Consider the following 115,343-nt stretch of genomic DNA (forward strand, 5'->3'; position numbering starts at 1 on the left):
ATCTAAATGCGCATGATGGGCCTTATAAACAATGCCAAAGCCGCCGCTGCCTAAAACCGCTTCTATGACATAGTGGTTAAGCTCGGCTCCATGGGGTAACGCATTGATATTGTCAAACATAACGCCTCAATTTTATAAGGAAAGCGACTTGCATTCAGCATAACCTGACGCGTTATTGTAACAACGATACCGCAAGAACTAACAACAGGGGTTACCAGTTCAATCCCCGGCTTTTAAGATTATTTTGCGCTGTAGCATGGCCTTGCCGGGCCGCTTTGGTGTACCAGCTTACGGCTTCAGCTTCAGATTGAGTAACGCCATTACCTCTGGCATACATCACCCCGAGGCTGTTTTGTGCGTCGGAATCGCCTTGTTCTGCGGCTTTGAGATACCAATTTAGCGCGTTGGCATAAGATTGCTCTATTCCAAGCCCTTGGTCATACCTACGACCGAGATTGAACTGCCCATCGATATGCCCCTGTTCTGCCGCTTTTCGATACCAGTTAACAGCCTCGGTATCTGACTTAGGTACACCACGGCCATTTGCATACATAATGCCCATATTATTTTGCCCCCAGGCATTACCTTGCTCAGCCGCCTTACGATACCACCTTACCGCCTCAGCATCAGATTTTTCAACACCCTTACCAACATCATACATATAACCCAAGCTCACTTGCCCGCCAGCATGTCCTTGCTCGGCGGCTAGGCGAAACCACTTAACCGCTTCAGTGTAAGACTGCGCTATACCACGCCCTTCCTGCAGCATATTGCCAAGGTTATTTTGCCCGGCAGCATCGCCTTGCTCAGCAGCCTTACGGTACCACCTTACCGCCTCAGCATAAGATTTTTTAACACCCTTACCAACATCATACATATAACCGAGATTAACCTGGCCACCTGAGTTTCCCTGCTCCGCCGCTTTACGATACCAAGCGACGGCTTCAGTATCAGACTGCGCGACGCCGCGTCCCTCCCGATACATAAAACCTAGGTTATTTTGCGCGACACTATAGCCTTGCTCTGCTGCCTTGCGATACCAACTTACCGCTTCAGTTTCAGACTTCGACACTCCCAAACCATCGCGATACATTACGGCTAAATTATTTTGTCCATTCGGAGACCCTTGCTCAGCAGCCTTCCGATACCAAAAGACGGCTTCATCGTTTGACTGAGTTACACCATTACCCATATGGTACATATAACCCAAGGCACTTTTTGCCATAGCATTGTTTTGTGCAATTGCCTGGCGATGGTAAGCCTCTGCAACGGCATAATCTTTATCAATAGAACTGGCCATGCTGCCAAGTAGAAAATAAGCATAACCATCTAGATAGTCGTTTTGGCCCAATTTCTGTGTTGCCGATACCTGATACTGCTTCGCTAGCTCGGTATTTTTTGCTACGCCCCAACCCTGAAAATACATTTTTGCCAATTGCGCATCAGCATAGGCACTGCCAAGCTCTGCGGCCTGTTGATACAGCGGGAAGGCTATGCCGTGATTATCATTAATATAGTAGGCATCATCAGCCTGCAATCTGAGCGGTTTGGCACTGCTGCTTTCTAATTTCAACAGTGCAGCTTGCTGTGCGTTTTGCTCTGCGTAGTCCTGATAAAGTGGGTACAGGCCATAACCGGCCAGCGCAACAAGCACTAAAACACCCGATGCCAGCCATGGCCCGCGCGAGGATTTGGGTTTAGATTTGGCTGTTGCACCATCAGGTTTAGCCGTTGCCGGCTCGGGCTTAGCTTGCGGCTCTGGTTTTGCCTGCTGCACCGCTTCAGTTTCAGGTTGTTTGGCTGACTGCGCGGTGCCCTTATCGGCAAGACGCTGACTTACCTCCAGCATCGTCTGTGGCCGCTCGTCGGCTTTAAAGGCTAAACACTGGTCGATAGTCGTTAAAAAAGTGTCACTATAATGGCCTTTAGCCAGATCACTGGCGGGCTTTAGCGGATCGGGTTTGCCATACACCAGTGCCATCGCCCGCGCTTCAGCTTTGGGGCCCATTTGGCCGGTGGCCAATCGATACATTAAACCGCCAAAGGCATGAATATCCACCGTCGGTTTGGCTTCACCCCCACCTTCTATTTGCTCCAGCGGCGCATAAAACTCGGTAAAGGGTGCTTGGGATTGGGAGACTAAAGCAAAGTTTTGTTTCGCTGCACCAAAGTCAATGATTACCGGTGAGCCGTCACAGCGGCGGATAAACACGTTGGCGGGTTTGATATCGCGGTGTAATACACCCTGGCTGTGAATATAAGAGAGGCCATTGGCCAGCGGCAGTAAAAAATGCAGTAATTGTTGCTCAGTGTAGCAGCTACCTTGTGCTTCTAAGCTGCGCACCAGCTCATCCAGTGGCAGGCCGTCTTCAAAGTCCATCACTAAATAGGCGGTAGCATTGGCAGTAAATAAATCGCGACAACGCACTACATTCGGGTGGCGCAGCTTTACTAAGGTTCTACCTTCTTCCATAAAGCGGCGTAAGCATTCGCTGTAAACTTCCTGCTTTGAGGTGCCATGCGGCTGCACCGTATTCCCATGCCTCCCCGCCAGCTCAACTGGCAGAAACTCTTTAATGACAACCCATTCATCTAAATGCGCATGACGCGCTTTATACACAATACCAAAGCCGCCGCTGCCTAATATCGATTCAATAAAATAGTGGTTTAGTTCAGAGCCCACTGCTAAAGCGTTTAGGTTTTGCTCCATAGCTATCCTCAAAAAGTATCTACCGAGAAAAATTACTCAGAAAAAGAAATCCCTAAACCTCGTAAATAAATGTGAATACATCTATTAGAAAAATAGATGATTAGCAATCAGAAAGATATTCTCGATGGGCGATTATGTCAAAGAAAAATAGTACTGGATGGTCACAGCGCAAGATTTTTTTGAAACAATAATTTAACTATGTGAATAGGTGTCATCAGAACTTAAAACAGCTTGTTTAATAACCCTGTAGCAACTCCCAAGAGTCGCATAACCACCATTGTATTCTCCGTGAAAAAACCAGCGTTGCTGAACATCTTTGTAAAACTCCTGCAATTGCTGAAGGAATACATCCTTATCCAGAGAATTATTCCGACTTACCCATCCTTTAATTGTTGAAATAGCTACCATAGATTCTTTTAGATCATAGCCACTATTCAACTCTAAATCTGCTTGTTGCACTAACGCCATTAATGCACGTTTTTTCCACAACGGTTGCAGCATCAAAACCCCTTTTGATTCTTGTAAAATAATTCACACTTATCAAACTTCATGACTTCGTAGCTGACAGATCTTAATAGTATTAATCTAAGAGCTGAATTAAGTTTGATAAACAAAGCATATTAAGTTCCTATATTCTTGGCACAGATCACTTTACGTTTGCCCCTAAAGGGGGCTTAATTATTTTCTACATCAAGTCTTAACTGAATTTTTTCATCTTCTCTGGCCAATTTGTACAGTTATTTGGACTTCCCCAAATCTCAAAACGACTTTAATGAATTTAAGCAGTAATTGTTAACTCTCCGAAAAACAGATCTGATAATCTAACAAAAAATAACCTCATTTTGGACACGATGGTTTTTTAAGATTTTTTTGACCAAAAAACAATAAAAGTCCCAAAACACTTTAAAATCGCGTTTCAACTACTTGCCATAACAATTTAAACAACTGTTTTTTCTAAATTTAATTTACATCAACGACAGGCATATAGATTTAGAAATAATTAGTTTAACAGTCTTGGCATGGTGGGGGTCGGTGGTTCGAGTCCACTAGGACGCACCAAGAATTCAAAACAACAACGCCGCTCACTGAGTGGCGTTGTTGTTTGAAATTCCAAAATACGCTATTAATAGCCTAGCCGCTTTTAAGCCTCATTGATTGTGATGCTATGAACAAGCTACTCTTAAAACGTTAAAGTAATGTTAGGCATTTTAGCGCCTAACATTAGTCATGAAGAAAAACTTACTCTCTCAGTTTCTATTTTTCTGTTTAAACCGTGTTACGTCACTTTATGCTTCACGGCATACTCTGGTTTTAAATATTCTTGCGAGTTTACGATATCGGCTAAAATAGCTACTGCATTGCCGATATCCACATAACGCAAATACAACGGCGTAAACCCTAAACGTAAAATATTGGGCGCTCTAAAATCAGCAATAACACCACGCTTAATCAAGGCTTGGCAAAGGGCGTAAGCCTGTGGATGCTGATAAGCCAATTGGCTACCTCTGGCGTTAGGATGCAGCGGCGTGATTAACGCTAGGGACGCTAAACCAGGTTGCTTTTCGACTAACTGATGGAAACAGTGACTAAGCGCCAGCGATTTATACCGTACATCCTGCATATCAATATCGTCAAACACCGCCAAAGCGGCGTCCAGTACGCTCATGGCAATTATAGCGGGGGTTCCACTCAGAAATTGCGCTATGCCCGGCGCTTTTTGATAGGCGGTTGCAAAACTAAAAGGGGTATTATGGCCCATCCAACCGGTTAATGGCTGCGTTAATTGCGCATGATGACGGCTGGCGGCATACAAAAAGGCCGGCGCACCAGGGCCACCGTTCAAATACTTATAGCCACACCCCACAGCAAAATCTACCTGCCACGCGTCAAGTTCAATAGGCAAGGCCCCTGCACTGTGCGCCAAATCCCAAATAACCAACACACCTTGCTCATGCGCTAGTTGTGTTAAGCGTTGCATATCCAACAAGCGGCCACTGCGAAAATCGACTTGCGTCAGCAATAATACCGCAATCTCTGGGGTGATGGCGTGCTCAAGCGCTTGTTGATCAACGCTGTCGTCTACTAACACTAACTGACAATTCTGCTCACCGAGTAAACTTGCCAAGCCCTGCACCATATAGAGATCTGTTGGGAAATTACCCGCTTGCGATAGTATTTTGGTGCGTCCTGGCTGCATCAGCATGGCGCAGCTAAGTACTTTGAATAAATTCACCGAAGTCGAATCACAGCAAATTACTTGGCCTGGCGCAGCACCCAGCAATGGCGCTATTTTTTCGCCCACCGTCTGCGGCAAATCAATCCACTGATGGCTATTCCAACTTTTAATCAAATCCTGCGACCATTGCTCGTTTAGCACCTGATGCGCTCTTGCAGCCGCGGCCTTTGGCATAGCACCTAACGAATTCCCATCTAAATAAATAGTATTCTCGGGTAACACAAAGGCTTCTCGCTTAAAAGCCAATGGATCAGTGGCATCTAACAAGGCTAACGTTGTTTTTGTTAAATCGGGTAACATGGTCATGGGGATACTCACTTGGCCATTAACGCCTGCAGCGCTGTTATAAAATGATGAAATGCTTCTGTTTGGGGATGGATCCAATCAAAATGCCCAGCGTCATCCAATACGTCTACCGGCATGCCGCTATCGGTTGCCTGAGACAGGGGCACAATGCTATCAGCACGACCATGCAGTAACAGCGTTGCCGGATGTGCGGGGTGTTGAGACGGGCTTGCTTTTTGATATTCCTCGGCAAGATCCGGATAGACGGCCCCCATAAATTGTCGCGCAGCGCGCTGACAGCCCGTTTCATCACTTTGATAGCTGGGTAAATCTGTGATGGCGGCTAAGCCTATAACCCCTTTCACCGGTTTTAATACTGATTTAGCCTGCGGCTCTGATTGAAGATCTTGAGTTGACGCCCCTGCCGCCAATAACGCTAAATGCCCACCTGCTGAATGCCCGGCTAACACTATTTGGCTCAGATCAATAGGATAATCCTGTAATGCGGTTTGCGCATAGGCTATTCCAGCTAAAACATCATGATAGCTACCAGGCCATCCCCCACCCTCATCGCCAACCCGACGATATTCTAAAGACCACACAGCAATACCGGCTGCTGCAACCGCTTCACTAAACGCCTGTGTATGCTGGATATCGAAAGCATTAAGCCAACAGCCGCCATGAATAAAAATAAGCAACGGTACTGATTTGGTTGAGGTCGTTGCGCTCATGCTGGGCAAATACAGCTGACCAAACTGTAGCGTATGCTCACCATAGGCGAGCTTTTCGGCTTTATCTACTACTGGCAACGCCAGCACGCTGCTAAAACTGACTTGTGACAGAACTGCAGATTCAGGCGTATCCTCTGGGATCTGCGCAGTACGATTCACACACGCGGTCAGTAACAGGCAACACAATAATGCAGGTAAAGACGACAAAAAAGAAGAGAGTTTAGATGTTTCAAGCATGCTTAATCACTGTCATTTCACCGGTATCAAATTACCGGTAGGGATTGATAATAAGGATACGCTAAACCAAACGCTAAAAAGTTCCTAGCACTTTGCGCTATATAGCCTGTTTACGCCTGCAAAGAGCATGATTAGCTCATACTCGCATTGTAATAAATGGGGCATTTTCAAGCTGTTTATGGTGTTTTTTTCAGCTTTGTCACTTGCTAAATGCTTTTTTTAGCCTATACTGCAGAAGACAAATGAGACAATCTTCAGCATCTACCGATTCGATTTTAAACTCATCATGTACAGGATTATACATATGGCACTTTTTAGTTTTGCACGTAAACACGATAATGTTAGTACCGAAGCTGAATTGTCGTTAAAGCTGTCAAGCTATGCACTTCGCGCCATAAAAAACAATACTGCCTGTATTCGCTTTACGCCTCAAGGCAACATTATAGAAGCTAACGACATTTTTTTATCTGTTGTGGGGTATACCGCAGCAGAATTAATGGGTAAACATCATCAGATATTTTGCTTACCTGAGTATGCGCAATCTGAAGAATACCGTATATTCTGGCAAAATTTAGCGCAGGGAATAGCGACAAACGGTAGCTTTTTAAGACTGAAGAAAAACAAGCAAAAACTCTACCTTGAAGCCAGTTACTTTCCCGTATTCGATGAACAAAATAACGTTGTCGAAGTCATTAAAATTGCAAATGATATAACTGACAAGCAAAAATCGCTGTATGACCGTGAAGCCATATTTACTGCCATCAACCGTTCTATGGCGGTGATAGAGTTTTATCCCGATGGCACCATCATTACTGCGAACGAAAATTTTCTGCAAACCATGAATTGCCAGCTAAACGATATAGTCGGTAAACATCATCGTATTTTTTGTTACGATGAATTTTACAAAGAGAATCCCGAGTTTTGGCAGCGTCTGGGCCGCAGCAATGTGTACAGTGGTCGTTTTTTAAGAAAAGATGCTCAAGGACAAAGTATTTGGCTAGAAGCCACCTATAACCCTATTGTGGACGAGAACGGTAAAGTCTACAAAATCATTAAATTCGCCACGAACATTTCTCAGCGCATAGAAGCCGCTGTACAAGCAGTAGAGATGGCCTCTGCGACATCAGAAGAAACCTCACAGATCACGCAAAATGCCGTATCGGTGTTAAGTGAGGCGGTGACGACGGCGAGTGATATTACTCAAGAAGCACAAAAAGCGGCTGTAGCGGGAGAAAAACTGCGCGAGCAAGCTAAAAACATTGCAGAGATCGTGACAACCATTAAAGCCATCGCTGATCAAACGAACTTACTGGCACTCAATGCCGCCATTGAAGCGGCGCGAGCAGGTGAGTCCGGACGAGGTTTTGCCGTTGTCGCCGATGAGGTGAGAAAACTCGCAGCACGCACTGCCGATGCAACAGCTGAAATTTCCAGTGTGGTGCAACATAACGCGCACTTAATAACGAATATTGATCAACAATTATCGGCTATTAATCATATCTCAGAAAAAGGCCAGCATAAAATTCGTAGTGTTTCTGCTGGCATTGCAGAGGTCGAAACGGGTGTGAGACAATTGGTGCAAATGGTCGAAAAATTGCGTCCATAGCCTTGGTTTAAGCTTGTGTGCGGGTATCGCGTAGCTGAAACGCGTCACTTCAACTTATGGCAAAATACTCGCGCCCATCAGCTAGGTACGTTATGCTAACACCCTTAATTGTCAATATACCTTATTCTAAGAACCGAGGTTGTCGTTGTTAATAGAATGGTTTCAGTTGCCGTCGCAACCCATACTACTAGATGCCACTTACGATGCGGGCTTAGTTTTATTATCGTTATTTATTGCTATCTTCTCTTCAGGTGCCGCTCTATTCTCTGTCGATATTAGTCGGCAACACCTTGCAATGTGGCAAAAACAGTTCGCGTTACTCGCAGGCACTGTCAGCTTAGGCATTGGCATCTGGTCGATGCACTTTGTTGGCATGTTAGCCTTTGAGCTCTGCACACCTGTTGAATATGCCGCCAGCGTTACACTTTTCTCATTATTACCCAGCTTACTGGCCTCTTGGGTTGCCCTAAATTTGTTGGTTCGTGAGCAAATTACTTTATTGCAATTGCTGACAGGGGGAATTTTAGTCGGTGCAGGCATTGGGGCAATGCATTACTCCGGGATGGCGGCGATGCAAATGGCCGTTCAGCTTCGCTATGATCCGCTGTTTTTTACACTGTCTATTCTTGTCGCCGTCGTTATGGCGTTTTTAGCTTTGTGGGTCCGTTTTGGCGTTCAACATTTACAAACAACGTTGCAAACATGGCAACTCAATGCATTAAGCGGCACCATTATGGGCTTGGCGATCAGCGCCATGCATTATACCGGGATGTTAGCGGCCCGTTTTGTCGCACCGGTCGGTTTTACTGCCGTCACGGATACAGCGAATAGCCAAATGATGGCGCTAATTGTGACTTCTGTCACGGTAACCGTGACACTGCTAGTGCTATTAATGCAAGTGATGTTAAAACTGTACAACGCAAAAGCCATGACTGAAAATTATACGCAGCGGCTTAGTTCCATTATGGATACGGTGTTAGATGCCATTCTCACTGTCAACAGCAAAGGCGAAGTGGTTGAATATAACCATGCTGCCTTAAGCCTGTTTGAAGAAAACGCCAGTTTAACAGGAAAGCATTTTAGCCAATTACTCACTGCAGAATATGCCGCAGAATTTGAAAATCTATTGTCTAAAAATATCCAACAAAATCATTTTGATGTTAAAAGCGCCAAACGACATTTAACTGTTCTAACCACACAGGGCAAAACAATCCCGGTAAGAATGACGCTGAGTTTAACTCGCGTAAATAATGAGCCTCTTTATGTTGCGTCACTAAGTGATATATCGGCTCAAATCGCGTTCGAGCAATCATTAAAAGAAAACGAGCAAAAATTTCGCTCACTTATTGCCAATATTCCTGGCGCCGCATACCGGTGTTTAAAAGACGATGATTGGACAATGATATTTATCAGTGAGCGTGTAGAGGTACTTTGTGGTTATCCGGCTAGTGATTTTATGCTCCCCGCTCCCAGTCGAAGTTGGGCTGAACTGATTCTCGTTGAAGATCGCGAGCGCGCGGCATTGACGGCAACCCAACACGATTTTTCATTAGAGTATCGGATCCTGCATAAAGATGGTTCTATTCGTTGGATGCTGGAGCATGGCGATATTATTGAAAATGATGCCGGCGAAGTCACCGTATTAGATGGCTTTATTATGGACATCACCGAACGTCGGCAAATGGAAGAACAATTACGGCAGGCGAAACAACTGGCAGAACAAGCAACAGAAGTAAAAAGCGCCTTTTTAGCCAATATGAGCCATGAAATTCGCACGCCACTAAACGCCGTAATTGGCTTTACGGATCTGTTATTAGAGAATCCCGATACACCCGATGCCAGCCGCTATATTCAAACGGTTAATCACTCAGCGCGCGCCTTACTGGTGTTATTAAACGATATTTTAGATAGCGCCAAACTGGAAAAAGGGAAATTAGAATTAGAGGCGATCAATTTCAATTTAACCGAATTGGTAGATAATGTTGTTTCTACTTTGTGGGTGAATGCTCGCAAAAAACATCTGGCACTCAACTTTACTATTCACCCTACTCTTGCGCCCTATTACTTTGGTGCAGCACCTCGGATCAGACAGGTATTACTGAATATTCTTGGCAATGCTATCAAGTTTACTGAGCAAGGTAGTGTCACCCTAACCGTTTATCCCATTGCTGAAGGCATTGCCTTTGAAATCACCGATACCGGTATTGGTATTGCAAAAGAACGGCTTGCCAGCATTTTTGAGCCTTTTACCCAAGCCGATGCTAGCATGAGTCGCCGCTTTGGGGGAACCGGCTTGGGCACAACCATTAGTAAACAATTGATTGAATTGATGGGCGGTACTATTACGGCTACCAGTAAACTCGGCGAGGGCTCAACCTTTGTTATCAATTTACCTCTAGCTGAGGGTGAAGCCACTAACACACTTGAAAAAGTACATAAGTTGCCGCCGTTACACTTTTTAATTGCCGACGATATTCCGCAAAATCTTGAGCTATTAACAGCCATACTGCAGCGTGACAAACACCATGTAACTAGCGCTACCAATGGTGAAGAAGTGTTAAAAGCGTTACAAGAGCGCGTACCCGACATTGTATTACTGGATGTCCAAATGCCCATCATGGATGGGCTTACCGCAGCAACCCGTCGCCGAGAATATGAAGCTGCGCAGCAATTGGCGCGTGTTCCCATTGTTGCTCTGACCGCCAGTGCCTTGGCAGAAGATCGCTTAGCGGTTATTGAGGCCGGAATGGATGGCTTTGCCACTAAGCCAATTGATACTGATACGTTATTTGCAGAAATCGCTCGTGTCCTCAACATCCCTTTATTGCCCGTAAATACACAAACTTCGCCAACTGAACTGGCCATTGTCGACGTGACAAAAGGTGAAAAGCTGTGGGGCAGCCAAGAAAAGTTTTACGCTGAACTTCAACGTTTTGCCAACGGCCCTTTACAACATTTGTGTCAGGACATTCTCACGGCAGAAGCACAAAAAGATCTCAGCGCTCTAAAACGCATTGCGCATAGCTATAAAGGACTCACCGGTAATTTGTCGTTAATGGCACTGGCGAATAGCTGTTTGCAGCTTGAAAATGCTATTACTACAGCCGACGAGGCGCAACTGACAGAGCAGATAAAACAGCTTTGCTTTACCGCTGAACATACCCGGAAAATGATTAATACGCTGCACACGCCTGTGCAACAGCCTATTACTGACAAGGGCGCGCAGGACTTAGCCCATCTTGCAATGTTGTTACGTCTATTAAACACGCAATTACAAACATTTAATTATGATGATGTAGTTCTTCGTGAGTTGAGGCAATATAGTCAACACCCGCGTTATGCAGACGCTATTGGACGCATTACACACGCCACAGAATCTTTTGATTTTGAGCAAGCACACCATGCTATTGCACAACTGGTAACAGAATTAGAGCGTTAATTTATGCTAAACACCTTGATCAATCAGTCTTTTCAAAAAATACTCGTGGTAGACGATGAGCCTGTTAATCTGCGGGTTTTAAAACAGATCTTGCAAGACCACTATCAACTGATGTTTGCTACCAGTGCCGCACAAGCCTTAGCCTTGTTAAAACAACACACGCCAGATTTAATTTTACTCGATGTGATGATGCCTGATATGACAGGTTTTGAACTTTGTACCTTGCTAAAGGCAGATGTGAGTAAGCAACATATTCCGATTATTTTTGTTACCGCGTTAAAAGACGAAATTGACGAGACACAAGGGTTTCAGGTAGGTGCCGTAGACTACATTACTAAACCGCTAAGCCCAACCATCGTTCGTGCTCGGGTAAAAACCCACTTATCGTTAGTGCACGCCAACGAGCTAAAACGCACTCGCATGCAAGTGATTGAACGGCTTGGTCGTGCTGCAGAGTATAAAGATAACGAAACAGGCTTACATGTAAAACGCATGAGCCATTATGCACAAATTATTGCGTTGGAAGCCGGTTTTTCTTCGCAGTGGGCTGAAGAATTGTTGCATGCCGCGCCGATGCACGACATTGGCAAAATTGGTACCCCAGACCATATTTTATTAAAACCAGGTAAGTTGACGGATGACGAAATGCTGATCATGCGTCAACATGTCATTATTGGGGCAGAAATTTTAGGAAATTGCGATTCAAGCCTTATGCAGATGGCATCCAGTGTGGCGCGCTATCATCATGAGAAATGGGATGGTAGCGGTTACCCTTATGGTTTAAAAGACACGGCTATCCCTATCGAAGCAAGAATAGTGGCTCTTACCGATGTCTTTGATGCGCTCACCAGTAACCGCCCTTACAAAGAAGCTTGGTCAGTTGAGCGGGCGCTGCAGTTTATTCAAGAACAAGCCGGTAAACACTTCGATCCGCAATTGGTACCGCTTTTACTCAAGGCACTTCCGGCAATTCTTGAAATAAAAGCACGCTTTGCTGATTAAGCCCGACATAATGCATACAAGCTGTCTTGCATCTTAAAAACTATACTCTATAGTTAATAGCGTTATCCCAATTTATCAGCAATACAATGGGAGCGTTGAGCAACATGATATCCACGTTTAACGTTGGTGGCAGCACCGTCAATGCCTTGTTGCGGCAGCAAACAGAACGCCAAGCCCTTCAAGCAGAACAGCAAGCACAAGCACTGGAAAACCAAGCCGCCGCAAAACGGCGCGAAGCCAGACAAGCTGATGCGACCGCCAGAAAACTTGATATAGAAGCTGATCAATCCAGCGCCCAATCATCGTTACTAAAACGTAATATTTCAGCTGCCGATCAACTAACGCAAAGCCGCGAACGCGTTACTGAACAATTGTCTGAAACCATCACTCAGTTCACCCGAGCACAAGAACCGCGTACTCAAGAAATCTTTACAGAAGAAACACGCTCACAAGAACCGCGTATTCAAGAAACACGTTCTGTAGATACAGGCACACAAGACCCCCTCGTGCAAGAAACACGTTCTGCAGATACAGGCACACAAGAACCGCGCCTGCAAGAAACACGTTCTGCAGATACAGGCACACAAGACCCGCGCCTGCAAGAAACACGTTCTGCAGATACAGGTATACAAGACCCCCTCGCTCAAGAAACACGTTCTGCAGATACAGGTACACAAGACCCCCTCGCTCAAGAAACACGTTCTGAAGAGACAAACACACAAGAACCACCAACAGAGACAACCGTGACATCGTCTACAAACCCGTTGTTACGCGACTTAATTAATACCCTTGCTGGAGAGACTCGCATAACCAGTGGGAGCATTATTAACCTACAGGTGTAATAGTCCCTGCCACTTAAGGTGAAAATTGTTTAAAGTAGGTAATATATTTGTTAGATTAGCAAATTAAACTATCGCAGCGTGGAACGCGTTTTTTGTAAAAGGAGTTTTATGCCCAAACTGATTAACGTTATACAACAGCATCGTTTTACTGCACCGTTATTGCTTAGCAGTGTACTGATCGTCTTCTTTGCTGATAGCCAAACACCATTGGGGTTTTCCCATGGCATGCTTTATATGCCTTTAGTCGTTCTAGCGGGGTTAACCCTACGTCCTTCTCTGTTGCATTTGACGGGCGTTTTGGCCATTTGTGCGGTGTGGTTAGGCTACGTTATTTCACCATCGACTCCAGCAGAGTTTGCCATACGCTATGTCCTGACGAATCGCAGTTTGGCCACATTAGCATTAGTGCTACTGTGGTGGCTGGCGGCACAGGCTATAAAGGCTCAATTACAACAAGCGCAACAGCACACCGAAGAACAATTGGCGAAACTAGATCTCACCTTGGCCAACCAAGTAGCAGCATTAAGCCACTGGCTGTTAGATGATCATCGTAAAATGATTACGTTGGATGCTGGCAGTCGGAAATTATTAAATATTCCCAGTGCTGAACTGACCTTAGAGCAATTCATTTGTTGCTTTGATGATCATGTGCAATTTAAATTAAAACAGCAACTTCAAGAGTGTTTGAGACAACAACACTCGATGGCTATAGAGGTACAACTTCATCCAGAGTCTGGTCAACATATTTGGGTAAAATTAGTGGCCTACCCTGATCCAGCCCATCCTGAATTAGTGCGTGGTTTATTACAAAATGTGCAGCAGAGCTATCAAAAAGCCCACTTACTCGCTGAACAACAACTGCGGTTTAAACAATTGGCTGATAGCTTACCCGTAAAGGTATGGACAGCCACGGCTGAGGGCATAGTGGATTTTGCCTCAAATACCTTTGCTGAATATTCTGGTATTGACACAGAAACCATTTTGGCAGATTGGTTAGCTATTATTCACCCAGATGATCGGGCCGATACGGTTGCCATGTGGCAACATTGTGTCCAGACACAATTGGCCTACAAGATCGAATTTCGACTTCTAAACGCAGCAGGCGATTATTGCTGGCACCTTACCTCTGCCCTCCCCATAAAAAATGAGCAAGGCAAGGTGATGTATTGGTTTGGTTCAGCCATGGACATTAGCGAACAAAAGGCCTTGTGGCAGCAAACCGATCATCTAAAACATACTTTATATCAAACCCTTGAAGGGATCTCAGACGGTTTCTTTATCCTCGACGCGCATTTCCGTTTTACCTATTTAAACCAAACCGCTTTAGAGTTGCTAAGTAGCCTAAAGCACCCCAGACCAGGGAAGTTACTTACCGATGTGTTTTTTGCATCGGGTAAAGATTTTAGCCCAATCACGACGGCTATCCAGCGCGCCTTTTATAAACAACATACCGAGCACCTATGCTTTACCTTACCTGGTACAACGGTGTTGTTGTATTTTAGTATTTATCCGGCAGAGCAAGGGGTGAGTATCTTGATGCAGCCTCAGCAAACGCAGCTTAAAATGACGGCAGTACCTCTACCTTAATACGCTGTTGCGTAACGGGATGCTGCAGCGAAATCTGCCATGCATGTAGCATTAGGCGGGAGCCTACGCTAATCGCAGTATTGCCATAAAAGACATCGCCCACAATCGGATGCCCTAGTGCAGCAAGATGTAAGCGTAATTGATGCGAACGCCCCGTTACAGGTTGTAATAATACCCTTGAAGTATGCGTAGCGGGATCATAATTAAGTCGCTGATAAACCGTTAATGACGGTTTACCCGTTTGCTGGCACACTTTATATAACGGCCGATTTGTCTCATCCGCGGCAATCGGTAAATTTATTTCACCTGCCAGTGGCAGCTCGCCATGCACAATAGCTAAATACTCTTTCTCAATGGTGCGCGCTTGGAATTGTTTGCTCAAGGCTGATAAGGCAGGTTTGTTTAAGGGCAACACCACTAAGCCTGACGTATCGTAATCTAGCCGGTGCACAACTTGCGCGCTTGGAAAGGTACGCTGCACTCGGCTAATAAGACAATCGCGATTCGCGGGATGACGGCCTGGCACGGTCAGTAATTGATAGGGTTTTTCAACCACTAACAACACATCATCTTCATAATATATTTTATAAGCTTGCTGGCTGGCTGGCAAAATAGCCAATTCATCGAGGGCGACTGACATCTTTAGGCTCGTTATAGATTAAAAACCTGTTTATTATGCCGTAAAAAAGCATTGTCAGCAGCGAAAAATCGGCTAAGCTGCCAAGCCGATGACTCAGGAGTGAATTGATGCTTGAACCCTTTGTGTATTGCCCGCCTACATCTCCTTTAGATATCCTCTTTCAAGACAAAGATATGGTGGTAGTAAACAAACCCAGTGGCTTGTTAACGAATCCAGGCCGAGGTAGCGAACTGGCAGATTGCTTACTCAGTCGCGTACAAGCTCAGTTTCCTACTGCACTGTTGGTACATCGTTTAGATTTAAGCACGTCAGGAATAGTGGTCTTCGCATTAAGGCGCAGTGCTGAACGCGAATTAAAACGGCAATTTGCTGAGCGTTTGGTCAAAAAACGGTATTTGGCGGTGGTAGCAGGATATATGCAACAGGCCTCAGGAACGATTACCTTACCCTTACGGGCCAATCCAGATAAACCGCCGACACATGAAGTACATGCCGAGGGTAAAGCAGCAGAAACCGCTTATATGCTGTTAGCAGAACGCGAAAAAGATGGATTGCAAAGCAGCTTAGTTGAATTAAAACCGGTCACAGGCCGCTCACATCAATTGAGGGTGCATTTGGCCGCATTGAGCCATCCCATTTTAGGTGACGCGTTTTATGCCCCTATCGCAGTAAGGCAGGCGGCACCGCGCTTATTATTGCACGCAGCCACCCTTAAGTTATTGCAGCCCTATCATCAGCAATGGCTCACATTTGAGGCTGATACCGATTTTGTAACTGCATCGGGCACTTGGTTGCAGCCTAAGTCAAGTGCCCTGTAAACAGGTGTGTTGTTTTATCACGCAGCGCGTGTTAGCGCAATTTGCTAGCTAACACGCTTTAGCGTTTAAGCGATTACAGATGGCGCTCAAACAAATTGTAGATCCGGCGATACTCATCTAACCAACTGCTTGGCTGGCGAAAGCCATGCGGTTCCACCGGATAAATTGCCGTTTCAAAATGAATGATCTCTTGCTCAATCAACCGCTGCACTAAACGAACAACATCTTGAAAAAACACATTATCATCCACCATCGGCGCGTTGATTAATAACGGCTTGGTTAAGCCCTGCGTAAAGTAAATTGGCGAGCTGCGTTCGTACGCAATAGGATCGATATCCGGTGTGTTCAAAATATTTGAGGTGTAAGGATGATTATAATACGCCCAGTCGCTTACCGGCCTTAAAGCCGCCCCTGCTTGGAACAAATCAGGCTCTTTAAACAACGCCATAAAGGTCATAAAACCACCGTACGAACCGCCATAAGTGCCGATACGCTGCCGATCGACATGGGCATTGGCTACCAACCAATTTACCCCATCCACGAGATCTTGGATCTCAGGCGTCCCCATTTGCCGGTAAATCGCCGTACGCCAATCACGGCCATAGCCCTTTGATGCCCTAAAATCCATATCCATAACCACATAGCCTTGCTGAACCAGCAAGTTATGGAACAAAAACTCACGGAAATACCCTGACCAACCTAAATCACTATTTTGTAGATATCCCGCACCGTGATTAAAAATAACTGCACGGCGTGCATCACCCGCCTGATAGTTTTCGGGTAAATACACCTTACTAAATACAGGATGCGCCGTGTGGCTAGAAGGCACAGCAACGATGTTTGGGGCAATTAACGGTAACTTACGGAACTCGGCTGACACAGTATCGGTAAGCTGACGTACCGCACTACCAGGTGTGGCCTGCGTTACAAATAATTCAGGTGGGGTTAAATTGGTAGAATGGCGTAATAATAATGATTGCTCATCGGGTGACAAAGTAAATTCAGTGCTGCCCAATAAATTGGTGATCTGCTCTGTTTTGTTAGTTGCCAGCACCTGCCGATAAACGTTGTAAATCCCCGGATGGGTACTATTTGCTGTGAAATAGATGTACTGATCGTTGTGCGTTAATACCGGATTGCTAATTTCAAAGGTGCCCTGCGTTAACTTCGTAGCTGTTTTGCTGGTCAGGGCTTTGGTATAAAGATGCGAATAACCACTTTCTTCAGATAAAAAATACAACGTTTCCGTTTGATTCAACCAACCAAAATCATTAAAAGCATAATTTACCCACGCCTTATCATGCAAACGATGCTGTGGAACCAGTTTTTTCTGGTTTAAATCGACAGTGGCTATCCAACGATCTTTATTATCAAACGCTTTTAACATAACAGCGACTTGGTTACCGTTGTTATGCCAACGCATGGCGCTTTGGCTCCAGTACCAATCGGTCATCAAACCAATATCACGAATCACTTTTTCTGATTTATATCGCTCACCACGGGCTTTGGCATTTTCAGTTTTCACCTCGGCTAGCACATCTTCATTGTACCCAGGCAAGACATTGTAACTAAGCTCGTGCAAGTTACCGTTGTTTAAATCAACCAAAATAAGCTTTTGTGGCGCAGGTTTAAAGTCGTTCACACGCGGCCGAACGGGTTGTGCAGCGATATCACCATTAGCTGTAATGTAATTTGGCATGATGTCTTTATCGTTGCGCGCACTGGGTTTACGCGTAGCTAAAATAATGTACTGGCCATTAGGCGATAAACTGGCGTCCACGATCTGTTGCTGTTTACCTAAGTACACTGCCGCAGCAGGTAAACTAGGATTGGCCTCGCGCAGTTGCTGCTGGGCCTCAAAACGCTCACGGTTATTTTTTTGTTGTAAGGCTACATACCCAATAAGTTTATGCTGTTCTTGCGCTAAATAGCCTGCCGGGACACTCGGCGCCTTGGGTGCATCTTCCGTTTTTAAACTCACTAGCTCCGACACGGTACCTGACGTAAAGTCATAGGCAAAAAAATCCCAACCTTGCTGATACACTAACCGTCCGTCTAGCAAAAATTGTGGATTGCTTTGGCTGCTGTTGGTACGCGTAATTTGCAACAGGTTGCCATTGTGAAGTGCAAAAATATTGCCTTCGAATACGTAAGCGGCTTTGCTTCGATCAGCATTATAAACCATCTGCTGCGCACCCATCTGGTGCCAGTCGGCCAACTTACCCTGCTCGCCGTTACCCGTACCCTCAACTGCACGACTAAACCAATCGCGAAGTTCACTGCCTTCGCGCTTGCGTTGATAGTAAACCGTTTTGCTATCAGGCCCCCAGAAAGCGATTTCAGGTTGCCGTCCTAACCAGTCTGGATCAGCCATGATGTGTTCCATGGTTAATCGGATACTGGGATCGGTTTCATAGACTTGATTGATGGTTAGCGTATCTGTAGACCATGTTTGTGGTTCAGCCTTGGCCACAAGCGGGGCGCTATGCCAAAACAGCGCGCTGATACTGAGCGCAAGTAACGCGTTTTGAAAAATTCTCATAGGTTTTTTCTTATATTGCAAATGACGCCAAAGTTATACAAAGCTACATCACAAAACGCAACCCAATGCGGCACAATGCTGCCACTATACGCCAAAAAGCACAAAACCAGCCGAAGCTGGTTTTGTAAGAATGCTCACTTAAACCTTTATTTAAACAATGTTTGAGCAAGCGTCGTTAAATCGCTCTGCGCGCTAGCCAGTGCAGCCTCTGCAGATTCAGGGCCCATATTTAACCCTTCGGCATAAACGTAATGCAATTGCGTTAAACCTACAAAATTAAAAAAGGTTTTCAAAAATGGCACTTGGCTATCCGCTGGGCCATTGGCATATACACCACCACGGGTTAATGCAAACACCACAGGTTTGTCTTGTAACAAGCCAACAGGACCTTGCTCAGTGTATTTAAAGGTAACACCAGCACGGGCTAAGCGATCTAACAACGCTTTCAATTGGCTGGGTAACGCAAAGTTATACATAGGGACACCAATTACGATGGCGTCTGCCGCTTGAACTTTGGCAATTAACGCGTCAGACAACGCCGCTAATGCTTGTTGCTCAGCAGTACGCTCAGCCTCAGGTGTCATCCAACTACCAATTTCCGTCATGGCTAAATGGGGCAGCGGCGCAGCATTCAAATCTATTTCCGTAACGTTAACTGCAGCCGGTGCTTGCGCTAATAAATGGCCAATCAATTGATTTGATTTACCATTTTCACCGCTAATTGAGCTTTTGATCACTAGTACATTTTTCATAAATGGCCTCCTGGGGCAATGTTAATACTGAACACTATACATGTAATTTTTAGGAAAAAAATCGCAAAATATTGCTTTAAACGTTCGATTTAATTAATTAAAAAAAAGATAAACCAGCACGCAATCGGCTACGTATTAATTGTCAGTCGATAATAGAACTTTAACGCCGGGAAAGAACGAATATGTTGGAATCTACCGCGCTAACAGGGCATCATGCTACCTCGCAGGCAACACCGAGGATGCCAGACCGTATGACAATTAGTGCTGAGCCACACATTCGTAGTGGCCAATGGGAAGACGCCCTCACCTACGTTGCTGTTAATGCAGATAAAGCAGCGTATGCCGAGTTATTTAGTTATTTTGCGCCACGCTTAAAAGCCTTTGGCATGAAAATGTTTGGTAACGAGCAACAAGCGCTAGAAATGGTGCAAGACACCATGCTAAATGTGTGGAAAAAGGCGAGTTTGTTTGACGCAAGCCGTGGCTGTGCCTCAACGTGGATATTTACTATTGCACGTAATGTCCGCTTTGATATGCTACGTAAAAAGCAGAGCCGTAAAGATGATGTAAGTGCAGATGACTTATGGGCAGATGGTGATTATCCTGAGCAGGAAGAATCAGCCAGTGATAAGTGGGAAACCATGCTGATGAGTGAAAAGCTGGCTCCACATTTTGATGCCTTGCCACCCGCACAACGTTTAGTGATGCAAAAAGTTTATATAGAAGAAAAATCCCATCAAGAAGTATCTGATGAATTAGATATTCCGCTTGGTACCGTTAAATCGCGGATCAGATTGGCTCTGGATCGGCTGAGAGAGGCATTAGATGACACACGCAGTTAAATTTCATCCTGGAATGATGCTGATGGAACAGTATGTAGAAGGTACCCTTGCTGCAGACGTTGCCATAGCCGTAGCGACGCATATTGATCTTTGCCCGCACTGCCAGCAGTTGTGTCAAGATCTGCATAACGATAAAGGCGCTCAGCTTGCTGAACTCACGCCTGCGGTATCTAACAATGCAGCCGAGTTTGCAGATATGCTCAGTTTTATCACGTCGCAAGCGCCAGAGCTTAAAGCTGCACGAAAAACTGATGCTGAAAGTGTTACTGTAACATTTAACAATCGTGAATTTAAAATCCCACGTGCCTTAAGCCGAATGGCTGAACAGCACGGTAAATGGCTACAGCTCGGTGGTATTGCAACTGCAAAGCTACCCGCGGGTGAAAAATTACATGTGTCTTTATTGTACATTGATAAAGGCACAGAGATCCCAAATCACACCCATTTGGGTATGGAATTGACTTTAGTGTTGAGTGGTCGCATTTGTGATGAGAATGGCGAATACGGCGCAGGTGATTTGTTAATAAATTCGCCAGACGATACCCACACTCCACATACTCGGGTTGATGAAGATTGTTTGTGTTTATCTGTGCTGAGCGCGCCACTGAAATTCAATAAAGGTCTAGTACGTTTATTAAATCCATTGCAGCAGTTCTTCTACTAAGATATTAACCATTTTTTATGATGTAATGACAGCGCGTTAACGCCGGTTTTTCCGGCGTTTTTTTTGAGCAGCATTTTTCGCAGCTTGTTAGTACCCCGACGATGATTACTGCAGTTTAGTTATTGTTGAAGCGTTTAATTTTTACCGCTTTTTAACGAAGTAATGCTACACCGCCCTGCAAATTCCAAAGCTGGTTAAAGCCTAAACGCCGTAATACTCTTGCGGCCAGTAAACTTCTATTGCCCGTTCGACAGACTAATAATAACGCCTGTTCTGGCTGTAATCTTTGATGTAACACCGCATCACATAATCGCGATAACGGCACCTGAATTATAGTGGCGGGTACTGGCAGATAATGCATTAACGCGCCAGCACTTTGCTCATAAGGCTCACGAACATCAACAATCGTCAATGCGGTTCCCGCCAATAAAGTAGGTAGTTCTGTCGATGAGACTAACGCAATTGCATCATGGGCGGTCACTTCAACCAAGCCACAAAAGTGTGAACTGGCTTGCTGCAACACCAAAGCTTGTGCATTTAAAGCGTGTAGCCATTGTGGCTCTGCTGATCCGGCCAAAATCGTTTCTAACAGCGGCGTTTCTTTTATGGCTTGGTCAAACGTCGTCACAAAACGCTGCGCATAATCATGACTCGAAAGCAGCAATGTATCAGGATAGAGCTGTGAAACTAAAACTTGAAGACTCTGTTGTAATTTTGCCGCATTACCACCGGGCATATCCGTTCGCCCTATGCCACCAGGTAAGACGATATCGCCAACAAATGCCGCTTTTAATTGCATATGATGCCGTAATAAATAACTGTAAGCCACCGCACTGTGCCCAGGTGTAGCGATACGAGTAAGCTGGTACGCCCCTAACGTTAAGTCATTGCTCGCTTGCGTCCACCCCACATTATCATAGGGCTGCGATACCCCTAATAAGGCACGCAATACTTCACTGGCCGCATTGGTCTCTTCATGTAAATGTGTATCGAGCACGGCTAACAGCGACCAGCCTTGCCCCTGAATAATGTTCGCTAAGCGTTCCGCTAATGGCATAACCGGATCAATAATAATCGCCTCGCGACGTTGTGCACACATAAGCAAATAGGTGCAACAGGCATCATATTTAAATTGGTATAAGCCATCAGCATCTGGCACGTTTAACGGATCCGCATCGGTGAGTACCAAATGATGTTTTTGCACTACCTGCGCCAACGCACGGATCCGCTCGCAAGCTTGCTGACACTCTGCGTCCGTCATCGCCGGACCAAAAGACAAACGTATGGCACTTTCACTGCGCCAGCGCTCTAAACCCATCGCCTCTAATACATAACTACCGGTGACTTTAGAGCTACAGGCTGAGCCAGAGCTTACCCGGATCCCCGCAGCATCAAACAAATCTAAAATATCTTTGGCAAAAAAACCCGGTACAGAAAAATTTATGGTCGTTGGAATGACATAAGGCGCATCACTGTTTAGCACCAGTGCAGGAAAGACCTCACGAAGCGCACTTAGCAAGTCCGTTCGATAACGCCACAGCACCGCGTTGGAGCAAAAAAGACGAGGCTCTTCTTTGAGTAATTCCGTAAAAATCGTGTTGAGCGCCGCAATACCAGGTAAATTCTCAGTCCCCGATCGCAATCCGCCCTCTTGTCCACCGCCGGTAATTAATGGCCGATAAGGGGCGCCAGCGCGAACGTATAAAAACCCTATCCCTTTGGGGCCGTAAAGTTTATGCCCACTAAACGGTGCATAATCAATAGTTGTAGCCGCCAAGTGTAATGACATTTTGCCCAGCGCCTGTACGCAATCCACTAACCAATAAATGTCGGGTTTGCCTTGGCGAATAACCTGCTCTAATGCATGCAAATCTTGCTGCACACCCGTTTCATTGTTTGCCGCCATGGTACACACCAATGCCGCGTGCGGTAATAATGCGGCCAGCGCAGTAAGATCGAGTTGTCCCGTACTAAGTACCGGAATGGCTTTTAAGGTGGCATTTACCTGTAATAAGCTATTCCAGTGTTTAAGGCTTTCAGGTACGGCTTTATGTTCAGTCGCGCCATATAACAATAGCGTATTTGGCCCGCCCAAGCCTCGGGCTCGAATAGCCTCTAAGGCTGAAATGACGGAAGTTTGGATACCTTCAGTGGCGCCTGAGGTAAAAATAATATCACCGCTGTCGGCACCTAACACCTGACGGGCAAGGCTACGCGTTTGCTCTAATGCTGCTTTCGCTTTAATACCTGTACTATGGCTACTACTCGGATTACCAAAGTCTTGCTGCATCGCATGTAAAACGGCCTGCGCTGCACCAAATAATACTGGCGTAGTAGCGTTATTGTCTAAGTAGACCTCAGTAAGCGTGCGGCAGTTAACGATTGGCGCAGACATGGGCGGGTTCCTTATATGGTCTAACACTTATAACTTATTGCTATATCTTATATCAGTTAGTTTATATCGCCCAGTAGTTAAATAATAAAAAACCGCCTCTTTTAAGGAAGGCGGTTGTTTATTTAGTAAAGCTAATAGGTAAGCCTACAGCAGATAAGTTGGCATCAGGCCTATTCAATCAAATCGCGTGGGATTTGTGGACGCAACTCTAACCATACTTTACCACTCTCGATACCGTATTTACGCACAGCCATAACCACTTCATCGTGTTTACCTGCTTGCGCTAATAACTTAAGCTGCTCGTAATAGCGTCTAGCTAACTCGCGTGCAGAAGGATGCGAGAAGTAAAAACGGGCAATTTTGTTATATAAGCCTCGAAAACCATTCAAAATCAGCACATAAATGCGATTAGAAGAATGTAAGGCCATTTCATGGTTTAAGTTATAATCAAACTCGGCAAAAGCTTCAGCAGTATCAGCCAACGTTTCTGCATCCGTTAGGGCATCAATCACTTGTTGCTGATGCGTTTTAATCGCACCACGGATGTAAATTGCACTAATATTGGTGCGCGCGGATAACAGCTCATCCACTAAATCTGGCATACGCTCTTCATCTAAACGCGCCAAAGTTTCTAAGATGTTTAAACCGGACGTTTCCCAAAAGTTATTCACTTTCGTGGGCTTGCCATGCTGAATCGTTAACCAGCCATCTCGTGCTAAACGCTGCAAAACTTCACGTAACGTGGTTCGAGTAACACCAATTAACTCCGACAGTTCACGTTCCGCAGGTAAAATTGAACCTGGTGCAAACTTCCCGTTCCAAATGGAATCGACAATATATTCTTCTGCAAAGCCTGCTGGGCTTTGCGCTTTAATCAGGTTGGTCATGCGGAGTGATCCGTCTCAATAAGGTCAGCAAAAAATAATCCACTGATTGTACCAGAGACCAAGCAGTTAACAAGTAATCGAATGAAATTCGCTATTCACTGAAATAGACGTAGGTTGTGTATTTGGTTGAAATACCTTAGATTAGCTGCCTTTGTTTAATTCTTACCTGCGGACATTGCTATGTTTCGAGCCTTAAAGACTGTTTCTGTGCAACGTTGGCCCTGGTTAGTTTTAGCGCTCAGCGCCTTACTGTTGCTGCTCGCAGGGCTCTATTTTCAATATCAACTCAACTATCAACCTTGCATTAAATGTATTTATGTCAGAGTAGCCTTTTTTGGTATTATGCTAGCCGCCTTGTTAGTGACTATTGCACCCAAGCAAGCATTTTTACGTTATCTTGGTGTATGTTTAGGCGGTGCCGCTGCCGTTTATGGCGTGCTGCAGGCACATGAACTGGTTAACATTGAACAGGTATTAGCCAGTGGCGGTTTTACCACCTGTGCGCTTTTTGCTAATTTTCCGACCTGGTTGGCCTTAGATAGCTGGTTTCCTGCGCTTTTCGCGGTTACCGGAACCTGTGGAGGCGTTGATTGGCAGTTTGTAGGACTAAGTATGGCAGAATGGAGCCGTTTTATTTTAGCGGTATATGGGCTTATTCATTTGCTAGTGTTTATTAGCCAATTAACTAAACCTAACAAAAACCCTTATCTTTGAGCCTGTCGCTGTAATAAAACTGAAAAACCTTACGCCGCACAATTGCCGTCAGTAAAACGAAAAAGCTAGCGAACATACGCTAGCTTTTTTATTACTCTCAGCCATACATTAGGCAATTAAACTCAAGCAACACGCTGACAAGGCAAAGGTATCTGCTATTAAACCTTATAATCACTTATCAGTTTGTCTAATTCCGCAGCCAAGGCCGTTAAACGTTCACTGGTTTCAGTGGCACTGCGTGTACCTACTGCAGTCTCTTCTGTTACCACCACAATTTGATGCACGTTCTCGTTAATCGCCCCAGACACATGGGTTTGCTCTTCGGCAGCAGTAGCAATTTGCGCATTCATATTGTTAATGGTATTTACTGCAGTACTGATCTGATTTAACGCGACTTCTACTTGGCGAATTTCGTCAACACTGCTCTGGCTACTTTGTTTAAGATTACTAATAAGCTCAATCGCACCTTTAATACCGGCTTGCAAGCGCTGAATCATTTGCTGAATTTCTTGGGTACTCTTTTGCGTACGGCTAGCTAATGTACGCACTTCATCGGCAACTACGGCAAATCCTCGGCCTGCCTCACCCGCACGAGCGGCTTCAATGGCAGCATTTAATGCCAACAAGTTGGTTTGTTCCGCAATACTGCGGATCACATCCAATACGCCACCAATACTGTCTGATTCTTTGCTTAAGTCAGCAATAACCGAGACACCGTGAGTCACCTGCTCGGCTAAACCATCAATCACACGTACGGTTTTTAATAAGGTTTGCTTAGAATTACCAACCAGATCCTCAGCATCGGCAGCGGCACCTGACGCACGCATCGCGCTGTCTGCGACTTCCGTTGCTGACGCGGCCATTTCATTCATCGCCGTGGCGACTTGATCACTTTCTGATTGCTGCCGCTGTACCCCTAGCTCAGCTTTACGCATAATCTTATTAAGCTCAGTGGCACTCACATTTAAGGTTGAGGTTGAACCTGCAACTTGCGCGACTAAATCACGCACTTGACTCGCAAAACGGTTAAACGCTTGAGCTAATTGGGAGAGTTCATCATCACCATTTACCGCCAGACGATGGCGCAAATCCCCGCCGCCTTGGGCAATATCTGTCATGGCACTAACGGCCGATTTTAATGGCGTAATAATACTGCGTACAACAACTAACGCTAACAACATGATGGCAATCAACGCGATAACCGCAGCACTCACCGAACTCCACAAACTGGTGGTTTGCGATTCATCGGCACGCGCTTGCATCACCGCCACTTGCTTGTCCAAACCATCAATCCAAAAACCGGTGCCTAACATTAAATTCCATTTTGTGAGTTCTTCGGCATACCCTAACTTGGGATCGGTAGTACCCGTTTCAGCATTATTCCAATGATAGTACAAATACCCTTTACCGCTGGTTGCGGCATCCCATAAACCGCGGATCACTTCAACGCCGTTGGGATCTTTTAAATCCATTAAATTGCGTCCTTGCAGAGCAGGATTGGCCGCATGCACGACGTTAACGCCTTGTTTATCGTAAACAAAGAAGTACCCCATACTGCCGCTATCGTCGAAGCGTAATTGACGAAGGATTTCCAAGGCCTGATTTTTTATCTCGGGATTACTTGCCGCATCGGGCGCGTTATATAAATGGGCAATGGCACTTCTGCCTAATTGCAGATAGTTTTTAATGACGGCTTGTTGGTTTTGCTGAAACATATCTTCAAAACCAGCAACGCTTTGCTGACCTAGTTGTTTAGTTTGGTACAAACTAAAACTGACCAGAAAAATAGCGAGTAATGTGCTGGGTAATAATGCCAGCAGCAATATGCGAGTTTGGATAGTTAAATTTGCCATAGAACGTTCTCAGTTAGCGGATTATTATTGCATCACCGTTGATTATAATGAATGTTTGAAAAATCGCTTGAAAACAATGCATAAATTTACTTGAATGCGTTTCAGTCAAACGACAGGTTGCCCAAAACGGCAAGGGTGCGATAAATAGCAAAGGCGCAAAAGTGGCCGAAAGACATAGCTGTTATTTGGTACGTTGTATCTGCTATAACAGGCGCTAAGAAACACCAGCAAGAACAGCGTATGCTGTTCTTGCTAAACAGCGCTTAAACGATGGCGAGTAACTCAACATCAAACACTAACGTACTAAACGGCGCAATGGCATTGCCAGCACCACGTTCACCATACGCTAAATTATGCGGTACATATAAGCGCAGCTTGCTGCCAACCGCCATTAATTGTAACGCTTCGGTCCAACCCGCGATCACGCCTGATACAGGGAACTCGGCCGGTTCACCGCGTTGGTATGAACTATCAAACACAGTACCATCGATCAGCGTACCATGGTAATGGGTGCGAACGGTATCCGATACGGTTGGTTTGGTGCCTTCAGCGGCCACTAACACTTCGTATTGTAAACCAGATGCCGTTACTGTCACTTCAGCACGCTTGGCATTTTCAGTTAAAAATAACTCACCCGCTTCGGCTAAAGCAGCAGATTTTTCAGATTCAGCAGCTTGCATGCGCTCACTGATCACCATAAAAGCAGCACGAATTTGCTCATCAGTTACTTCAGGTTCTTGCTCCTGGTAAGCCGCGGCTAACCCTGCAGCGACCGCAGTAATATCTAATCCATCAAAGGGTCTGTCAGCCAGTTGCTGGCCCATTTGTAGACCAATTCCGTAACTCGCGTGCTGTTCTAAAGTGGTAAATTTTGACATAACGTTCACTTATGATTGGCTGATCTTGTTAGTAAGACCAGAATTAAAAAGGAAGCATATTTTACGCTATCAAGGCGCAGAAGTCTCGTATAGGTGCAGTAGTTGTTGCCAAACAGCTCTAACTTGCTGTTCATCAGCAGCATTCAGCTCACCTTGCATAATGGCCTGTTGTAAACTTGCAGCAACATTACCGGTAATCTGCTCAACATCAAAAGGTTGCTCACTCACTTGTAAGGTACCGACAACTAAGTCAACGTGACCACGTAAATAACCGGCAGCAAAAAGTTCATCATCTGTAGCAACAGGCACTAATTGATCAAAATAGTCAGCTGCATGCTGAATAAAATGCGTGGTTTGAACAAGCTCATTCATCGTTTTTGTCATCCTCATAGCCTAGGCGATACATCACATAATCGTTGTAACCGGTCAGTACACTCAGCAGCCCCTGTAATTCGCGATCCAACGCCATATCACCGGTATCCGCCAATAATGGCCGTCCACCCAATTGCTGTAATTTCGTTTTAGTGGCCAACAATATAATATTGTCTCGGCCGATGGCGCGAATAACGGCGGGAGAAAGCTGTTGATTACCGCGACCAAATACATGGCCTTGGCCACCAATTAGCGTAATTAATAATTTGCTTGGATAGGCTGCTACCAAGTCAAGTAACTGGCTGGCCGTGACATCTTTTGCCAGCAATTGACCATTTTCAATCACATCTACCCCTAACAGGGTATTCTCTAGCCCTAATTCAGCCATCACCGCAGCCACGGTTGATCCAGATCCCATCACATAGCGCACATTCTCTTGCATTTGGCCAACCACGTAGGCCGCTAAGTCATCTAATACGAGCTCTTCAGATTCTTTACCGGCCATTTTTACGCTTTGCACATACCGCAACTCGGCCGGAATACGCATTTCACCATAACGGCGCGCTTTGACGACACCTTGACGAAAGGCGATCTCGTCAATATCCATTACCGCAGCCTCTTGTTGACTGACGAGCTCACCTGCAACCAGTTTTGCCAGCAATTTTCCAGCGGCCAACGGCGATATGGCATAAACACCCGAATGGATTTTACAGCCCGCGGGGATCCCCAGCACCGTGGTGCGATCGCCGACAATATGACAAATATTGCGCGCTGTACCATCACCACCGGCAAATAACAATAGATCTATCCCCTGCTCTGCCAGCAGCGCAGCCGCCTGCTCGGTATCGTTGGCAGTGGTAGGAGCGGCAGGTGGCACATAGCATACCTCGACATTAAAACCGAGTTCATGACACAAGGCTGCGCCCATTTCGCCTGCTACCGTGACAATATGAACGCGCTCGCGCAATGGCAATAATTGACTTAAACACACGCGGGCACGCTGCTCTGCCATCGGCACCGCACCCAATGATAACGCTTGCTCTGCAAGATCATCGCTGCCTTTTAAGCCAACACTGCCGCCCAAACCCGCCAGTGGATTAATAATAAGGCCTAACCGAAACGGTTTTATCATTTGCATTTACTGCCCAAACTGCTTAACCAAAACTGGCTAAGTGTACTGTTTTCGTTGTGTATAGTGTACCTGCTCAGCAGCAGCTTGCCCAGTAGCACCCTTCGCATTTGAGCCAAAGACCGTTTCGAGACAATGCCTACTAAAAGCAAGTCATGTCATTAATTTGCTGCATTGCCCTGTTGCAACCGCTAACACACTGCTCTACATTAAGGCTCATTTTTACCCTTATAAGGGCATACTATGCTGCCTCTGACCGAGCAATTTAACCAACAACAACACGCATTTTTTCGCGAGCCTTATCCCAGCATAGCCAGTCGCCAGCAACGGCTACAAACATTAGCGCTCGCCTTAAAGCAGCACACCACAGCGTTATGCGAAGCAGTCTCGGCCGATTTTGGCCAACGTAGTATTGCCGAAACGCGCTTGTTAGAAATCGCACCGACCTTGCAAGGACTGCATTATCAATTAGCCCATTTAAAACGCTGGATGCGCCCAGAGAAACGGCACGTTCATTATACGTTTGCACCGGCCAGTAACTACGTTATGGCCCAGCCATTGGGAGTAGTTGGTATTATCGTGCCATGGAATTATCCAATCTTTTTGGCATTAAGCCCGCTAATGGCTGCCCTTGCCGCGGGTAATCAGGTGATGCTGAAATTGTCTGAGTTTACACCTGCGACCAATCAGGTTTTACGCACGTTATGCCAGCAGGCGCTTGGCGATTGTGTCAGCATTATCGAAGGCGATGCACAGGTTGCCGCTGAGTTTGCAGCACTGCCATTTGATCATCTTTTATTCACGGGCTCCACTGCAGTAGGCTATAAAGTGATGCAAGCCGCGGCAAAAAATTTAACTCCAGTGACATTAGAGTTAGGGGGCAAAAGCCCCGTATTAATTGCGCCAGATGCCAATATTGCCACCATGACAGAGCGCCTATTGTTTGGTAAAACGGCCAATGCCGGCCAAACCTGCGTTGCCCCCGATTACGTGTTAGTTCCCCGAGCATTACAAGATGCGCTTGTCTCACAATTAAAAGCCGACTTTGCGCGTTTTTATCCAAACTTTCCAGATACACCGGATTACAGTGCCATTATTAATACACGCCAATATCAACGCTTGCAGGCGCTGTTGAGGCAAGCCCAAGCAGCCGGTGCCGAGGTGATCCCGTGTTATACCGCGACAACAGGGATGAACAATACTGACAACGTAAAGGGTTCAGAAGACGTCAACGAAGCAAAGCGCATTATACCGCTAACCTTGATTTTAAACGCGCCAGATGACAGCCCTATACTGAAGGAAGAAATTTTTGGCCCGCTGTTACCGATTATTCCATATGATGATATCGCAGACGCTATCGATTACATCCGGCAACGCCCCAAACCGTTAGCAATTTATGTGATAAGCGATAATCAGCCGCTGATTGAGCGCGTATTAACACAGGTGCAAGCAGGCGGTGTTTGTATTAATGATACCTTACTGCATGTTGCCCAAGACGATTTACCTTTCGGTGGCATTGGCCCCTCAGGTTTGGGCAACTACCATGGCCCTGAGGGATTTAAACGCTTCTCTCATATCAAAGCTGTGCACAAAAAAGGTCGCTTCAGTAGCAGCCGCTTTATTTATCCACCCTTTGATCGCCCGTTATTCCGTGCTTTACTCAATTGGTTAAGCCGTTAATGGGTAATCTCTAGGATTGATTGAGTCGCTAACGGATAAAGCGGCTTACTGGTTCAGCAATGCCTTGCTTACGCCGCTGACTGGCTAAATTGCGAAGTTGTGAAGCTACTAAGTTGCGAAGTTGCGAAGTTGCGAAGTTGCGAAGCAATATAGCGTCGCACAGATAAATAGCTAATTTAAGCAGCACGCGGCATCTGCCGCGGTAAGCTTAAGGCTAACACCATGGCGAAACCGGCGGCGAGCGCAGCTAACACATACGTCTGGCTAGCACCACTACCATTTTGCCAACTGATACCTGATACATAGGCGCCAATAGCGCCGCCGCCCCCATAAATAATGCCAGCATAAAACGCCTGACCACGCCCGCGCTGTGCTTTTGGAAAAAACTGCTGAATAAACTGCATGGCACAACTGTGCGCAATAGCAAAACTTCCAGCATGCAATAGCATACTGAGCCCCAGCACCAGCGGAATATGGGCATAAAACGCCACAATTAACCAGCGAAGCGCGGTTAAGCCATAACACCAAGCCAATAGTGTCCGAAATCGATAACGCCCTAAAATACGCCCTGCATAGTAAAATGCCACAATCTCAGCCAGTACCGCCACGCCGATAAACAAGCCGGTTACCGTGCCCGAATAGCCAAGATCACGACTGTACAGTGTAAAAAAGCCATAATAGGGGGCAAAACTCATTTGTAATAACAACGCCGCACCCATAAACAGCCATAGGACTTTGCTGGAAAATAGCTCGCGAAACGACATCTTGCGCTGCGTTGTTGAAGTCAGTGTTGGCACAGCCGGTAAATTTAACAGGCTAATAAAGAGCAGTACTAAAAACAGGGTGGCCGTGGCAGGCATAAACTCGCTGCCCCAATGCTGATAAAGCGCGCCACCCAGCATCACTAAAATAATATAGCCCACACTGCCAAAGGTACGGATTTTACTGTAAGCCCCTGCATCATCATTTAATGCATGAAAGGTACACACTTCTAATTGCGGTAAAATCGCGGTCCAAAAAAAGCTAAACAGGGCAAAGCCTAAGAGTAATGGCCAATACCCGGCATCAATGAAACTGGAAAACCAGGCTAAAATCGCCACCAAAGCCCCAATTCGCATAATTCGTAAGGGGTTAGCGGTGCGATCGGCTAACGTACCCCACAAGGCAGGACCCACAATACGGGTAGCGGTCACTAAGGCCAGTAATAAGCCAATTTGCGCCGAGTCATAGCCCCGACCATCTAAGAACAGCCCAAAATAAGGCACAAAAATGCCTAACACACCAAAATAAGCAAAATAAGCCAGCGAAAGTGCTGGCTTGATAGATAAAGTTAGCAAGGATAACTCGTTATTTAGGTGCTAATTGGCGAGCAACAGCAGCGATATCGGGTGTTGCAACCTGAACATGCGCATTTTGCGCCCGATGCCGTAGCAGATGATCCAGTAACACGATGGCTAACATTGCTTCCGCTACTGGAACCGCGCGGATCCCCACACAAGGATCATGCCGGCCTTTCGTCACAATATCAACTACTTCACCGGAGGTGTTAATACTTTTACCGGGAACGCTAATGCTTGATGTCGGTTTAAGGGCCATACTCACCAGTAGGTCTTGGCCACTGGAAATACCGCCCAAAGTGCCGCCAGCGTGGTTTGCGCTAAATCCCTCTGGTGTAAGTTCATCTCGACCGACAGAACCCAATTGTTCTACCACCGCGAACCCATCACCAATTTCAACCGCTTTAACGGCATTGATACTCATCATCGCATGGGCAATATCGGCATCTAACCGATCAAACACCGGTTCCCCCAGCCCAACTGGCATGCCAGTGGCGATAACGTTGACGCGTGCGCCAACAGAATCGCCCGCTTTTTTCAGCTGACGCATATACTCATCTAACTCGGCTATTTTGCTTGGATCTGGGAAGAAAAACGGGTTCGTCTCTACGCTTTCCCATTGCAATTGCTCGGCTTTAATGGGCCCTAACTGCGCTAGATAACCCCGAATTTCGATACCGCAATGCAGCTTTAAATACTTTTTGGCGATGGCGCCTGCAGCGACTCTGATCGCGGTTTCCCGCGCCGATGAGCGGCCACCACCTCGGTAATCACGCAAACCAAATTTATGCCAGTACGTATAATCCGCATGACCGGGCCGAAATTGCGCTTGAATAGTGGAATAATCTTGTGAACGTTGATCCGTATTTTCTATCAGTAAACCAATACTAGCTCCCGTAGTCGTGTCATTAAAAACACCTGACAAAATCTTTACGCAATCTTCTTCACGGCGCGCGGTGGTATAGCGCGAGGTCCCTGGCTTACGACGATCCAAATCTAATTGCAAATCGTCAACCGTCAATGTCATCCCTGGTGGGCAACCATCAATCACGCCACCAATGGCCGGACCATGACTTTCGCCAAAGGTGGTGACCTTAAAGATTTGCCCAATACTATTACCTGCCATCGCTATTCCTACCTATCTTAACTTACTCACGTCGATAACGTTTTACTCGGCTTGCGCAAACGCCTGTTGATGTGCCAAGAGATCCTGTTTACTGATAGCAAACACGCCTAAGCCACCCGCTTTAAATTCAAGCCAACGAAATGGGACGTCTGGATATCTATACTGCAATTCAACCATACTATTGCCAACTTCACAAACTAAAATACCGTGCTCGGTTAGATGGGCTGCCGCGTTTGACAAGATGTGTCGTGTTAGGGCTAAGCCATCGTGACCTGACGCTAACCCGAGTTCGGGTTCATGACGATATTCATCCGGTAAGTCGGCCATGTCTTCTGCATCAACATAAGGTGGATTAGTCACAATTAAATCGTATTGCTGGCCATTAAGCGCCGCAAACCCATCAGATAACACCGGAAATACCCGCTCGTGCAGTTGGTGCTCGCTAATATTCATATCCGCTACAGTGAGTGCATCTTCGCTTATATCAACAGCATCAACTTGGGCATCAGGAAACGCATAGGCACACGCAATCGCAATGCAGCCAGAACCTGTGCACAAATCTAAAATGAATTGTGGCGAGTTTGTCTCAGGTAACACCGACGCAAATTTATCTTGAATCAGCTCGCCAATGGGTGAACGTGGAATTAATACCCGTTCATCAACATAGAACGGTAAATTACAAAAATAGGCTTGATGGGTCAGGTAAGCTGCTGGGATCCGCTGTTCGATGCGTTGTTGCAGTAAAGCGACAAAGGCAGCACGCTCAGGTCGATCTAGCTTCACAGGTAATAACTTATCATCGGTAAACGGGGGTAAGTACATCACATGAGCTAATAACACAGCAGCTTCATCCCACGCATTATCGGTGCCATGACCAAAATAGACGCCTGCTTGATGAAAACGACTTACGGCCCAACGTAACCAATCGTGAACAGTAATCAGATCATGCAACGTATGTTGCAGGTGTTCGGGATCAAAAGATGATAGCGGCTGCTCAGACATGGTATGCTGCACTCCAAAATTCAGATAAAAGTTGTTAACGTTCGCGCATGCAGAAAAAAAATCCCCCTGCGGTTACCGCAGACTCAGGCCCCCGCAATAACGCGGACCAAGATGAGTTTTTGCTATTTCGAGACTATGTTGCTGGCACCCGACCGCTTAAGCAAGACAAGATAGCGCCTGTTGCCACACGCAGCAAGCAAAAACGCCCCACCCTGCCCAGTAACAGCCTGACTGCTGAAAAGCTGTTCTTTTTTTCCGACGAGTTTGAAATTTTTGCCGAGACGCAAGGCACATTATCCTATGTACAAAACGGCGATGATCCCCATCTAGCGGGACGCTTGCGTCGCGGTGAATTAGCGCCACAAGTGGTATTGGATTTACATGGCATGACAGCGCAACAAGCGAAAACTGAACTTGCGGGGCTATTACAGTATTGTGAACAACAGCAATTTAACTGCGCTTGCGTGGTGCACGGCAAGGGCTTAGGTATTTTAGCGAAAAAGGTACCAAATTGGCTTATTCAGCATCCTAACGTCCGCGCTTTTCATACCGCCCCCCGTAGTTGGGGCAAACATGGCGCATTGTTATTATTACTAAAAATTAATCAAAGCACTGAGCAACAATTTCGTGATCTTCCAGAACGTTAAACGTAACGCACATTAATGCCGTTTCATCCGGTTATCGTTCACAAAGTTGCAAAATTTTAGCATCCATTATTTAAGCGCCAATACACTCAGCTCAAGGGGCGAATTGCGTTCCAGTAATTTACCGCCACGGCTGGGCTCATAATCAATACAATAAAGTGCGGCAGGGCTAAAAATGGGCATTTGCCCAGGCTGCGTAAATGCTTCAACCAAAAAGCTGACTAACGGCATGTGCGAAATGAGCAACACGCGAGCGTGTGGCTGTTCCGCGAGCAAGCTGTCCACCTGTTGTTGCACCTGTATAGCGGATCCCTCAGGTACTAATTCAGACATTACATGCTGTTGAGTACTTCTGGGCTGCGAGCTGAGCATCAGTTCCGCCGTTTCACGCGTGCGCACATAAGGGCTCACCCAGACATAATCGAAAGCCGCGTACGTGTTCGCCAGCCACTGTGCCATCTGTTGCACATCGCTGCAACCTTGAGACGTCAAGGTGCGCACACGATCGTCTGCAGCAAGCGCTTGCGCTTCGCCGTGACGCATGATGACCACATTTACCATGAAAGTGTTACCATACTGCTGTGTTTGTCCTGTTCTGTCGACGGTTTAACAAATAAGCATGCGACAGGTGAAAATTGTGCGCTATGATAAAGAAAGTCTAAGGTTAGTGTAACTGCTATTAAAGCATAAGATTACTACTGGTTATTACTTATCGCTATGAAACGTGGTTCATCACGCACTGCACAAATAAGGATACCCCTTGCAAAACGCTGAGCTCATCAAAAGTCCCAACGATCCCAAGCAGTATCATTATCAATTACTGACTAACGGTTTAGCTGTGCTGGTAGTTCACCAAGCGGATAGCGAAAAAAGTGCCGCAGCGTTAACGATTAATGTCGGACATTTTGACGATCCTGCGGAACGCGAGGGATTGTCACACTTTTTAGAACATATGTTATTTTTGGGATCGGCACATTATCCTGACGCGGGCGGCTTTCAACAATTTATTAGTGAGCATGGTGGTAGCCATAACGCATGGACCGGTAGCGAGCATAGTCATTTTTATTTTGATGTTGAACATCCCTCGTTTAGCGAAGGGCTAGCACGCTTTGCGGATATGTTTAGTGCACCTTTATTTACCGAGCAGTATGTTGAAAAGGAACGGCAATCTATAGAAGCAGAGTTTTCGATGAAACTCAAAGATGACAGCCGCCGCATTTACCAAGTCCATAAAGAAACCATCAATCCAGCGCATCCTTTTGCCAAATTTTCTGTGGGTAACGCCCACACATTGGCCGACTTACCGCATGAAACCTTACAAGCGGCAGTAAGCCGGTTTTATCAAGAACAATACAGTGCTGCGCGGATGACCCTGTGCTTGGTAAGTAATCAGCCCTTAGCGGAGCTGATCGCGCTTGCCACACACCACTTTGCTCAATTGCCTGCACACTTGCCTGCAAAGCGCCCTTTGACCACCCCATTATATTTGGCCGAGCAGCAGGCGATACAACTTAATATACAACCGCATAAAAGCAGTAGCCGGTTAGTGGTAAGCTTTGCCCTGCCAGATATTCAACCTTGGTATCCTTATAAATTAGTCAGTTTTTTAGCACATTTGCTCGGAGACGAGGGCGAACATTCACTGTTGGCTTATTTAAAGGGGCGTGAGTTAGTCAATCAACTCAGCGCAGGGGGCGGTATTGATGGCAGTAATTATAAAGATTTTACCATTGCGTTTGAATTAACTGCCGCTGGCCGTGCCCACTATCGCGATATTGTTGCAGCCTTATTTAGCAAACTGCATTTATTGGCACAAACGCCCTTTCCTACGGCACTTTTTTTAGAGCGCCAACGCCTGCTAAATTGGTCATTTCAATTTTTCGAACCCACCACTGCATTGCAAACTGCTGGCGATTTATCCCTTAACATGCAGCATTATCCGGTAAACGATATTGTGTATGGTGATTATCGAATGGAATTGCCGCCACCGCACTTGTACCAGCAACTGTTAGCGTATTTTCACAGTGATAATATGCGTCTTATGCTGGTGGCTGATGATGTGGTTACCACAAAAGAGGCGCGCTGGTATCACACGCCTTACAGTGTCGAGTCTTTACCCGCAAGCTGGCTGCAGCAGTTAAACTCACAACCGCTGAAACCGGCCTTACAGTTACCGCAACCCAATCCATACTTGCAAACAGAGCTGTCCTTAATTCCCGTTGCCACACATATGGCACGGGCCGAACAACTTTACGTCGATGAGGGATTGTCCCTTTGGTATAAAGCGGATACCGATTTTCATACACCCAAAGGCCATATTTTTTTACAGCTTGCTTTACCAAATAGTAGCCAAACACTCCAGCAATTAGCCGCAAGTCGGCTGTGGGTTGAGCTAGTACTAGATCGTTTTAATGAAAAACTCTATGCCGCAACCACCGCTGGCCTTAATTACTTTATTCATGTGCATCGGCAAGGGATCAGTATTCAAACATCGGGACTCACCGCTAACCAATTACAATTATTAGCTGACATTTTACAGCAACTACCCGATCCGCACTTTAACGAGCAACGCTTTCATGAATTAAAACAACAACTTTGCCGACACTGGGAAAATAGTAGCAAGAACAAACCCGTTGCTCGATTGTTTAGTCAGTTGTCAGCATTACTGCAGCCGCTGAATCCCGAACTCACTGTATTGCAAACGACTTTACAGGCTTTAAACTTTGCCGATTTTCAGCACTTTTTACAGCCCCTATTGCAACAACAGCATGTTGAAGCACTGTTAGTCGGTAACTGGCCACGCTCAGCAGCACAGGCGTTACAAAACCAATTGCATCACTGGCAACAGCAACAAGCCAGCACGGGTAAAGCTCTGGCGATGAGCCAACGTAGTATTGCTAATTTAGGCCCTGTTTGGTTAACGAGCCTACCCGAGGGGCAAAGTGATCATGCATTAGTTATTTATTTGGCGGCACTCGAAAAAACGCCAGAACAAATGGCGTGCTTTATGTTGGCAAACCACGTGATGTCTCCGCGTTACTTTCATCAACTACGCACCGAGCAACAACTGGGCTATTTGGTTGGTACAGGCTATGTGCCCATTAATACCTTGCCAGGATTGGCGTTTTATGTGCAATCGCCCCACTCTCCCGCTGCGATGTTGTACGAGGCTACTGTCGCGTTTTTTAACGGATTTTTACAACAAGTCCATCAACTGGAGCCTGCTGAATTTGCAGTCTTTAAACAAGGGCTGTTAACGCAATTAGCAGAACGCGACACCAGCCTAAGTGCCAGAGCCAAACGGTTATGGCTCGCCTTGGGTCAAGGTGATTATGAATTTAGTTTAACTGAACGGATCCAACAGGCGTTGCATGAGCTGTCGCAACAGACGTTTATCCTCTTTTTAGAAAAATTGCTCGCAGCCGACTATGATGTGCTTTTTTTAGCCACCGATGCGGCACCATCGCATAGTTATGTTAAAGCAATGAATAAACATCAATTACTGTCGACATTAAAGGTGCAAAATGCTTTTGACAGTGTGTCGAAATCTGGTTAACGTAGCTCAATGAGTAGTATAAAAAAAATAATAACGTGCACTTTAAAAAATTTATTCTTTGTAGCCTGATTTTATTGGCTTTTTGTACATGGCCCGTGCGTGCAGCCCTACAATGGGACACCCTACAACCTTACCTTTTTCACGCTTTGTTGGCGTTATCGGTTGTGGGTTTATTGCTGGCACAATTTAGCCTGCAACGCATGCGAAAATACCATAAAGCACTTGCCAAAAGTGAAGAGCGTTTACGCTTATCCATTTGGGGCAGCGGCGATGAATTATGGGACTGGAATCTTGAAACCGGCGAGCTTTATCGCTCAAGTGCCTGGCTAGATCCTATTGCCACGCCAAGCCATACCCAGGATTTCCCGCCAAATAAAAGCGTTATTCATCCTCAAGACTTAGATCGCGTTAGCCATGCACTTTCGCAACATTTAGCCGCTAATAGCCCATTTTTTGAAGCCAGTTATCGGTTAAAAACCTCAGATGACAGCTACATTTGGGTATTAGATCGCGGCAAAGTGGTCGCGTATAATTCAGATGGCAAAGCTGGTCGCATGACCGGTACCTTAAAAAACATCAGTCAATTAAAAGAAGCCGAAGCGCGTATGCAGCTCTTTGCGCGCTGCCTAGAAAATATTTCTGATGCAGTAATCATTTGTGATACTAAATTTACCATAATTGAAGTTAACCCCGCCTATAGCGTTATTACCGGTAAACACCGTGAAGAAGTATTACAGACACGTTTTCAATTAACACTGTATCCCCCGCGCTTTATGCAAGATATTGAGAAAACACTGGTAAAAAATAGCCGTTGGAGTGGCGAGATCCGTGAGCTAAAAACCAATGGCGAATATTATCAAGCCGAACTTACATTTGATGTAATCAAAGATGAACAAGGTAGTATCACGCAATATGTCGCGGTGTTTTCTGATATCTCCGATCGGAAAAAACGTGAAGCGGAATTAAGCCGTTTGGCAAACAGTGATACCCTGACTGGCCTGCCAAACCGTGCTGTATTTATGACTAAATTGGCCAGCTTAGTGAGTAACAGCACCGAACATGCGCTGCTGGTGTTTGATTTAGATAATTTTAAAAAGATTAATGATTCTCTGGGGCATGAATTAGGCGATACCCTGCTATGCAAACTGGCAGAGCGTCTGCATCACAATAAATTGTTCCGTCAAAAACTGTATCGATTAGGGGGCGATGAGTTTGCTATTTTGTTAGATAACACGAACGACATCCATGCTATTACCAGTTTAGCGAAAACCTTAATTGATCAAATCAATAAGCCTTTCGCCGTTGATCAACATGAACTGGTGGTGACCAGCAGTATTGGTATCGTGTTGTTTCCTGAAGATGGTAAAGATCCACAAGCCCTGCTTCGTAATGCCGACACCGCGATGTACCATGCCAAAAGTGCCGGTGCTAATCGTTATCTGTTTTTCAACGACACCATGAATAAACAGGCGGTAAAACGCTTACAAATTGAAAACTTGATCCGCCATGGCTTAAAAGAAGATTATTTTACCGTTTATTATCAACCCAAAATGGATATGCTTAGCGGTAAAGTGGTTGGCATGGAAGCGTTAGTGCGCTTTATTACACCAAAAGGTGGGGTAATAAGCCCGGGGAGTTTTATCCCCGTCGCCGAGGAAACGGGACAAATTGTTGATATCGGCACGGTTGTATTACGTAAAGCCTGCTTGGATGTAAAACGCTGGCTTGATCAAGGCTTATTTAATGGTCGGGTGGCAGTGAATCTTTCAGCCAAACAATTTATGCTGCCCTTTCTGTGTGATCAAATTGATGACATTTTACAGCAAACCAACTTGGCATCGTATCATTTAGAACTTGAGATCACCGAGGGTACGGTAATGCAATCGCCCACGCTGGCGATTGACACCATGAAAAAACTTCGTGCACGCGGCATTCATTTAGCTATGGACGATTTTGGCACTGGCTATTCCTCTTTAGCCTATTTAAAACAGTTCCCGCTCAATACCCTGAAAATCGATAAGGCGTTTATTGATGATATGAGCAGTGCTCGCGGTCGTAATATGGTGGATACGATTGTCACGATAGCGCACAACTTAAGTTTAAGCGTTGTTGCTGAGGGCGTTGAAACGCTTGAACAATTGGAGCAGCTACGCAAATTACGCTGCGAAATTATTCAAGGGTATTATTACAGTAAACCGCTTTCTGCCGACGACTTTGCGGCCTTTTTAATGGCACAAAAAAAGCAGCGGCAACCTCAGCTGTATGTTTCTTAACACACCTAACGTTAACAACAGCGATTATTTGCTTTGTTTAAGCCATAAAAAAAGCCCGTTAGGGCTTTTTATTCGGTGTCGGTTTCGACATAAGAAAAATCGTCTGAACCATCGGCAATACGTTTTTTGCCAAATACCGTGTGAAATTTCCGCTTTTCAGCCACGCGCTGCTTGTATTTAAGCCAGGTTTTTTCAAACACCGAAGTGGCCTCAGATTCACCACGACATACGCGTAAGAACTGTTGTTCTTCTTCGTTAATCGGCTCACGTGAACCTTGCTCCAATTGTTGCATTGCTAAACCATGTTTCTCTAACAAATTACCTTCTGCTAGAGTAAAGCGCCCGGACCGGGTAAAGCCACGTGGGAAATTCCGGTCATCGAAAAAGCGACGATTAGCGACAAAACTTTGCTGCATCACTTTTTTCCTCTCATGTCGTTGAATATCAAGCCAGCCAGTTTAAACTGTGCGGAGTATGGTTAACAAAATTACTGTCGTAAAACAAAAATTTTTTATCGTTACGACAAATTTAATTAAGGGCGCATTTTGGATACTGAGTTACTGAAAACCTTTCTGGAAGTCCAGCGTACTCGCCATTTTGGCAAAGCGGCAGAAAATCTATATTTAACCCAATCTGCGGTGAGTTTTCGGATCCGACAACTTGAACAACTGCTTGGGGTAAATCTGTTTGTTCGGTATCGAAACAATATTCAATTAACAGCAGCAGGCGAACGATTACTGCCGCACGCGCAAACAATGCTGTCGGCATTACACCTCGCGCGACAGGATGTTGCATTGAGTTTACAGCAAGCACGCCAAATCTCTCTGGCTGCTCCCACCAGTATCTGGGATGCGTTTTTACAACCGATTTTCTTGGCCGTACAACAACAAAAACCAGAATTATTTTGGCGTACCGATACCCTTAACCGCGAACTTATTACGCGCCATTTGCTAGAACATCAAATAGATCTTGCGGTGGTGTTTGATCCCCCAAAAACAGATGACATAAGTGTCGAGAAATTGGCAGATGTAACCTTACTCGCGGTGAGTAGCCCTGTAATAGACAACGCTAACGCTAGCGCCAGCCAGCCGTACTGCTATATAGACTGGGGAAGCCATTTCGACATACAACATGCTCGACATGGTTATGAGCAAGCACCAATCATCTTACGCAGTAGTAGTGCACAATTAGCCGTAAATTGGCTACTGACAACGTCAGGCTATGCCTACTTACCAAGGACTATGATTACAGAGCATCTTAAAACGGGTCGCTTAGTTGCGCATCATGACGCCCCACAGATCACGTTAGCACTGTACGCTGCACATTTGAGTGACAATCAATTTAATCAGGAATTACAATCTGTCGTAGCCGGTCTAAAGCAGCAGGTAGCTGAGGTGTTCCAGTCTTGATGTGTTGCTAAAAAAAAATGAGCCAACGCTTATGCGTTTCTCGCGATGATAAAAGCCTAACAATCGTGAACTTAACGTTTTGGCCTAAAGCGTTATGGCCTAAAGATAGTGTCGTTTTTAGCACGCGCTCGTTGAATAGCTAAGCGTTTATAACTGTTAAATAAGGGTAACAGTAAGGGACCTGTAAAAAATGCCGCTATAGCCCATTGTAGCGCGCGCATCCCATTGCGCAGCGCCGCAATGTAAACCCCCACTACCACCATTAGCCATACAACTGGAAATACCAACACCTTTTCCCACCTTTTAACACTTGAATATGTTGTTAATGAGGCCACACGCGTATAAAAACGCACTAACCCTTTTGCTCAACGTTTACTAACAAACAGGTTAAACACCCAGTAAGCACGAAAACGCACTTTATAGTGTTATTTTAACAGAAAGTATCGCAGTAGACTGTTAATCTTTAGTCGAATTTATGTACAAAAAAAGAGCCAAGCGGCTCTTTTTTTGAGGGTACACACGCGGTGCGACCGAGAAACCTAATACACCTTACACGTAAAAGCGCTCGCCTTGCTCTGCCATTTTTAATAATAACGGACAGGGGGTAAAACGCGATCCGAAACGGGTTTCTAACTGCCGTAACGTTGCAACCACGTTATTTACGCCAAGGGTATCTATATAGCGGAACGGGCCTCCTAAAAACGGTGGAAAGCCAATGCCGAAAATAGCGCCAATATCGCCATCACGAGCCGACGCAATAATTCCTTCCTCCAAACAACGCACTGCTTCGTTGAGCATTTGTGCCGTACACCGACTGGCAATATCTTCTGCACGTAAACTTGGTGAAGCAGTAACACCCAGCACCTGATATACCGCCTCATCGACTTGCTTTTTACCTTTTTTCGCCGCTTTGCCGTAGAGATAAAACCCTTTCTCGGTTTTTTTGCCTTTACGGCCATCGGCTAACAACTTGTCAAACGCAGCCGGTGCGGCAAATCGCTCGCCTAACTCGGTGGTTAAAATAGGCGAAATTTTCGCACCTACATCAATACCTACCTCATCCAGCAAAGTGACCGGGCCAACGGGGAAGCCAAACTTAACTAGGGCTTTATCAATCTTCTCAACCGGTTCACCACCCAATAAGATGTTAGCCGCTTCATTCATATACAGCGCTAAAATACGATTGACATAAAAACCGGCGCCGTCTTTTACCACAATCGGCGTTTTACCTTGTTTACGGGCAAAAGCTACCGTAGTCGCAATGGTGGTAGCCGAGGTTTTCTCGTGCGCAATGACTTCGACTAATGGCATTTTATCCACTGGCGAAAAATAATGTAGGCCAATAACGTTTTCAGGACGCTGCGCTTTTTCAGCAATTTTATGGATCGGTAACGAGCTGGTATTACTGGCAAAAATGGTCTGCTCGCCACAATGCTGTTCAATATCGGCTACCATGCGTTGTTTAAGATCGAGATCCTCAAAGACCGCTTCAACAACGATATCCACATCGTGAAAACCGCTATAATCGGTGGTACCAGTAATTTTTAACAATTGCTGTTGCATCTCAGCTTTGCTGATAAAGCGCTTTTTGAATTTTTTATTAAGAAGATCGAAACTGTACTTCAATGCATGGCTAATACCTTGCTCCGAAATATCTTTGATGCGTACCGGGATATTGGCTTTTGTTGCAGTAACATTGGCAATACCACCGCCCATTAATCCCCCACCCAATACCGCCGCTTTACGCACTTTACGCGGCAAGGTGTCACCAGCACCTGACTCTTTTTTCATTTGAGTCGTCGCAAAGAAGATACTGCGAAGTGCAGCCGACTCTTTACTCATACACAATTCGCCAAAGGCTTTTGCTTCAGCGGCCAAGCCTTTTACATAGCCTTGCTCTACACCGGTTTGAATAACCTCAAGTATTTTTAGCGCAGCGGGATAGTTACCATGCGTTTTTGCCAACGTCTGTTTAGTTGCTTGTGAGAACACTAGTTTGCGCCCAGGCGCAGTATTCTCTAACAACGTATTTAATAAACTGCGTTTTTTCTTTACTGCTTTTGGTTTGCCTGCCAGCGCTTTTTTTACTGCAGCGTCTAACAGAATACTTTCAGGGACAACTTCGTCCACTAAGCCTAATTTTTTAGCTTGAGCCGCACGTAATTGCTTACCGGTTAGGATCATATCTAAGGCTTTTTGTACGCCAACCAGCGAAGGAAGACGCTGGGTACCGCCACTGCCAGGAAGTAACCCTAATTGCACTTCCGGCAAACCTAACACCGTTTTCGGACTGCTAGTGGCGATGCGCGCATGACACGCCATGGCTAATTCTAAACCGCCCCCTAAACACGGGCCATGAATTGCCGCAACGACGGGTAAACGTAACTGCGCAATACGATCAAACATTTGCTGCCCCATTTGGGCAATAGTGGTAGCCTGCTCTGCTGAGGTACACGTATCCAACATACTGATGTCGGCACCCGCAATAAACGAGTCTTTTTTGCCACTGATAAACACTACCCCTTTCAAGGTGGTATCACTGGTAATTTGTTTTAAGATTTGCTCAATTTCATCAGCAAAAGAGGCTTTGAGCACATTCATGCTCTCGCCAGGAATGTCCATCGTCAAGATAGCAACGTTGTCTTCCCGTACGCTTAATGAAAAACTGTTTGCGCGTTGTTCACTCATTATTCTGTCTCCACAATCATCGCTGCACCTAAGCCACCCGCGGCACAAGCGGTGGTTAAGCCAATACCTCCTCCGCGGCGATTTAATTCATTTAACGTTTGAACAATTAACCGCGTGCCCGTTGCAGCAAACGGGTGACCATAGGCTAAAGAGCCGCCGTTAACATTAAACTTGTCCATATCAATATCGCCGATAGCCTGATCTCTGCCCAATTTTTCTTGCGCAAATTTACGACTGCTAAACATTTTTACATTGGCTAAGGCTTGTGCAGCGAACGCTTCATGCATTTCAATTAGCGTGAGATCGGCTAAGGTTAACCCCGCACGGTCAAGCGCTATTGGCGTGGCATACGAGGGGCCCATTAACATATCGTCATACACACCAATGGCCGCAAAAGCATAGCTACGAATATAGCCCAGTGGCTTATAGCCTAACGCTTTAGCACGGCTCTCGGTCATCATAAGTACGGCTGAAGCACCATCTGTAAGCGGTGTGCTGGTGGCAGCGGTCACGGTGCCGTGTACACGATCAAATACCGGTTTTAACTTGGCATAAGACTCTAATTTTGACTCTAAACGGATGTTGTTATCCATTTGCAAAAAGCGACTGTAAGGCTCAACATGCGCGGTCATCACTTCACCCGCTAATTTACCCGATTGCCAAGCGGCCGCTGCTAACGTGTGCGAGCGATGCGCCATCTCATCTTGTGATGCACGGCTAATACCATGGGTTTTTGCCATTTGTTCAGCCGTATCGCCCATAGATAGCCCAGTGCTGTATTCCGCCACTGCCGGCGGCACAGGGAATAAATCTTTTAAGCCTAAACGGCGAAAGATAGCCAGTTTTTGGCCGAAGGTTCTGGCCTTGTTTAAATCAACCAGCGCGCGCGCCAACTTTTTACTGACACCTATCGGCAAAACAGAACTGGAGTCCGCACCACCGGCAATACCAATTTGCGTGATCCCCGCCATCATAGATTCAGCAATATTCGCTACCGACTGAAAGCTGGTGGCACACGCCCGCGAGATACTGTAGGCATCGGTGTGCACCGACATGCCCGTGCCTAACACAATTTCACGGGCAATATTTGGCGCTTCGGGCATTTGCACAACTTGGCCATATACCACTTGTTCAACTAGCGCGGGATCTAATTCAGAACGAATTAAAAGCTCATTAACGACTAATTTGCCTAAATCAAGCGCAGAGACACCATGAAACTCGGTCGCTTGTTTGGCAAAAGGCGTGCGTAGCCCGGCGACGATCGCAATGCGTTCGCCTTGGCGAGTGGTTAATTTTATTGGCGCGGCCATAGTATTCCTCGTTTGCTGTGTTAGGTAGTATTACAGGTCAGACCTCTACAAGATGCTTCGATTGTAACCACTGTCAGCAAAAATTAAAACAGTTGTTTTAAAACTTCTGCGACAACGGGATCGATTTAAACCTCTTGTTTTCTTTAATCAGGAACCTTATAAAGGTTTTATCGTCAAAGCGATGCGATAAAATCGGGAAATCCTAACGCATGGCAGTAAACACCATTGACAGGGTTAAGCGAGTTATCTATCGCGGTAGAGACTTACTCATTTTGTTCAACATAAGATAAATAATTATGGTTCAGGCATTTGCATCGTTAAAATCTTACCTTGATAGTCAGGTTCTTGGGCAACCGGCCCTTACCGAAGGGATCTTGCTGGCTTTACTGGCAAATGGTCATTTACTGGTAGAAGGACCTCCGGGCTTAGCTAAAACCCGCGCGGTCAATGCCTTGGCACAAGGTGTCGAAGGCGAATTTCATCGCATACAATTTACCCCCGATTTGCTACCTGCTGACTTAACCGGTACTGACATCTATCGTCCTGAAACAGGTCAATTTTCTTTTCAATCTGGGCCTCTGTTTCACAATATTATCTTAGCAGATGAAATCAACCGTGCGCCGGCTAAAGTGCAATCGGCACTCTTAGAAGCTATGGCTGAAAAGCAAGTTACCGTAGGTCGTAATACCTATAAATTGCCGGAATTGTTTTTGGTGATGGCCACCCAAAACCCCTTAGAGCAAGAAGGCACTTATCCGTTACCAGAAGCACAGTTAGACCGCTTTTTACTGCATTTAAAAGTAGATTATCCAGACAGCAAAACCGAATTGGCCATTTTACGTTTAACCCGTGCCGAGGCGCGCCATGATGCCAGTTTGGCTGCACCAAAAATTAGTCAAACGGACATCTTTGCCGCAAGACAGGCTATTTTATCGCTGCACCTAGCCGAGAGTTTAGAGCAATATATTGTGCAGCTAATTATGGCAAGCCGCCAACCGGCAGCCTACAGTGCAAAATTATCGAATTGGATCGCCTATGGCGCCAGCCCGCGCGCCACCATTGCACTTGATCGCTGCGCACGCGCACGCGCGTGGTTGGCCGGGCGCGATTTTGTTACGCCCGAAGACATTCAAGCGGTATTTCATAATGTACTGCGGCATCGTCTCATTTTAACCTACAGCGCTGAAGCAGAAGGCATTAACACTGATCAGGTGTTGGATGAGATTTTACAACTCGTTGCCGTACCCTAAATGCCCATGCTAAATGCCGATATGTTGTCATGGCTTACTACGCTTCAAGCCAATGGTGTAACGCTGGCGTTACCTGAGCTGTTGGCCTATCAGCGCCATACGCAATGCTTAGATATTGCCCCTAAAATGGCAATTCAAAGCAAGCTGGCAGGTACTTATCTGGCGAAAAGTAAAGGCCGAGGCATGGAGTTTGACGAAGTCAGACATTATCAACCGGGCGATGACGTAAGAGCCATCGATTGGCGCGTCACTGCACGTACCGGTAAAGTACACACTAAACTGTTTCGAGAAGAAAAAGAACGCCCTGTCTTTGTATTAACCGATTTAAGCGACTCGATGCGTTTTGGCTCCACGTTGTTGTTAAAATCTGTGCAAGCGGCGCATTTAGCGGCAATCATTGCGTGGCATAGCAAGGCGCAAGGTGACAAATTAGCAGGCTTAGTGTTTAGCCAACACCACCACAGATTGTTAAAACCTGCCAGCCGAACACGGGGGGTGCTGCGCTATTTACAAGCACTGATTGAAGTTCATCAAGCAGACACTCACCAGCACGAAACCGTCGAACCTGCAGTGCCATTAACCTTAGCCCACGCCTTAGCAGAGTTACGGCGTTTGCTTCGGCCAGGGAGTTTGCTCTTTATTGTTTCGGATTTTAGCCAATTAGATGCTGAAGCCTTACGGCATTTACAATTGATCTGCCAACACAATGAAGTGCATTGTTGTCATATATTCGATCCCTTAGAGCAACAAATTCCGCACATGGCTAAGGGCACCGCATTGGTCAGCGCTCAGCAAGAAACTGTTGCCGTTCACTTAGGCGATAACGCTATCCGTAACCGTTATCAACAGCAACAAACTGAGGTGACTCATCGGGTAAAGCAACAATTACATCAATTAGGGTGTCGCTATTTAACCTTCAGCAGTGCAGTCCCTTTGCTTAATCAATTAACGTTACCCGTGCGTTAAAACAGGGTGAACGAATTGAACAGGAATGCTATGTTAACATTGATATTATCTTCATTGCCTTGCCACAGGGTAATGCCACAAGAATACAGTAAAAATGGCCACAACTAACGACTTACTGCAACACCTTGCTGATATTTACGAACCGGAATTACTGCTCCCTTGGCAACCGGCATTAGGCCATTATGTTATTATGGTATTGGCTTTGCTGTTGTTAGCATTATTGGCGTGGAGAGGCTATCAATATTGGCAAGCTCAAGCGCCAAAACGCTTAGCGTGGCAGACACTGCAACAAATACGTTGGCAAGAACCTGCGGCTGCGGAACACATCAATCACTTATTGAAACGTTTACTACGCACTTATCATCCAACACATCCCATGTTATCGGCCCCGATCACCGCTTGGCAGGCTTTTTTACAACAGCAATTACCCACAACGCTGCCCCTGCCAAACTTACAACATCTGTTGTATAAAGCGCCCTCAACAGCAGAGACAGAAGCACATCAACAATTTTGGCTGGCGGCGGCATACATTATTAAACATTTTAGCAAAAAACGTTTTGCGCCAACCGCTACTGCAATGTTAGGGACACACCATGCTTGATTTAGCCTATCCGTGGCTACTATTGGCCTTACCCTTGCCATGGCTACTTAAAAAAAAGCGCCAACCTTTGGGGAGCGCACTAAATTTACCGGCGCTGGCGAAACTGGGTCGGCAACAGGAAGTAAAAGTTGAATTAACCCGTGTTGCGCCCTATTGCGCTGCGCTTATTTGGGTATTGCTGGTTATTAGTGCGACTCAGCCTCGTTGGTTAGGTGAGCCCATTAGCCTGCCGCAACCGGGCAGAGAATTAATGTTAGCCTTAGATTTATCAGGCTCGATGAACACACCTGATATGGCAACCCCCACCGGGAATATTACGCGGCTAGACGCTATGAAAACCGTGTTACGTGATTTTATCGCCGCCAGACAAGGCGATCGCGTTGGCTTAATTTTATTTGCTGATGCGGCGTATCAGCAAACGCCACTCACCTTTGATTTGGTTACGGTGCAACGCTTTTTAGAAGAATCGGTCATAGGGTTAGTAGGACAGCGCACGGCGATTGGCGAAGCGGTCGGTTTAACGGTAAAACGTCTAAACACTTATGACGCCAGTAATAAAGTACTTATCTTACTGAGTGATGGCGCAAATAACGCGGGAGATATTGATCCGATGCAAGCGCTAACACTGGCCAAAGCCGCCGGTATCAAAATTTATACTGTTGGTTTAGGCGCAGAGCAAATGATTCAACAAAGCCTATTTGGCCAACGCGTAATCAATCCCTCACAAGATTTAGACGAGCCACTGCTAATTAAACTGGCTGAAGAAACGGGTGGCCGCTACTTTCGAGCACGTAACCCGCAAGAATTAGATGCGATTTACACACTATTAGATGAACTTGAGCCGATTGAGCGTGAAGAAGTGACGTTTCGACCGCAGCGCAGCTTAGTACATTGGAGCTTAGCCGCGGCCTTGCTACTGTCATTTTTCCTCGCATGGCGGCAAATTAATTGGTCGGGAGTGTTTAAACATGCTCGCTGATTTCCATCTACTGCGGCCAGTTTGGTTAGTCGCATTGCTGCCAGTCATGTTGTTCTGGTGGTTATTGTATTACTACCGCCATGATTCGAGCCCATGGCAGCAGCTTATTGCTCGCCATTTACAAACTGCGGTGCTGATTGGTCAACAAGTACAACGTAAACAACCTTGGGCGCTGCCTTTATTGGCTTTCTGCTGGTTCTTAGCGGTTTTCGCATTAAGTGGGCCTACATGGCAAAAGCTACCCCAACCTGCCCTGACTGTAAAAAAGGCAACGGTACTGGTAATGGATATGTCGATGTCGATGCGGGCCACCGATATGGCGCCTAATCGCCTAACACAACAACGTTTTAAAGCCCTCGATTTTGTGGATCTCCTTAAAGAAGGGGATTTAGCCCTGATCAGTTATGCGGCAGACGCCTTTGTTATTTCACCACTGACCCCTGATCACAATAATGTTCGATTACAAATCCCCACCTTACGGCCTGAATTAATGCCTACTCAGGGCTCTAATGTATTAGGTGCACTACAACTCGCCTCTGAGCTTTTGCAACAAGCGGGCTATCCCTCTGGCGATATTGTTTTATTCACTGATGGCTTTGATAACGACAGTTTTCTGGCTTTACAACAATGGCGCAATGCCAGCCCCTATCGTTTGTCTATATTAGCGTTTGGCCAGGCAGAAGGCGCTGTTGTGCAATTAGAGAATGGGGAATTATTGAAAAATGCACAAGGTGCGGTAGTCTTGCCACGTGTCCCCTTAGCGCAACTGCAAACGCTTGCTCGACAGGGCCGTGGCGAATTTAGACAAGCAAGCGCGGATAACAGTGATTTACAAGCCCTGCTCAATACACAGCAAGATGGCTTACCCAGTCGCGCGCCCGTGCAAACATTGGCAGGTGATCAATGGCAAGATAATGCGGTATATTTCGTCTGGCTGTTGCTGCCACTGGCGCTCTGGTTAGCACGGCGGGCCCCCATTTTATTGCTGATCCCTGCGATGTATTTACCCTCTGCTGAAGCGATTGAGTGGCGTGATCTTTGGCAAACCAAACAACAACAAGCAATAGAAGATTATCAGCAGCAACAGTATGCACAAGCTCAGCAAAAATTCACTGATCCCTTGTGGCAAGGCAATGCGGCTTATCGAGCGGGGAATTATCAGCAAGCAACAACCGCGTATTGGCAAGCGATCGAACAAGAAGCGAGCGCAGCAAACTGGCATAATTTAGGTAATTCGCTAGCGATGCAGCAACAATATCAACAAGCACTCGATGCTTACCAAGAAGCATTACGCTTAGCACCCGAAGATGAAAATGCAGCAAAAAATGCTGAATTGATGCGACAGTTACTGCAGCAACAAGCTGAACAACATCAGCAAAATTCACAAGAAAATGGGGCAGATGACAGCGATGCGCAATCTCAGCAATCGTCCTCAGAATCGCCTAACACAAACGACGATACGTCATCATCAGAGGCGCCATCGGAAGATGCGGCAGAGCAAGCCACTGCGCAACCCACAGATGCACAGCAATCTAGCGCCGAGGCAAACGCAGAAGCAGAAGCGGGATCAGAAGAAACCGCACAGCAAGCTAGGCTAGAGGAAAACACTGAAGACACACCTACTACAGAGCAAACACGAAGCATTATTGAGCAAAGCTGGCCGAATGCAACGCCAGAACAACAGCAAGAATTAGAAAATTTGCTACGTAAGGTGCAAGACGATCCCGGGCTATTGCTCCGAAATCGTATGTTATTAGAACACCAAAAACGTCGTTTCCAACCCCCTGCAGGAGCCCGTCAGGAATGGTGAAAATTCAGTTTACTTTTATTAGCACTTTTTTCTTGTTCGTTATGCTACTCAGTAGTTCGCCCCTGTTGGCATTTACCACTTTACAAAGCCAAGTAGATAAAAATCCAGTATTGGCTGGCGAAGCCATCACCCTTACCGTCACGGCTGATGCAAGATTAAATGCTAATGATTTAGACTATCAACAATTGTCGACGTGGTTTAATGTGATGGCGCCTTCTGTTAGTCAAAGTACACAGATCGTTAACGGCCAACGTACCCAAAGTACACGCTGGAGCTTTACGTTATTTCCCTTACAACCCCGTAATGTGACTATTCCCGCGTTTGAGATTAATGGTATTCGATCGTTGCCTATTGAATTGACGATAGTAGCGCAAACAGCCAGCCCAAACACGCCGCGCGAACTTTTTGTAGATGCCACCTTGGTCGGCAGCACCAATGTTTTTGTACAACAAATGCTCTACTATGATGTAGTCATTTATTTTAGCGGTGATTTACAACGGGGTAACTTAACAGAACCACAATTAGAAGGTGCGGAGATCCAACGTGTCGGACAGGATGTTGAAGGTAATGACTTAGTAGACGGGGTGCGCTACCGCACCATAACCCGTCGTTACAGCATTACGCCGCAGCGCAGCGGCACAGTCACAATAACCCCGCCGCTTTTTACTGGCGATATGATTGAACGCGATGTGGGGAATTACAATTATTTTGCCCGTAGCAAAACCGTGATGGCAGAAGCGCCGCCTATCACGCTAGAGGTAAAACCGCAACCTGCTGAATTTGCCGGTTCTTGGCTGGTGGCGGGCTTAGTGACATTAACCGAGGAGTGGCAACCAGAACTTTCGACACTCACCGTTGGGGAGCCCATCACGCGCATTATAACGTTATCGGCGGTAGATGTTGCAGGCAGTCAATTACCCGATTTAACACCGCAGTATCCAAGCCAGTTGAGACTTTACCAAGAACAACCGCAAACCAAAAGTGCGGAACGCAGTAATCGCTTAGTGGCACAAAAAGTCTTTACTACCGCCATTATTGCCAATGAAAGTGGCGATATCACACTTCCCGAAATTCGTTTGCCTTGGTGGAATAGCCAAACCAATCAGCAAGAGATTGCCGTATTGCCCCAACGCACACTGCGTGTTAATGCCGCAACAGGTAACCTGCCAGCAGCAACGAGTGAAAGTACGCAGCGTACTGTCCTTGAGGCAACTAAAACCGAGTATATTAACGATAACCCTTGGCAGTGGAATTACACTAGCACGCTCCTAACCTTGGGTTGGCTTTTTACCCTGTTGGGCTTTTGGTTTATCCTTTCTCGGCGCACAGTAACGCCCCCCAACGTTATCCTGTCAGCACGTAGCCCCTTTGATAACAAACGTTTAAAACATGCTTGTTTAAAAGGGGACGCGCAATTAGCAGCAACAGAATTGCTGGCCTGGGGTAAGCAACAATTTAAACAGCCCATCTTATCCTTAGGGCAATTATGTCAACATCTTGAGGATCAACACTTTGTAGCAGAAGTAAAACTCTTGGAGCAGCAGCTTTATCATTCGACACCCCTTGCTTGGCAAGGCCAAAAACTTTATCAATGCTGGCGAGAGTGGCATGCTCCTACTTCGGCACAGTCTAAAGATACATTAGCACCGCTTTATCCACATTAGCGCCTACTAGGTCCTGACAAAGCGGCACCTCGAAAAGCGGCAACACCACGCCGCTTTAGCATACATATCTTGTTACCTGCTTTTTTAGGGCGTGTTGACGTTTGCTGGTTGTTTTTGCAGCTGAGTGGTTAGTATTTGTACAAGGCAGAGCTTGTGATGTGTAGTTATTCTACAAAAACAAGCGATAACGCAGTAGAAATGCTAGCCACACGCCGCCTGATGAACAAAATCTAACAAGCAAACGTTAACACGCCCTAGTATTTTTCGGTTAATACCCCGCGATATGGGATGGCTCAGTGGATTAACACTGGCATCCTTAGGTCGGTATTGTTAACATTCATAGTGAATTGACTTTTGCTGATGGCACTTTGTGTTCTTCCCAGTGTTTTTAACGTCAGCAAACGTCAGCTCAAATCGATGCTGATTGACCTTGTATGCTAATAATCTATCAGACACACCCGGTTAATTTGCGCCTATAACTAAAAATCAAAACAGGAGCTTAAACGGTGGAAACTGCCACGCTTATTTCACTCGCTATTTATTTTTTGGCCATGATTGCTATTGGTCTCTACGCGTATAAAACCACAGATAACGACGTTTCCGGTTACATGCTGGGCGGACGAAAATTAGGCCCAGGTGTTACTGCGCTGTCGGCCGGCGCCTCAGACATGAGTGGTTGGATGTTAATGGGCCTGCCCGGTGCCATGTATATCTCTGGGTTAAGCAGTACATGGATCGCAGTAGGCTTATTGATCGGCGCGTTTTTAAATTACCTTATTGTGGCGCCAAGATTACGGGTTTACACCGAACTTGCCCAAGACGCGATTACCCTGCCCGACTATTTTGAAAAACGTTTCGAAGACAAAACGCGTTTACTCCGTGTCGTCTCATCATTAGTCATCGTGGTGTTCTTCACTTTATATACTTCTTCTGGCGTGGTGGGAGGAGGTAAACTTTTCGAAAGCTCATTTAACCTAGATTACGAGTTAGGGCTCTATGTTACGGCAGGCGTAGTTGTTATCTACACCCTAATTGGTGGCTTTTTAGCCGTGAGCTTAACCGATTTTGTGCAAGGTTGTTTAATGTTTATTGCGTTGGTGTTGGTACCCGTTGTGGCTATTCAACACCTCGGCGGCCTTGCCGAAGTGAATCAGATTGTCACCACGATCAACCCAGATTTAATGAATTGGATTGGTGCCAGCTCGGCACTGGCAATCATTTCAGCTTTAAGTTGGGGATTGGGCTATTTTGGGCAACCGCATATTATTGTTAGATTTATGGCGATTCGCTCAGTAAAAGATATCAAGATGGCGCGTCATATTGGTATGAGTTGGATGTTAGTGACTATTGTTGGCGCTGTGATGACGGGCTTTGTCGGGATCGCTTATGTTGCGAAAACACAAATGACCTTGTCAGATCCAGAAACCATTTTTATTGTTTTTTCACAATTTTTGTTTCATCCCTTAATCAGTGGCTTTTTACTGGCCGCTATTTTAGCCGCGATCATGAGTACCATATCGTCTCAATTACTGGTTACCTCCAGCTCTTTAACCGAAGATTTTTATAAAACCTTTATTAGCCGAAGTGCCACCCAAACAGAATTGGTGGTAGTAGGCCGTCTGTCAGTGTTACTGGTTGCAGCAATCGCTATCGCCTTGGCGTATGATCGGGATAGCTCAGTACTGCAATTAGTCAGTAATGCCTGGGCTGGTTTTGGTGCGGCCTTTGGCCCATTGATTATCTTTAGTTTATATTGGAAACGTATGACGTTTGCTGGTGCCCTCAGCGGTATTGTAGTGGGTGCGCTGACGGTATTGCTATGGATTTATCTGCCTATTACGCTAGATGGGCAAAAACTCAGCGCAATAATGTACGAGATAGTACCAGGAGTGATCTTAAGTACTCTCGCCATTGTTATTGTCAGTTTACTGGGTAAAGCGCCTAGCCATTCAATGCAAGACCTGTTTGATAAAATGCAACAAAACGTAAAAACACAGCAATAACTTAAGTCAGGTATGGCTTAGGTAGCCGCAGGCTAATTCCAGCGTGCGGCTCGTGCATAATATTCAAGCTGCATAACATTTCATGCTATGTAATAATTGCAAGGCTACGCTGGCTTTTATAGCCAGCGTTTTGCTACATTAGTCATATGCACACTGAACGTGTTGGAGAATCCCCTTCTATGTTTTTTTACGCCGCGCGCCAACCCATCCTCGATCGCGACAAAGCTCTCTATGGTTACGAATTATTATTCCGCGATGGCGTAGACAATGCATTTCCAGACATTGATGGCGATGAAGCAACCTCTAAGATGGTTGAGGGCAGTCAATTTGCTTTTGACTTAGGCGACTTTTTAGGCGACAAACCTGGGTTTATTAACTTTACGCTAGATACGTTGCTAAAAAAATACCCCAGCATGTTACCCAGAGAACAGGTTGTTATAGAGATTTTAGAAACTATTCAACCCGGCAAACGTTTGTTAGCGGAGTGCCAGCAGTTAAAGGAAGAAGGCTATACCTTAGCGCTAGATGATTACGAACATAAAAACGTGTGGCGCCACTTTTACCCGTATATCGACATTATCAAAATTGACTTTCGCAGTACTAATTTTGAACAAATTGAAGAAATAAAACAGGCTATTGCTGATTTTCCCCATATTAAGTTACTTGCAGAAAAAGTAGAAACGAATGCCGAATTTCAACAAGCGCTTGAGCAAGGCTTTAGTTATTTTCAAGGATACTTTTTTTCCAGACCGGAAATGATGCAAACGCGTGCCCTATCTCCCTCGCAGTTCACGCTAGCAGAGCTATTGTATGAAACATCTAAGGCGGAAATGGATTTAGTGGCTATCGCCGAGGTATTTAAGCGCGATGTCACGCTGTCTTATAAGTTATTACGCTATAGTAATTCGTCAATTTTTAAACGTCGTGCCGAAATTGAAACAATTAAACACGCGCTCGTCGTGCTTGGCCAAGCTGAATTAAAGAAGTTTTTAAGCTTGCTGTTTACGGCACAAATTAGCACAGACAAACCCGCAGAATTAATGCGCTTGGCCATGACCCGTGCTAATTTTGCAGAAAGCCTTGCGGCCTTGGGCCAAAACATTGCCTTAGAAAAAGCCTTTTTAACCGGCATGATGTCGTTAATGGATGCTATTTTAGATGAGCCTATTGAAAGTGTGATGGAAAAATTGCCGCTGGCTAACGAGATCAAAGATGCCTTAATTCACAACACGGGGTTGCTTGCCACATACCTAAATTTGATTAAGTGTTATGAGACGGCAAACTGGAAAGAAGCCAGTGGTATTATTGAAGCATTGTCACTGGATCCGGATAAAGTACCCGATGCCTACCATCACGCCGTGCAGTGGGCTAATGAACAAATGAAAGCCTTAGGTGAATTAACCTAAGGCTTAACCGTCAGGCTTTAGGATGTGGGTTTAATCAAAACTCACATATTCCGCGACACGTGCAGCCAGTTTTTCGCCAATACCTTTAACGTTAGTCAGGTCAGCTTCACTGGTGATCTGGCCATGTTGGCTAATATGATCAACGATGGCTTGTGCTTTTACCCTACCTAAACCCGGTATGGCAACAAGTTGCTCCACATCCGCTTTATTAAGTTGTAATTTGCTACTCGCGGCTGTTGCGGCAACGCGTGTTACATCTTGTGCGGTGTTGTTTGCTAAACTGTAATTTGCAAGCAACACTAAGCTGGCCATAAATACCGCAATCACTATTTGCTTCATCGTAAGTTTCCTCCCGAAACGGCTGGATGCCAGGCTGCGACAAAATACACCACTTTACGACTATGCCGAGGTCGGTTTCATCGGCAAAACAACTCAGTAACACAGCGAGCATCTAACGCAATGCTTACACCGACCACTATTTAATTTAGCTTTAATTAAAAATTTATCAACTATTTTACAAATTAATTACTATAAAAAGTGCAATAACATTCAGCCGCAATTAAGCAGTTATCAGATAGGCTTGGTATATTGTTGATTGCCGCTGTTAAAATAATTCAGTACATTAGCAATATGTGCAACGTCGTAACGATTTTTTAAGTTTGTGGCAGAGGGCAAATCCTTTTGCTTACATTACCACATCGCCAACAGCCACTTCAGATAAACGATGTTGAAGTTGCTGACAAGCTGTAAAAGGCCATGAGGTTGGAGGACGAAATGAAACTAAGTGTACTCACATTGTGTAGCCTGTTTTTGCTAACTGCACCCATAGTCGTTAATGCGCTTGAGCTAGGTACTAAGGCGATCCAGGCGCTAAATTTGCAAGATCAGCGTGCCGAGGATGATAAACAACCACCGACGAAACCGCGCGCCACGCAAAATCGCACTATTTCAAAAGAAGTTGCCACGCAACTCGCTCAACAGCGGTATCCTGGCAGAATACTTAAAGTGCATTCAGAGCAAAGAACCTATAAAATCCGTGTTATGCAAACAGATGGTCGAGTTGTGAACGTCGTCGTAGATGGCCAAAGTGGTCAGGTTAAAAGGGAAAAATAACAATGCGTGTACTGGTCGTTGAAGATGAAAAGCTACTGGCCGAACAGATTAAAAGCCAATTATTACTGCAACAATTTAGCGTCGATTTAGCCATTGATGGCGCAGACGGCTGGTTTAAGTTGTCTGAATATCCTTATGATCTGGCCATTATCGATTTGGGTTTACCGAAACTCGATGGCTTATCGTTGATCCGAAAAGCCCGTAAGCAAGAAATCAAAACCCCAATTATTATTCTGACGGCCCGAGGCAGTTGGCAAGAAAAAGTAGAAGGGTTAGACGCTGGGGCAGATGATTACCTCACTAAACCCTTTCACAATGAAGAGCTTTTAGCACGTTGCAATGCCCTGATCCGTCGGGCAGCTGGCCAGCCCGATCCAACACTCAGTTCAGGCCCTATTTCGTTAAATAGCCGTACCCAACAAGTCTGGTTAAAAGACGACGAAGTAAGCTTAACGGCTTACGAGTACAAAGTGCTCGAGTACTTTATGTTAAATCCTGGCAAGGTTATCTCTAAAACCGAGTTAACTGAGCATATCTATGATCAAGACTTCGATTTAGACAGCAATGTGATTGAAGTGTTTGTCTTGCGCTTACGCAAAAAGCTTGATCCTGATGGTGATATTAAGCCTATTGAAACACTGCGTGGTCGTGGCTATCGCTTTAACTTAACAGTTGAATAAATGAAATCGATCCCCTTAAAACTGCGTCAAGGACTGGTCAGCGCCGTACTGTTGATAGTACTCCTGCCCAGCTCCTTTCTCGCAATTGAACAAGCGTTTTACACCCAATTATTAAAAAATGCTGAACAAAAGATGGAAGTGCATATGTACTCTATCTTGTCAGAACTTACCCTTAATAATAATAAGTTTGAACTCAATAATAATACCTTGGCACCTGATTTTTATCGTCCCGATTCGGGGTTAAGTGCTTTTGTTAGCAATGAAGAACAATTAGTATGGCAATCAGATTCCTCTCTAAACCAGAATTTTTTTATTCCCCAAAATGAACTGGTGCCCGGTCAACATATTTTTTATGCCTTAGAGCAAGCTGAACAAGAGTATCAAATCCTTAGTATCGCGTTTTTGTTTGATTCAGGTGAGAGCGCGCTTCCCTTATCGATCCATATTGTCCAAAGCCATGCCATGTTAATGGCACCGCATAAAAGTTTTCGAGCGACATTACTAAAATGGTTTGTGGGTATCGCGGCGGGTTTATTATTACTGAGTATCTTAGCCTACTATTGGACCACCAAACCTTTAACCCGGTTAGACTATGAGATTCAACAACTTGAACGTGGCAAACAAGATAATATTAATGGTAATTACCCGTCAGAACTACGCGTGATTAAAGAAGATCTCAATTTATTATTGGCAAGTCAAAATCGTCAAAAACAGCGCTATCGCAATCATTTAAGTGACTTAGCTCATGCCCTAAAAACGCCAGTAGCGGTGTTACGCACGTCACCGTTAGCGCAACAACCTGAGCTAAAAGAGCAAATAGATCGGATCACGGCGATGATCGAGCATCAGCTGAAAAAAGCTAGCAGCTCTGGCCAAGATATTTGGAAAAAACAAACGCCAATTTTACCGTTAACTGAAAAATTACTTAATGCGTTACGAAAGATCTACCGCGACAAAGGCTGTAATATCACCTTGCATTGCCCACCTAACGCTTTTTTCCGCGGTGACGAAACCGATATGATGGAAATGCTAGGTAACCTTTTAGATAACGCCTGCAAGGCCTGTAATCAAAAGGTGCGCGTGACTATTGGTCAGCATCCTTTTACTCTTACCGTAGAAGATGATGGACCAGGCATTGCGCCGGAAAAGCAGCAAGATATGTTTGAACGCGGGACTCGTCTAGATACGTATGCCGATGGTCATGGTGTCGGATTGTCGATTGTTGCCGAATTAGTTCGTTCATATTCTGGCACGATTCGGGTGACCGATAGCGATCTTGGGGGCGCTAGCTTTATTCTCACCTTTGCTGACAACGTGTAAAGTTTCGTAAAAGCCGGTAAACAGCTGATCTTCAAGCGTTCTCTACACGTAGTATGCTCACACGTAACAATAGCCACTATTACCCATCAAGGACCTCAATTATGGATCTTAATCCAGCCGTCATCAGAGTTAAAAATTTACGTTTACGCACCTATATCGGTATCAACGATGATGAAATCGCGAATAAGCAAGATGTTGTGGTGAATGCCCGTATTGAATACAGTGCTGTAGCGGCAGCAAACTCGGACGATATGGCCAACGCACTAAACTATCGTACGATTACCAAACAAATTATCGCGCTTGTTGAAAACAACCGTTTTGCGTTACTGGAAAAGCTGACTGCCGATGTATTGGCCATTGCCAGCGCCCATCCTTCTGTTATTTTTGCAGAAGTAGAAATAGATAAACCGCATGCATTACGCTTTGCTGACTCCGTTTCGCTCACCTTATCGGTTAATAAATAACCCGCTATACTGATATTATGGTGAGTCTTGTTGTCTCACTGACTGTAGATTGCCAGCAACATGGTGTTGGCAATCGCTTTTAAAAGGTCACTAAAATGAATATCTTGATTACCGGTGGAACAGGTTTGATTGGTAGCGCCTTGGTTCGACTTTGGCAAGCTGATAACAAGCTTTGGGTGCTCAGCCGAACTGAACGCAAAAGCAATCACGATAATCTTACCTATATTACCCGCTTACAGCAGGTTGACTTTAACACCTTGGATGCCGTAGTGAACTTAGCGGGTGAGCCTATTGCTAATAAGCGTTGGAGCGACGCGCAAAAAACCGCGATTTGCCAAAGTCGCTGGCAAATAACCGATGACATAAGCCAATTGATCCAGCAGGCAGAAACGCCTCCAAAAGTGTTTATCAGTGGTTCGGCAATTGGCTACTACGGTCGACAAGATGCGCAAGAGATCACTGAGGATTATCAAGCGTTTTTTCCAGAATTTAGCCATGATATCTGTGCTAAGTGGGAAAATTTAGCCATGCAAGCCAGTAATCCTGCCACACGGGTTTGTTTGTTGCGTACAGGAATTGTGTTATCGGACGAAGGCGGCGCATTACGTAAAATGTTACCCCCTTTCAAACTTGGCCTTGGCGGTGTGATTGGCTCGGGTACTCAGTATATGTCGTGGGTGCATTTAGATGACATGGTGGCCTTAATTGACTTCACGTTAAAACACTCCAAGTTATCTGGCCCTATTAATGCTGTGGCACCAAAAGCGGTAACAAATAAAGTATTCACCCAGGCCTTAGCAAGCAGAATTAAACGCCCAGCTTTATTGCCAATGCCGGCATTTATGGCGAAGTTAGCCTTTGGTGAAATGTCTGAGATCCTGCTGTACGGACAACGTGTTGTGCCGAAAAAACTGTTGGATGCGGGGTTTTACTTTCGGTATCCGCAATTAGCGCAAGCATTAGCCGCTTTAGACTTATAAATTCTACTCTGTGTTACACATAAATATAGCGTGCTAGCGTAGTGGCTAGCACGCTATAACTAGCACGCAATAAAATGGACAGTATTCTCGTTGCTATTCCCACCCTATCCCTGTAAAACCCGTCGGATCAATACCGCACCTGGCACCCGTAACAATTGGCGCAATTGCCACCAGCCCAGTAACGATACTAACAGTGCGCCACTGACCGGTCCTAACCACCACAAGGTATAGTGGAAGCTAAAGGGCAGATCGAACAAACGTTGTTGCAATGTTAGTAATAACACCTCTGCCAACACAGTCGCAAATAGGCCGGCTAACGCCCCTAAAAAGGTAAATTCCAAAATAAGCGCATTACGTAAGAAAGCATACCGCGCGCCCAACGTTCTCAATATCGCCAGTTCTTGCTCACGTTGCTCAATCGTTGCTTGCACCTGTGCCACCAACACTAAAGCTGCTGCTAATCCAATGATCACCAGGATAAAACTTAAAGCAAGCGTCACTTGCGATATAATCGATTGTACTTGGCTAATAATCGCCTCAACACTTAACACGGTGACTGTTGGCATTTGTCTTGCCAACTGATTCACCAACTGATAACGCGAAGGATCAATATAAAAAGCCGTAATATAGGTTGCGGGGAAAGACTGCAACACATCGGGGCTTAAAATCATATAAAAGTTAGGCTGTAAACTATTCCAATCGACTTCTCTGATACTGCTCACCACAGCCATAACCTCTTGGCCGCCAATAGAGAATCGTAACGAATCACCTAAGGTTAGCCCTAAGCGCGTAGCCAGCTCAGCTTCAACAGAGACTTCACCCGTACTTTGCGCAGTAAACCATTGGCCTGCTTGCACCTTATTGGCAGAAGGTAAGGTATCTAACCAGGTTAAATTAAGCTCCCGCCCAATACCCGTTTGCTGCTCAGTGCGATCTTCTTTTGTGGCTTCTTCCCGCATCACATTCTCATTCACCTGCACCAAACGGCCACGGACTACGGGGTAAAACGGTTCAGGCTGTAACTGATGCGTTTTGGCAAACTCGGCCAGCTCAGTGCGCTGCGTTTCGTTTACATTAACTAAAAAGTGATTAGGCGCCCCCTCGGGGATCTGCTGCTGCCACTGACCAATTAATTCTGCACGAACAAAATACAGCAGCAGCGCTAAAAATAGCGCCAATGAAAACGTAATAAGCTGAAAACTATTGGCCCATAAACGACGGCGTAAGTTGGCTAACGCTAATTTACCGGCACTGCTCTGCCCTGCGGCAACCGGTTTGGCTGCTTTTACCAAAATGGCCGCAATGCTCAGCAATAGCGCAATAAAAATACCGCACACTAAAAATAGTCCAATACTAATTAGCCACTCCCCTGAGAACAACCACATCAACGCAAACACGGCGATGCCACCAGTAATAAGTTGCCAACGATCGAATGACATAACAACAGCAGGCTGCTTTAACACCTCAATTGCTGGCGTTCGGGTTAAACGCCATAAAGGCCGTACAGCAAATAAGCCGGCACACAATAAACACGTTAAACTCCCTAACCACAGCGGTCTTAAACTAAATTCGGGCCTAAAATCGCCAACATAATGTAAAATGGCGGCCTCAGCTAACCATAAAACAACCTGACCGGCCAGCAATCCAACCACTAAGCTAAATAACACCACCAAGGTTAAATGGCTTACATAAATGCGCCGAACTGTCGCTGTATTCGCGCCCAGCGCTTTAATAATGGCAACCGCTTGCACATGACGCTGACTGTAGCGGTTGGCTGCCACAGCAGCAGCACAGGCGGCTAACACAATGCCTAACAAGCCTGCTAGCAAAAGGAAACGTTCGGCGCGATCGAGAGCACCACCAATGGCAGATTGTTGATCACGATTTCGCCAGCGCTGATGCACCGTTAATAATGGCTTCACTGCCTCGGCAAAGCTGTCTAGCTGCACGGTACTACCGGCCAGTAAATAACGATAACTAATGCGACTACCAGGTTGCACAATACCTGAAGTCATGACATCGTCTATGTGCATTAAGGCGCGTGGTGAACCGCCAAAAACACTCAGCGGCGCATCGGGCTCATTTACAATAACGCCACCAACGCGTAAAGCAATACTGCCCAGCTCAATCGTATCGCCTACCACTACACCAAGAAGATCTAACAAACGCGGTTCAAACCAAATGTCTCCCGGTGTGATTTGCGCGCGCTCGCCTTCCGTTAAACTGGCAGAGCGATGCAATATAAGCTCACCACGTAAAGGATAACTGGGGCTAACCGCCTTAATCGTTGCTAATTGCATTTGCTCAGCACTAAACAGCATTGAGTCAAACTGCATTTGTTGCGCAACTTGCAGCTGCTGTGCACTCGCCAACGCAATAATCTCAGGATTAAACGGCTGGCTGGAGCCCAATACCCGATCTGCTGCAATAAACTGCGCACTGCGCTGCTCTAACGCAACTTTCACACCTTGGGTAATGCCACTTAAGCTAACGACCGAAAATACAGCCAAAAACAAGGCAAAAGCGATAACCCACAATTCTCCACGCTTAAGCTCACGCCAGAATAAGCGCCAGGCAATACTAGCCCACATGTGTTTGCTCCTGTTGGCTTACATCATCAGTCGCGCTCGCATCAACAAAACGACCAGCTTGCATTTTTAGCTGACGCTGACAACGACGGGCTAAATCTTCGCTATGTGTAACCAACACAAGGGTAGTACCTTGCTGTTGGTTTAAATCAAATAACAAATCTTCGATTTTTTGCCCTGTATTGGCATCTAAATTTGCCGAGGGTTCATCGGCAAACAAAATGGCTGGCTGGGTGATAAACGCGCGTGCAATCGCAACCCGTTGTTGTTCACCACCAGATAACTGTGCAGGATAAAAATCGTGACGTGCCTCTAAGCCAACTTGTTTTAATAGCGCAATTGCGCGCTGCTTGGCATTTTTATCACCCGCAAGCTCTGCCGGTAGCGTAATATTTTCTAAAGCAGTTAAGCTGGGTAATAACAAAAACGATTGAAACACAAACCCAACATATTGCGCCCGGATACCGGCACGCGCGTCTTCAGATAATGAGTGTAATGGATGCCCTGCTAAAAACACTTCGCCGGCACTGGGAATATCTAAGCCCGCAAGCAAACTCAAGAGCGTGGATTTACCCGAACCTGAAGCACCAACAATGGCGACTGTCTCGCCTTGATTGATTGTCAGACTAATATCGTGCAGGATAGTCAGTGATCCTTCACTCACTTTGACGCGTTTAGCAAGGTGGGAAGCGTTAATATGAATTTCAGGTAGTTTAGTCATGCGCATTATCTTAGTTATTGTACTGTTTTTATTTAGCCAGAATGTTCTGGCACAAAAGTTAATGATTTTAGGCGATAGCCTCAGTGCCGCTTACGGCTTACAAGAATCGCAAGGCTGGCCAGCCTTATTAGCAAAAAAAACCGAGTTAACATTAATCAACGCCAGCATAAGCGGCGAAACCACATCAGGCGGCTTGGCACGCTTACCGGCTTTGCTCAAACAACATCAACCAGATTGGGTATTAATTGAGTTAGGCGGCAACGATGGTCTTCGCGGATTTAACCCTACACTGATTGAAAACCAGCTACAACAAATGATTACGTTGGTAAAACAGCATAATGCTGTACCTTTACTAATGCAAATACGTATTCCACCCAATTATGGACCACGTTATGTTGAGCGTTTTACCGATATTTACCCCAAACTGGCAAAACAAGAGCAAGTGACGTTATGGCCGTTTTTTATGGATGAGATAGCGGTTAACCCCGATCTGATGATGCAAGACGGTATTCATCCCAATGCACAGGCGCAGCCAATTATTCGGGATTTTATGTATGAGTTGGTGTCTGGGCTAACCCAAAACGCTGATTAACGCGCATTTAAAACTTGCCATAGTACACTTTTGGCTATGGCATTAGCACAAATAAATGATGGCATTCATAGCGCTTGGTAGAGTGCCAAAGCGGCAAGGCGTTTTTCAATTAGCGTTTCTAACTCAGCAATTTTATCCCCGCGGATCCCACCAAATTGTTCATTAAGTTGCGATTCTGAAAGACCCTCAGGTAAATCGCTTATTGATGGAAAAAAAGCAGCTTGGAAAGCGTCTGTATCCAACGTTAAAACAAGATTTTTATTAATTTTACTTAGCTGATCAACAAAGTGTATACCTGCTTTATTAGCTGCCATATCAACAAAACTAAAACCACTGCCGCCTTTACCTGCATCGCTTATTTCTTTTAGTCTACCTATCTGATTCGCTATGTGAATATTGCCTAAGCTCTTAATCACGGCTGAGTACAGAAAATGTAATGTTAAGTCGCGTCTAGCCGCTAACTCTACGCGGGGTAAAGCAGGAACTGTTATAGATTTCTCACCACCACTGACATATTGAGCAAAGTTTTTATTACCAAAGCCCGCAGCCAAAGCCCAGACAACACTGAGGTATTCTTCATTAAGTGACGACGAAGCCGAACGTTCAATAGCATCAACAAGAAGATTTTGCATGAAAAAAGCCAAACGACGTTCATTTGGGTGCTTTGCAGTTAACTGCTTTAATCGCTCAAGATAAAACGCTAAATGTGGTGCTACACTTGCACTTTCGCTTAATAAGCTCTGCTGACTCGTCAATGTTTTATGCAAAAGAGCGTTGATATTAAGATCTATATTTTGAAGTTCGCCACCATTAAACAGTAACTTTTTATCTTGTACGACTCCCTGCTTTATCAGTTGTAATAATTTATTATCTGCAGGTGAATCCAAAGCAAGCTTAACCATTGAATTGAATAAGAAATTTGTCAAGAAACTGGGTATAGTGAGCTTACCAATTCTACATTGTTCTATAACAAACGCCTTTGTTTGGACTGACCAGGTACATTTTAAACTTATTAACTTATCCCCAAAATGAGCTGGTAATGGATATGTGATATTAATATCAACACTGGCATTTTGTATCACGCCGCGAAAAACCAATGGATCGAGAGAAAAACTACCCACATTAGACAATGCGTTCAAATCTGCTTGGTTAATAACTAGCTCTATAGTTTGATCTTCATTGCGTAATTTGGAAAGTGTAGAGGATAAAAATTGACGGGAGTCATTTATATCATCACTGGAGAAATCAGGTTGCTCAACAGTACCCTGACTAATAAACAACCAAAAACCTAATAAAAGGGTAAAGGCCACAGTGCACAACAAGGTTAAAACTGAAAACAGTAGGCTTTTTATCACAGCGAAGAAACTTCCCTTGTTAAACAGTGGTGTATTAATGACAAATTATAAAATTGTGGCTAACCCTCGCTAATCTGAATTAACCCGCTAGCATGCGATTATAAAAGAAAGTGATTAAAAATGTTTAATTAAAAAAGAGAAACATAGCAGATAATTGGTGCTGCGCGATGTCCACACCGCCTCAAGGCGTTATTAAGAATGTAAATAGGAAAATTAAGATAGATGGCGTCCCTTAGGGGATTAGAACGACTGTTACCGCCGTGCTAAAGAGAAGGCGCGGTGTCAGAGGTTACCTAAATTGCTAAGAAGAATGGTATTAAATATGATAGATGGCGTCCCCTAGGGGATTCGAACCCCTGTTACCGCCGTGAAAGGGCGGTGTCCTAGGCCTCTAGACGAAGGGGACGCACTGGAAATTGGTGGAGCTAAGCGGGATCGAACCGCTGACCTCTTGCATGCCATGCAAGCGCTCTCCCAGCTGAGCTATAGCCCCGAATATGACGATGACATATCGAGTCTGGGATAAACAACCACATTGGAAGTGGCGTCCCCTAGGGGATTCGAACCCCTGTTACCGCCGTGAAAGGGCGGTGTCCTAGGCCTCTAGACGAAGGGGACATAACAGTGTAATGCTGACTGAATTGGCGTCCCCTAGGGGATTCGAACCCCTGTTACCGCCGTGAAAGGGCGGTGTCCTAGGCCTCTAGACGAAGGGGACGCTGTAACAGTCTGAAAAGTGCGAGATTTAGTGGCGTCCCCTAGGGGATTCGAACCCCTGTTACCGCCGTGAAAGGGCGGTGTCCTAGGCCTCTAGACGAAGGGGACGCTGTAAAATCTTGGTGGAGCTAAGCGGGATCGAACCGCTGACCTCTTGCATGCCATGCAAGCGCTCTCCCAGCTGAGCTATAGCCCCACACTTTTCTGTGTTAACACTAAGCGTTGCTTATTGCTGAACACGGGGCGCATTCTAGGTTGACGCCTTAAAAGTGTCAACAGTTTTTTATAACAGCAAGATTGTTCGGGCAAAAATTAAGCTAATCACTATCCATCCTCTAGATGCTATACGCCATACGCCTAGCATTACCTAAGTAACACACTTTAGTAACGGCAAAAAATCAGCATTCTAGCGGTAATTACCTTATTTCAAGTGCAGTTTTAATCGTGTTGAGTAAAGATTTTGTATACACTAGCCACAATATAAACATAGGGTGAACGTTAGGATTATTTATGTACGAGTCGTATTACGGTTTTACAGAACGCCCTTTCCAACTCACGCCAAATGCCCAATGGTTTTATGCCAGTCGTTTACATAAGAGAGCCCTTGCCTACTTACAGTACGGCTTATCCCAAGGCGAAGGGTTTATTGTGATCACGGGTGACGTTGGAACAGGCAAAACCACCATCGCCAATCAATTACTGTCGCAACTTAATCAAGATGAAATTGTAGCGAAACAAATTGTCACGTCAAAATTAGGGCCAGACGATCTTATTCGGATGATTGCAAGCAGCTTTAATCTAATGGTGACTGAACATAACAAAGCCAGCTATCTTGATGCTATCCACATTTTTTTAAAGCGTCTGCATTCGCAACATCGCCGCGCGCTATTACTGGTTGATGAAGCACAAAACTTGCCTTTAGAATCGATTGAAGAGCTTAGAATGCTGTCTAATTATCAAATTAATGGCAAACCCTTATTACAGAGCTTTTTATTAGGGCAAAATGAGCTAAACCCGATTATTCAAGCACCTAATATGGAGCAATTCCGCCAACGTATCATTGCCTCTAGTAATTTGACACCCTTGGTAGAAGAAGAAACCCGAGAGTACATCGAATATCGTCTGCGTATGGCCGGCTTAAAATCGCCGTTATTATCACCCGACTGTTATGCGTTAATTCAGCAATTTAGCCGCGGCATTCCGCGAAAAATCAACTTATTGATGGATAGACTGTTACTACTTGGCTATCTTGAACAACATAAACAACTCACCGCCGAACATGTAAGTAACGTAGTAAGTGAGATTTCTGAAGAAATTGCACATCAGCAACCCATCAACCAAGCAGTAAACTCAGCAACAGCCATCGCAGAGCCCCATGTTCAGCTTGAAAGCGATCCAATGCAAACCCACGTTCAACATTTACTCGATGAATCTCTTGAACAAAAGCTTAAGCTATTAAAAGAGCTGGACGAACTGATTTTACAACGACAAAAATCCACGAACATCCCTAATAGCGAATAAGAAACCTTACACAACAATCTGCAAAATAAATATGTTTAAAATAAAACGGCGCCATCATGGCGCCGTTTTATTTTAAACATATTTGTCAAAACCGATGTTGAAATGATAACCAAATACGATTTTCACTATTATCAAACTCTTCCAAAGTGGACTCTCTGTCCAAACGCCTTAAGGTGACACTCATCTCTGACTTAGCACTCAGTTTAGTATTCAAACCAAACTCCAGAGAAATATTTTTATCTTTGCGATTTTCACCCTGATAATCAATATCATAATAACTTAAATTACTGACTAATTTGTTATGGTCGTTCAGTATCCAACTCGTTTGTAAAGACACATTTTGATTAGTATTGCTATCTTCTCGCTCAATATAATCAGTAGTGATTTCGCTCACATTTAAACTAAGATTTAATCGGCTCCTACTATAAGCAATAACAACATTATGACGTTTTGCTTGTACTAGCTCCTGCCGTAACTCGGCGTTGTTTGCACTTATTTGCTGTAAACTTTCACCAAATACTGGCACATACTGATTCGACGGCGGCTTAAAACAATCAGCAAAGTTTGCAGACCCTGTTGGGCAAACAAACACGCCTAAGTTTTGTAACTCATTGTCAAAAAGATTTTGAGTGGTGACAGAATCAGAGGTGCTAACACTAATCGACAAGAATCGTAGATTATAATTACCTTGAACAGTTAGCGTACGACCAAAATAACGTCTGTCAAGTGACCCCTCTATGCGGGTACGGCGAGATGGTGCAAATAAAAAATCAGAGGCGACATAAGTATCTGTTTCGGTCCGCGCATCACCTACGCTAGAATCACTTCGATTCATCGTCACATTAATACGTGAAATAGCACCAAAACGATACTCTACTCCTGCGCCGAAATACTCGTACTTGTTATCAAAATTCGCTTGGTTATTCGCACGTTCAGAACCCGCGCGAGCCACAGCAGATATACTTGGGGCTATTGGCAAGCCAACAATAACGCCATGTCGCCGAGCACTGTAGCTTGATAAGCTTGTTCGCTCAACTTCCTGGACATCGCCTTCATACAACCAGAAAAAATTAAGCGCTCGCGCATTGGTGCCAAGTGCCCAGTTAAGGGCATAGTTTGTGGTGCTAAAATCACCGAAATCACTGAAATCACTTTCTACTTCAGGTGCTTCACTATCAGACTCATTAAAACGCAATGTGGCTTCAGTACGGTATTTTGCAGATTCAGCATTCTTGTAACGAAGAGAGGATCCGTAGGATTGGTTTTTACTTAACTTATCACTACCTGTAATTTTATCAGAAAAAATACCTTGCCGTGTATCTCTGACTACATAGTTCTGGCGAGCTGTGATATCCCAACTCAGTCGTTTGTCAAATGCAAAGAATACGTTTGAGAATTCAATATCATCAAAACTGCTATTGTCGCGCTCATCTTCCTCATAAAGCACAGAACTATGTCGCCAATTAAAATTAGTTTGCATATTAGCGGCATTACGATACCAAACCAAGGCTGGTGAAAGCTCCAAAGCACCACCATTGTCTTTATCACCGTTCAAACCCGGTTTTATTTGATACGCATATAGCGCGGTTTCAAATAGCGGTTCGAATCGGGTTTCAGCTGCATTGACAGTAGAAATAACACTTAGTGGAAACACGCCTAACCAATAACAACGAGCAAGCTTAAACGTAAGCTTCTTCGATTTACTCTGCACCATAATAGTATCCATAACCATATCCTTTGCCTTGATTACGATGCGCTTTATTTATAAGAAAGCCTACTGCCATCTCGGTGGGTAACAATGTGACACATTGTTCAATCTCAGCTAAACGGGTTTTATTCTCTTCTACCACTAAAACCGCTTGGCCGCACATTGCTGCTAATACTGACGTTTCATTAACGCCAAGCAGAGGCGGAGCATCGACAATCACAATACGATCAGCATAACGATTTGCAAATTCAGCTGCTAATCTCAGCATTCTATCACTGGCTAACAACTCCGTTGATAAGTGATGCGGCGTCCCAGCGGTAATAAGCTTTAATCTTGGCACATTCGTATTTAACATGATATCGGCCACCGATATATCAGATGACAGCAAATAATCTGTTAACCCTACTTCGTGTTTTACCCCCAAGGTCTTAGACACTTTTGGCCTTAATACATCTGCATCAACCAGTAACACCGTTTTATCTTGTTCCAAGGCAATGCTAAGCGCTAAATTTATGGAAGAAAAGGTTTTACCTTCCCCAGGTCGGGAGCTAGAAACCATTATTAAATTAGCGTGCTTTAAGGTAGATGCTAGTGGACCAAAAGCGTTGTTGATAAGTTTGCGTTTAATAACGCGGTATTCTTCATTTATCAAACGCCGCTGGGTACTTAACGACACAAATCCTTGTTGCTCAAGCGATTGTAAATCAATTTGCGTCTCTGGACGCAAAACAGTCTCATCTGTAAAAGCTGAATCTGCTTTTGCAGCATCAATAGGTTTTTTATTCGAATCTGCTTGTAAAGTTTTGTCTTCAACTGCTGTTGCATCAACTACACTTACATCAATTGCACTGTCTGCAACCGCATTATTAGGTAAATTCGTTGTAGTAGAAACACTAGTCGATTGCTCAACATGTTGTTCAGCTTGGCGTTGTATGGCTTTTTCAATAATGCTCACCGGACAATCCTCATGATAATTTCAGCTGAACGACCAAAAACATAATCATTAGTCACAAGCACCAAATAAAACATCAGTAAAATTGCGGCAAGCCCCGTAAAGTATAAAAAGTGTAATCTTGCTTGACGAAGTATTTTGGCTTTCTCGGTGTGTGAAACCACGCCAAATATAGGATAATCAGAAATAGACGATAACTGTGAGGCACGACTTAACACGGGTGAGATTAAGCTACGTAAAAAGGCCATTGCAATACCAGCACTCAAGCCTACAAGTAGCACTAAAGAGTAAAATAATGCTCTGTTCGGGCCAGAAGGTTCAAATGGTACCCTAGGTGGCTCAATAATCCTAAATTGCACATCCTGCTCTGAGGCATCTACACGCCGCGATAATTCAGAAGCCTCGCGCCGAGCAAGTAACTCTTCGTATTTAGAGCGAGTTATATCGTAATCACGATTCAACCCCGTAAATTCAGCTTCGATTTCTGGAATCAAATTCAAGCGACTTTCTAAATCAACCACTTTATCTTTAAAAGCCCTAACTCTTACTCGCGCTGATGCTACCTCTGTTTCTAGCCTCGCCACATTCATCTGTAATTCATGGTACAAGGTGTTTTGTGTTGCAACAAAACCAGTGTTGTTATTGTTAGCCGCCGCATCAGAAAGCATCTTTAGCTCAGCATCTCGTTGCTTCACTAAGGTATCAAGTAAACGGCGAGTTTCTAAAACATCAGGGTGATTTTCAGTAAAACGTATCAACGCCATATCAAGCTGCGATTGCAAAAGCTTGATTCGCTCATCAAATTGCGTAGTGATATTTGCAGAATTACCTTCAGTTACATTAATTCCGGAAAGTTGGCCTCTTGCGGCTTGCAAACGTGTTTCTAATTCACGTAGGTCTAGCTCAGCACTCTCTACACGTTGCTGTTCAGCAGTAAGCTGCGAATAAAAGTTCGACTCTGAACCAGGCAACATATTCATGCGGCTTTTTTTAAACTCAGATAAACGTTGTTCAGATTCAATTAACCGCCGCTCAAATTCGGCAATCTCACGATCAAGAAACTCTTGAGCAGCTTGAGAATCGGCCCTACTGGTTCCAATCCTATTTTCCATAAACGTATTAAGCGTTTCCTGCACTACTTTCAGCGCTAGTTGTGGCTGGGGATTTACGTATGAAATAGAGTAAATATTTTCACGACCAGTAGCAGTGACTTTTATGTCGCTTTGTAAGAGATCAATAAGCGTCTCAAACTCTTGTTCCGTACGTGTTTGCACATCCATATCAGCTTGCCGAGCAATTTTTTGAACGTTTGTCCTACTCAACAGAGTACGCACCATCAAATTGATCTCATCACGCTGATTGGTGTTAATGGTTAACCCTCGTAAAATAGGCTCCAAAAACGTGCTGCTCTCAACATAAAGTCGAGCACTTGCCTCATAGGTTGGTGGCATTTTGTAGACATAAAACCAACCTGCTGGACAAATCAACCAAGCGGTAATAATGATGTAGCGACGTCTTAACCATATACCTTGTAAGTAGGTATGTAACAGCTCAAGGGCTTGTTGTATTTCTTTCATTACTCCTCCCTGAAAGCTTCAAAAAAATGCGTAATACTCATATCGCCTTAAAACCAAGCTTCAGGAATAATAATGATATCACCCGGTAAAATATCCACATTTGCTGCGATATTACCGTCACGAATTAAATCGTCTAATCTTAAATCAAAAGTGCGTTGTGACCCATTGGTGCTTCTAATAAGTTTAGCATTATTACCCGCAGCAAACTCTTTCAACCCACCTACTGCAATCATAAGATCAAGCACGGTCATATATTGACGATAATTGACAGCCTGCGGATTCGTTGCTTGACCTATCACCCTTACTTGCTCACTGTAAGGTCCAACAAAACCATTAACAGATACAGTAACAACGGGGTCGCGAATATATTTAGCAAGAATTTGTTCCATATCTCTTGCAAGCTGTGTCGGTGTTTTGCCACTAACAGGCACATCTTCAACCAGCGAAGTTGAAATCTTGCCATCTGGTCTAACAATAAATGAGCCAGATAACTCGGGGTTTCGCCAGACAAATATAGTGAGGGTATCATCCGGGCCAATTAGGTATTGATAGTTGTCAACAGAGGTAGTCATTGAGCTTTGTACAGTGGCTCTTGGTAAAGTGCTGTTGTTAGCACACCCCGACAACACTAAACCAAGCACAGCAGTAAAAACTAATGAAGTTTTGAAGTGATTCTTTAACATAAACGCGTCCTTTTGTACGTTGCTAACCTAATATAACTAAAACATCGTCATTTAGCTGCTTTTTTTAAATTTTTTATTTAAAACTTTGACTAGAATTTAAGCCTTAATTCGGATAACTTAGCAATATGAGAAATTTGACGTCAAACTGCAAATTTTTCAATAAAAATGAATATAACTGCATAAATTTTCATCGCAAAACTGAAAGTACCAAGGGAAGTGATATGTTCAATGCAAGGATTAACCGCTCTAAAGTTTCTGATAAGATACTGATGTTTGGCGAGTTGAGCCTGATTTTAATCTCCAGCCACCTTGGGTTTATTATCGCTGGATTCTTCTCTTCAACTTTTACACTGCCTGCAGCTTCACACACCATAGAATGGCAATTAGCCTATAGTTTGGTTTTTACCTGTTCAACAATGCTATGTTCACTTTCATTGGGTCTTTATGATCAAAAACTTCGAGAAAGCCATAGTGGCATTTTTAAGCGAGTATTTTTAACGCAATGTTTTAGTTTTGTGTTACTACAGGTAATTATCTTTAATTTATCACCACAGATAGATATGGGTCTTACAACACTTATTATCTCGTCAGGATTGGCCATTTTGCTTATAACAAGCTTTCGGGCCATTTTTCAATACCGTGACTTTACCAGACTAAACCGTAGGAAAGTGCTAGTACTTGGCGCGGGTGAACGTGCCGCTATTATTGAAAAACGCATGCGGCGCAATGTCGACAGAAAGTACTTTGACCTTATTGGCTTCGTCTCCATTGCAGGAGATAAAGAAGGATTTATCCCTGACGAGAAACTTATCCCTTTAGATTATATGAATGATCTTTTCACCTTTGCTGAAAACAACGATATAGACCAACTTGTTATTGCATGTGATGAGCGCAGAAATATGCTACCAGTTGATTTACTGTTTAAGTGTAAAACACGTGGTATTGACGTTACTGAAATACTCGATTTTATTGAAAGTGAAACGGGGCAAATCGCTGTTAATCTCATCTACCCAAGTTGGGTGATTTACTCTAACGGCTTTGCTAACAGCCATCGCTTTAAAACTAATTTAGATTACCGATTAAATGTGCTGCTAGCACTAATAACGCTCGCTGTAACTTGGCCAATTATGCTGATTACTGCATTGCTTATTTACTTAGAAGACGGTCGAAAAACAGGGGCATCCGTATTTTACAAACAAACGCGTGTGGGGTTTGATGGACAACCTTTCCAAATCATCAAATTTAGAAGCATGGGGATAGATGCCGAAAAAAATGGCGCTCAGTGGGCCGTTACCAATGATATGCGCGTGACACGAGTGGGCCGAATCATCCGAAAATACCGTATTGATGAATTACCGCAACTTTTTAATGTGTTTAAAGGCGAGATGGGCTTTGTCGGCCCTCGCCCAGAGCGGCCTGAATTTGTTAACCAATTGGTAAAAGATATCCCCTATTACGCACAGAGACATAATGTGCGACCAGGGCTTACTGGCTGGGCACAATTAAAATACCCCTACGGTGCTACTGCCGAAGACGCGCTAGAAAAACTAAAATTCGATTTATATTACATTAAACATCGCAGCTTATTGCTTGATCTGACGATTCTAATCAGAACAGTCGAAATAGTTGTTTTTGGTAAAGGCCGTTAACTCTATGTCAATCAAACAAACAAAAATTTGTGCTTTAACTGTTGATATTGAAGATTACTTTCATGTCGCGGCTTTCGAAAATAATATTTCTGCCAGTAATTGGGATGCCATGCCCATTCGGGTAGATAACAACACGTCTCGTTTACTGGACATGTTTGACAAGCACGGAGCTAAGGCTACATTTTTTATATTAGGATGGGTGGCTGAACGTTATCCTCAACTAATTAAAGAGATCCATAATCGTGGACATGAAGTTGCTAGTCATGGATTTAATCACGTAAAAGCCACTAAACAAACGCGTATTGAATTTGCAAAAGATGTTCGTGACACTAAAGCGCTTTTAGAGGATTTAACGGGTGCACCCATTATTGGTTATCGTGCGCCTAGTTTCTCAATAGACAAAACCAACGAATGGGCTTTTACTGAATTACAACTAGCAGGTTATCTTTATAGCTCTAGCACCTACCCTATAAAACACGATCTATATGGCACTCCTGACTGGCCACAACTAGCTCATTTGCGTCCTGAGGGAATTTGGGAATGCCCAATGCCAATTTTAAACATAGCAGGTAAACAATGGCCTGTTGCTGGCGGGGGGTATTTTAGATTAATGCCTTATTGGTTAAGTAAGCGTTTAATTAAACGCTATATAGCAACGACTGACAGCCCGTACATGTTTTACTTTCATCCATGGGAGATAGACCCAGATCAACCTAAAATTGTTGGCGCACCACTTAAATCAAATTTTAGACACTACGTAAACCTTGATAAAATGGAAGCGAAACTAGGGAAGATGTTACAAGATTTTCAATGGCAAACATTAAGGCAAGTATACCAGCCAGTATTTAAAATCTAGGGATTAGAATGTTTAAAGTATTTACACTAACGCCAGGTGATGAGCATAGCATTAAATGGGACGAATTTGTTGATCAAGATCCTAATGGCAGTTTCTTTCATCTGTCAAACTGGCAGCATGTTCTAATACGTTTAGGTCATCAATGTTATTATCTATATGCCATGGCCGAAGGCAACATTGTTGGTGTTCTTCCACTCGCTAGAGTTCGGAGCCGCTTATTTGGCGATTCCCTTATTTCTACCCCATTTTGTGTGTACGGTGGGGCTTTAGGCTCTGATGAAGTTAAACGTTTCCTAGAACAGCAGGCTATTGAACTAGCAAATAAATTACAAGTTGATCATCTTGAACTTCGTTACCAAAAACCTCAGAACAATAACTTAGAAACACGTAGTCAACATGCTTACTTTACCTGCTCACTTGCTGCCAATCAGGAGTTAATTTTAGCAGGAATAAAGAAAAAACAACGCGCCGTAGTTCGCCAAAGTTTGAGTCAACCACTTAGCATAACGTTTGACCAAAGTACTGATGATTTTTTTGACACTTACTCCGAAAGTGTTCGCAACTTAGGTACACCCGTCTTTGCCAAGAGCTATTTTCAAAGCTTGTTACATTATTTTCCAGAACACACAGAAATTCTAACTGTTCGCAAAGACGGTAAAGCGGTATCAAGTGTATTAAGTTTCTTTTATAAAGGCCAAGTTCTTCCCTATTATGGTGGCGGTATTAAAGCAGCGCGAGAACTTAAAAGTAACGACTACATGTATTTTCAGCTGATGTGCCATGCAAAAGTTAATAAAGAATGTAACAGCTACGATTTTGGACGTAGTAAATTAGATTCTGGAGCTTATCAGTACAAAAAGCACTGGGGCATGGAGCCGCAATTGCTACCTTACCAATTCCATCTTGTTACTGCAAAAAAACTTCCAAACCTTAGCCCTAAGAACCCAAAATACCAGTTTTTTATTAAAGCTTGGCAACGCTTACCGCTTTCAGTTAGTCAGTGGCTTGGTCCAATGTTGTCGAGGTATTTAGGGTGAGCCCAAGTAAGCCATCACTTTTAATGTTAGTCCATCGCATTCCTTATCCGCCCAATAAAGGCGATAAGATTCGATCGTTTAACCTCCTTAAGTCGTTAAGTGTTAACTATGATATTTATTTAGGGTGTTTTTATGATGATGCGTTTGATCAACAATATATAGCAAGCCTGAACCAATGGTGTAAAAGTTTCTATTGTCTGAGACTTTCAAAATGGCAGTCTATACTAACTGGCCTTACGGGTTTTCTTACGAATTCACCTATATCTGTTCCATATTATTATGTCTCGGCAATGGCCTCTTGGGTTAACACAACGCTTAAACAGCAGGAAATTAAAAACGTGCTGGTTTATTCTTCCTCTATGGCACAGTACATTGATAACAAATGTTACAGTAAACTTAACCGAGTTATTGATTTTGTAGATATTGATTCTGATAAGTGGCGTCAATACGCACAAAAGTCTGTTGGCGTTAAACGTTGGTTTTACCATCGTGAGGCGCGATTATTGCAAAAATATGAAGTTAATATCTGCCAGCGTTTTGCAACCAGTTTGTTTGTCTCAAACGATGAAGCTAATGCGTTTAAGCAGCTGCTTCCAACAGATGATCAAAAACGTGTTCATAGCATTGCAAACGGTGTCGATATTGATTTTTTTGATCCAGATAAACCTTTGCCCGCACCAACCTTACCCGAATCGTTTATTGTTTTTACAGGTGCCATGGATTACTGGGCCAATATAGATGCAGTATCCTGGTTTTGCTCAAATGTCTGGCCCAAGCTTAAACAACACTACCCGAATCTTCATTTTCTTATTGTTGGTAGCAATCCTAATGTTGATGTTTGCACTCTGGCTCAATTGCCAGGCGTTATTGTTACTGGCCGCGTTGACGATATTCGACCTTATATTAAACAAGCTCTTTTTGCTGTCGCACCCATGCTAATTGCGCGTGGAATTCAGAACAAAGTGCTTGAAGCTATGGCAATGAATAAAATAGTAGTATGTAGTGCAATGGCCATGGAAGGTATTAATGCACTAGTCAGTTCAAGTGTAATCGTCGCCAACGACGCTGAAGAATTTTATTACTCCTGCTTAAAACTCATGCAACAATTACCTGCAAATTGCCATAACCGGCAGTGGATAATAAGCAACTTCACTTGGAAACAAACGCTCTCAGACTTAGAGAAATACTTAACAACGGACGTATTGCAATGACAATACCCCGTTATATCTTTAAAATCTTTACATTTAGTCTACTTTGCGTAGCATATTTTTGGCTTTATGGTTCTACCTGGCTTGATATGCAGAGAGTATGGAATAGTTCAGCAACTTATAATCATTGCTATCTCATCATTCCAATTAGTCTGTATTTTTTATTCCGATCTAAACAACATCCGCCCTGTAAGCCAGTATCTCAGCAATGGATTTGGCTTGCTGTTCTTGTTATTGCCATTTCACAACTTGTATGGTTATTTAGCTTTGCTGCTGATATTGCACTATTAATGCATTTAGCAGCTGTAGTCACGCTGCAAATGCTCATATGGCTATTACTGGGCAACGACAACAGCCGAAACCACCTATTTGCGATAGGTTATTTATTGTTTTTAGTGCCTTTTGGTGATGAATTTTCACCAATGCTACAAAATATTACTGCCGACCTTACTGTCATAATGCTTAATTGGGCTAACATACCGGTTTACCGAGAAGGACTTTTTCTCGCTACTCCAGTAGGTTTATTTGAGGTAGCAGAAGCGTGTTCTGGTCTACGTTTTTTAATTTCGTCGCTGGCAATCTCAGCTCTGTTCTCATATTTACACTTTAATAAACTATATAAACAAATTGGTTTCGTGCTTTTTATGGCAGTGCTGTCAATACTGGCTAATGGCGTGCGGGCTTTTATGCTTGTGTATATCGGCGAAACGACCAACATGCGATATGGTTTTGGTGCTGATCATTATGTATATGGCTGGGTATTTTTTGGTTTAGTATTGATCGCAGGTTTTTGGCTTGGCGCACGTTTTGCTGATATACACATACCATTATGTAAAAATATTCAGCGTAGTCTTTTATTGAAATCAAACCTATCAGTACTAATAAGTACAGCAGCTGTAATAGTAACAATACTTAGCTTTCGTTTATCACTTGATATTGTTCATCCTCCGGTTATTGCCAAAGAACTTAAAATATCTCAATTGGGTAATTCGGTAGTGGTAAGTAACTGGGGTATAAGCTTTGAGAATAGTATGGCGCAAAGCTACTTTGAGGACGAAAACGGAATAGAATACTTTGTTGCTTTTTATCACAATAAACAGCAATTAGGTGAACTGATCAGTTGGAATAATAATTTGTTTGACAAATCTACTTGGCAAGTGCAACAACAAATTTCTGTTGATAACACTACGGTATTGCAACTCAACAGTTTAAAAAACGAGCAGCGCACTGTCATGTATTGGTATCAAGTTGGCATGCACAAAACCGACAGCCTTTTCAAAACTAAACTTTTACAAGTCTTTTATTTTCTTAAAGATGAGCGGTCTGGTGCTTATATTTTTGCTGTATCTACAAACGGCCCAGCAAATGAATATATTATTGATAAACTAAAATTAGCAGCAACTTCTCTTAGTGATTCTTCAAGTTCAGCAATACCCTTCGCTAATCTGCAGCCTAAAATTAATAAACACCTCAGGAAGAACGAGTTATGAGTGTTCCCAGTAAAGAACCTATTCATATAATGCATCTTCTTTGGCACTTTAGCACCGGGGGTTTGGAAAATGGCGTTGTAAATTTGATTAACAATTTACCCCAATCAGAATTCCATCATAGTATTGTCAGCCTAACTGGACATGACGAAAACTTTATTAAACGCATTAAAACTAATAACGTACGTTTTTATACCCTAGATAAACAAGCTGGCCATGATTGGGGCACCTTTAACCGATTAAATAAACTACTAAAATTATTACAGCCAAATATTCTTCATAGCAGAAACCTTGCAACACTAGAACTTCAAATAGTCGGCTGGTGGCGATGTGTACCACTTCGCCTTCATGGTGAGCATGGCTGGGAAAGTAATGACATTAATGGTTGCAACAAGAAAAATCGTATTATCCGTCATATTTTTAAATATTTTGTACATCGTTTCATTTGTTTATCTATAGAGTCAGAAAATTACTTAACTTCAATTATTAATATAAAAAAAAGCAGTATTGAACTCATATGTAATGGGGTTCATATCGACAAATTTAGTACTGCTAAACCGGCCACTATTGCATTACCTGCTGCAGTTACTGCAGCTGCCCCCATAATATTTGCTACAGTTGGCCGGCTGGCCACTGTGAAGAATCAGGCATTACTATTAAGAGCGTTTGCCTTGCTGCTTGAACTACAACCACAGCAACGGCAACGCTGTGCTCTGATTTTGGTAGGTGATGGCCCTTGCAGAGCAGAGTTAGAACAATTAACTACCGAACTTAAACTGCAACAACAAGTGTTATTTACTGGCAACCGCGATGATATTCCACAGTTAATGAAGCGGTTTGATGTATTTGTACTTCCGTCATTGGCAGAAGGAATCTCTAATACTCTACTTGAAGCAATGGCGGCCGGTACGCCGGTTATAGCTACTAATGTAGGCGGGAATGCCGATTTAATACCACAAGAACTGTTTCAACGGAATCTTGTACCCAGTAATGATAGCAACGCACTAATGCGGGCAATGCAAAATTATCTGTTGCAGCCAGAATTACTTATAAGTGATGCTGAATTAGTAAAAAAACATTGCCACAACAACTTTAGTATAGATACGATGGTAAGCCGTTACCGTAAAATTTATGAAATGACAAGGACGCAAACTTAACCATGTGTGGTATTGCCGGAATTTATCTTTTACATAATCAACACAAGCCTGATCATCAGATCCTGTCGCTGATGAATGACAGTCAGCTACACCGTGGGCCAGATGCCGGAGACTATTTTTACCAACCCTCTATAGGCCTGGCGCATCGCCGCTTATCCATTATCGATATTGCCGGCAGCCCGCAACCTATGCAGAGTGCAAACCAGCAGGCGTGTATCGTTTTTAATGGCGAGATTTACAATTACCGTGAGCTGCGCCAGCAATTGCTGGACAAAGGCTATAAGTTTAATACCAATGGTGACACCGAGACCATATTAAATGCCTGGCTGGAATGGGGGGAAGACTGCGTGCATCATTTACGCGGTATGTTCGCCTTTGCCATTTGGGATGCCAGCCGTAACTGCCTTTTTCTGGCACGTGACCGCCTTGGTATCAAACCGCTGTTTTATTCCTTACTAGATAACGGCCAGTTTGTGTTTGGCTCCGAACTCAAAGTGCTGCGTAATCACCCTGACTTTGTAAAGCAGCTACGTGACAGCACCATTGAGGATTATTTCAGTTTTGGCTATGTGCCTGAGCCCTATACTATTTATCAGCATAGCTATAAATTATCACCTGGCCATACCTTATTACTGCAACATGGCATTAAGGCATTGCCAGAACCAAAGCAGTACTGGGATGTGCCGACACAATGGCAGCAGCCGTTAAGCGAGCAACAACTAAGCGAGGGGCTAATAGCGCGTTTTCGCGAAGCGGTAGACATCCGGCTGGTTGCCGAAGTGCCACTGGGCGCTTTTTTATCTGGAGGCGTTGATTCCAGTGCCGTAGTCGCCATGATGGCTGGCTTACAAAGTGATCCGGTGAACACCTGCTCTATTGGTTTTGACAGCCCCAAGTTTAACGAAACAGATTTTGCCCGCCAGGTGGCAGCACGCTACAACACTCATCATCACGAAAATATCGTCAGCCAAAACGACTTTGAACTGCTGGACAAACTGGCTGATTTATATGACGAGCCCTATGCCGACAGCTCAGCCATTCCCACTTACCGGGTCTGTCAGATGGCACGGCAGCAAGTAACGGTAGCCTTAAGTGGCGATGGCGCTGACGAGCTATTTGCGGGTTACCGCCGTTATAAACTGCACCAGCAGGAAGAAAGTTTTCGTAACATGCTGCCGCTGGTTATCCGTAAACCGCTGTTTGGCATCTTGGGTAAGCTTTATCCTAAGCTTGACTGGGCACCGCGCTTTTTGCGAGCAAAAACCACCTTTCAGTCACTGGCCATGGACACCGTTGCCGCCTACCACAACTCTATTGCTATTTTGCGCACCGATCAGCGCGATCGTTTGTTTTCCAGCGCCTTTAAACAACGTTTAAATGGCTATAATTCACTGCAGGTATTTCGCCGCCATGGTGAAAAGGTATCACACTTGGACCCGATGAAAATTGCCCAGTATCTGGATATGAAAACCTATCTGGTTGGCGACATTTTAACTAAAGTAGATCGCGCCTCTATGGCGCACTCGCTGGAAGTGCGTGTACCCTTTTTAGATCATAAGCTGGTGGAGTGGGCCTTTAGTGCCGACTCCTCGGCTAACCTTAAAGACGGTGTTGGTAAATATACCCTGAAAAAAGTGTTGCAACCCTATTTACCGGATGACGTGTTATACCGCAAAAAAATGGGCTTTGCCGTGCCACTGGCTGAGTGGTTCCGTGGCCCTTTAAAACATAAGCTGCAGGATAAATTGTTATCAGAAGTGATGCTAAACAGTGGCTATTTTAATGTCGCTGAATTAAAACAGCTGATTGACGATCACAAGCGTGGCTTGAAAGACAATAGCGCATCACTTTGGACGTTGCTGATGTTTGCTGCCTTTCTGGAGAGGAATAGTTAGGATGAAACTGTCAATTGTAATAATTAGTTCAAGAGAGTCCTCAGTTATATTGTCTCATACAATAGAAACATTGTTAACGGCATGTAAGGAATACGACTTCAGTATTCATCTTTTGCTAAATGGTAACGAAATCAATGCGCGCGATATTTCTGAATCATTTTTAATTAAATATCCTACTAATTTACGAATATGGTTTTTCCCTTTGGGGGATAAGGCAAACTGCTTTAATCAATATTGTTATAAAATAGCGGGAGATTACGATTTTCATTTTTTTGTCGATGGTTATGTAACCATTAATTCAGACAGTGTAACAAATACTATAGTTAAAGCTGAAAAACATGAAGCTCTTGCATACACGGGAACTCCCGCAACAGGTTATAGCAGTAGAAAGCTATCTGAGGAGATGCTCACGAAAGGAGGACTGCATGGAAATTTTTTTATGCTACCTAAGTACTGTATTCAAAAACTGAAAGCTTCATGCTTTAAATTACCAATCGGCATTTATAGAACAGACTCTGTTATCGCTTCCGCTATTAATTATCGATTTGCACCCAATGAAAACAATCGTGATCCTGCTAATATATGCGTTTTGCCAAACGTAACATGGCAACATCCAATCCTAAAATGGTACAACCCAAAAGATCTGCTAACTCATGCAAAACGTTACCTTAGACAGTCGGAAGGTAAAATAGAAAACTTAGCTGTAAAGACAATTTTTACGTTAAACAAAGAGCCTGTTTCAAAACTTAATGAGTATTCACATGATCTTTGTTTAGAGTATTTAAATAAAAATCCGTTAAGTATATCTTTTCTAATTAGAAACCCTGGGCTGTTCGGATTAAGGTCGAAATTGATCCAAAAAAAAGCTAACGAAGATATTTTAAGTGAACAAAAAAACAAATTATGGGAGTTAACACTTCCTTGAAAATTGTGCATATTTTTGATCACTCATTGCCATTGCACAGCGGTTATACCTTCCGCTCCAGAGCTATTTTGCAGCAACAGCGTAAGTTGGGGTACAGCACTTGCCATGTCACCAGCCCGAAACATCCGGCCAACGGCAGCGATAGCGAAAAGGCTGAAGGTTATACCTTTTACCGCACTAAAGCTTACCAGAGTTGGTTCTGGCGCTTGCCGATATTAAAAGAGCTTGCCGTGGTGCTGGCGCTAAAAAAGCGCTTATTGCAACTGATTAAAACTGAGCAACCTGATATTCTGCATGCCCACTCCCCTGCACTAAATGGCCTGGCAGCCATATGGGCTGCAAAAAAAACCGGTTTGCCAGTGGTGTATGAAATCCGGGCTTTTTGGGAAGACGCCGCCGTAGATCATGGCAGCTGTAAAGAAGGTGATCTGCGTTACAAAGCTACTCAGGCGCTGGAAACCTATGTCGCTAAAAAAGCTAGCGCCATTACCACTATTTGTGAAGGCTTAAAAAGAGATTTAATACAGCGTGGTATTGCTGAATCCAGCATTACGGTGATTCCCAATGCCGTTGACCCAACACAATTTCAACTGATCTCAGCCAAAGATAACCAGCTGCAAGAGCAGTATCAGCTTCACCATAAAGTGGTGCTGGGCTTTTTGGGATCATTTTATGCGTATGAAGGGCTGGATTTACTGATTAAAGCCCTACCGCTGATCCAGCAAAAAATTCCTACGGCAACATTATTGCTGGTCGGTGGTGGTCCACAGGAAGCAGCTTTAAAGAAACAAATAAAAGATGCTGGTTTAGAAAACAGTGTGATCATGCCAGGCCGAGTGCCTCATAAAGACGTGATGCAATATTACAGCCTGGTTGATTTATTAGTATACCCCCGAAAAGCCATGCGCTTAACAGAGTTAGTCACCCCACTTAAACCCTTAGAAGCCATGGCGCAGGGCATGCGTCTGCTGGCATCTGATGTCGGTGGCCATCTGGAATTAATAGAGCACGATAAAACCGGCTGGCTGTTTCAGCGTGATAATATTGAAGACTTGGCCGAACAGGCTATCCGCATCCTCAAAAACCTCGGTGCAGAATCAAAGGTTATTAACAACGGCCTGCACTATGTGCACAGCCAACGTAATTGGACAGCATCAGTGCAGCATTATGTGCCACTGTATAATGGGCTTGTGAAACATGAGCACTAGCTTGAAAGGTTTAAAAATAGCGCTGATTGGCCCTATAGCCCCGCCGGCAGGTGGCATGTCGAATCAAACCCGGCAACTACACCAATTATTGCTGCAAGAAGGCGCTGACGTCGAGTTTGTAGCGGTTAATGCTCCTTATCAGCCGGCATGGGTGACCAATATTCCACTATTGCGCGCCGTGTTTCGCTTAATACCCTACCTCTACCGTTGTTATCGAGCTTGCGGCAAGGTACAGCTGGTGCATATTATGGCCAATTCTGGCTGGTCATGGCATTTATTTGCCGCACCGGCCATCTGGGCTGCACGCATGCGTGGCACCCCTGTTATCGTCAATTATCGGGGTGGCCATGCTGATAGCTTTTTTGCCAAAAGCTGGCGCTTTGTTTCCTGGTCTTTGCGCAAGGCCAGTGCAGTCATGGTACCCTCGGTTTTTTTGCAGCAGGTTTTTGCAAAGTATCAAACAGCAGACACCGCCATCCCCGTGGCTATAGTGCCCAATATTCTGGATCAACAGCTGTTTTATCCCAAGCCAGCCGCGACAGAGTCAACTAGCGCTCTTGCTGCACCGCACTTTATAGTGACGCGCAACCTTGAGCACATTTATGACGTTGCTACCTCTCTTGCCGCCTTTGCACTTATCGTAAAAGAGTTCCCGGCGGCAACATTGACTATAGCCGGCAGCGGCCCCTTACTAGCTGAACTACAGCAACAGGTGCAACAGCTAAATCTACAGCAAAAGGTACATTTCTCTGGGCGCCTGAACACTGAACAAATGGCACAGTTATACCGCAGCGCCGATCTGATGTTGAACAGCAGCCTGGTAGACAATAGCCCAAATTCTATTATTGAAGCCCTGGCCTGCGGTGTTCCGGTGATCAGTAGCAATGTCGGCGGCATCAGCCATCTGGTCAGCCATCGTCAGGATGCTTTGCTATTTAACCCAGGCGATCATCAGGCGCTGTATTTACTGGCCAGTGAATTACTGCAATCACCAGCACTGCGCCAGCAGTTAGTAGCAAACGGTCTGAAAAACAGCCAGCGCTTTCACTGGTCTACTGTCAGGCAATCGCTGGCACTGCAATATCAAGCGGCCATAAACCGTCGGGAGCAGGCAATCGGATGAGTCTATATAACCGTTTTATTGCGTCAATAGTGTTTCCGCTGCAAGAGTGGTTAAAAAAACACGATACCGTGCGCCGACGCCGTGAGTTAGAACAAAGCCAGTGGTTGCCACTGGCGCAACTGCAACAAGGGCAAAATAAGCGTTTACAGCAGTTTATCAGCACAGCTTATAAGCAAGTGCCCTATTACCGTGAGCTGCTGCAACAGCAAGGCCTGACCCCTGACGCTATTCAAAGCGTAGCCGACTTAGCCAGGCTGCCATTTTTAACCAAAGCTAAGATCACTGAACATTTTGCTGATCTGAAAGCCGACCAGGCTACAGGCCTGAAACGCTTTAATACCGGCGGCTCCAGCGGCCAGCCATTAATTTTTTTACTTGGTAATGAACGGGTTTCACATGATGTCGCCGCAAAATGGCGCGCCACCCGCTGGTGGGGCGTAGACATTGGCGATAAAGAAATTGTTGCCTGGGGCTCCCCTATTGAGCTGGATGCTCAGGATAAAGTCCGCATCATGCGCGATATGTTATTCCGCTCAGAGCTGATCCCCGCCTTTGATATGAGCGAACAGAAGCTGTTGGCTTTTTTACAGCGGATCCGTGAGGTTAAACCCAAAATGTTGTTTGGTTATCCTTCGGTTTACCATTTACTAGCACAAACAGCCCTACAGCACGGCATAGCCATGGATGATCTGAGCATTAAGGTGGTGTTTGTCACGTCAGAGCGGCTTTACCCCTATCAACGTGAGCTGATTGAACAGGTGTTTGCTGCGCCTGTGGCCAATGGCTATGGTGGCCGGGATGCCGGCTTTATTGCACATGAATGTCCAGCTAAGGGCATGCATTTATCCTTTGAAGATATAATCGTTGAAATTATCGACCCGAGCAGCGGTCAGGTGCTGCCTGCAGGTCAGTCTGGTGAAATTGTGGTTACTCACCTTGCAACATCTGAGTTTCCCTTTATTCGCTATCGTACCGGTGATATAGCCAGCCTGTCCGAGCACCCCTGCAGTTGTGGCCGGGGCTTACCTTTGTTACAAGCCATTGAGGGGCGCAGTACCGATTTTGTTGTTGCAGCCGATGGCACTATGATGCACGGGTTGGCGCTTATATATATTCTGCGTGATATAGAAGGCATTGCTGCCTTTAAAATCATCCAATACAGTCTACTACAAACCACAGTGCAGTTAGTCTGGCCAGCTGGCAGCTTGCCCCAGCCCATTGCAGAGCAAATCTGTGCGGGTTTTCAGGCACGGCTTGGGGCTACAGTGCAGATAAGTATTGAGCAGCTTAGCGAGATCGCGCCAGAAGCCTCTGGCAAGTACCGTTATGTGATTAGCAAGGTAACAACATGATAGACAGTCTATATCTGCTAACCGTCTTAGGGGTTGTCTGTTATTTGTTTTACTGGTCGGACAAGCAGGACAAACCCTGATGCGTGATTTGCTATTAGTAGGTTTCTTATTTATCACCATCTATTTCTGTTTTAAAAAGCCGTTTCTGGGTGTCGCAGCATGGACTTTTATTGCACTACTGGCTCCAGCTAACTGGGCTTTTGGCTTTTCCAATAGTTTTCGGCTTAATTTAACCGTGGTAATTATCACTTTGTTATCCTATTTATTTGTCCAGAAAAATAAAAAACTGGCTTTTAATGGGTTAAGTTTCTGGGTACTTGCCTTTGCTATATGGACTCTAATCAGCTCTTTTAATGCATTTAATAGCGACATAGCATTAGAATACTGGAACCAGTTTATCCGGGTGCTGTTGCTCTACTTTGCCATCACTTTTATTGTTACCAAAAAGCTGCATATCGATACCTTAATCTGGGTTATAGTGCTGGCAATCTCATCCTATGCGGCGATGGAAGCGTTAAAATTTATCCTATCTGGAGGCTCTCATCAGATAGGTGGCCGGTCAGGAATGCTTCGAAATAGAAATGATTTTGCTGTAGCCATTAACATGTGTCTGCCACTAATATTATATCTAGTTTTTGTTACCAAAGATTTTCATTTAAAACTAGGATTATGGGGTTTATTTCTTGGCAATATCTTGGCCATTATTGGTACCGGCTCACGTGGTGGGTTTATCGGTTTAGCTATACTGGCATTGGCCTTTTGGCTGAAGTCTAACCGGAAAATGCTGTGGCTATTATTAGCCATCATTATACTTCCAACGGCTTATCAATTTACACCCGAACATTGGCGTGAAAGACAGGATACCATCCAAACTGCAGCAACTGAAGATGGTTCATTTATCGGCCGGCTATGGGCCTGGAAAATTTCAGTGATGATAGCAAATGATAATCCCGCTACCGGTGGTGGTTTTCGCGCGGTGTTAAACCCCATTATCTGGCATAGCTATGCCCCCTTTACCCCTGGCTTTGGTCCAATAAGTACACCTGAAATTCCGGAAAATTCGGGCACATTAGCCGCACATAGTATCTATTTCCAGGTGCTTGGCGATCATGGCTATATCGGCTTTATTATATTTTTATTTATTTTACTATTAGCCTACTTAACAAATATAAAAAATAAAAAATACGCGCTTGCTAACAACCAGCTATGGGTGGTCGAGCTCAGTAAAGCGCTTAACTTAGCAATAATAGGTTTTGCTATTACAGGTGCTAACGTTAGCCTTGCTTATTTCGACTTACTTTATGCCATTTTCGGCATTATTGCTGTTATAAAAATATATAAACTGCATGCAAATTTGCATCCTAATTCAGGTATTGATAACAATAAAACGTAAACGTAGTTACTGAAACAGACAAAAAGCTTTATTCCTTACTACAAGTACAGATAAAAAATTTTATTACAATGGAGTTAAAATATGTATTTAGATTACTCAGCTGTTATACATACTACAATAATGCTCAATATATAAACGACGCTATTGAAGGAGCTTTAGCACAAGAAATCAAGCCAAAAGAGATCATTGTTTTAGACGATGGCTCAACGGATAATACAGAGCAAGTCCTAAAAATTTTTTCAAAACAGATCAAATATAAAAAAATAAGTAACCAAGGATGTGGGACAGCCAGAAGGCACGCTATTGAACTTTCTTCACAACCCTACATTGCTTTATGTGATAGTGATGATATTTGGCAACCTAATCATATATCAAGAAAAATCGCTTTTATAGATAAAAACCCTGAATTTAATTTTTTATGTTCTAATTTCACAAGCTTTGGACCCGAAGCATTAGAAAACTATACTCGATTAGCCGAAGCACCAGATAATTGGGTTAACCAATACCTCACAATAGCAAAAGACAATTTCGCAATTGTAAACGAACCTTTCCCTGCTTTTTTAAAGTTCAACATTGGTTTTCCATCTGGATTATTTATCAAAAGAACATTATACAATAACACAGGCGGTATCAGGGATAAGTTCAGCAGAAGTCATGCTGAAGACACAGATTTCACTCGAAGAGCTATTCTTTGTGATGATGCGAAAGTTGCTATTGACTTGCAAACTACATGGAGTTACAGAAGAACAGGACAAAACATGTCCACGGTTAGTTTTAAAAATAGTATAGGTAGGGCTGTCATACTCCAAGATTTGTTAGATAGCGGATACATTCCTACTATTTACCAAAAAGATGTCAAATTAAGAATTAATGAATGTTACCTAGAAGCTTTCAGAACAGCTTACTGGTCTGGACTTGATAAAGATGCTTTGTCTATATTTAAAATGGCTGAGAATGCTACTTTAAAAGATAAATTGCGTTATGTAAAATCGCTAATAAAAACTATAAAAAAATAAAAATTAACATGCCTTAAAATTACTAAAGCATGTATTGCTACACTAAAAATTTATTTTAGCCTTTTCAAAACACTAATAGGTAAGCTATCAATTAGCAGATTGAACTCACCACCTTTAATAAATATCCGTATTAGAATACTAAACAAAAGTAATAGGAGAACATAGATTGTAAAACCAAAAAAAACCGTGAGGAAAAGTTCGACAGCGCTTGGGTATGAATAAAAATACGGTTTAAGCAACATCAAAAAATAGTACATTGCCAGAGATAATGAAAGCGGAAGCATCAAAACTTCCAGCACCTTTTTTACTGGCAACTCAACAAATATCTTGGCAAAATAAATAATAAAACAAAAATTTATAGCACCAACAAAAACTCTTAAATAGGCAAATTCTGTAACACTATTTACAGAATAATAAATAAAACCGGTAGCAAGTAATACTATGCCGGCAAAATCGCCAAACATTGAGTATTTAATTTTATTATTAGCATCGTATAAGGTAGTTATAACGGATTGCGTAATAAAAATAATCATTAGCAATGCTAAAACACCAATAAAATCTTTTACGGGCAACCATTTTTCTCCTAATACCACAAGTGTGAAAGGTTCAGCTACTGCCAGCAACCCTAATGCACATGGTGCGAGAAATAAGTAGCCTAATTGCAAAACCTGGATCGAATTCGCCATAAGCTTCGCGGGTTCAGATTTAAACTTCGCCAATCCAGAAAAAATAGGCTGCATTGCGGGGCTAACAAGCTCTGATTGGGGCATGGCAGAAAACTGCCGGGCAACACTAAACTGACCTGTTGCCACATCGCCAAAACGCTTACCGACCAACAAAATATCCATCTGCGAGCGGATATAACTTACAATATTTCTAAATAACAAAAACTTTGAGTAACTAAACATCTCAGCCTGAAACTTAAAGTTAAATTTTGGCCTGTAACTTACCACCATATAAGATCCAATAATACTGATAATGACATTTACAATATTTCCAATCAGCAATGCATAGTAATTTCTAAAATAGTAAGCCGCAGTTAAACAAGCACAAAAAGATAATATTTTTGCCAGAATAAGTACTTTGTTTTCTTTCTGATAATTAAGCTCTTTTTCAAGTTTCACCATGCCGATATTTCGAAAAGAGTAAAAGAACTCAGTTAAGCACATAATGTAAATAACGGTTTCTAGTTCAGGGTTTTCAAACAATCTAGCGGCGCTTGAGGCTAACAGTATTAATATTATATTTAACACTGTCCTTAAAAAAATATTTATAGTCCAGGCCGCATTGTAGTCATCATCGCTAGGTGATGGTTGTAAAATCAGATACCGGTTTACACCAGCGTTCGATAATACTTCAAAAAAACCAATAATGAGGATACCTATCGCGACAATGCCAAAGTCTTTTGGATCAAGTAGCCGCACCAAAATAAGTGTACTAATTATCCCCAAACTGCGCACAATTAACTTGCCAAACATGTTCCATAAATAAGCTTTGAAAAGTAATTTTTTTGTAGAGAATTTTTCAGTCACTGTTTTTTCTTAAATTTAACTAGCAGTCAAGGTGTTTTTTAGACTAGCTTTGCAATCGTCATGTCAAAATTGCTAATCATATTAACATCAGATATATTTCATTATATAGGAGTGATAAAGCGATGCACCACTATTTCTTTAAAGTGTTTGCTTGGTAACCTAAGCTGGTTTCCTCTAAATTGACTTAAAATCCACTTTGCTTTGCGAGTAACGTTAGCACCATAAAAAGGTTAAAAAATTGTCTATTGGCATCGAATCTGTTCAGCAATCACCTAAAGGCGAACTGACGGCACCGCCGCAACGTCAAAAAATATTGGTACTAGGCGAAGATACACGTAGTTTTTTGAGTGTTATCAGATCTTTAGGCTTGTCTGGTTTTATAGTAGATGTGGTTTGCTACAACGCAACCTCCCCCGCTTTAAAATCAAAATTCATTCGCCAGGCATACACATTTAACTATCAAGCCTACACTAGCGAGCAATGGTTAGCAGAACTTCTTAAACTTGCCCATGAGGAACATTATCACGCAATTGTTCCTTGTGATGAGCGGGCAATATACCCTTTGCATGAAAACCATCAGCTTTTTCCAAGCAAAACAGTATTGGCGATTCCGAATAACGAAGTTTTTGACCATTTATTCGACAAAAACACCACCAAAGCATTGGCTAAAAAAGAAAATGTTCCCCATGCAGTAGGGCGCCTACTTAATTTGAGCGCCACAAACTATCAGCAACTTATTGCTGAATTTGGCAGTAAATTTGTCATAAAACCTACCTTGTCTTTCAAAACTGACTCTTTATCCAACCGACAAAAAGTTGAAATTATCGATTCTGAAACAAGCTATGCCAGATGGCAGCAAAGTTTTGATTTAAGCGAGGCATATTTAGTTGAAAGTTTCTTTGAAGGCACTGGTGAAGGTGTGTCAGTCTTAGCTTTAAACGGCAATATAGTCGCTTACTTTGCTCATAGCCGGGTTAATGAACCAAAAACAGGTGGCGGAAGCTCATATCGTAAATCAATTAAGCTTGATGCAAGCATGGCCGAAGCTTGTGCAAAATTATGCAAGGCGACAAATTACCATGGCGTTGGCATGTTCGAGTTTAAGAAAAACTACCAAACCGGAGCTTGGATCTTAATCGAAGTAAACGCCCGATTCTGGGGGTCACTGCCACTGGCAATATTTGCTGGTGTAGATTTCCCCTCGATGTATATCAAGGCACTGCTCAGTAAACAGCTTAACACCACACCTTTATGCATTACTAATTACGGGCAAGAAAATTATAAGGTGGGCGTATATGCTCGTAGTCTTATCAATGACATTTTCGATATTAAAAAAGAACTTGAGTTTAATCTTAAATACAGCTCTGGATATACTACCCTAACCGATTGCGCAAAGCGTCTACTAAGTTTTAGCCGTATTGTTTTAGGCAAAGAGCGAATCGACAGTTATCTGTATGCTGACAAAATGCCTTTTAAAACAGAGTTGGGACAGTTTTATCAAGAAAATGTTTTGCCGAAACTACCATGGTACAAACAACCATCTCAGGCCGCAGAGCTAAAGAGACTATTAGCATGTCTGCAAACTAAGGCTAACCCCACAGTCAAAATGGTTTGTTATGGCAATATTATGCGAAGCCCATTTGCCTGTCACTTTTTACAACTACTTTGTGGCAAACAAGGAATTAATTGGTCGATAGACTCATATGGTGTTCATCAAAAAGAACAGCGCCATTGCCCGCCTGAATGTATCAAAACAGCACATAAGATGGGCATCGATTTAACTCAACACAAATCTAAATGGTTACGCCAAGAGCATATAGGTGAAAACGACATCTTTTTTATTTTTGATAATTTAAATAAAGATAAACTTAGCAGATATTATCAAAGTCGCTATGTCTTTAACCTGGCCTATTTTATCCCCTCATGCTTGGGAGTCCATAAAGAGATAGCTGACCCATACGGCGCAGGTGAAGAGGCAGTAAAAAAATGTTATGAGCTAATTGCTGCGGCATTAACGCATATATTAGAACAGTATAAAACTGCTAAAATAAAAGACAATAAATTATGATAAGAAGCAAACTAACTGTAATTATTCATGCAGAGGAAGAGTTTGATTGGGGTGGTGGTTTTTTTCGCTCAAACAACAACATTACGCATGGCGCAGAGCTGACTACATTTGTTGACCAAATCCTTGCAACTGGAGTCAGAGTAGTGCTTGCCATGGACTATGCTTTTGTAAGTAGCGAACAAGGCACTAAAGTCATTGAGCACTTTAAACAACAGCAATATAAAAACGTTGAATTTGCGTCACATTTACACCCATGGGTAAACCCGCCGTTTGAAGAGCCTACCATTGATGGTGATGAAATTGAAGATTTTTATTCATTCCCAGGTAACCTTTCTGCAGACACTGAAGAAGCCAAATTAACTTCTTTAACTACACTTATCGAACAAAAGACCGGAAGGCGCCCTACCACTTACCTGGCAGGGCGATATGGAACAGGGGCTAATACTTACCAAATCTTAAAAAAACTAGGGTACAAACTAGATGTAAGTATTTCTGCTTTTGCCGACTTTAGCAGTTATCATGGGCCTGACTTTTCTAATTACACCAATTCTGAAACAAGCATTGATGGGATTAGGTGCATTCCTCATACTTCAGGCTACATTAGTTACTGCAACGGCGTTGCCAATTATTTTAACCGTGACAGCCAAAACCTGGCAAAATTCAACAATTCATTTATTGGCAAGGTAATACTTAAACTGTTGGGTGTAAAAAGAGTTCGGCTATCTCCGGAAGGTTATAGTTATAAAGAAATGCACAAGCTCTTAAAAAGTCTTAACGACATAGGAGTAGAAAATTTTATTTTTTCCTTTCATTCGCCGAGTGTTAAAGTAGGTCTTACACCTTATATTCCAGAAGATAAACATCTGTCTAAGTTAAGAAATGACACCTTAAAACTTTTAAACGAATTTAGTAGTATTCGAGCGGATTAATAAATTGACGACACAGTGCATTAAAATATCAGTGTTAATTGCCACAAGAAATCGTCCTCTGCAATTTTTTGAGGCACTATACTCTGTGCTCAATCAGTCCTATACAAATATTGAGGTTATCGTAGTCAATGACGGTAGTGATGAAGAACATCTAACTCAATATCACGATATTGAAAGAAACACAGATAATCGGGTTAAATTCCTATATCTACCCAAACGACCGAACGGTCATGGTCCCAGCTTTGCGCGAAATACTGCAGCTTATCAGTCGACTGGAAAATTTATTGCATTTTTAGACGATGACGATCTATGGACTGATACTGAGCATCTAGCTAGATTTGTTGATACATTCCAATCTGCTGGTCAATTAGAGTTATATTTTACTAACCAGAACGCCATATGCGCCGATGGCACAAAAGCAGAAAAACCACTATGGCTTGATTCTCTCAATGACTCAGTATCAAAACAATTGACTCTTACACCGAGCGCAGTATTAGCCAAACCTGAATGGTTATTTTCAGCCAGTGGTTTTGCGCACCTTAACTGCACAATAGTAGACAAAGCATTATTCAACAACGTAAATGGTTTTGATGAATCGTTGCGATATGAAGAAGACAAAGATCTTTTTTGGCGGCTGGTTGATAACGCAACTTTTATTGTATTTGACTCGAATTACATAGCACAACACCATATTCCAGAAAAAAGAGTAAGCGCATCTAATGCTTTAGATAACCTTAATAAAAGAGAAATACAATTAAGGATTGCTGAAAAAAATTTGTTAATTGCAAAGAATTACGAACTAAAAAAAGCATGTAAAAAATCAATAAAATACAGCTGCAAACATATTTCTGAATTATTTAACAAAAAAAAATCATTTAAGCTTGCTTACTATTATGCTGTTCGAGCGTTAGCAATAGAATTTAATCTTAAATGGGCATCATTCACAGCATTAGTATTTATAAAAATGATTTCAAGAGAAAAGTAATGGAAAACTTTATACACCTCATAACATTATTAAAGCAACCAAGCCTAATTAAAAATTATAAACCTATAATATTACTCAGCCATATGCGGGCAAACACCAGCTTAATTGGTCATATTTTAGGTAGCAACTCTGAAATAAACGGCTACTATGAACAACATATAGGTTATTACAGTTGGAAAAGTTTAATTCGGCAAAAGCTGTTATATTGTAAGCAGCATGACTTGAAAGAAAAAAGCAAATACATGTTTGATAAGGTGCTGCACAACGAGCACTTCGTTTCTCCTACACTTCTTAATAACAGGCATGCAAAGGTGTTAATTAGCATCAGAAAGCCTGAAACCACTATTCCGAGTATCATAAAACTTTATCAAAAAGTGGATCCTAGTCATGTATTTTCCACTTTAGAGGGCGCAGCTGATTATTACATTGCACGCTTGCAATATTTGGTTACGATTAGTAAGCAGCTTAATAACTACTTTTATTATGATGCAGAACAATTGCGGGATAACACAACAGAATGTTTAGCTGGCATTACTGACTATTTAAAGCTTACTACACCTTTAAGTCCTGAGTTTAAAACCCAGAAGCTTACAGGTGTGGGCAATGCAGGTGATCATTCTGGAAATTTGAATTCAGCAAAGGTGAAGAAAGTAACAACCGATTATTCAGAATATGACTTAACACAGATAGACATTAAATCTATAAATTCACTCTACGAAGATACATTAAGTCAATTGAAGTCAAATGCTTAGCGGAAAATGAAGCTATCTTCACTGCCGCTAAGCACATTAAGGAACGCGCTTGAAAAGGTCAAAGGCCCTCAAAGTTGAAACTATGTTCAACAACTTTAAGCTAACTTTTTTTCTGCAACCTTTGCATGGGCTACCGGAAACATTAAGCGATACCGCAAATGCTAATTGGCCTTGGCAGCAAGACATTAACTGGTTTTTAGCCTTGGCAGAATTTAAACGCCTTACTCAGCAACCAACGCTGCACTTTTTTTTACTTGAGGTCTGGTCCGAGCATACACGCTGCCTCGCCCTGCCCCTTTGTAGCACTAAAGATGGTCGTTACTGGAGTAGCCTGACAGACGTGTATAGCCCTTCCTTTAACATTATTTCTTCAACAACACTTATAATAGCAAATCCATGGCAATGTCTGTTGCATGCGCTTACCCAGCTGCAACCTAATTGGGTGTATTGCCAGCTTTCACCACTAAGGCAAGAGCAAATACAGCAACTCACTAAGCTTAATGGGTGTTTGCGTACCCATGTATTTGAGCATTCAGAAAACTGGTTAGCTAACTGTAGTAGTAACCAGGAATACTGGCATAAGAGGCCTGGTCAGTTAAAAAACACCATAAAGCGCAAACGTGCCAAATTATTAAGTAGTGGTAGCCGAATTGAAATACACAGCCAGCTAACAGATGAGTTGATGCTTAAATACTGGCAGGTGTATCAACAAAGCTGGAAACAACCTGAAACCGACCGTTATTTTATTAATTGGCTGGCAAACTATAGTGCTGCTAACGGCATGCTTAGGTTAGGCTTGCTGTTCATTGACGAACAGCCGGTTGCCTGCCAATTATGGCTGGTGCATCACTCAAAGGCTGCTATTTATAAACTGGCACAGGACCAGGCTTTTGATAACCTGTCGCCGGGAACCGTTCTTATGGCTGACATGGTGAATTATGTCATTGACATTGATAAGGTGACGTCTATTGATTTCTTAACCGGAAACGACAACTATAAAGCTATGTGGATGGATTTTAATTTTAAATTGTATGGCGCTGAGCTGTTTAATATAAACTCGTTAACAGGCCGCTGGTTATGGTCAAAGCAATGGCTAAAAACCACACTAAAAACTATAGCCCGACAAATGCATCACCTAATATTTCGAGCACGGCATGACAATTAAGGCTGAATTTGTAACAGGCACACAAGGTAAATATTTTCTAACCCAATGGCCTTCTAAGCAGAAAAATGCCCCCGTGCTGGTCATACTGCAGCCCTTTGCTGAAGAACAAAACAAAGTACGGCATTTATACCGCAAACTTGCAGAACCCTTACAACAGCAGGGATGGAAAGTTCTTTTGCCAGATCATTACGGTACGGGTGACAGTGAGGGTGATTTAGACACAGCCACAACGGTTATTTGGCGTAATGATTTGCAGCAGCTGCTGGCTTCCCTGGCAAACGACGGTTTTGAACAGGTTAATTTTCTCGCCGTGCGTTTTGGCGTCTTGCAACTTTTTGATTTACTGAATCATAGCAACTTAGCTTTAAAAGCTCAGCAACTTATCCTGTGGCAACCGGTATTCGACATTGATAAATTTTGGCAACAGTTTGTCCGCATTAAAGTGGCTGAAGCCATGGCGGTTGGCGCTAAAATTAGTGAGAAAGAGTTGCAGCAGCAGCTGGCGAACGGTCAAAGCATCGAAATTGCCGGCTACCCGATTAGTCCGGCGTTCTACCGCAGTTTGGCACAAATGAATACCGCCTTGCCTGCACTGTTGCCTGAGTATAGTGTAAGCTGGTTTGAAACGTCACAACTGAACACCACTGCCCTGCCGGTAAAAAACATGCTGCAACAGTTACAACAAGGCGGCGTTAACTTCGTACCTTTAAAAGACGAACTCTACTGGCAAAGCGCAGAGCTCGCCAGCGCCGATACGTTGATCGCCCTTACCCTGCAGCAATTAACATCAGGTGCAGTATGACCGAACGCTATATTAGCATTGCAAACGGTGATGGTACATTAAGTGCTATTTTACATAGCCCAGATGATGTAGCGCCATTAACCAACGCTGATACCGGAGTATTAATTATTGTTGGTGGTCCACAGTACCGGGTTGGTAGCCATCGCCAGTTTGTTAAACTTAGTCGCGCGCTTGCCTCTCAAGGCATAGCCTCGATGCGGCTAGATACCGCTGGCATGGGCGACAGCAACGGCATTAAAACGGCGTTTTACCAGCAAGATGAGGATATTAACCAGGCTATAGCGGCATTTTTTCAGCACTGCCCACAACTTAAAAAAGTGGCGCTTTGGGGACTGTGCGATGCTGCTAGCGGCATTTTAATTAAGTTAAATCAACATGACCCGCGTATTAGCGGTGTAATACTGCTAAATCCCTGGGTACGTCAGCAACATAGCCACGCTAACGTAATGCTAAGGCACTATTACCCTAAACGACTTTTAAGCTTCCAATTTTGGAGGAAAAAATTGGCCGGCGGTATGATGTTGCGCCTAAGTTTATCTGAACTTTGGCAGACGTTTAAGCATCGTTACGCTAAGCAATACCCAGATACCGAAACGCTGATTGCAAATGAGCAAAATTATGTAAAGCTAATGCTTCGGGGTTGGCAGCAATTTCAAGGAAACGTATTAGTGATCACCAGCGGCAACGATTTAACTGCACAAGAATTTTTGCAGCTCTGTAACAGCGACAAAGCTTGGGCAGCCTGTCTGGCTGACGCACAACACCAGCATATTGCCGCCGCTAACCACACCTTTGCCAGCGCTAAGTGGCGCCAGCAAGTCGAACAATGCTGTATCGCTTTTATAAAACAGCCTTAATGCACTAAAATTGATAACACAGGATGCGCTTTAAATAATCCGGGATGATGATGCAAAACACGGCAACTACTACAGCTGAAATAGGCAATACTTATCAGGTTAATGCTACTAATGGCCATGGCCCGGCTCTGCAGCGCAGCTTACTTATTTGTCTGTTACTCTATCTGACCTTTGTCATTTACGGCAGCCTGGTGCCGTTACACTATGTGCCGATAAGCTTTGACGAAGCCTTGTCGCGCTATAGCCAAATCCGTTATCTGGACCTTGGTATGCAGTCTCGCGCTGACTGGGTAGCCAACATACTGTTATTTATTCCACTGGCATTTTTGCTCTGTGCGGTCAGCTTTAAAGAAGGCGCAAAGCGGCGCAACCTGTTTCTGGGTGCCGCTATAGTGCTGTCAGGCTTTACCCTGGCCCTTAGCATAGAATTTATTCAGCTGTATTTTCCGCAGCGTACCGTATCAATAAATGACATTGTTGCTGAAACCCTGGGGGCGGCTTTTGGGGTGGCACTGTATAAGCTATATGGGTTGCGCGTTAAACAGTTCTTGCTGGGGGTAGCCCTGGTAAGAGGGCAGGCATCGGTTCTGAGCTATTTATTGCTGATATACAGTGCATTGTTTTTTTTGTACTACTTATTACCGCTGGATTTAACCCTGAGCCCAATTGAGCTGTACAAAAAATGGCAGGATGGCCGTATTGTGCTGCTGCCCTTTTCGGCTTACAAAGGCAACCTGGTCCAGGTGAGCTATGCCATTGCCAGTGATATAGTGTTGTGGCTGCCCATCGCATTGTTATGGCTGGCGAACTTTCCCAATCAGCCCAAACTGGTGTTTTACAGCCGCTTAGTATTAATGGCTAGTCTATTAGAATTTTGTCAACTGTTTGTCTACAGCCGGGTTACCGACATTAGCGACATTATTTGTGCCCTATTAGCCGGGGTACTGGCACAAGTTATCGTTAAGCAATGGCGTCAACATAAAGGCGGCGTATTAGTGCAAGACAGGCCAGCTGCCGCCAGCAAACAGTTACAGCGCAGCCTGTTATGGTGCGGCGCGGCATTGCTGTATAGTCTGTTTTTGATGTTGTTATTCTGGTACCCATTTAATTTTAATTTTGACTGGAGCTTTATTGATTCGCGCTGGCAGTTTGCTAACAGCCAGGTTTTACTTTACTCGTTGTATTTTGGTACCGAATTTCGTGCTATTACCGCTTTATCACAAAAAATTCTGACCTTTATCCCTCTGGGTGTGTTTTTCGCTCTGGCATGGCTGGCACAACAGCAGCGCTGGCAGCAGCAGTTACTGACCTTTATGGCGCTGCTCTATATCGTCAGCCTGGCATCTGTAATTGAAGGTATGCAGTTAGCTTTGCCTGGCAAAACTGTGGATGCGACCGATGTGATATTAAAAGTAGTCGGCGCCGCCCTTGGCTTTGCCGGTTATCTGTTTTTTTACCGCCGGGCCAGGGTGCCAGCGCCTGCAGCGGACCGGGATCTTACGCCTGCAGCCAGGCCGGCTGCTCAAAAGCAGCACGCTAGCGGGCCAATACTCAGCCCTGGCCGTCTACTGATCCTGCATTTGCTTATCACAGTGGTACTGCTTTTTGCCGTCAGCAACCTAGCTGTGCTGCCTTATAATGTCCGCGAATTACTCAGCGACAACAATACCGCAATACTGGGCCTGACCTTGAGCTTATACCTGATGACACTGCCATTGCTGTTGCCGCTGCAACAATTTGCGGTCTTTACTTTGCTCTCCCCCTTACTGATCCTGATACAAAGCATCCTGGTATTTTCGCTGCTGTTTGCCACAGTACCGCGTGAATCTCTGCATGATATTTTGGGGGCGCCCGTTAGCAACCTGCCCGTCTACCTTGAACTGTTACTTAGGTTTTGCGGTTTTTTTAGTGTGTTTCAATTTAATTACCTGTTTGCCGGGCGGCTGCTTCAAGAACGCAATAGCATACCGGCCCTGATCCTTTGGGCCATATTTAGTCTGTTGTTTGCCGCTATATGGTATGGGGCTGTAGTAAAGCTTGCAGCGACCGATAATGTTACCGAGCTATTGGCAAATCGTGGCAGCTATGGGGTGGCACTGGGCCTGAGCCTGTATTTGGCCATGCTGTTTGGCAGTGCCGCTTATCTGAGCCGTTTAATCATGCCTGATAAGCCGTTAAATGATGCCCGCCAGTCACACGGCTTCTGGCGCCTGAGCGCTGCTATTCTTGGGCTTTTACTGGTAGCTATAGCTGCGTGGTTGTTACTCAACACCATTACCGAAAGCCTGATCATAAAATACCAACAGGTGTTTTCTGCCTTGCAATTTCTACTCAGCACTGATCGCGATAACTATGTATCACCCACTACCCTTAAACTGCGCTATGCTATTGCTCATCTCGCCTTGGTGTTAATACTGGCCTGGTTTTATCTCTGGGCCCGGCAGTTGCAACGGCTGGCGCAGAGCCCTGCACAGCGAGCCAGTGCTAAGGAAAGCTAGATGTTTAATAAATTGACGGCACTGGCCCGCCGGCTATTACTGTTTTACCTGGTACTGGTAGCCGTCGCCGCTCACATCGGTTTGTATTATCTTTATAGCAGTCAACCTGCTGTTGTGTTAAGCACTATAGATAACCTTATGCAAACTCTGCCTGTGGCTGCTGCCAACCCGCTGTCAGAGGTTGCGCCTGATGCCACTGCTGCGTCACAACTGTCAGATGAACAGATCAGTGCATTAGTACAACAGGACATAGCTGCTAATTTTAATAGCTGGCAAGCGTTGCCCGCAGCACAAGCCTTAACGAACATCAGGCTTGACGGCCAAAGCTATCCAGACTTAGCACAGGCGTTGACACACATCAAAGATAACAGCCACCTGCAACTGCCTGCTGGTATTTATACAACAGCTATGGCGATCCGGGCTAATAATGTCACTATTGAAGGGGTTGGCCATGTTATTTTGCAGCGGGCAGCTGTAGCGGGTAAAGGCATGATACTGGCTCAGGGTAACAATTTAACGGTTAGGAATATTGAATGCCGGCATATTAGCGTACCCAGTAAAAATGGTGCCTGTGTCAGACTTGAAGGCCGTGGCTTAACACTGGAACATGTCTACTTTCATAACAGCCAAACCGGGCTGTTAGAAACAGCGAAAGAACATGGCTATATTTGGATCCGCCATAGTCGTTTTGAAAACCTGGCAAAAGACGCCCGCGCCCATTCATTATACCTTAACAGTCATAGTCTTTATTTGTCAGACTCGGTGATCATTGGCAACCGCCATCAGCACAGCCTGAAATCGCGCGGCCCGCTAACGGTGATTGAGCGCAGTATCATTTCGTCACTTTCTGCCTCTGGCAGCCGCTTAATTGATCTGTCTAATGGTGGAGAATTGCTGATCCAGCAATCGATATTGCAACAAGGCCCACACGCAGTAAATAACCAAGCCATAGGTTTTGGCCTGGAAGGGCTGCAGCATAGTACTAACACTATAAAATTAATCGACAATATTTTGCTGCTGGAGCGCCCTAGCAGCAATATTCTGCTGCACAGCGGCAATAATCAACCCTTGGTGCTGTTGGAGAATAATCTTATCATAGGCGCACATGACAGATACCCAGGTAACCATCAGTTTAAATACCGGGCTAATACTGCGCTTGGCAGCTGGCCTAATCTGCCCAGAATACTTTGTCATCTTCATCTATGTCAGGAAAACAGCCCTAATATTCAAAATATGCACCTAGCGCCCCCACTAACTAACACGCACTATTACTGAGAAGAAAATTGAACAACAAGTGGGAGTTTATGACGGTGAATACTCTAAGCAGATAGAGCAAATATATTTTTGCGATGATAAAAACATTATACTGATACAGCGGTTAAAATCTGCCAGAACAACTTGCATTTCAAGCTGTATTTTCATCCCTGTAGCTGTACAAACAATTTGTCTTTAATAATACAACGTAAATAAGCGTCTCGACTGTAAAAGATTACGTAATCAACCCTTTCAACATATGGTAATCAACAGTGCATAACAACCGCTATGTAGCACTAAACCTCTGTTTAGCATTAATAGGGTTGCACAGCCTGTATTTACTGAAAACTAAAGTAGGAAATTAATGTTTTAGCTTGCTTTTTAACAGCTGATTGTGTCAACCTAAACCGGTAAATTCTTAACACAAATGCGTATTTTTATGTGATTTTTACCTAATACATAACATGCTTTTTGTGCCGAAGCGTATCGAGTTAATTCAGGATGATATATGGACAGCAATTTTTCGTTAACAGGGCTTAAGATCGCGATTATTGGTCTAGGTTATGTGGGTTTGCCACTTGCGGTTGAGTTCGCCAAAAAATACCCGACTTTGGGTTTCGATATTAACCAGAAGCGCATTGACGAGTTAGCTGCTGGTCAAGATCGCACTTTAGAAGTGTCCACCGATGAGATATCTGCAGCCACTTATCTTGAGTTTTCCGCTAATATTGATTCTTTAAAAACCGCTAACTTCTTTATTGTTACAGTGCCAACCCCCATTGATCGGCATCGTCAACCCGACCTTACACCGTTAATACGTGCTTCCGAAACACTGGGTAAAGTGATTAAAGCGGGCGATATTATCGTGTTCGAATCGACAGTGTATCCCGGCGCGACAGAAGAAGATTGTGTACCTATTATTGAACGTGTTTCTGGCCTTACCTACAACAAAGATTTTTTTGCCGGTTATAGCCCAGAGCGAATTAATCCGGGTGATAAAGAACACCGAGTAACAACCATTAAAAAAGTAACTTCGGGTTCAACACCTGTTGTTGCAGAATTTGTTGACAATGTTTATGCCAGTATTATTACTGCTGGCACATATAAAGCTAGCAGCATTAAAGTGGCTGAAGCGGCCAAAGTGATTGAAAATACCCAACGGGATTTGAATATTGCACTAGTTAATGAATTAGCCGTGATTTTTAGTAAGTTAAATATCGATACTGAAGAAGTATTATTGGCTGCTGGCACGAAGTGGAATTTTTTACCGTTTCGCCCTGGCTTAGTCGGTGGCCACTGTATTGGGGTTGACCCGTATTATTTAACACATAAAGCACAATCCGTTGGTTATCACCCTGAAGTTATTTTAGCAGGAAGGCGGATCAATGATGGCATGCCCAAATTTGTGGTGTCTTCGTTGGTAAAAACCATGCTGAAGAAACGTATTCAGGTTCAGGGGGCAAGAGTATTAGTGTTAGGATTAACCTTCAAAGAGAACTGCCCAGATATCCGAAATACCAAGGTAATAGATGTAGTCCAGGAATTGGCTGATTATGGCATGCTGCCAGATGTTTATGATCCTTGGGTTGCTGCTGCTGAAGCCAAGCATGAATATGGTATTGATGTCATCTCCGAACCTACAGTTGGCACTTATGATGCGATCATTTTGGCAGTTGCTCATCAAACGTTTAAAGATTATGGTACAGACCATATTTTGGCCTATGCCAAAGAAAATCATGTATTGTACGATTTAAAATATGTGCTTGATCCGACAAAAGTTCAGCTACGTTTTTAATCTGAAGGAAGAATAATGACGGTTTATCAACAGGCACTAACGACTTTGTTAGCCGAACCTAAACGCTGGTTAATTACTGGCTGTGCCGGTTTTATCGGTTCTAATCTACTTGAAGTTTTACTCAAACATAATCAACAAGTAGTAGGTTTAGATAATTTTGCTACTGGCTTCCAGCGTAATCTTGATCAAGTGCAAGCCTTAGTAACGGCCGAGCAATGGCAACGTTTTCACTTTATCCAAGGTGACATTTGTAATAGCAATGATTGTGCTAAAGCCTGTGAGGGCGTTGACTATGTTTTACATCAAGCAGCTCTGGGCTCAGTACCACGCTCTATAAGCGATCCGGCACGCACCAATGCCAATAACATCAGTGGTTTTTTAAATGTTTTGGTTGCCGCTCGCGATGCTAAGGTAAAATCTTTTGTCTACGCGGCATCAAGTTCTACCTACGGTGACCATCCGGCACTGCCTAAAGTAGAGGAAAACATTGGCAAACCTTTATCGCCATACGCTGTAACCAAGTATGTAAATGAACTCTATGCGGAAGTTTTTTCGCGTACATACCAGTTTCATTGCACTGGCTTGCGCTACTTTAATGTGTTTGGACCAAGACAAGATCCAAACGGCGCCTACGCCGCTGTAATTCCTAAGTGGACAGCCGCTATGATTGCCAATGAAGACCTTGCCATTAATGGCGATGGTGAAACCAGCCGTGATTTCTGTTTTGTTGCCAATGCCGTGCAAGCCAATATATTAGCAGCAGTTACACCGTTAGTGCGCAGCGAAGTGTTTAATGTTGCCGTAGGTGATCGAACAACCTTAAACCAGTTATTCTCCGCTATTAAACAAAGCCTACAGCAGCATAATGTTCATTATGACAAGCCAGCGGTTTATCGCGATTTTCGTTCAGGTGATGTCCGTCATTCACAAGCCGATATTAGCAAAGCAAATAAACTTTTAGGTTATCAGCCTGAATACAGAATCGCGCAAGGGCTAGAGATTGCTATGCCTTGGTATATTGCATTGGGTAAGTGATTAGGGCACGTTCACGAATATTTAGCGCATATTTCAATATAACTGATTGTACTCGGTCTTTAGCTGTGTTCATTTACTGGCTTTTACAGGTAGCCTGTTTATGAGTATTAATATCTTTGCAGTTAACTTTTAAGAATGAGAAGGCCAAAGGTAAGCAGCTAAGGTAGTTTACCCCTTGTTTGACGTAATGTTTGTGATAGCTCCTACTTTTGGGAGCCAGCATACTACTGACCAGCATTTTGGTGATTTAATTCTAAATTCATTGCTCATGAATAACTGCCATCAAATATGCAAACTTAATTCACAATAATACCTCTACCACCCTAGGGTACCCAAAGACTGATGCCGCCGCTGCGTTACCGTTGTCAGACGAACAGATCAGTCAATTTATGCTTTAGTGCTTTAGTGCTTTAGTGATTTAGTGCAGCAAGACATTGCTTCTAATTTTGATACGCTGACTTGAAGGCCGTGGCTTAACACTGGAACATGTCTACTTTCATAACAGCCAAACCGGGCTGTTAGAAACAGCGAAAGAGCATGGCTATATTTGGATCAACCATAGTCGTTTTGAAAACCTGGCAAAAGACGCCCGCGCCCATTCATTATACCTTAACAGTCATAGTCTTTATTTGTCAGACTCGGTGATCATTGGCAACCGCCATCAGCACAGCCTGAAATCGCGCGGCCCGCTAACGGTGGTTGAGCGCAGTATCATTTCGCCATTTTCTCACTCTGACAGCCGCTTTAACGATGATTAAAACATTACACTTATACAACAACCAAAGTGTGCCTATACAACTCGCATTTTAGCTTTATTTTCATCCCAGTAGCTGTACAATTAATTTGTCTTTAATAATTCAACGCAAAAAAGCGTCTTGAAGGTAAAGGATTACGCAGATGTTATTTAACTCAGTAGAGTTTTTGTTTCTTTTCCTGCCAATTACATTGGTTTTATTTCATTTTTTGCGAGTACGCATTTCTTCTCAGAGTGCGCTGTATTTGCTGATTTGTTCGTCACTGTTTTTCTATGCCTGGTGGCAACCGATTTATCTGCTGCTGCTTGGCTCCTCTATTTTGGTGAACTTTTGTATTGCTAATGCTATTTACCGTTATCGCAAAAGCTGGCTTACCATCCTGGGAGTTTGTTTAAATCTTGCCGCTATAGGCTATTATAAATACAGTGTATTTTTTGTTAATAATCTCGCGTTATTATACGGCTCTAATTGGCAAATTGAACAGATACTGCTGCCATTGGCCATATCGTTTTTTACCTTCCAACAAATAGCGTACCTGATTGACGTGCAGCGCCATCAGGTTATTGAACCCAGTTTCAGTAATTATGTGCTATTTGTTTGCTTTTTCCCGCAATTGATTGCCGGACCTATAGTGCACCATAGTGAAATGATGCCGCAGTTCCGTCAGGGGTTGCAAATATCCAGCCGCCATTTTGCAGTAGGTTTTAGCATATTCTGTATTGGCTTATTCAAAAAAACGGTATTGGCAGATGGTATCGCTGTCTACGCTAACCCGGTATTCCTGCAAGCCGAACAAGGGGTGGCGCTGGATTTTTTCACTGCTTGGGGCGGTGCTCTGGCCTACACCTTTCAGTTGTATTTTGATTTTTCTGGCTATTCTGACATGGCTATTGGTTTAGCTTTATTATTTGGTATAGCCCTGCCACTTAACTTCAACTCTCCTTACAAAGCGCTGAATATTGTCGACTTTTGGAGACGTTGGCATATTACATTGTCGCGCTTTTTACGCGATTATCTTTACATCAGCCTGGGGGGTAACCGCTTTGGCTTTATCCGCCGTTATAGCAATTTATTTATTACCATGTTGCTCGGTGGTTTATGGCATGGCGCTGGCTGGAACTTTTTAATCTGGGGAGCTCTCCATGGCAGCTATCTGGTGATAAATCACGGGTTTACTCATATCAGACAACAATATTTGCCATTTATTAACGATGGCTGGTTTGCACCAATAGCCTGGACAATAACCTTTGTAGCGGTCGTTGTTGGTTGGGTATTTTTCCGTGCTGAAAGTCTTGATGGTGCCTTACTAATCCTTAGCGCAATGACGGGAGCCAATGGGATCAGCTTACCGGCAGGATTAGTGGCACAGCTTGATTTTTTATCACCGCTGCTGCAATGGCTTAATGTGAAACCTTATCTTGGCGGCGGTATGCTATTTGTTGAAACCTGGGTTTGGATCACTATTCTACTCTTGCTGTCTGTGCTACTGCCAAATGTACTGCAATTGTTCTACACCCAGTTACCTGAGCAGACACGTAAAGGCGTTACTGTTGCTCATAGCGCCATTCAGTGGCGGCCCTCTTTGACCTGGGCTGCCATTATTAGCCTATTGTTAATCATTGCCTTATCGACACTAGGCCGTGTTTCTGAATTTTTATACTTTAATTTCTAACGGATAACAGTGATGAAACATTATTTGAGATTTATGTTGGTCTTTATTGTTTCCGGGCTTTTATTACTGTGCTCAGCCAGTTATATAATTGATCCTTATGGTATCTTTGCTCATGATAAAGATATATTTCCACGAAAAGTTGCCGCTGCCGATAAAGGCAGAACGGTAAAACCTTATCAGGCACTAAACAGCAAGCCCTTTACTGTGCTGGTCGGTAACTCCAGAGTAGAAATTGGCATGCCGCCTGAACATGCGTTTTACCAAGGCAAACCGGTCTACAACATGGGCTTGCCTGGTGCCGGTATCAGCATGCAATACGGTTATGCTATGCATGCTATTAATTACAGTGATTCGGTAAAACAAGTTATTATTGCCCTGGACTTGTTAGACTTTACATCTCGTGCTGAAAACATTGTTACAACAATAGATAACAGTGGATGGCAGTGGCGACATGAGGCATTAAATAGTGAAAGTTTTGCCGATAAACGTCGCTATCTTGCTGAACGGATTAGTTTGTTGTTTTCATTGTCAGCACTGACTGATAGTGTAAAAACAATCGTTACGCAGCAGAATAATGTTAATGCGCTAAACCGCTTTGGCTTTAATGATGGTAGAGTTTATCATTTTCATGTTGCTAGCGAGGGCTTTGGTGCCTTATATCAGCAAAAAGCGCAAGAGATTGATCAACGCTTAGGCTCACAGCAATTAGTGTTTAATCGCGATAGTTATCACCTGGCAGAACTCGACCGTTTTATCACACAATTAAAGCAACAAAATATTACGGTGTACCTTCTGATAAACCCCTATCAGCAACCCTATCTGGATCAACTTACTGAGCATAAACTTGGACAACATTTATACGATTGGAAGGAGCAAATTATACAGCTAGCAAAGCATCATCAGCTACCTCTTTTCGATTTTGCTATAAGCTCATCACTGGTCACTGATGTGGTAGCACCAAACAGTAAAGTTGTTGAAGATAGCCCCTACTTTTGGGAGCCTGCACACTACCGGCCAGCATTTGGCGATTTAATCCTAAATTCATTGCTGATGAATAACTGTCATCAAATATGCAACCTATATTCACAATAAAACCTCTACCACCTCAGGGTGCCCCAAAAACTGCTGTGGGCTGGCAGTGGGGCCGTAAGCACCTGACTGATAAACAACCACCCAGTCCCCCACTTCAGCTTTGGGTAATAATTTTTTGTCGGCCAAGATGTCTAGTGGGGTACACAGCGGGCCGACTATAGTAACCAGCTCCTGCTCGGCAGCGGTTAATTTATTGCCTATGGCTACCGGATAGTTTTTGCGAATAACCTGGCCAAAATTGCCGGAGTTGGCTAAATGATGGTGTAAACCGCCGTTACACACCAGATAGGTAGTGCCGCGCGACACTTTTTTATCCAGTACCTGGCAGGCATAAACCCCGGCCTCGGCCACCAGATAGCGACCTAATTCAATCACCAGCTCGATATCGGCTAACTCGGCTTGGTATTGCTGTAGCAAGCTGGCTAACGACTCGCCTACTGGCGCTAAATCCAGCCGGCGTTCACCCGTAAAATAAGGAATACCAAAACCACCGCCTAAGTTAATCATGTCGGGCCGGTATGGGCAGGCGGCAACTAACTTAGCGGCCAGTGCAAAAGTATGCTGATACGCATCGATTAAAGCCTCAGCCTTCAGGTTTTGTGAGCCACAATAGATATGAAAGCCGCGCAATTTTACCGGCATATCGGCTATAGCCGGCAGTAATTGCAACACCTGCTCTTCATCTATACCAAAGGGCTTGGCACCACCGGCCATTTTCATGCCTGAGGCTTTAAGCTCAAACGCCGGGTTAACTCTAAGGGCAACTTGAGGTTTTTGCCCGGCGACTTGACTAAGCTTGCAGATCCTGGCTAACTCACCCGCGGATTCCACATTTAAGGTAACACCGGCCACTATAGCTGACAGCAGCTCCGCATCGCCTTTGCCCGGCCCAGCAAAACTAATGTCCGACACTGGCATGCCACTTTGCATCGCCAGTAACATTTCTTGTTGCGATGCCACATCAAACCCATCGACCAACGGCTTCAAAAATTGCACGACCGGCCAGTATGGGTTGGCTTTAACCGCATAATGCAGCTTTATCCGCCCCGGAATATGCTGGCGAAAGCGGGCAACCTGCTGTTGAATAATCTGCCGATCATAAGCATAGAACACCCTTTTATCCAGTAACTGACTAATAGCGTTCAGATTAAAACCACCAACTAACAGCTGATTATCTTCCTGAGAAAATTGCGACATCTGTTCATGTTGTGGCGTTATTTCGTTCATATTGGCGCGCCCTCAAAAAAATACTGTTGATAATCCTGCGCCAGCGCTTTTCTGTCAATTTTACCATTAGGATTTTTTGGCAAGCAGTCTTTTAATAAAATGGCTTTAGGTAACATAAAGTTCGGCAAACTTCGCTTTAGTTGCAGCAACCATTGCTCAGGACTGGCCGTTGCACCTGCAGCTAAGGCAACTAACACTAAAATTGCCTGATCGGTACCATCGAAAATGCCCAGCGCCGCCACATCCTGAATTGCCGGGTCCAGCCGATAAACGGCGTCCTCAACTTCGGTAGGGCTCACTCTGTAACCTGAGGTTTTAATCATTTCATCGCGCCGGCCAATAAAATACAGATAGCCTTCTTCATCATATTTTACGGTATCGCCGGAAAATACCGCTAACTGCGGCAGCTGAATACCTGTTGGCGCCATGGGATCGGCTTTAAAGCGCTCGGCCGTTTGTTCTGGTGCATTCCAATACCCCAAACTGACTAGAGGCCCACGATGCACCAGCTCACCTGGTTCATTTGGCCCACAAAGACTACCATCTTCCCTCACCACTGTTATTTCTACATTTGGTATGGCTTTACCTATGGAGCCCGGCCTTTTTAATATTTCACTAGGTGCCAAAAAAGTTGAACGAAATGATTCTGTAAGCCCATACATTAAGTAGGGCTCTGCGTGCTTGAATACTTGCTGCAATTCATTTAAAAGCGGTAAGGGCATTGTTCCACCACTGTTAGTAAAATAACGCACACTTTCATTACTACCCTTAGACCAATTTGCTTTAACCAATTGCGACCATAATGGCGGTACTGCTGCTATACCGGTAACTTTGTAATCATGAACAGCCTTCACCACGTCCTGAACCAAAACATAATCTAATAATACGACACTTGCACCAACTTGAACCGCTGTTGTGATTTGACTAAAACCATAATCAAAACTTAACGGCAATAAAGCCAATAACACATCATTGGCAGTATTGTATAAATAACTGCTAACACTTGAAGCACCGACTAAAATGTTACGATTTGACAACACAACGCCTTTAGACTTACCTGTACTACCTGAAGTGTAAAAAATGGCAGCCGCGTCAATCTCAGTAGAATTGCTTAACGTGTAAAGCTCTGCAGGTATTTGCTCGTCAATTACTTGTGGCAGCCAACGATGGCATTGTATTGATTGCGAAGATATAGCGTGAGTAGACGGGCTTAAAAGAAGAACATCTTTTATATCAGATAATTCACTTAACATGGGCAACAAACGTTGGTAACGCTCATCATTAGTAATAAGCAACTTTACGCTGCAGTCTTGAAGGATGTGTATTACTTGAGCAGGTTTTAAAAGCGGATTTATTGGTACAAATATCGCACCAAGCGCCGAGCTCGCAAAAATACTAATGACTGATTCAAACTGCTTAGGTAAAAAAATGGCTACACGATCAAATCGACTTACCCCAAAACCTTGGAGTTGCGATATACATTGCCGTGTTGCATTGAATAGTTGTTGATAACTCAACGTCTGTCTTTGAAAATGTAAGGCAGGTTTATTCGCAAATTTCTGTGTGCTTAAGGCTAGCAGTTCAAATAAGTTTTTAATCATAAAATCCTTGCGTCTAATTAAATTTTTACTGTCCATAAGCACTTTGCTTAAAACGCAAAATCAGGATACGATTGGTTTTTGTAATTTAAAAGCAAAAAAAGACTTTTTTGCCTAAGAAATTGAAAATACATTTAAAATGCCTACAGAATTAATTTTAACTAAAATATTAAACAGCGTATTAGCTTTAGAACAAGCCTATGTTGCAGAAACACGCCTGCTTGGCGCAATTCCCGAATTTGATTCAATGGCAATAATTGCCATAATCACTTTAATAGAAGAGCAGCTAGGTATTATTTTTTCTGACGATGAATTAACTGCTGAAAACTTTGAAACATTCGATTCTTTAAACCATTTAATTCAAAATAAATTACAAAACTGACACTATGAACAACCAAGCTGGCATACAAGAAACTTATAAAAAAAAGGGTATCACGTAAATTCAGCTTACCTGAAAATGTACTGAAATTTAAAATGCATGCAGTAATTTTAGAGCAATGGAGACTGTTCACATGAAAAAAACATATCTGGCATCGGCAATCGCCATAAGTCTATTTTTAACCGCTTGTGGTGGAAAGACGCCTGACGAGCATTATCAAGCTGCCAATGAATTTATTGCTACACAACGTTATAACGAAGCTATTATTGAACTTAAATCTGCCGTAAGCGCGATACCGGATAACGCTGCTTTTAGAGTAAGCTTAGGTAAAGCCTATATGCTTAAGGGCGATTATGACTCTGCTGAAAAAGAGCTGTCTAGAGCAGTACAAAATGGTCATTCCATTAATGACATTGCTATAGACTTGGCGCAAGCAAGCTATCGTTCAAATAATTTCAATGCGTTAACACGTTTGATTGAAGAACGCACCGATCTTAATGCTGCTAACTTACGCTATATAGGTTTTTATCAGGCGTTAGCTAACCTGCAAGAAGGTGTTGGCGCGCCTGGGCTTGCAGATTTTGATAAATTAGTAGATGCACCAGAGCCCGATCTCAATCTTTACACCCAAGCGATATTACAAATAAGAACCAACTCGCTTCAGAATATCTTACCTATTTTAGACAGCATAGCGAAAGATGCACCCATTACAATTGATGTTTTACTGCTTAAAGCACAAACCTATGCCATGCTGCAGCAAATAGACGCTTCAATTGCTTCACTAATAGAGTACTTACGTTTAGTGCCCGCTGATTTACAAAATAGATTGAGCTTAGCGCAACTTTATTTACAGCAGCAAAATGTTGATGAAGCCGAGAAACAATTAAATATTATTTTATCTGCTGTACCTGATCATGGTTTTACCAATTACCTACAAGCCATTGTTAATTATGAAAAGAAAAACTTTACGAAAGCTAAAGAGCTAATCGACAAAGCGTTAACCAATCGTTTTTCAAACACACAAAGTAGGCTTTTGGCAGGTATCGTGCATTATGAGTTAGGGCTAACCACACTGGCATTAGATCATTTCTCCACTATAAAATCTGAACTGGATGCGTATCCGCAAGCTAAACGCATGCTTGCTATATTGCAGCTACAAAGTGGCGAATACAATCAAGCGGGTACAACACTAGAAAATAGTGCACTAACTGAAGAGGATATTACGCTGGCAACGGCAACTATTTTTCAGTTACTGCGCCAAGGCAATGATACTCAAGCAAATTCACTCATTTCGAAAATTGAAGATGCGGGCCTTAATAATACCAGTGAAGCATTGTCTGCACTTGGCCAATTGAAATTAGGTTTGCCCGGCAAAACAGATGAAGCCGTTGCCGATCTTGAGCAGGCCTTATTGTTGGATCCTAATCGGCAAGATGCCAGAGCAACACTAGCTTCAAGTTACATTCGGCAACAACAGTTTGATAAAGCACTTGCGCTTGGCGATGACTGGATTAAAACAGACGAAAACAATGCCGCGGGCTATAATCTTAAAGCACTCGTAAACTTACTTACCGATAAGCCGGATAACGCGGCAGCAGAACTCGAGCAAGCGTTAAAGATTGACGCCACTAATGTGCTTTCGCAGTACTTAATGGCGACCTTACAACAAAATCAAGGTAAAACTGAAGACGCTTTAGCAACGTTACAAAAAATCACTGCGTCGCAACCGACGTATGAACCTGCATTAATTGCAACCTATCGTTTAAAAAAGACTCTGGAACAAGATGTACTCGCTTTTATTAATGATGTTAAAGCGATCTACCAAAAAACACCAGATAACATGGCTTTACTGGCACTCGTTACCAGTATGTTACAACAAGAAAGACTGCCTGATGACATTATATCGCTGTTAGAACCGTTTGCTAAAACTGCACAGAGGCAGCCTGCATTTGTGTACGCAGGGCTAGGAAATGCTTATTTACTAAAACAAGATTGGGCTAATGCATTAGTGATGACAGAGCAGTGGTTTAATTCGACCCCTAAAAATCCTTCTGCTGCGCTAGCCTATGCCAATTTACTGGCATTAAATGGCAAAAGCCCTGAAGCACTAAAAACCATTGAGCAGTTGATCAAAGATTATCCTAACGATCAAAATCTTAAATTATTTAAGTTTGATTTGTTAGGCCAGCAACAAAAATATAGAGAAGCACTTGCCTTTCATAATACTTTACCGCAGGAAGTACGCGATAATGCCCGCGTTCAAGCGCAAGCTGGTCGCTATCATCTGGCATTAGGTGAGAGAAACTTAGCCTTAGCTAAGTTAACAGAATCTTATAAGCAAAGCCCAATCCAACTTACTTTACTTACTCTTGCTGAAGCCATGCAAGGCGCAAAACCTCAATCAGAAATAGTTGCACTTATTGAAAAACATCAAGTAGATCATGGGGTTAACGCTGATGTGTCAATGTACTTAGCCAATATGTTGATAGAAAGCGACATTGATAAAGCTATTACATTGTATAGTGAAACACTAAAGCAGGAAGCAGATAACCCCTATCTTTTAAATAACTATGCATGGATCTTGGCTGAAAAAGGCGAACTTGAGCAAGCACTGGTTCATGTAAAAAAAGCGCTGACACTTTCTAGTGAACATCCTGATATTATTGACACCTACGGCAAAGTCCTTAGCTTAAATAAACAATACCCAGAAGCTCAAGCTCAGTTTAAGAAATCCTTAACCATAAGGCCTAATCACCCAGAGGTCGTGCTTAATTATGCTGAAGCATTAATTGCTGATAGAAAATTA

89 protein-coding genes and 6 tRNA genes (1 of these 95 running past the window's edge) are annotated in these 115,343 nt (G+C 43.9%); 57 read left to right on the top strand and 38 right to left on the bottom strand.

Translation table 11 applies throughout. The features are described from left to right. Positions 1–211: 211 nt before the first annotated feature. The 4 genes from IE070_RS08930 to IE070_RS08945 all read right to left on the bottom strand — a co-directional run bounded on the left by IE070_RS08930 (position 212) and on the right by IE070_RS08945 (position 6,199). Complete coding sequence (locus IE070_RS08930; RefSeq protein ID WP_189482628.1) at positions 212–2,710, bottom strand: protein kinase domain-containing protein; 2,499 nt, start codon at positions 2,708–2,710, stop codon at positions 212–214. Between the two features lie 192 nt (positions 2,711–2,902). Beyond that, positions 2,903–3,211, bottom strand: a complete 309-nt coding sequence (locus tag IE070_RS08935) for a hypothetical protein (RefSeq protein WP_189482630.1) — start codon at positions 3,209–3,211, stop codon at positions 2,903–2,905. 775 nt (positions 3,212–3,986) lie between these two features. Further along, positions 3,987–5,252 carry a kynureninase gene (kynU, locus tag IE070_RS08940; protein ID WP_373296957.1) on the bottom strand — a complete coding sequence of 422 codons (1,266 nt, stop codon included), beginning with the start codon at positions 5,250–5,252 and terminating at the stop codon, positions 3,987–3,989. Positions 5,253–5,260: 8 nt separating this feature from the next. Next, positions 5,261–6,199, bottom strand: coding sequence for an alpha/beta hydrolase (locus IE070_RS08945; protein WP_189482632.1), 939 nt, complete (start codon positions 6,197–6,199; stop codon positions 5,261–5,263). Between the two features lie 304 nt (positions 6,200–6,503). Here IE070_RS08945 and IE070_RS16720 point away from each other — a divergent pair, with 304 nt between their 5' ends. The 5 genes from IE070_RS16720 (at position 6,504) to IE070_RS08970 (ending at position 14,675) form a co-directional block, all read left to right on the top strand. Then, positions 6,504–7,805 (top strand): methyl-accepting chemotaxis protein, encoded by a 1,302-nt coding sequence (locus tag IE070_RS16720; protein WP_308428931.1) that lies wholly within the window; start codon positions 6,504–6,506, stop codon positions 7,803–7,805. Between the two features lie 139 nt (positions 7,806–7,944). Further along, positions 7,945–11,244 carry an MHYT domain-containing protein gene (locus tag IE070_RS08955; RefSeq protein ID WP_189482636.1) on the top strand — a complete coding sequence of 1,100 codons (3,300 nt, stop codon included), beginning with the start codon at positions 7,945–7,947 and terminating at the stop codon, positions 11,242–11,244. A 3-nt stretch (positions 11,245–11,247) separates the two neighbouring features. Next, on the top strand, positions 11,248–12,246 hold the full coding sequence (locus tag IE070_RS08960) for a response regulator (protein WP_189482637.1): 999 nt from the start codon (positions 11,248–11,250) through the stop codon (positions 12,244–12,246). A 104-nt stretch (positions 12,247–12,350) separates the two neighbouring features. Further along, complete coding sequence (locus IE070_RS08965) at positions 12,351–13,088, top strand: hypothetical protein (RefSeq protein ID WP_189482639.1); 738 nt, start codon at positions 12,351–12,353, stop codon at positions 13,086–13,088. Between the two features lie 108 nt (positions 13,089–13,196). Continuing rightward, positions 13,197–14,675 (top strand): PAS domain-containing protein, encoded by a 1,479-nt coding sequence (locus IE070_RS08970; protein WP_189482641.1) that lies wholly within the window; start codon positions 13,197–13,199, stop codon positions 14,673–14,675. On the opposite strand, the gene IE070_RS08975 is transcribed toward IE070_RS08970, so the two are convergent. Next, positions 14,647–15,315, bottom strand: a complete 669-nt coding sequence (locus IE070_RS08975; RefSeq protein ID WP_189482643.1) for an RluA family pseudouridine synthase — start codon at positions 15,313–15,315, stop codon at positions 14,647–14,649. The two genes, IE070_RS08970 and IE070_RS08975, sit on opposite strands and share 29 nt — an antisense overlap. A gap of 107 nt (positions 15,316–15,422) precedes the next feature. Between IE070_RS08975 and IE070_RS08980 the strand changes: the two genes are divergently transcribed. After that, complete coding sequence (locus IE070_RS08980) at positions 15,423–16,133, top strand: pseudouridine synthase (protein ID WP_189482645.1); 711 nt, start codon at positions 15,423–15,425, stop codon at positions 16,131–16,133. Between the two features lie 73 nt (positions 16,134–16,206). Here the strand turns inward: IE070_RS08980 and IE070_RS08985 are convergent, their stop codons facing one another. Both IE070_RS08985 and IE070_RS08990 read right to left on the bottom strand, forming a co-directional pair. Then, entirely contained in the window at positions 16,207–18,675 is a 2,469-nt protein-coding gene (locus tag IE070_RS08985; RefSeq protein WP_189482647.1) for a S9 family peptidase, read from the bottom strand. Between the two features lie 146 nt (positions 18,676–18,821). Then, positions 18,822–19,427, bottom strand: a complete 606-nt coding sequence (locus tag IE070_RS08990; RefSeq protein WP_189482649.1) for an FMN-dependent NADH-azoreductase — start codon at positions 19,425–19,427, stop codon at positions 18,822–18,824. Between the two features lie 251 nt (positions 19,428–19,678). Here IE070_RS08990 and IE070_RS08995 point away from each other — a divergent pair, with 251 nt between their 5' ends. Beyond that, positions 19,679–20,269: a sigma-70 family RNA polymerase sigma factor gene (locus IE070_RS08995; protein WP_189483030.1), complete on the top strand. Its 591-nt coding sequence runs from the start codon at positions 19,679–19,681 to the stop codon at positions 20,267–20,269. Continuing rightward, positions 20,253–20,933, top strand: a complete 681-nt coding sequence (locus IE070_RS09000) for a ChrR family anti-sigma-E factor (RefSeq protein WP_189482651.1) — start codon at positions 20,253–20,255, stop codon at positions 20,931–20,933. The genes IE070_RS08995 and IE070_RS09000 overlap by 17 nt, the downstream gene beginning before the upstream one ends. Positions 20,934–21,084: 151 nt before the next feature. On the opposite strand, the gene IE070_RS09005 is transcribed toward IE070_RS09000, so the two are convergent. Both IE070_RS09005 and fadR read right to left on the bottom strand, forming a co-directional pair. Continuing rightward, on the bottom strand, positions 21,085–23,328 hold the full coding sequence (locus IE070_RS09005; RefSeq protein WP_189482653.1) for an aminotransferase class V-fold PLP-dependent enzyme: 2,244 nt from the start codon (positions 23,326–23,328) through the stop codon (positions 21,085–21,087). A 170-nt stretch (positions 23,329–23,498) separates the two neighbouring features. Continuing rightward, positions 23,499–24,215 (bottom strand): fatty acid metabolism transcriptional regulator FadR, encoded by a 717-nt coding sequence (fadR, locus tag IE070_RS09010; RefSeq protein ID WP_189482655.1) that lies wholly within the window; start codon positions 24,213–24,215, stop codon positions 23,499–23,501. 180 nt (positions 24,216–24,395) lie between these two features. Here fadR and dsbB point away from each other — a divergent pair, with 180 nt between their 5' ends. Next, entirely contained in the window at positions 24,396–24,929 is a 534-nt protein-coding gene (gene dsbB, locus IE070_RS09015; protein ID WP_189482657.1) for a disulfide bond formation protein DsbB, read from the top strand. Positions 24,930–25,087: 158 nt separating this feature from the next. Here the strand turns inward: dsbB and IE070_RS09020 are convergent, their stop codons facing one another. From IE070_RS09020 to IE070_RS09035, 4 genes are all read right to left on the bottom strand, one after another. Beyond that, complete coding sequence (locus IE070_RS09020; RefSeq protein ID WP_189482659.1) at positions 25,088–26,782, bottom strand: methyl-accepting chemotaxis protein; 1,695 nt, start codon at positions 26,780–26,782, stop codon at positions 25,088–25,090. Between the two features lie 263 nt (positions 26,783–27,045). Then, positions 27,046–27,660, bottom strand: a complete 615-nt coding sequence (gene bamJ, locus IE070_RS09025) for a BamJ family beta-barrel-assembly machinery protein (protein ID WP_189482661.1) — start codon at positions 27,658–27,660, stop codon at positions 27,046–27,048. Between the two features lie 69 nt (positions 27,661–27,729). Then, a complete protein-coding gene (locus IE070_RS09030; RefSeq protein ID WP_189482663.1) occupies positions 27,730–28,032 on the bottom strand; it encodes a YfcL family protein in 303 nt (100 codons plus the stop codon). Next, positions 28,025–29,164, bottom strand: coding sequence for an ATP-NAD kinase family protein (locus IE070_RS09035; RefSeq protein ID WP_189482665.1), 1,140 nt, complete (start codon positions 29,162–29,164; stop codon positions 28,025–28,027). Before IE070_RS09035 ends, IE070_RS09030 begins: the two co-directional genes overlap by 8 nt. Before the next feature lie 240 nt (positions 29,165–29,404). On the opposite strand from IE070_RS09035, the gene IE070_RS09040 reads away from it, so the two are divergent. Further along, positions 29,405–30,841, top strand: a complete 1,437-nt coding sequence (locus IE070_RS09040; RefSeq protein WP_189482668.1) for a coniferyl aldehyde dehydrogenase — start codon at positions 29,405–29,407, stop codon at positions 30,839–30,841. A gap of 176 nt (positions 30,842–31,017) precedes the next feature. Here the strand turns inward: IE070_RS09040 and IE070_RS09045 are convergent, their stop codons facing one another. Genes IE070_RS09045 through prmB form a run of 3 tightly spaced genes read right to left on the bottom strand, consistent with a single transcriptional unit; the run spans position 31,018 to position 34,306 of the window. Further along, complete coding sequence (locus tag IE070_RS09045) at positions 31,018–32,178, bottom strand: MFS transporter (RefSeq protein ID WP_189482670.1); 1,161 nt, start codon at positions 32,176–32,178, stop codon at positions 31,018–31,020. Between the two features lie 10 nt (positions 32,179–32,188). After that, positions 32,189–33,304 (bottom strand): chorismate synthase, encoded by a 1,116-nt coding sequence (gene aroC / locus IE070_RS09050; protein ID WP_189482672.1) that lies wholly within the window; start codon positions 33,302–33,304, stop codon positions 32,189–32,191. A 42-nt stretch (positions 33,305–33,346) separates the two neighbouring features. Then, a complete protein-coding gene (prmB, locus tag IE070_RS09055; RefSeq protein WP_189482674.1) occupies positions 33,347–34,306 on the bottom strand; it encodes a 50S ribosomal protein L3 N(5)-glutamine methyltransferase in 960 nt (319 codons plus the stop codon). A 47-nt stretch (positions 34,307–34,353) separates the two neighbouring features. On the opposite strand from prmB, the gene smrB reads away from it, so the two are divergent. After that, positions 34,354–34,953 carry an endonuclease SmrB gene (gene smrB, locus IE070_RS09060; protein WP_189482676.1) on the top strand — a complete coding sequence of 200 codons (600 nt, stop codon included), beginning with the start codon at positions 34,354–34,356 and terminating at the stop codon, positions 34,951–34,953. A 66-nt stretch (positions 34,954–35,019) separates the two neighbouring features. On the opposite strand, the gene sixA is transcribed toward smrB, so the two are convergent. After that, the gene (gene sixA, locus IE070_RS09065; RefSeq protein WP_229797004.1) at positions 35,020–35,493 is read right to left on the bottom strand and encodes a phosphohistidine phosphatase SixA; all 474 of its coding nucleotides are present in this window, start codon (positions 35,491–35,493) and stop codon (positions 35,020–35,022) included. 217 nt (positions 35,494–35,710) lie between these two features. Between sixA and IE070_RS09070 the strand changes: the two genes are divergently transcribed. Then, entirely contained in the window at positions 35,711–38,506 is a 2,796-nt protein-coding gene (locus IE070_RS09070) for an insulinase family protein (RefSeq protein WP_189482679.1), read from the top strand. A gap of 200 nt (positions 38,507–38,706) precedes the next feature. After that, a complete protein-coding gene (locus tag IE070_RS09075) occupies positions 38,707–40,779 on the top strand; it encodes a putative bifunctional diguanylate cyclase/phosphodiesterase (RefSeq protein ID WP_189483032.1) in 2,073 nt (690 codons plus the stop codon). Between the two features lie 68 nt (positions 40,780–40,847). Here the strand turns inward: IE070_RS09075 and IE070_RS09080 are convergent, their stop codons facing one another. Then, a complete protein-coding gene (locus IE070_RS09080; protein WP_189482681.1) occupies positions 40,848–41,195 on the bottom strand; it encodes a MaoP family protein in 348 nt (115 codons plus the stop codon). Positions 41,196–41,324: 129 nt separating this feature from the next. Here IE070_RS09080 and IE070_RS09085 point away from each other — a divergent pair, with 129 nt between their 5' ends. Next, a complete protein-coding gene (locus tag IE070_RS09085) occupies positions 41,325–42,188 on the top strand; it encodes a LysR family transcriptional regulator (RefSeq protein ID WP_189482683.1) in 864 nt (287 codons plus the stop codon). A gap of 92 nt (positions 42,189–42,280) precedes the next feature. On the opposite strand, the gene IE070_RS09090 is transcribed toward IE070_RS09085, so the two are convergent. From IE070_RS09090 to fadI, 3 genes are all read right to left on the bottom strand, one after another. Then, positions 42,281–42,478, bottom strand: a complete 198-nt coding sequence (locus tag IE070_RS09090) for a hypothetical protein (RefSeq protein WP_189482685.1) — start codon at positions 42,476–42,478, stop codon at positions 42,281–42,283. A gap of 259 nt (positions 42,479–42,737) precedes the next feature. Then, complete coding sequence (gene fadJ / locus IE070_RS09095) at positions 42,738–44,876, bottom strand: fatty acid oxidation complex subunit alpha FadJ (protein WP_189482687.1); 2,139 nt, start codon at positions 44,874–44,876, stop codon at positions 42,738–42,740. Further along, entirely contained in the window at positions 44,876–46,186 is a 1,311-nt protein-coding gene (gene fadI / locus IE070_RS09100) for an acetyl-CoA C-acyltransferase FadI (protein ID WP_189482689.1), read from the bottom strand. Before fadI ends, fadJ begins: the two co-directional genes overlap by 1 nt. Positions 46,187–46,482: 296 nt before the next feature. On the opposite strand from fadI, the gene IE070_RS09105 reads away from it, so the two are divergent. From IE070_RS09105 to IE070_RS09140, 8 genes are all read left to right on the top strand, one after another. Next, positions 46,483–47,436: an AAA family ATPase gene (locus IE070_RS09105; RefSeq protein WP_189482691.1), complete on the top strand. Its 954-nt coding sequence runs from the start codon at positions 46,483–46,485 to the stop codon at positions 47,434–47,436. Continuing rightward, positions 47,437–48,402 carry a DUF58 domain-containing protein gene (locus IE070_RS09110; RefSeq protein ID WP_229797005.1) on the top strand — a complete coding sequence of 322 codons (966 nt, stop codon included), beginning with the start codon at positions 47,437–47,439 and terminating at the stop codon, positions 48,400–48,402. A gap of 94 nt (positions 48,403–48,496) precedes the next feature. Beyond that, positions 48,497–49,003, top strand: coding sequence for a DUF4381 domain-containing protein (locus tag IE070_RS09115; protein ID WP_189482693.1), 507 nt, complete (start codon positions 48,497–48,499; stop codon positions 49,001–49,003). Further along, positions 48,996–49,982, top strand: a complete 987-nt coding sequence (locus tag IE070_RS09120) for a vWA domain-containing protein (RefSeq protein ID WP_189482694.1) — start codon at positions 48,996–48,998, stop codon at positions 49,980–49,982. Before IE070_RS09115 ends, IE070_RS09120 begins: the two co-directional genes overlap by 8 nt. Further along, positions 49,972–51,792, top strand: a complete 1,821-nt coding sequence (locus tag IE070_RS09125) for a vWA domain-containing protein (RefSeq protein ID WP_189482696.1) — start codon at positions 49,972–49,974, stop codon at positions 51,790–51,792. The genes IE070_RS09120 and IE070_RS09125 overlap by 11 nt, the downstream gene beginning before the upstream one ends. Further along, the gene (locus IE070_RS09130; RefSeq protein WP_229797006.1) at positions 51,786–53,456 is read left to right on the top strand and encodes a BatD family protein; all 1,671 of its coding nucleotides are present in this window, start codon (positions 51,786–51,788) and stop codon (positions 53,454–53,456) included. Before IE070_RS09125 ends, IE070_RS09130 begins: the two co-directional genes overlap by 7 nt. 506 nt (positions 53,457–53,962) lie before the next feature. After that, positions 53,963–55,459: a sodium/proline symporter PutP gene (putP, locus tag IE070_RS09135; RefSeq protein WP_189482698.1), complete on the top strand. Its 1,497-nt coding sequence runs from the start codon at positions 53,963–53,965 to the stop codon at positions 55,457–55,459. 179 nt (positions 55,460–55,638) lie between these two features. Next, on the top strand, positions 55,639–56,865 hold the full coding sequence (locus IE070_RS09140; RefSeq protein ID WP_189482700.1) for an EAL and HDOD domain-containing protein: 1,227 nt from the start codon (positions 55,639–55,641) through the stop codon (positions 56,863–56,865). A gap of 30 nt (positions 56,866–56,895) precedes the next feature. Here the strand turns inward: IE070_RS09140 and IE070_RS09145 are convergent, their stop codons facing one another. Continuing rightward, on the bottom strand, positions 56,896–57,204 hold the full coding sequence (locus IE070_RS09145; RefSeq protein WP_189482702.1) for a ComEA family DNA-binding protein: 309 nt from the start codon (positions 57,202–57,204) through the stop codon (positions 56,896–56,898). A 435-nt stretch (positions 57,205–57,639) separates the two neighbouring features. Here IE070_RS09145 and IE070_RS09150 point away from each other — a divergent pair, with 435 nt between their 5' ends. The 5 genes from IE070_RS09150 to IE070_RS09170 all read left to right on the top strand — a co-directional run bounded on the left by IE070_RS09150 (position 57,640) and on the right by IE070_RS09170 (position 61,422). After that, positions 57,640–57,978, top strand: a complete 339-nt coding sequence (locus IE070_RS09150) for a PepSY domain-containing protein (RefSeq protein WP_189482704.1) — start codon at positions 57,640–57,642, stop codon at positions 57,976–57,978. 2 nt (positions 57,979–57,980) lie between these two features. Further along, on the top strand, positions 57,981–58,658 hold the full coding sequence (locus IE070_RS09155; protein ID WP_189482705.1) for a response regulator transcription factor: 678 nt from the start codon (positions 57,981–57,983) through the stop codon (positions 58,656–58,658). Beyond that, a complete protein-coding gene (locus tag IE070_RS09160) occupies positions 58,659–59,978 on the top strand; it encodes an ATP-binding protein (RefSeq protein ID WP_189482708.1) in 1,320 nt (439 codons plus the stop codon). Between the two features lie 101 nt (positions 59,979–60,079). Continuing rightward, entirely contained in the window at positions 60,080–60,442 is a 363-nt protein-coding gene (folX, locus tag IE070_RS09165) for a dihydroneopterin triphosphate 2'-epimerase (RefSeq protein ID WP_189482709.1), read from the top strand. A gap of 95 nt (positions 60,443–60,537) precedes the next feature. Beyond that, positions 60,538–61,422, top strand: coding sequence for a TIGR01777 family oxidoreductase (locus tag IE070_RS09170; RefSeq protein ID WP_189482711.1), 885 nt, complete (start codon positions 60,538–60,540; stop codon positions 61,420–61,422). Positions 61,423–61,526: 104 nt separating this feature from the next. Here IE070_RS09170 and IE070_RS09175 read toward each other — a convergent pair whose 3' ends face one another. Together IE070_RS09175 and IE070_RS09180 are read right to left on the bottom strand one after the other, a co-directional pair. Next, a complete protein-coding gene (locus IE070_RS09175; RefSeq protein WP_189482713.1) occupies positions 61,527–64,013 on the bottom strand; it encodes an ABC transporter permease in 2,487 nt (828 codons plus the stop codon). After that, the gene (locus IE070_RS09180; RefSeq protein WP_189482714.1) at positions 64,003–64,731 is read right to left on the bottom strand and encodes an ABC transporter ATP-binding protein; all 729 of its coding nucleotides are present in this window, start codon (positions 64,729–64,731) and stop codon (positions 64,003–64,005) included. The genes IE070_RS09175 and IE070_RS09180 overlap by 11 nt, the downstream gene beginning before the upstream one ends. Between IE070_RS09180 and IE070_RS09185 the strand changes: the two genes are divergently transcribed. Further along, entirely contained in the window at positions 64,730–65,323 is a 594-nt protein-coding gene (locus IE070_RS09185) for an arylesterase (protein WP_189482716.1), read from the top strand. The two genes, IE070_RS09180 and IE070_RS09185, sit on opposite strands and share 2 nt — an antisense overlap. Positions 65,324–65,388: 65 nt before the next feature. Here IE070_RS09185 and IE070_RS09190 read toward each other — a convergent pair whose 3' ends face one another. From IE070_RS09190 to IE070_RS09220, 7 genes are all read right to left on the bottom strand, one after another. Further along, positions 65,389–66,678: a hypothetical protein gene (locus tag IE070_RS09190; protein WP_189482718.1), complete on the bottom strand. Its 1,290-nt coding sequence runs from the start codon at positions 66,676–66,678 to the stop codon at positions 65,389–65,391. A 330-nt stretch (positions 66,679–67,008) separates the two neighbouring features. After that, a tRNA-Glu gene (locus IE070_RS09195) sits at positions 67,009–67,084 on the bottom strand. A gap of 11 nt (positions 67,085–67,095) precedes the next feature. Beyond that, a tRNA-Ala gene (locus IE070_RS09200) sits at positions 67,096–67,171 on the bottom strand. Between the two features lie 49 nt (positions 67,172–67,220). Next, positions 67,221–67,296, bottom strand: a tRNA-Glu gene (locus IE070_RS09205). Between the two features lie 24 nt (positions 67,297–67,320). Next, positions 67,321–67,396, bottom strand: a tRNA-Glu gene (locus IE070_RS09210). A gap of 31 nt (positions 67,397–67,427) precedes the next feature. Then, positions 67,428–67,503, bottom strand: a tRNA-Glu gene (locus tag IE070_RS09215). A gap of 12 nt (positions 67,504–67,515) precedes the next feature. Then, positions 67,516–67,591, bottom strand: a tRNA-Ala gene (locus tag IE070_RS09220). A 314-nt stretch (positions 67,592–67,905) separates the two neighbouring features. Between IE070_RS09220 and IE070_RS09225 the strand changes: the two genes are divergently transcribed. Next, entirely contained in the window at positions 67,906–68,916 is a 1,011-nt protein-coding gene (locus IE070_RS09225; RefSeq protein ID WP_189482720.1) for an XrtA/PEP-CTERM system-associated ATPase, read from the top strand. 85 nt (positions 68,917–69,001) lie between these two features. Here IE070_RS09225 and IE070_RS09230 read toward each other — a convergent pair whose 3' ends face one another. Genes IE070_RS09230 through IE070_RS09245 form a run of 4 tightly spaced genes read right to left on the bottom strand, consistent with a single transcriptional unit; the run spans position 69,002 to position 73,836 of the window. Beyond that, complete coding sequence (locus tag IE070_RS09230; protein ID WP_189482722.1) at positions 69,002–70,642, bottom strand: porin family protein; 1,641 nt, start codon at positions 70,640–70,642, stop codon at positions 69,002–69,004. Continuing rightward, on the bottom strand, positions 70,617–71,579 hold the full coding sequence (locus IE070_RS09235; protein ID WP_229797007.1) for an XrtA-associated tyrosine autokinase: 963 nt from the start codon (positions 71,577–71,579) through the stop codon (positions 70,617–70,619). The genes IE070_RS09230 and IE070_RS09235 overlap by 26 nt, the downstream gene beginning before the upstream one ends. After that, positions 71,576–73,153, bottom strand: a complete 1,578-nt coding sequence (locus IE070_RS09240; protein ID WP_189482724.1) for an XrtA system polysaccharide chain length determinant — start codon at positions 73,151–73,153, stop codon at positions 71,576–71,578. Before IE070_RS09240 ends, IE070_RS09235 begins: the two co-directional genes overlap by 4 nt. A 47-nt stretch (positions 73,154–73,200) precedes the next feature. Further along, entirely contained in the window at positions 73,201–73,836 is a 636-nt protein-coding gene (locus tag IE070_RS09245) for an XrtA/PEP-CTERM system exopolysaccharide export protein (RefSeq protein WP_189482726.1), read from the bottom strand. A 221-nt stretch (positions 73,837–74,057) separates the two neighbouring features. Between IE070_RS09245 and IE070_RS09250 the strand changes: the two genes are divergently transcribed. The 13 genes from IE070_RS09250 to IE070_RS09310 all read left to right on the top strand — a co-directional run bounded on the left by IE070_RS09250 (position 74,058) and on the right by IE070_RS09310 (position 90,142). Continuing rightward, positions 74,058–75,485 carry a TIGR03013 family XrtA/PEP-CTERM system glycosyltransferase gene (locus IE070_RS09250; RefSeq protein ID WP_189483040.1) on the top strand — a complete coding sequence of 476 codons (1,428 nt, stop codon included), beginning with the start codon at positions 74,058–74,060 and terminating at the stop codon, positions 75,483–75,485. Between the two features lie 4 nt (positions 75,486–75,489). Next, on the top strand, positions 75,490–76,341 hold the full coding sequence (locus IE070_RS09255) for an XrtA system polysaccharide deacetylase (RefSeq protein WP_189482728.1): 852 nt from the start codon (positions 75,490–75,492) through the stop codon (positions 76,339–76,341). Positions 76,342–76,349: 8 nt separating this feature from the next. Next, positions 76,350–77,378, top strand: a complete 1,029-nt coding sequence (locus IE070_RS09260; protein WP_189482730.1) for a FemAB family XrtA/PEP-CTERM system-associated protein — start codon at positions 76,350–76,352, stop codon at positions 77,376–77,378. After that, entirely contained in the window at positions 77,375–78,589 is a 1,215-nt protein-coding gene (locus IE070_RS09265; RefSeq protein WP_189482732.1) for a TIGR03087 family PEP-CTERM/XrtA system glycosyltransferase, read from the top strand. Before IE070_RS09260 ends, IE070_RS09265 begins: the two co-directional genes overlap by 4 nt. Next, positions 78,586–80,076: an exosortase A gene (gene xrtA / locus IE070_RS09270; protein ID WP_189482735.1), complete on the top strand. Its 1,491-nt coding sequence runs from the start codon at positions 78,586–78,588 to the stop codon at positions 80,074–80,076. Before IE070_RS09265 ends, xrtA begins: the two co-directional genes overlap by 4 nt. Further along, entirely contained in the window at positions 80,073–81,230 is a 1,158-nt protein-coding gene (locus IE070_RS09275) for a glycosyltransferase (protein WP_189482737.1), read from the top strand. The genes xrtA and IE070_RS09275 overlap by 4 nt, the downstream gene beginning before the upstream one ends. A 2-nt stretch (positions 81,231–81,232) precedes the next feature. After that, entirely contained in the window at positions 81,233–83,125 is a 1,893-nt protein-coding gene (locus tag IE070_RS09280; protein WP_189482740.1) for an XrtA/PEP-CTERM system amidotransferase, read from the top strand. Position 83,126: 1 nt separating this feature from the next. Then, a complete protein-coding gene (locus tag IE070_RS09285) occupies positions 83,127–84,050 on the top strand; it encodes a hypothetical protein (RefSeq protein WP_189482742.1) in 924 nt (307 codons plus the stop codon). A gap of 5 nt (positions 84,051–84,055) precedes the next feature. After that, the gene (locus tag IE070_RS09290; protein ID WP_229797018.1) at positions 84,056–85,258 is read left to right on the top strand and encodes a TIGR04063 family PEP-CTERM/XrtA system glycosyltransferase; all 1,203 of its coding nucleotides are present in this window, start codon (positions 84,056–84,058) and stop codon (positions 85,256–85,258) included. After that, entirely contained in the window at positions 85,248–86,381 is a 1,134-nt protein-coding gene (locus tag IE070_RS09295) for a glycosyltransferase family 4 protein (RefSeq protein WP_189482746.1), read from the top strand. Before IE070_RS09290 ends, IE070_RS09295 begins: the two co-directional genes overlap by 11 nt. After that, complete coding sequence (locus tag IE070_RS09300) at positions 86,378–87,733, top strand: phenylacetate--CoA ligase family protein (RefSeq protein WP_189482748.1); 1,356 nt, start codon at positions 86,378–86,380, stop codon at positions 87,731–87,733. Before IE070_RS09295 ends, IE070_RS09300 begins: the two co-directional genes overlap by 4 nt. Before the next feature lie 79 nt (positions 87,734–87,812). Continuing rightward, positions 87,813–89,126: a putative O-glycosylation ligase, exosortase A system-associated gene (locus IE070_RS09305; RefSeq protein WP_189482750.1), complete on the top strand. Its 1,314-nt coding sequence runs from the start codon at positions 87,813–87,815 to the stop codon at positions 89,124–89,126. Positions 89,127–89,194: 68 nt separating this feature from the next. Continuing rightward, entirely contained in the window at positions 89,195–90,142 is a 948-nt protein-coding gene (locus tag IE070_RS09310) for a glycosyltransferase (RefSeq protein WP_189482752.1), read from the top strand. Between the two features lie 50 nt (positions 90,143–90,192). Here IE070_RS09310 and IE070_RS09315 read toward each other — a convergent pair whose 3' ends face one another. Then, positions 90,193–91,674 carry an oligosaccharide flippase family protein gene (locus IE070_RS09315; RefSeq protein ID WP_189482754.1) on the bottom strand — a complete coding sequence of 494 codons (1,482 nt, stop codon included), beginning with the start codon at positions 91,672–91,674 and terminating at the stop codon, positions 90,193–90,195. 238 nt (positions 91,675–91,912) lie between these two features. Here IE070_RS09315 and IE070_RS09320 point away from each other — a divergent pair, with 238 nt between their 5' ends. The 13 genes from IE070_RS09320 to IE070_RS09380 all read left to right on the top strand — a co-directional run bounded on the left by IE070_RS09320 (position 91,913) and on the right by IE070_RS09380 (position 109,333). Continuing rightward, the gene (locus IE070_RS09320) at positions 91,913–93,742 is read left to right on the top strand and encodes an arsenate reductase/protein-tyrosine-phosphatase family protein (protein ID WP_189482757.1); all 1,830 of its coding nucleotides are present in this window, start codon (positions 91,913–91,915) and stop codon (positions 93,740–93,742) included. Next, positions 93,739–94,671: a polysaccharide deacetylase family protein gene (locus IE070_RS09325; RefSeq protein ID WP_189482759.1), complete on the top strand. Its 933-nt coding sequence runs from the start codon at positions 93,739–93,741 to the stop codon at positions 94,669–94,671. The genes IE070_RS09320 and IE070_RS09325 overlap by 4 nt, the downstream gene beginning before the upstream one ends. A 31-nt stretch (positions 94,672–94,702) precedes the next feature. Further along, positions 94,703–95,656 (top strand): glycosyltransferase, encoded by a 954-nt coding sequence (locus tag IE070_RS09330; RefSeq protein ID WP_268247351.1) that lies wholly within the window; start codon positions 94,703–94,705, stop codon positions 95,654–95,656. Then, positions 95,656–96,408, top strand: a complete 753-nt coding sequence (locus IE070_RS09335; protein ID WP_189482762.1) for a hypothetical protein — start codon at positions 95,656–95,658, stop codon at positions 96,406–96,408. The genes IE070_RS09330 and IE070_RS09335 overlap by 1 nt, the downstream gene beginning before the upstream one ends. Before the next feature lie 82 nt (positions 96,409–96,490). Beyond that, a complete protein-coding gene (locus IE070_RS09340; RefSeq protein ID WP_189482764.1) occupies positions 96,491–97,573 on the top strand; it encodes a GNAT family N-acetyltransferase in 1,083 nt (360 codons plus the stop codon). Continuing rightward, positions 97,563–98,375: an alpha/beta hydrolase family protein gene (locus IE070_RS09345; protein ID WP_189482765.1), complete on the top strand. Its 813-nt coding sequence runs from the start codon at positions 97,563–97,565 to the stop codon at positions 98,373–98,375. Before IE070_RS09340 ends, IE070_RS09345 begins: the two co-directional genes overlap by 11 nt. Further along, entirely contained in the window at positions 98,372–99,232 is an 861-nt protein-coding gene (locus tag IE070_RS09350) for a hydrolase 1, exosortase A system-associated (protein WP_189482768.1), read from the top strand. Before IE070_RS09345 ends, IE070_RS09350 begins: the two co-directional genes overlap by 4 nt. A 44-nt stretch (positions 99,233–99,276) precedes the next feature. Next, positions 99,277–101,730 (top strand): VanZ family protein, encoded by a 2,454-nt coding sequence (locus IE070_RS09355; protein ID WP_189482769.1) that lies wholly within the window; start codon positions 99,277–99,279, stop codon positions 101,728–101,730. Then, positions 101,731–103,005, top strand: a complete 1,275-nt coding sequence (locus IE070_RS09360) for a hypothetical protein (RefSeq protein WP_189482771.1) — start codon at positions 101,731–101,733, stop codon at positions 103,003–103,005. Positions 103,006–103,492: 487 nt separating this feature from the next. Further along, entirely contained in the window at positions 103,493–104,779 is a 1,287-nt protein-coding gene (gene tviB, locus IE070_RS09365; RefSeq protein ID WP_189482773.1) for a Vi polysaccharide biosynthesis UDP-N-acetylglucosamine C-6 dehydrogenase TviB, read from the top strand. 15 nt (positions 104,780–104,794) lie between these two features. Further along, positions 104,795–105,814 carry an NAD-dependent epimerase/dehydratase family protein gene (locus IE070_RS09370; protein WP_189482775.1) on the top strand — a complete coding sequence of 340 codons (1,020 nt, stop codon included), beginning with the start codon at positions 104,795–104,797 and terminating at the stop codon, positions 105,812–105,814. Positions 105,815–106,711: 897 nt separating this feature from the next. After that, the gene (locus tag IE070_RS09375; RefSeq protein ID WP_189482777.1) at positions 106,712–108,241 is read left to right on the top strand and encodes an MBOAT family O-acyltransferase; all 1,530 of its coding nucleotides are present in this window, start codon (positions 106,712–106,714) and stop codon (positions 108,239–108,241) included. A gap of 12 nt (positions 108,242–108,253) precedes the next feature. After that, positions 108,254–109,333 carry a hypothetical protein gene (locus tag IE070_RS09380; RefSeq protein ID WP_189482779.1) on the top strand — a complete coding sequence of 360 codons (1,080 nt, stop codon included), beginning with the start codon at positions 108,254–108,256 and terminating at the stop codon, positions 109,331–109,333. Here the strand turns inward: IE070_RS09380 and IE070_RS09385 are convergent. Together IE070_RS09385 and IE070_RS09390 are read right to left on the bottom strand one after the other, a co-directional pair. After that, positions 109,325–110,560, bottom strand: coding sequence for a pyridoxal-dependent decarboxylase, exosortase A system-associated (locus tag IE070_RS09385; protein WP_189482782.1), 1,236 nt, complete (start codon positions 110,558–110,560; stop codon positions 109,325–109,327). The genes IE070_RS09380 and IE070_RS09385 overlap by 9 nt on opposite strands. Then, the gene (locus IE070_RS09390) at positions 110,557–112,161 is read right to left on the bottom strand and encodes an acyl-CoA ligase (AMP-forming), exosortase A system-associated (protein WP_189482784.1); all 1,605 of its coding nucleotides are present in this window, start codon (positions 112,159–112,161) and stop codon (positions 110,557–110,559) included. The genes IE070_RS09385 and IE070_RS09390 overlap by 4 nt, the downstream gene beginning before the upstream one ends. Before the next feature lie 136 nt (positions 112,162–112,297). On the opposite strand from IE070_RS09390, the gene IE070_RS09395 reads away from it, so the two are divergent. Together IE070_RS09395 and prsT are read left to right on the top strand one after the other, a co-directional pair. Then, positions 112,298–112,540, top strand: a complete 243-nt coding sequence (locus IE070_RS09395) for an acyl carrier protein (RefSeq protein WP_189482786.1) — start codon at positions 112,298–112,300, stop codon at positions 112,538–112,540. 130 nt (positions 112,541–112,670) lie between these two features. After that, on the top strand, positions 112,671–115,343 hold the 5' portion of the coding sequence (gene prsT, locus IE070_RS09400) for an XrtA/PEP-CTERM system TPR-repeat protein PrsT (protein WP_189482788.1). The gene runs 87 nt beyond the window's last position; the window shows 2,673 of its 2,760 coding nt (coding positions 1–2,673); it begins with the start codon at positions 112,671–112,673; its stop codon lies beyond the right edge, outside the window.

It is taken from the genome of Alishewanella tabrizica, assembly GCF_014652375.1.
GTDB classification, from domain to species: domain Bacteria; phylum Pseudomonadota; class Gammaproteobacteria; order Enterobacterales; family Alteromonadaceae; genus Alishewanella; species Alishewanella tabrizica.

Excerpts from the sequence above, each read along its gene's own strand:
- IE070_RS08930 (WP_189482628.1), bottom strand. The coding sequence starts at position 2,710 with ATGGAGCAAAACCTAAACGCTTTAGCAGTGGGCTCTGAACTAAACCAC.
- IE070_RS08935 (WP_189482630.1), bottom strand. The coding sequence starts at position 3,211 with ATGCTGCAACCGTTGTGGAAAAAACGTGCATTAATGGCGTTAGTGCAA.
- kynU (WP_373296957.1), bottom strand. The coding sequence starts at position 5,252 with ATGACCATGTTACCCGATTTAACAAAAACAACGTTAGCCTTGTTAGAT.
- IE070_RS08945 (WP_189482632.1), bottom strand. The coding sequence starts at position 6,199 with ATGCTTGAAACATCTAAACTCTCTTCTTTTTTGTCGTCTTTACCTGCA.
- IE070_RS16720 (WP_308428931.1), top strand. The coding sequence starts at position 6,504 with ATGGCACTTTTTAGTTTTGCACGTAAACACGATAATGTTAGTACCGAA.
- IE070_RS08960 (WP_189482637.1), top strand. The coding sequence starts at position 11,248 with ATGCTAAACACCTTGATCAATCAGTCTTTTCAAAAAATACTCGTGGTA.
- IE070_RS08965 (WP_189482639.1), top strand. The coding sequence starts at position 12,351 with ATGATATCCACGTTTAACGTTGGTGGCAGCACCGTCAATGCCTTGTTG.
- IE070_RS08970 (WP_189482641.1), top strand. The coding sequence starts at position 13,197 with ATGCCCAAACTGATTAACGTTATACAACAGCATCGTTTTACTGCACCG.
- IE070_RS08975 (WP_189482643.1), bottom strand. The coding sequence starts at position 15,315 with ATGTCAGTCGCCCTCGATGAATTGGCTATTTTGCCAGCCAGCCAGCAA.
- IE070_RS08980 (WP_189482645.1), top strand. The coding sequence starts at position 15,423 with ATGCTTGAACCCTTTGTGTATTGCCCGCCTACATCTCCTTTAGATATC.
- IE070_RS08985 (WP_189482647.1), bottom strand. The coding sequence starts at position 18,675 with ATGAGAATTTTTCAAAACGCGTTACTTGCGCTCAGTATCAGCGCGCTG.
- IE070_RS08990 (WP_189482649.1), bottom strand. The coding sequence starts at position 19,427 with ATGAAAAATGTACTAGTGATCAAAAGCTCAATTAGCGGTGAAAATGGT.
- IE070_RS08995 (WP_189483030.1), top strand. The coding sequence starts at position 19,679 with ATGACAATTAGTGCTGAGCCACACATTCGTAGTGGCCAATGGGAAGAC.
- IE070_RS09000 (WP_189482651.1), top strand. The coding sequence starts at position 20,253 with ATGACACACGCAGTTAAATTTCATCCTGGAATGATGCTGATGGAACAG.
- IE070_RS09005 (WP_189482653.1), bottom strand. The coding sequence starts at position 23,328 with ATGTCTGCGCCAATCGTTAACTGCCGCACGCTTACTGAGGTCTACTTA.
- fadR (WP_189482655.1), bottom strand. The coding sequence starts at position 24,215 with ATGACCAACCTGATTAAAGCGCAAAGCCCAGCAGGCTTTGCAGAAGAA.
- dsbB (WP_189482657.1), top strand. The coding sequence starts at position 24,396 with ATGTTTCGAGCCTTAAAGACTGTTTCTGTGCAACGTTGGCCCTGGTTA.
- IE070_RS09020 (WP_189482659.1), bottom strand. The coding sequence starts at position 26,782 with ATGGCAAATTTAACTATCCAAACTCGCATATTGCTGCTGGCATTATTA.
- bamJ (WP_189482661.1), bottom strand. The coding sequence starts at position 27,660 with ATGTCAAAATTTACCACTTTAGAACAGCACGCGAGTTACGGAATTGGT.
- IE070_RS09030 (WP_189482663.1), bottom strand. The coding sequence starts at position 28,032 with ATGAATGAGCTTGTTCAAACCACGCATTTTATTCAGCATGCAGCTGAC.
- IE070_RS09035 (WP_189482665.1), bottom strand. The coding sequence starts at position 29,164 with ATGATAAAACCGTTTCGGTTAGGCCTTATTATTAATCCACTGGCGGGT.
- IE070_RS09040 (WP_189482668.1), top strand. The coding sequence starts at position 29,405 with ATGCTGCCTCTGACCGAGCAATTTAACCAACAACAACACGCATTTTTT.
- aroC (WP_189482672.1), bottom strand. The coding sequence starts at position 33,304 with ATGGCAGGTAATAGTATTGGGCAAATCTTTAAGGTCACCACCTTTGGC.
- prmB (WP_189482674.1), bottom strand. The coding sequence starts at position 34,306 with ATGTCTGAGCAGCCGCTATCATCTTTTGATCCCGAACACCTGCAACAT.
- smrB (WP_189482676.1), top strand. The coding sequence starts at position 34,354 with ATGCAGAAAAAAAATCCCCCTGCGGTTACCGCAGACTCAGGCCCCCGC.
- sixA (WP_229797004.1), bottom strand. The coding sequence starts at position 35,493 with ATGCGTCACGGCGAAGCGCAAGCGCTTGCTGCAGACGATCGTGTGCGC.
- IE070_RS09075 (WP_189483032.1), top strand. The coding sequence starts at position 38,707 with ATGCGAAAATACCATAAAGCACTTGCCAAAAGTGAAGAGCGTTTACGC.
- IE070_RS09080 (WP_189482681.1), bottom strand. The coding sequence starts at position 41,195 with ATGCAGCAAAGTTTTGTCGCTAATCGTCGCTTTTTCGATGACCGGAAT.
- fadJ (WP_189482687.1), bottom strand. The coding sequence starts at position 44,876 with ATGAGTGAACAACGCGCAAACAGTTTTTCATTAAGCGTACGGGAAGAC.
- fadI (WP_189482689.1), bottom strand. The coding sequence starts at position 46,186 with ATGGCCGCGCCAATAAAATTAACCACTCGCCAAGGCGAACGCATTGCG.
- IE070_RS09105 (WP_189482691.1), top strand. The coding sequence starts at position 46,483 with ATGGTTCAGGCATTTGCATCGTTAAAATCTTACCTTGATAGTCAGGTT.
- IE070_RS09110 (WP_229797005.1), top strand. The coding sequence starts at position 47,437 with ATGCCCATGCTAAATGCCGATATGTTGTCATGGCTTACTACGCTTCAA.
- IE070_RS09115 (WP_189482693.1), top strand. The coding sequence starts at position 48,497 with ATGGCCACAACTAACGACTTACTGCAACACCTTGCTGATATTTACGAA.
- IE070_RS09120 (WP_189482694.1), top strand. The coding sequence starts at position 48,996 with ATGCTTGATTTAGCCTATCCGTGGCTACTATTGGCCTTACCCTTGCCA.
- IE070_RS09125 (WP_189482696.1), top strand. The coding sequence starts at position 49,972 with ATGCTCGCTGATTTCCATCTACTGCGGCCAGTTTGGTTAGTCGCATTG.
- IE070_RS09130 (WP_229797006.1), top strand. The coding sequence starts at position 51,786 with ATGGTGAAAATTCAGTTTACTTTTATTAGCACTTTTTTCTTGTTCGTT.
- IE070_RS09140 (WP_189482700.1), top strand. The coding sequence starts at position 55,639 with ATGTTTTTTTACGCCGCGCGCCAACCCATCCTCGATCGCGACAAAGCT.
- IE070_RS09145 (WP_189482702.1), bottom strand. The coding sequence starts at position 57,204 with ATGAAGCAAATAGTGATTGCGGTATTTATGGCCAGCTTAGTGTTGCTT.
- IE070_RS09150 (WP_189482704.1), top strand. The coding sequence starts at position 57,640 with ATGAAACTAAGTGTACTCACATTGTGTAGCCTGTTTTTGCTAACTGCA.
- IE070_RS09155 (WP_189482705.1), top strand. The coding sequence starts at position 57,981 with ATGCGTGTACTGGTCGTTGAAGATGAAAAGCTACTGGCCGAACAGATT.
- IE070_RS09160 (WP_189482708.1), top strand. The coding sequence starts at position 58,659 with ATGAAATCGATCCCCTTAAAACTGCGTCAAGGACTGGTCAGCGCCGTA.
- folX (WP_189482709.1), top strand. The coding sequence starts at position 60,080 with ATGGATCTTAATCCAGCCGTCATCAGAGTTAAAAATTTACGTTTACGC.
- IE070_RS09170 (WP_189482711.1), top strand. The coding sequence starts at position 60,538 with ATGAATATCTTGATTACCGGTGGAACAGGTTTGATTGGTAGCGCCTTG.
- IE070_RS09175 (WP_189482713.1), bottom strand. The coding sequence starts at position 64,013 with ATGTGGGCTAGTATTGCCTGGCGCTTATTCTGGCGTGAGCTTAAGCGT.
- IE070_RS09185 (WP_189482716.1), top strand. The coding sequence starts at position 64,730 with ATGCGCATTATCTTAGTTATTGTACTGTTTTTATTTAGCCAGAATGTT.
- IE070_RS09180 (WP_189482714.1), bottom strand. The coding sequence starts at position 64,731 with ATGACTAAACTACCTGAAATTCATATTAACGCTTCCCACCTTGCTAAA.
- IE070_RS09225 (WP_189482720.1), top strand. The coding sequence starts at position 67,906 with ATGTACGAGTCGTATTACGGTTTTACAGAACGCCCTTTCCAACTCACG.
- IE070_RS09230 (WP_189482722.1), bottom strand. The coding sequence starts at position 70,642 with ATGGATACTATTATGGTGCAGAGTAAATCGAAGAAGCTTACGTTTAAG.
- IE070_RS09240 (WP_189482724.1), bottom strand. The coding sequence starts at position 73,153 with ATGAAAGAAATACAACAAGCCCTTGAGCTGTTACATACCTACTTACAA.
- IE070_RS09245 (WP_189482726.1), bottom strand. The coding sequence starts at position 73,836 with ATGTTAAAGAATCACTTCAAAACTTCATTAGTTTTTACTGCTGTGCTT.
- IE070_RS09250 (WP_189483040.1), top strand. The coding sequence starts at position 74,058 with ATGTTCAATGCAAGGATTAACCGCTCTAAAGTTTCTGATAAGATACTG.
- IE070_RS09255 (WP_189482728.1), top strand. The coding sequence starts at position 75,490 with ATGTCAATCAAACAAACAAAAATTTGTGCTTTAACTGTTGATATTGAA.
- IE070_RS09260 (WP_189482730.1), top strand. The coding sequence starts at position 76,350 with ATGTTTAAAGTATTTACACTAACGCCAGGTGATGAGCATAGCATTAAA.
- xrtA (WP_189482735.1), top strand. The coding sequence starts at position 78,586 with ATGACAATACCCCGTTATATCTTTAAAATCTTTACATTTAGTCTACTT.
- IE070_RS09275 (WP_189482737.1), top strand. The coding sequence starts at position 80,073 with ATGAGTGTTCCCAGTAAAGAACCTATTCATATAATGCATCTTCTTTGG.
- IE070_RS09280 (WP_189482740.1), top strand. The coding sequence starts at position 81,233 with ATGTGTGGTATTGCCGGAATTTATCTTTTACATAATCAACACAAGCCT.
- IE070_RS09285 (WP_189482742.1), top strand. The coding sequence starts at position 83,127 with ATGAAACTGTCAATTGTAATAATTAGTTCAAGAGAGTCCTCAGTTATA.
- IE070_RS09295 (WP_189482746.1), top strand. The coding sequence starts at position 85,248 with ATGAGCACTAGCTTGAAAGGTTTAAAAATAGCGCTGATTGGCCCTATA.
- IE070_RS09300 (WP_189482748.1), top strand. The coding sequence starts at position 86,378 with ATGAGTCTATATAACCGTTTTATTGCGTCAATAGTGTTTCCGCTGCAA.
- IE070_RS09305 (WP_189482750.1), top strand. The coding sequence starts at position 87,813 with ATGCGTGATTTGCTATTAGTAGGTTTCTTATTTATCACCATCTATTTC.
- IE070_RS09310 (WP_189482752.1), top strand. The coding sequence starts at position 89,195 with ATGGAGTTAAAATATGTATTTAGATTACTCAGCTGTTATACATACTAC.
- IE070_RS09325 (WP_189482759.1), top strand. The coding sequence starts at position 93,739 with ATGATAAGAAGCAAACTAACTGTAATTATTCATGCAGAGGAAGAGTTT.
- IE070_RS09335 (WP_189482762.1), top strand. The coding sequence starts at position 95,656 with ATGGAAAACTTTATACACCTCATAACATTATTAAAGCAACCAAGCCTA.
- IE070_RS09340 (WP_189482764.1), top strand. The coding sequence starts at position 96,491 with ATGTTCAACAACTTTAAGCTAACTTTTTTTCTGCAACCTTTGCATGGG.
- IE070_RS09345 (WP_189482765.1), top strand. The coding sequence starts at position 97,563 with ATGACAATTAAGGCTGAATTTGTAACAGGCACACAAGGTAAATATTTT.
- IE070_RS09350 (WP_189482768.1), top strand. The coding sequence starts at position 98,372 with ATGACCGAACGCTATATTAGCATTGCAAACGGTGATGGTACATTAAGT.
- IE070_RS09355 (WP_189482769.1), top strand. The coding sequence starts at position 99,277 with ATGATGATGCAAAACACGGCAACTACTACAGCTGAAATAGGCAATACT.
- IE070_RS09360 (WP_189482771.1), top strand. The coding sequence starts at position 101,731 with ATGTTTAATAAATTGACGGCACTGGCCCGCCGGCTATTACTGTTTTAC.
- tviB (WP_189482773.1), top strand. The coding sequence starts at position 103,493 with ATGGACAGCAATTTTTCGTTAACAGGGCTTAAGATCGCGATTATTGGT.
- IE070_RS09370 (WP_189482775.1), top strand. The coding sequence starts at position 104,795 with ATGACGGTTTATCAACAGGCACTAACGACTTTGTTAGCCGAACCTAAA.
- IE070_RS09375 (WP_189482777.1), top strand. The coding sequence starts at position 106,712 with ATGTTATTTAACTCAGTAGAGTTTTTGTTTCTTTTCCTGCCAATTACA.
- IE070_RS09380 (WP_189482779.1), top strand. The coding sequence starts at position 108,254 with ATGAAACATTATTTGAGATTTATGTTGGTCTTTATTGTTTCCGGGCTT.
- IE070_RS09385 (WP_189482782.1), bottom strand. The coding sequence starts at position 110,560 with ATGAACGAAATAACGCCACAACATGAACAGATGTCGCAATTTTCTCAG.
- IE070_RS09390 (WP_189482784.1), bottom strand. The coding sequence starts at position 112,161 with ATGATTAAAAACTTATTTGAACTGCTAGCCTTAAGCACACAGAAATTT.
- IE070_RS09395 (WP_189482786.1), top strand. The coding sequence starts at position 112,298 with ATGCCTACAGAATTAATTTTAACTAAAATATTAAACAGCGTATTAGCT.